Genomic DNA, 115,343 nt, shown 5'->3' with positions numbered 1-115,343 from the left:
GGTACGGACGGGTCACGAGGTGATGATCGCGAGCCTGTTCGGGCCAGCGACCAGCTCGTTTGCCCTGGATAACAGCATCACGACCTGTTGCCTGAATCTGAGGGAAGCAAGAGGAAGTGCCCGGCGTTCGCTGGGAATCAGTTCTGCGTTGCTGACCAAGGTCCGCCATCAACAGGCCGATGTGGTGGTGCTGGTGGATTCGATCCTGTTTGCCTTCTGTGCGCCGTGGGCCCCGTTCCAGCGCGCCAGGATCATCTGCTGGGAGCATTTCAATCTCGCCACCGATCATGGTTCACGCCTGCGTTCGGTGGGGCGCTCGACCGCCGTGCGTCTGGCCGACGCCATCGTGGTGCTCACCGAGCGGGATGCCGAGGCCTGGCGAGCGCGCTATCGCATCCGTGACAAGGTCGGCGCTATCTGGAATCCGGTACCGCACTTCCCCAAGCCCAGCGAGGAGGATGCAGCGTCGCGTACCGTGCTTGCCGTCGGGCGCCTGACGGAGCAGAAGGGCTTCGATGTGCTGCTGAGCGCCTGGCATAAGGTCGTGTCGGTCCACCCTGACTGGCGGCTGCGCATCGTCGGCTGGGGCGAGGATGAAAATGACCTCAAGGCCCAGGCCTGGACATTGGGCCTGAGTGACAGCGTCGTCTTCGTGGGCCGCACCTCTCAGGTGGAAAAGGAGTATCAACGCGCGGCGCTGTACGTGATGAGCTCACGCTGGGAGGGGCTGCCGATGACCCTGCTGGAAGCGCAATCCTTCGGCTTGCCGGTGGTCTCGACAGACTGTGAGACCGGGCCTGCCGAAATCCTGGCCGGCGGCAGCGGCGTGCTGGTGGATGTCGAGGACGATGAGGCTCTGGCGCGCGAGATCCGTGATCTGATCACGGATGAAGCCCGTCGCAGCGAGATGTCCCTGCTGGCGCGCGACAATGCCGCGCGCTTCGATGCGGACACCCTGTGCGGCGAGTGGCAGCAGTTGCTGGAGCGCCTGACCTCCGGTCGAACCCGCATCGCGGATGCCTCGTGAATCCTCCCAGAGTGTCAAAATCGGGCCGCAGAGCAGGGCGTGATCCACTCTGGTGAGCCTTTGGCTAAACATTCGCTGACCAGGCGCCCAGTCACGCCTGCCAGTGTCACCCCGATATGCTGATGGCCAAAGGCATGGATCACGCGTGGCTCATTGGGTGACGGGCCGATCACCGGCACGGAATCGGGCAGGGTGGGGCGAAAGCCCAGCCAGCGGCGGGCTACCGGGGCGTCAATGCCCAGCACCTTGCGCACCCGGCTTTCCAGATAGTCGAAACGGGCCGGGTTGGCTGGCCCCGCAAGCGAGCTCAGCTCCACGGTGCCGGCCACGCGCAGGCGCGCACCCTCGGCACTGTGCAGTGGCGTCATGTAGAAGGCGCTTTCCACCGGGCAGGTCGGGCGGTTGAGCGGCGAGTGATCGAGATCGAATTCGACGTGATAGCCACGCTCGGTATCCAGCGGAATCCGGTCGCCGATCTGGCGCGCCAGCTGTGCCGACCAGGCCCCGGCTGCCAGCACCACTCTGTCCGCCATGAGTCGCCGGCCATCGGCGTACTCCAGCAGCATGCCGGAGGCCTGTCGGCTCAGGCGGGTGACCTCGGCGGTGACGATCCGGCCCTCTTCGCGCAGCGGGGTGGCCAGGGTGTCGATGAACACCTGCGGGTCATCGAGGTGACAGGAGGAGGGGAACAGCACGCCGCCCGCGGTGTGGCCTTCCATGGCCGGTTCCAGTGCGATCAGCTCGTCCGCCGTCAGCACCTGCTGGTGGATGCCGAGCTGGTCGCGCAGTCGGATATCGCCCTGTGCGGCCTGCAGGTTCTCGGCCTTGCCGTAGGCATACAGGCACCCCTTGCGCTGAATCATCGCGGCGGCGGCAGGGGCATCGTCCAGCAGCGGCTGGTAGTCCGTGTAGGTATGGCTGAGCAGCTGCGCCAGCATCTCGCTGTTGGCGCGAAAGCGAGTGGCGTTGCACTGGCCCATGAAGCGCATCAACCAGGGCGAGAGCCTGGGCAGGCATTTCCAGTCGATGACGAAAGGCGAGTCAGGTGACAGCAGTAGCGACGGCATGCTGCGCCAGATTTCCGGACGGGCGATGGGCAGGCAGCCGTAATCCGCCAGGGTGCTGGCATTGCCGAAGGAGGTGCCGCTGGCGATGCCTTCGCGTTCGATCATCGTCACCTCGTGGCCGCTGCGCCGCAGCCACAGGGCGCAGGCGACACCCACGGCGCCTGCGCCTATCACCGCCACTTCCGTGTGTTCGCTATCACTCATTGATCGCTCACCTTGTGGTCATCTTGTTGTTATCGAGGTGTTGCCATCCTGGCGTCGATATCGAAGCGTCGTCATCGAGGTATTCGCGCCGCAATGACGCACGCCCCGGGGGTGGCCGGGGCGCAGCAGGGGGCCTTTCGAGCATGCCTCGCGCGCGACAGCTCGGCAAGCGCGCTGTCACCGGGCGTGTCGTTCTCAAGCGTTCCGAGAATGGCGCAATCCAGGCCCTTCAAGACACGCGTTTCAAGATCGGCTCGGCTCCTCGAAGGGCAGCGGGATGTCATCACCGCGCCGGACGGCGAAGACATTCAGCGTCATGGCCACCAGGGCGTAATAGCCCAGCACCCCTACCAGCTCCACCACCACGGTTTCGCCGAACATCGCGACGGCCTCGCCGTACAGGGCATCATCGACGCGCCGTTCGGCGTAGAGCGCGCGGGTGATGCGATAGATCAGCCGCTCATCGTCTTGTTCAAATGCGGGTTCACGCTCCTCGCGCAGCGCCGCGATGACCTCGGGCGCGAGGCCGGCCTGCTCGGCAATCGGCGCGTGAATCTGCCATTCAGCCTGGGATTTCCACCACACCGCCGTGGTGAGAATCGCCAGCTCGCTGAGGCGCAGCTCAAGGCCGGTGGCGTAGCGGCAGAAGGCGCCGAGGCGCTGGGCATGATTGGCAAGCTCGGGGCTGTGGATCCAGGCCAGGAAGGGGCCGTCCAGATTGCCGCGCGGGCCGCTGAGAATCTCGGCCAGTACCTCGCGCTGAGCCGTGCTCATGCTGGCGTCATCCAGTTCGGTCAGGCGCGATGTGATCGCCATGAAAGTCACTCCATTCAAATCCATTCAAAGATCGTTAGGTAGGCAATGCACCTGCAGCTGAGCCGTCACAGGCTGGCAAGGGTGGTATCGATGGCACGCCCCAGCTTGGCGGTAATCTCGTCCAGATGCGACTCCTGCAGAATGAACGGCGGTGCCAGCAGGATATGATCGCCCTGGCGGCCATCGAGGGTGCCGCCCATCGGATAGCACATCAGGCCTTCGGCCATGGCGGCCTTCTTGAGCCGCGCGTGCAGCTTGAGGGAAGCGTCGAAGGGCTTTCTGGAATCGCGATCCGCCACCAGCTCCAGCCCCTGGAAGAGGCCGCGACCGCGGATGTCGCCGACATGGGGGTGATGCGCGAAGCGCTCGTTCAGGCGCGCCTTGAGCCCCTCGCCGAGGACATTGACGCGTGTGAGCAGGTCGCGGGATTCGATGGTCTGCTGGACTGCCAGCGCCGCGGCACAGGCGGTGGCGTGGCCGATATAGGTGTGGCCGTGCTGGAAGAAGCCGGAGCCATTGGCGATGGCATCACGAATGCGCTGGCTGACCAGAGTCGCGCCGATCGGCTGGTAGCCGGCGCCCAGGCCCTTGGCGATGGTGATCAGATCTGCCGTGACACCTTCCTGCTCGGCGGCGAACAGACTGCCGGTGCGCCCCATGCCGCACATCACCTCGTCGAGAATCAGCAGCACGCCGTAGCGATCACAGACCTCGCGGATGCGTTTGAAGTAGCCCGGTACCGCGGTGACGGCGCCCAGGGTGGCACCGACCACCGGCTCGGCCACGAAGGCCATCACGTTGTCGGCGCCCAGGCGCAGGATCTCCGCCTCAAGCTCCGCGGCGAGACGAATGCCCATCGCCTCGGGCGTCTCGTCGGGCTGCTGGTCCCGATAGGCGTAGCAGGGGCTGACGTGGCTGACGTTGATCAGCAGCGGCTCGAATTGCTGACGGCGCCAGGCATTGCCGCCGGTGGCCAGCGCGCCCAGCGTATTGCCGTGATAGCTCTGGCGCCGCGCGATCAGATGCTTGCGCTGGGGCTGGCCGATCTCGACGAAATACTGACGGGCCAGCTTGAGTGCCGCCTCGACCGCTTCCGAGCCGCCGGAGACGAAGTAGACGGAGTCGAGCCCTGCGGGTGCGCGTTCGATGAGAAAATCGGCCAGCTGCTCCATCGGGTCGCTGGTGAAAAACGAGGTGTGCGCGTAGGCCAGTTGGCTGACCTGATCCTTGATGGCCTGCGCCACCGCCTCGTCGCTGTGCCCCAGGCATGACACGGCTGCGCCACCGCTGGCATCCAGATAACGGCGACCCTCGCGATCGACGATGTAGGGGCCATCGCCCTTCACGGCGGTGGGATACTCCTGATTGAGGTTGCGATGCAGTACGTGGCTCATGCGGGCTCCGTGGCGGCAGGGGGGGCGAACACTGAGTGCAAATATGTAATGCATTTATGGATTGTGCAATAAATAATTGCATATGGTTGCTTGTGCCTTCGGACTCGACCGGCCAGAGATGCTACCGTTGCCGCCATCTGTCCTGTCCCTTGCCAAGGAGGTATCCCATGCCCCCATCCTCCCGAGCCCCCGGGCCCGCATCCCCTGACTCGCCGCCGGAGACCCTGGAGGGGTTGAAGCAGTTGCTGGCGGCGATCGATCGTCGTGAGGTGGAGATTCGTCTCGGCGCGAGTTCCCGGCGCGTGCTGGCGGTGTTGATCGAGTCTCCGCAACGCACGGCGGTGTCCTCCATCAGTCAGCTGGCGGAGCTGACCGGCGTGAATGCCTCGACCTTCTCGCGTCTGGCCCAGCGGCTGGGCTACGAGGGCTTCAGCAGGTTTCAGGATGTCTTTCGCCAGGCGGTGACGGATGGCGAGCATTTCTACAGCCAGCAGGCTTCGCAGCTGCTGGCGCGAGACGCCGATAGCAGCGCCATGGCCCAGCTTGCGCGGCTGGGACGACAGGAGAGCGCCAACATCCTCAGCATGCTGGAGAGGGTGGACGCCGCGGCCTTCGAGGCCGCGACCACCTTGCTGGCCGAGGCGCCGCGCGTGCGCCTGCACGGCATGCGTCAGTTCAATTCCCTGGCGCTGTTCATGGCCTATGGGCTGGGCATGCTGCGCCCGGACGTGGCACCGCTGGATGCCAGTCGACAGGGCGTGGCCGATGCACTGGCCCAGCTGTCGGCCGGTGACGTGTTGGTGGTGGCCAGTTGCTTCCCCTATACCCCAAGCGTGGTGGCCTGCGCCGAGGTGGCGGTGAAGCGTGGGGTCGAGGTGATCGCGCTGACCGATTCGGCCAGCTCTCCGCTGGAGCCGCTGGCGCGTTACAGCTTCCATGTGCCCAATCACAGCCTCTTCTACAGCAACAGCATGAGCGCCTTCATGTTTCTCGCCGAAGGCCTGCTCAGCGAGGTGGCCAGCAAGCTGGGCGATGCCGGGGTGGCTTCGCTCAAGCAGCGCGAGGCGATCATCTCGGAGTTGGGGGGCGCACGCGGCTGATTCCCGCGACGCACTGCACCGAGGGTGAACGCGGTCATGCACCGCGGTGGTGCGGGCGCAGACCTACGCAATGCGGCTTCAAGGCGCATGCAGGACCAAAGAGGCATGGAGGGAGATTGGCGTGATTCCTGCAAAACGACTGATATGAAATGACATCCGTCAGGGCAAGGAATTTCCCATGAGCCGCGAGTACCGTTACACCCTGGGCAGTCAGGTCCATCGTTTTGCCAATCTGGCCGAGCTGATGGCCAAGGCGACGCCCGCCCGCTCCGGAGATCGTCTTGCTGGCGTGATCGCGGAAACCGCCGAGGAGCGAGTCGTCGCTCAGCTGTGTCTGGCGGAGTTGCCCCTCAAGACCTTCCTCGAAGACGTGCTGATTCCCTACGAACAGGACGACATCACCCGCCTGATAATCGATGAGCATGATCCGGTCGCGTTCCTGCCGATCGCCCATCTCACCGTCGGCGACTTCCGCAACTGGCTGCTGAGTGATCTCGCGACCCCCGCGGTGCTGGCGCAGGTACGCGCCGGCATTACCCCCGAAATGGCCGCCGCGGTCAGCAAGTTGATGCGCAATCAGGACCTGATTCTGGTCGCGAAGAAGTGCGAGGTGGTCACCGCCTTTCGCAATACCATCGGCAAGAGCGGCCATCTCTCGACCCGCCTGCAGCCCAACCATCCCACCGATGACGTCACCGGCATCGCGGCCAGCATTCTCGATGGCCTGCTCTACGGCAACGGCGACGCCGTGATCGGCATCAACCCGGCCACCGACAACGTGGCGCAGAGCATCAAGCTGATGCGTCTGATGGATGAGGTGATCCAGAAGTACGCGATCCCCACCCAGTCCTGCGTGCTGACCCACGTCACCAATACCCTCGAGTGCATCGAGCAGGGTGCCCCGGTGGATCTTGTCTTCCAGTCCATCGGCGGCACCCAGGCCACCAACGAGAGCTTCGGGGTCGAGCTTTCCGTGCTGGCGGAGGCGCAGCAGGCCGCGCTGTCGCTCAAGCGCGGCACGGTGGGTGACAACGTGATGTATTTCGAGACCGGCCAGGGCAGTGCGCTGTCCGCCGATGCCCATCACGGCCTGGACCAGCAGACCTGCGAGGCGCGCGCCTATGCGGTGGCGCGCAAGTACTCGCCGCTGCTGGTCAATACCGTGGTCGGCTTCATCGGCCCCGAGTATCTGTTCAATGGCAAGGAGATCATCCGCGCCGGTCTCGAGGACCACTTCTGTGGCAAGCTTCTGGGCCTGCCGATGGGCTGCGACATCTGCTACACCAATCATGCCGATGCCGATCAGAACGACATGGATACCCTGCTGACGCTGCTCGGGGTGGCGGGCTGCAACTTCATCATGGGCATCCCCGGCTCGGATGACATCATGCTCAATTATCAGACTACCTCCTTTCACGATGCTCTCTATGCACGGCGGGTGCTGGGCCTGAGCCCGGCGCCGGAATTCGCCGCCTGGCTCGAGGAGATGCAGATCTTCACCGATGTCGCCACCCAGGCACTGCCGCGCGAAATGCCCGACCGCTTCGCCAATTCACTGCGTCAGGTGACAGGAGGTGACGCATGAACCCTGACCAGCCCTCTGCTGACGCGGTCTCGCGCAGCCTCGAACCCGATGCCATCGTCACGCCCAATCCCTGGCAACGGCTTGGCCAGTTCACGGATGCGCGCATCGGCCTTGGCCGTGCCGGCATCAGCCTGCCGACCAACCGTTCGCTGGAATTCCAGCTGGCGCACGCCCGCGCCCAGGACGCCGTCCACCTGCCGCTGGAGATTCCTCGACTGATCGAGGACCTCAATCAGCTCGCAGCGCTCGAGAATGCTCCGCAGATCCAGCGACTGCACAGTCGCGCCGTGGATCGCACCACCTATCTGCAACGCCCCGATTACGGCCGGCGTCTCGATGAAGATTCGCGTCAGCAGTTGTCCGCCCTCGACCCCCAGCCTGCCGATCTGGCCATCGTGGTCGTCGATGGGCTCTCGTCTCTGGCGGTGCAGAACAATGCCGCGCCCTTCATCGCGGCACTGCTGGAGGCGCTGGCAGAAGACGGGCCGGATGCCTGGTCATTGGCACCGATCAGCGTGGTGGAGCAGGGGCGGGTCGCGATCGGCGATGAAGTCGGTGAATTGCTCAAAGCCCGTGCAGTGCTGGTGATGGTCGGCGAGCGTCCCGGCCTCAGCTCTCCGGACAGCCTCGGGCTCTATCTGACCTGGCAGCCGCGCGTCGGCCTGAGCGATGCCAGCCGCAACTGTATCTCCAATGTGCGTCCGGCAGGGCTCGACTTCGCCATGGCTGCCGAACGACTGCACTACCTGCTGCGTGAGGCACGCAAGCTCGGCCTCACCGGCGTGGGTCTCAAGGACAGAAGCGGCGAGACGGCGCTGGAAGGCGGCACCGGTATCCAGAACTTTCTGCTGTCCTGATGGGACGGCAGCGCAGCAGCGGGAATCTCCCGATCCAACAATGACAAATGCCTGAGGCATACAAGGCGGCACCATGACTCGCGACACGAATCACGACACGAATGAGCAGGACTATCTGGCCAGGCGCCAATTGAAGAAAGGGACGGCAGGCTGGGTCCTGCTGGCGGGCCTAGGGGTCTCCTACGTGATTTCCGGCGATTTCGCCGGCTGGAATTTCGGCATCGGCGAGGCGGGCTGGGGCGGCTTCGCGATCGCCGCGCTGTTGATGGGCATCATGTACCTGGCACTCGTGCTGTCGCTGGCCGAAATGTCAGCGGCCATCCCGGCTGCCGGCGGCGGTTACAGCTTCGCCCGCCAGGCGATGGGGCCGGCAGGCGGCTACCTCACCGGTCTTGCCGTGCTGATCGAATATGCGCTGGCCCCCGCGGCCATCGTCATCTTCATCGGCAGCGCGGTGGAATCGTTGCTGGGCATCAATGGCCCGATCATCTACGCCATCTTCTATCTGGTGTTCATTGGCATTCACCTGGCGGGAGTCGGCGAGGCACTCAAGGTGATGATGGTGATCAGCGGCCTGGCCGTGTTCGCGATCATCGCCACCGCCGTCGCGCTGATCGGTGACTTCGACAGCAGTCGCCTGTTCGATATCGCTCCGACCGATGCCTGGGGGGCCAGCGACTTCATGCCCAATGGCTGGTATGGCATCTGGGCGGCGCTGCCCTTCGGCATGTGGCTGTTTCTGGCCGTGGAAGGGGTGCCGCTGGCGGCGGAGGAATCACGCAACCCGGCCCGTGATGTCCCGCGCGGCATCATCGGCGCCATGCTGTTTCTGATGTTCACCGCCGTGCTGGTCGTCTTCCTGTTGGCTGGCGCCGCGGGGGCCGAGGCAGTCGGCAGCAGCGCCGTGCCGTTGGTGGATGCCCTCAAGGCCACCGGCAGCGAGGGGCTGGCGACACTGGTCAATGTGCTGGCCCTGGCGGGGCTGGTGGCGTCGTTCTTCTCGATCATCTATGGCTACAGCCGTCTGGTCTTCGCGCTGTCGCGGGCCGGGTATCTGCCCAAGACGCTGTCGCTGACCAGCAAGCGCAAGGCGCCGACCTGGGCGCTGGTGGTGCCGGGCATCTTCGGGTTCCTGGTCTCGCTGACTGGCGAGGGCGATCTGATCCTGGGCATGGCGGTGGTGGGGGCGACAGTCTCCTACGCGCTGATGGCGGCCAGCCATATCCTGCTGCGCCTGCGTCAACCGGCGCTGGCGCGTCCCTATCGCACGCCGGGCGGCATCGTGACGTCCGCCATCGCGCTGGTGCTCTCGCTGATCGCGCTGACCGGGGTCTATGCCTTTGATCCGCGTGCCTTCAATTACACCCTGGTGCTGTTCGTGGTGGGCATCGCCTACTACGCCATCTTCAGCCGTCATCGGCTGGTGGCGAAGACCGCCGAGGAGGAGTTCGCGCTGGTGGCGAATGCCGAGAGTGACCTGGCGACCAGCTGATCCGCTCAATCAGTTCAGGTAGCAAAGACGACAACGCCCGCCATGGCTGACCATGGCGGGCGTTGTCGTGACTGGCGGGCTCAATTCAGCTCAGCTCAGCTCATTTCAGATCAGATCAGCACAGTTCAGATCCAATCAGAAAGGATACTGCGCCAGGAATTGCTGGGCGGCCGCGGCGGGGTCTTCGGCACTGCACAGCGCCGAGACGACGGCGAGGCCGTCGGTGCCGCTGGTCATGACTTCGCCGGCATTGGCCAGCGAGATGCCGCCGATGGCGACCGTCGGCAGCGGGCTTGAGCGCACGAGCTGCGTGAGTCCCTCGATGCCCAGCGGCGCGGCATGATCCGGCTTGGTCGGGGTGGCATATACCGGGCCGAGGCCGAGGTAGTCGATGCGCTCGACATCGACGGCCTTGAGCTGCTCAAGCGTCTGGACCGACAGGCCGATCAAGGCGTCCTCGCCGAGACGGCGACGCGCCTCGACCGGGTCGCCATCGCTCTGACCGATGTGCAGGCCATCGGCGCCACTGGCCAGCGCGACCTCGATGCGGTCATTGATGATCAGCGGCACCTCGTACTCGTCCAGCAGCGCCTTGAGGCGGATGGCCTGGGCGATCATCTCTTCGTCGCTGGCATGCTTGTCGCGCAGCTGCACGACACTGACGCCGCCGCGCACGGCGGCCATCACGGTGGCTTCCAGGCCGCGCTCTGCGCACAGCGCGGGGTCGGTGACCAGGTAAAGGGATAGATCAAGTGACATCGGTCAGCTCCAGACGAGAGGCTAGCGGGGTGGAATCGGCGTCGAGAGTATACAGGGCATCCATGAAACGTGGCACGAAGCTGCCCGGGCCTTGCGCCGACTGGCCCGCCGTCTCACCGGCCTCGGCGTAACAGGCCAGCGCAGCGGCGGTGGCGTGCAGGGTGTCGTCATGCCCGGCGAGGGAGGCGGCGAGGGAGGCGGCGAGGAAGGCGGCGACCACACTGCTCAGCGCGCAGCCCATGGCGGTGACGCGGCCCATCAGCGCATGGCCGCCCTGAACCGTGATTTGCCGCTGGCCATCGGTGACGACATCGACACGGCCAGTCATCGCCACCACGCAGTTCTGCGTGCGCGCCAGCGCGACGGCGGCCCGACTGGCGCGCTCCAGCGCATCCTCGCCGTCATCGCCGCTGTCCACGCCTCGGCCCTGATTCATCTCACCGGCCAGCGCCAGCACTTCGGAGGCATTGGCGCGAATCACGCTGGGGCGATATTCCAGCAGCGTGCGGCACGCATACTGGCGCAGGCTGGAGGCGCCTATGCCGACGGGGTCCAGCACCCAGGGTTTGCCGTCGCGGTGGGCGCACATCGCGGCCAGCTGCATGGCCTCGATCCAGCTGGGCGACAGCGTGCCGATATTGATCGACAGCGCCGCACTGATGGCGGAGATCTCCTGAATTTCCTGCTGCGCATGCGCCATCAGCGGCGAGGCACCGATGGCCAGCAGGGTATTGGCGGTCGGCGTCATCGCGACATGATTGGTGATGTTGTGCACCAGCGGCGTGGTCTGGCGCAGCTGATTCAGCAGGCTGCCGGGAGAAAGGGATGACGATGGGGTCATGGGATCTCGTGACTGGAGAAAGGAAGCATCAGCGCTCGAGAGTAAAAGCTGGCGCTGAAAGGTCAAGTGGCAAGGTCCGGCGCTGACGGTGGCGTGACGCGCTAGCTCTCTGTCATCTATCAAGAGTCGCGCAAAGGATAATAAATAATATCGTGGTTCTATAAACCTTGACGACAAGTCCATAAGATACAGTTTCTTACGGTCTTTTGTGTACGAGTCATCAGTCAAGGGTCACGCAGTGATACGGATAGGTCAGCGCGGTAGCGTCAGCAATACGAGCAGCAGTCACCTGGATATCGCTGGCAACAGCAGCACGAGCAACAACAGCAAGCTCCCGCGCGGCCGGCAGCCGTCTAGCGGTTCTCGGCTTGAGCGCATCGCCAGAAGGGTGGTGATGGCGCTGACAGTGCCCGTGCTGCTGGGCGCTGCAGCCAGCAGTCAGGCGGATGCGGTGATCGCCAGCTGGAATCTGAAGCATGCCGGCTGGAACAACGGCAAGCATCTCGAGCAGGTCGCGGCGGTGGCGAGCCATATGGACCTGATCGGCCTGCAGGAGGTGATGAAGGAGGAGGTCGTCAGCGAGCTCGAGCAGCAGCTTGAGGCGCTGACCGGCGATGAGTGGGACAGCCTGGTCAGCCATGCGGTCGGGCGCAGCACCTATACCGAGCGTTACGCCTATCTGTATCGCGACAAGTCGATCGCCTATCAGGGCGGGGCTACCGTCTATCTCGACCCCGAGGATGTGTTCTCGCGTGAGCCGCTGCTGGCCACCTTCGTCGAGAAGGACAGCGGGCGGGCCTTCAGCGCCGCCAACGTGCATATTGTCTATGGCGACAGCAAGGCGGATCGCGCGCCGGAAATCCGTGCGCTGGCGGATATCTACGACCTGATGAAGGAAATCTCGCCCGGCACCCCGGCGATCATCATGGGCGACTTCAACATGGCGCCGGATGAGCCTGCGTGGGGAGACCTGCGGACCCTCGGCCTGCGCCCATTGATCACCGAGGGCGCGACGACGCTCTCCAAGACCGATGGCCGCTATGCCTCGCTCTACGACAACATCTGGTATGTGCCGAGCGAATGGCCCAGCGCCAGCGGCGATGTGTTCCGCTTCCCGGACTATCTGGGTATCAGTCATGAGGCGGCGCGTGCCGATGTCTCCGATCACGCCCCGATCTATCTGTCGGTGACCGGCGAGACACTGGCGTTGCTGCCACTGGACGGCGGCCAGCCGCAGGCGGCGGGCACAGAGGTAGCCAGTCGTGCATCCAACGCCTCCAGTTCGGCGAGTCAGACCTGTATCGACCTCAATACCGCCAACGCCGATCAGCTGGATCGCCTGCCCAATATCGGGCCGGCACGCGCGGCCGATATCATCCGTCAGCGTCCGTGGAGTTCCAGTGGTCAGCTGACCCGCATCAGTGGCATCGGCAAGGGCACGCTCAGCGAGATCGTCGCCAGCGGCATGCTGTGCAGCTGAAATATTTCAATACGAATAGGCCATACGATTGATTTCCCCCGTATGGCCCTTGCGTATTCAATGGTTAACTATTATAGGCTTTTATTCTGTCAGTGAAGGTTGAAATAGAGATTTTATTATTTCACCTAGAACTGTATTTTCTGGCTCACCGTTCTTTAATAGCGTGTACGTCATAATAATTAATGAATGAATCTTTTCTGGTGGTGTGTCTGGCGCTATACGATATACTAATGGGTAAAGTAAGGCTCCAGATCTACCGACTAGTTCGGTTTCAGAGGAAATTGTCTCTTTGATAAAGTCGGGTGGCTCGAAGTCTTCTCCTTGAAGCCAGCTTAAAGGTGTGTCCAATGTTTTGGCGAGAAATTTTCTATGCTCTCTGTTAGGGATTATATCACCATTAAGCCACCTAGGGAAGCGATGATCAATTCGGTTCTGCGCGGTTTAAGCGCTCAGACTGGTGCTTCAACCGCAACAGCGGTCGCGTTCTGACCGGTATAGATGACCTATTTCCCCTACCAGCCGATGTATCCGGCTAGTAGGAGAGATTCAAGACGCACTGACCCCGTCAATGCGTCCTTCGCATCGCGTCGCCAGCAAGAGGTTGGCCAGCCCGAACAGGCTGAATAGCTGCGCCTGGTTCCTGGCCAGCCCCTTGTAGCGCACCTTCCGGTAGCCGAAGAGATTTTTGATGACATGGAACGGATGCTCGACCTTGGCGCGGATGCTGGCCTTGGTCCGCTCGATTTTCAGCAGCAGTTCTTTCATCGGACTCTCTTCCATCTTCTTGATACCGCCTCGCTTGGCCGCGATACAGCAACGGGAATCCTCTGCATCCTTCTCTTCGTCCAGGCGTTTGCCCATACCGATGTAGCCCGCATCAGCGTGGACTCGATTGTCATCATCCCGCACCAGGTGCTCTACCATGGTGACATCAGCCACGTTAGCCGAGGTGGCAACCACGGTATGCGTCAGCCCGGTCACCGCGTCGACGCCAATGTGGGCCTTCATGCCGAAGTACCATTGGTTGCCCTTGCGGGTCTGTTTCATCTCGGGATCGCGCTGTTTGGCCTTGTTCTTGGTGGAGGGTGCAGCCGAGACAATAGTGGCGTCGACAATGGTGCCCTCACGCATGAACAGCCCCTTCTCGGTCAGGTGGGCATTGATCTCCTGGAAGATCCGCTGCGTCAGAGCATGCTTTTCCAGCAGATGGCGGAAACGCAGTAGTGTGGTCGCATCCGGCACGGTCTCGATGGCCAGATCGATCCCCACGAAGTCGCGCATTGCCTGGCTGTCGTAGATGGCATCTTCAAGCGCCTCATCAGCCAGTGCATACCACTGTTGCAGGAAGTAGATCCGCAGCATGCGCTCAAGCCCGATGGGCGGCCGGCCTCGCTTGCCCGCGGCATTCGGGAAGTAGGCTGGCGACAGTGCATCGATCAACCGTTGCCAAGGTAGCATTGCCTCCATCTGGGCCAGGAACCGCTCTCGGCGAGTCACTTTCTTCTTGTTCTGATGCTCTGCTTGGGCGAATGAGATCTGCTTCATCGGGATGGCTCTATCGGGCGGTAGCGGTATAGCCAGATTCTACCCCGTCGGTGGCGATCAGGCACCAACGGCAGGATTTGTGCAGTGTTTCCCTAACACCGACTGGCAAAGGCGCCGACGGGCAAAGACGCCGGCTGGCGACACACTTCGTTCGCGATCAAGACCTCCCGCTCTACCCGCCAGTGCCTGCTCCCGCCGTCCTCCCCGCCGTCCTCCCTGCCGGCCCCGCTGCTACCATGGCCAGACAACATCGTGGCTACCAACCTGCTCTCGGCCCCTGCCTAAACGGCTACGCAATTAATACCAAACGCTACGCCAGGTTATTTTCTGTTAGGGCAATGTAAACAATCTATTCTATCCTGTAGTGATAAAGTCACTGTCGTACCCTTTCACGCGCACGGATTGCCCATGTCCTCTCGCTCTCTCTCTACCGTTCTCAAGCGCCCCTTCCTGGGGACACGCACACAGCTGCCCAATGCCGGCACGGGGATGCTGCTTGTCATGCTGGCGATCATGGTGGTCTTGATCGTGGTGCCGCGTCCGCAGCTGTTCAGCTCGGTCGGACAGTACCTCGTCCCGCATTCACTGCTGGAAATGGGCGCGATACTGGTCGCTCTGATGTCTGCCGTCTCCATCTTCCAGGGGCACCGTCGGACGCTGCCGACCAGCTTTCTGGTCATGGGGTGCGCCTTCATGCTCTCCGCCTTCTTCGACATGGTGCATATCTTCAGCTATGACGGCATGCCCGACTTCGTCAGCGAAGCCTCCGTCAGCAAGGCCATCCATTTCTGGCTGGCAGGGCGGACCGCCTTCATCATCGCGCTGCTGGCCCCCTGCCTGCTGACGGCCCGCCCCGTACCGCGCCGCTATCTGCCCGTGGCCTTTGGCTTGACGCTCGCCATCGGGCTGGCGGTGAGCTGGATAGGCCTCTTTCATCTCGACTTCCTGCCAGAGACCTTCATCGTCGGCAGCGGTTTGACCGCCTGGAAGATCGGCTACGAGTGGGCCCTGGCGCTGAGCGCTGTGCTGGCCGCGGTACTTCTGCTCGGCGCGCGCCGACTGCCTGAAGGCACCAATGCCGGCTGGCTGGCGGTCGCGGCGCTGGCCACGGGGATTTCCGAGCTGTGCTTCACGCTCTATGCCACTGCCTTCGATGTCTTCAATCTGCTCGGCCACCTGTACAAGGTGGTGGCCTACGCGATGATCTATCACGCCATCTATTCATCGCGCATGGTCTACCCCTATCAGCAGCTGCAGAAGATGAGTGACGCCCTGGGCGAGGCCGAACAACGCTGGCAGTTCGCGCTGGAAGGCTCAGGCGCCGGCGTCTGGGACTGGAAGCAGGATACCGATCACGTCTTCTACTCTCCGCAGTGGAAGGCGACGCTCGGCTTCCAGGAACACGAGATCGGCAGCAGCTTCGATGAATGGAAGTCACGCATCCACCCGGATGACATGCCGCGCACCCTCGACGACCTGAAACAGCACTTTGAAGGCCACAGCGCAGAATATCGCAACGAGCACCGCATGCTGACGCGCAACGGTGAATGGAAGTGGATTCTCGATCAGGGACGCGTGGTGGAACGTGCCGAGGATGGCAGGCCCCTGCGCATGATCGGTACTCACAGCGATATCGACTGGATCAAGGAGCAGCAGCAACGCCTGATCAGCAGCCGTGCCCGCCTGCGCTCCATCTATCACTCCGCCCCGGTGGGCATCATCGTCGCCGACCGGGATGGCACCATCGCGGATGCCAACTCGGCCATGCATGCCCTGCTGGGCAAGAGTGATGCCGAGCTTTTCCAGCAATCGCTGTGGGGGCTGTTCTCACTGGACGAGATCAGTCGCATGAAACGTGCCTGGGGCCAGCTGCAGCGCGAAGGCGGCAGCTTCCAGGACGAATACCACATGCAGACTGATACGGGGCAGATGTTCTGGGCGGAAGTCACCCTCACGCCGCTGGAGGGCGAGGAGCGCACCCTGGTACTGATCAACAATATCGAGGACCGCCGCCGCGCCATCGAGTTGCTCGAGGAGAATGCGACCCTGTATCAGGAAGTCTTCAGCACCGGCAACGCCATCAAGCTGCTGATCGACCCGGAGCTTGCCGAGATCATCGATGCCAACCCGGTCGCCGCCGACTTCTATGGCTACAGCATCGGCGAGATGTGCGGCATGCCACTGGGCCGTATCAACGTGCTGGCCAGCCAGTCGCTCTCCAAGCGCATCCGTGCGGTCGTCAACCGTACCGACAACCACTTCGAGGCCAGCCATCAGCTTGCCAACGGTGAATTGCGTGATGTCGAGATCTTTACCGGCCCGGTGGACCTGAACGGCCGCACCCTGCTGTTCTCCATCGTTCACGACATCACCGATCGCAAGCGTGCCCAGCGCGACCTGCAGGCCGCCAACCTCAAGCTGTCGCGACTCTCCGAGAGCCGCAGCCAGATCCATCACCTCGCGGAATGCCTGCTGACCTGCTCCCAGCTCGATGAGATCATCACCCAGCTCAATGTTCGTCTGCCCAGCCTGTTCGCCGGCTGCGAAGGCAACGTGACCCTGCATGACCCGAATGACATCAATCAGACGATGCATATCAACTGGGGGTCACCGCCCACCGACGCTCGTCACCTCAAGCAGACGCTGACGGTCGGGGATGGCCAGGTGGGGGAATTCGTGCTGCTGATCCCGCCGGAAGAGGACAGCCTGGAGCGCCTGCAGCCCCTGGCGGAAGATGTCAGCCACCTGGTGATGCTGGCACTGGCCGACCTGCAGCTGAAGCGGGGTCTGGCACATGAGGCGCGCAAGGATACGCTGACGCGCCTCTTCAATCGTCGTCACCTCGATGAGGTGCTGCCCCAGAAACTGGCCGAGGCCAGCATCGGCAACCCGCTGTCCCTGGTGGTGCTGGATCTCGACCATTTCAAGCAGGTCAACGACACCTACGGACACGAGATGGGCGATCAGGTCCTCACGCGCCTGGCCAACCTGATACGTGAGTCGCTGCGCAGCTCCGATGAAGCCTGTCGCTACGGTGGCGAAGAGTTCGTGATCCTGATTCCCGGTGCCAGCGCAGCGGTGTCACGCGCACGTGTCGAAGCCATTCTCGAAGCCTTCCACGAAGAAGTCTTCGAGCATGAGACGCTGGGGCCGCTGACCGGCTTGAGCTTCTCCGCCGGGGTCGCCAACGCGCCGCATGACAGCCAGGCCACCGACGCGCTGTTCAACATGGCCGACAATGCGCTCTACCAGGCGAAACGCGCCGGACGCAAACGCGTGCTGTGCTTCAACTCACTGCCGCCTGCAGCCGATAACCACGCCAGGCAAACCGCGCACTAACAGCCGCTTTCACCACCCTTCAGATACGACAACGCCGACCCTCAAGGTCGGCGTTGTCGTGTCCAGCCATGAGCGGCGCGTGCTCACCAGCCGCGATCAGGACATCCTCAATCCCAATCGACACGCGTGGTCTTGCAGCCGAGGCAGCGAGCGAAGGTCGCCTGCGCCGGAGTCGCGACCAGTACGCGCGCCGTCTCATCGATATTCTGCCCCATGGCCGCGAAGGGAGCCGACACGACAAAGATGGCAGCACCGACGACGGTCGTGGCCAGCAACAGTGGACGCCCGATAAGGGCATCGGCCACCATCATGCCTGCGCTGGGTGTGTCGTCACCCTGCTCGCTGGGCAGCTCGATGGCCTGCACCGGCGTCGCCAGCACCAGCGTCATGCCAGCTGCTGCAAGCCCAGTGCGCAATCGCGTGCTTCGCTGAAGAATCGTGCGTTTCATAGTCAGTTCCCTTGCGTCCGGACGCTCCATGCGTCCCTGTTATGGGTCTTCGCGCCAGTGGAGCTCTCTGCTGGCGCATGGCAGGCCTTGCCATCAAGTCACCAGAACTAGATTAGCGCTCCAGCGCCATTACGCCCAGCCCTGCCAGGCCTTATCCTGATCAACGCGACCGCTCCCGGCTGACGTTACCTTCACCCCTCATTCGGACCCAACATGCCCGCACCTTCCCTGAAGACCGCCACACTGCCTTCCGCCGATCGCCATATGTGGCGCCTGGCCTGGCCCATCATCCTTTCCAACATTTCCGTGCCGTTGCTGGGGCTGGTGGATACCGCCGTGGTCGGGCATCTCGAGGATGCGGTGTATCTGGGCGCGGTCACGCTGGGCGCGGTCCTCTTCAGCTTTCTGTACTGGGGCTTCGGGTTCCTGCGCATGGGCACGACAGGCATGACGGCACAGGCCCATGGCCGTGAAGACCACGATGGCCTGCGTACCTTGCTGGGCCAGGGCATCGGGCTGGCACTCGCCATAGGGCTGGTGTTGATCATCGCCGGCTCGCCGCTGATCACCCTGGGACTATCGCTGATGGAGGCCAGCGAGACCACGCGCGCCCTGGCCCATGACTACGCCAGCATCCGGCTGTGGTCGGCGCCGGCGGTGCTGATCAACTACGTGATTCTGGGCTGGTTCCTGGGGCTTGGTAATTCGCGCGTCACGCTCGGCATCCTCGTGCTGACCAATGGCGTCAACATCCTGCTCGACCTGGCCTTCGTGCCCGGGCTGGGCATGACCAGCGATGGCGTGGCGCTGGCCAGCGTGATCGCCGACTACTGTGCGCTGGCCACGGGCCTGTGGCTGGTCGCCCGCCAGCTCAGACGCATGCCGGGGCGCAGTGATCGCGCAGCGCTGCTGTCTCTCCCCGCCTGGGGCGCGCTGATCCGCGTCAATCAGCATCTGTTCGTGCGCACCCTGTGCCTGCTGGGCGCGACGGCCTATTTCACCTCGCAGGGTGCCAGCTTCGGGGATGATGTTCTGGCGGCCAATGCGGTGTTGCTGCAGTTCGTGATGATGACGTCCTATGCACTGGATGGCTTCGCCCAGGCGGCGGAATCAGAGGTCGGGCGAGCCGTCGGCCAGAACGACTGGCAACGCTTCGCGCGCAGCGTGGGCGCGGCAACCCGCTTCTCCTTGATCACCGCGACAGCGGCCAGCGGCCTGCTCTGGCTCTGCGGGCCGGCGTTGATCCACCTGCTGACCGACATTCCCGAAGTCCGCGCCCTGGCCACCGTCTATCTGCCCTGGATGGTCGCCATGCCCCTGGTCGCGGTGTGGAGCTACCTGCTGGACGGCATCTTCATCGGCGCCACGGCGACGCGTGAAATGCGCAATACGCTGGTGGTGTCCCTGCTGGCATTCATCGGCCTGTGGCCGCTGCTCGAAGGCTTCGGCAATCATGGACTGTGGCTGGCCTTCCTGCTGTTCACCAGCGTGCGCTCTGCCGTGCTCGGCGGCTACTACCTGCATCATCGCCGCCATCATTGGCGCTGATGCCATGCCAGTTGACGCCTCCAGCAGGTTGATGCAGCGCTGAAAGGCTTGCCGCTGGCATTGGCGTGCCACTCGACCATCGCGCGATATTCTCCTGATAGCGAATGGACTAATGTGAGCGTGCCAACCCGTTTCCCATACTGATAAAAAGCCAACAGGGACTCTCACATGCTGCAATCGCTATCACGGCCAGCCGTCAAGCTGGTTGAGCGCTATCTGCCTGACCCCTATATCTTCGTCTTGTTGCTGACCGTCGTTGCAGCGGCAGCCGCCATGCTCATCGAACAGCGCTCCCCCACCGAGGTGATGCGCTATTGGGGCGATGGCTTCTGGAATCTGCTGACCTTCTCGATGCAGATGCTGCTGGTGTTGATCTCAGGCTTCATGCTCGCCAACACCCCGCCGGTGAAGAAAGGCCTGGCCAGCATCGCCTCGCTGGCCAGAACGCCCGGCAGCGCCATCATGCTGGTCACCTTCGTGTCGCTGATCGCCAGCTGGATCAACTGGGGCTTCGGGCTGGTCATCGGGGCACTGTTCGCCAAGCAGCTGGCCAAAATGATCAAGGTCGATTACCGCCTGCTGATCGCCAGTGCCTACTCCGGTTTCGTGATCTGGCATGCGGGCATCTCGGGCTCGATTCCGCTGACCATCGCCACCGCGGGCCACTTCACCGAGGACAGCATCGGCATCGTGCCCACCTCGGACACCATCTTCGCCTTCTTCAATATCGCCATCGTCGCGGCGCTCTTGATCATCATGCCGCTGGTCAATCGCGCCATGATGCCCTTCGAGAAGGAAAGCGTGTACGTGGACCCGGCCCTGCTCGAGGAGAAGCACACCGAGATCAGCGACCAGCCTCGTCCCGCCGAGCGTCTCGAGAACTCGCCGATTCTCGCCTGGGTCGTCGGGCTGTTCGGCCTCGCCTGGCTGGTGGATCACTTCGTGATTCGTGGCGGCGGACTGAACCTGAACGTGATCAACTTCAGCTTCCTGTTCCTGGCCATCGTGCTGCATGGCACGCCGCGCAAGCTGCTGGACAGCCTGAATGAAGCCATCAAGGGCGGCGCAGGCATCGTCATCCAGTTCCCCTTCTACGCCGGCATCATGGCGATCATGGTGCAGTCGGGGCTGGCCGCCACGCTGTCCGAAGGCTTCGTGTCGATTGCCACCGCCGACAGCCTGCCGTTCTGGTCCTTCATCAGTGCCGGTATCGTCAATCTGTTCGTGCCCTCCGGTGGCGGTCAGTGGGCCGTGCAGGCACCGGTCATGATTCCCGCCGCCCAGGCATTGGGTGCCGACCTGTCACGCGTTGCCATGGCCGTCGCCTGGGGCGATGCCTGGACCAACATGCTGCAGCCCTTCTGGGCATTGCCGGTGCTAGCCATCGCCGGCCTCAAGGCCAAGGACATCATGGGCTTCTGTCTGGTGCAGCTGCTGGTGACCGGCATCATCATCTCGCTGGGCCTGACGCTGCTCTGATACCTGCCTGACGGCGGCGTCAGCTAGCCTTTTCAGCCAGCGATTCAGTAGCCTTACCGATAACCCCGCAAGCTTCCTTGCCCCCACAGGTGACTGTGGGGGCAAGGTCGTTTATAGATAGCTGATATGCCGCTCACGGGGTGCCAAGATGTCACGAATCCCGCAGACTAGCCATTATCCCTCTCTGCGCGGCAAGCCAGAGCCATTGCTTCACCTGAGAGCCCCTGACAGCTCCCACTCACCTGACAGGCCCGTGCCTGAAGGACGCCCCAATGAGCGAGAACCAGCCAGAACAGACCGCCCTCAACGAAGCTCTGCCCGGCCAGCATCAGTTGATCATGACCGAGCTGATGACCCCCGACATGGCCAACTTCAGCGGCAAGGTGCACGGTGGCGCCATCCTCAAGAAGCTGGATGAAGTCGCCTACGCCTGTGCCAGTCGCTACAGCGGCAGCTACGTCGTCACTCTCTCGGTCGATCAGGTGCGCTTCAAGCAGCCGATCCACGTCGGCGAGCTGGTGACCTTCCTGGCCTCGGTCAATCATGTCGGCCGCTCCTCGATGGAAATCGGTATCAAGGTGGTCGCCGAATCCATCCAGGGTCGCCTGATTCGCCATACCAACAGCTGCTATCTGACCATGGTCGCGGTCGACTCCAACGGCCAGCCGGTGCCGGTGCCGCCACTCAACCTGGAAACCCAGGAACAGAAGCTGCGCTTCCACAAGGCCGCCATCCGCAAGAAGCTGCGCAAGCAGGCCGAAGAAGAAGAGAAGCGCCAGGAATCCATCGAGTTCTGAGCGACTCCCGGCAAGCGCTGCGAGCGCAATCCTGACAGTCAGCACAAGATACGGAGTGCACCGCCCCGAGCGGATGGCGATACTGATCGTGAACCTTGCACAGCGAGATGAACGATGACATCAGTGTCCGGCGAAAAGACAGCGGCAGGCATGACGGCACCACCTGCCGCTGGCGACGCTCAAGGGTGCGATGAGGCCATCTGGCAGCGCCTGCTGGCGCGCCACCCGATCGCCGGGGAGGCACTGCGCTACGGCGTGATCACCACTGGCATCTTCTGTCGCATCGGCTGCCCATCCCCGGCGCCACGCCGCGACAACCTGCGCCTGTTTGCCGACGCCCACGCGGCGCGAGCCGCAGGCATGCGCGCCTGTCGGCGCTGTCATCCTGAGCAGTCCGAAAAGCCTGATCGCCCTCACGCCGACAAGCAGGCTCGCCATCCCGTCAGGGCCACGCCTGGAGCACCGACGATGCCGGAATCGAACACACCACTTTCACGCGCCTCCACTGCCGCCCGCTCGACATCTGTAGAAGCTGCCCCAGCCCCCGTCTCGCCCTGGCCGCTGGCGGTGTGTCGGCAGCTGGAGCGGGCCGTCGCCGCAGGCGAGCCCACCCCGACACTCGCAAGCCTGGCGGCGGAGCACGGGATAAGTGCCTCGCATCTTCAGCGCCGCTTCACGGCGCTGCTGGGCCTGTCACCTTCCGAGTACTCGGCGGGTCTGCGTCAGATGCAGTTCCATGCGCTGCTGGAGGAAGGCCATGGCGTGACCGAGGCGATCATCGCCGCCGGCTATCGCTCCAGCAGCCGCGCCTATGCGCGCAGGGACGGCATCACGCCCAGTGCCCGCCGCTCCGGCGGCAAGGGAGAAGACCTGCTGGCCCTGCATTGGCCGTGTCGCTTCGGGATACCGGAGCAGTCCTGCTGGCTGAGCGCAGGACTCAGCGCGCGTGGCGTGGTCGTCATTCAGCTCAGCGACAGTCGTGAGGCGGGCCAGCAGGCGCTGGAAGCACGCCTGCCCAAAGCCAATTGGCAGCAGATGGAGACAGAGACAGACGAGCAGGACGGCAGCGGTCACGCGGCCAGTCGCCTGCTGCATGCCTCACTGGGGGCACGGTTGCTCGCTCTGTGTGAGCAACCGGAGACCAGCCATGCGCTGCTGCTCGAACTGCCGCTGGATGTGCGTGGCACCGCCTTTCAATTGAGCGTCTGGCAGCGGCTCAACGCCACCGTGAGTGGCGATACCCTGACCTACCGCCAGCTGGCCGAGGCGCTCGAGCGACCGACCGCCAGCCGCGCCGTCGCCAATGCCTGTGGCGCCAATCCGCTGGCTCTGCTGACGCCTTGCCATCGTGTGGTACGCGGCGATGGCGGACTCGGCGGCTATCGCTGGGGCGTGCCGCTCAAGCAGGCCCGATTGGCGCAGGAGTCCGGCACCCGCCGGGAGTGAGAGCGGCGATGTGCTAGAGCGTCATGGGGCGCAGCGCAGGCGGCGCCTGCAGCTGCTCGCGCACGATTTCCAGCGCGTGGGTCAGCGCCTCACGGCTCTCGGCAGCGCTCAGGCACAGCCGGATGGCCTGCGGTGGCGGCTCATTGCCGACACAGAAGGGCTCGGCGCTGGTGACGTGCACCCCCCGCTCGGCCAATGACGCGACCATCGCCTGACTGCGTTGCCCTTCGGGCAACTCGAGCCACAGATCGAACGAGGACGGCCGCGCCGCCGGCGACCACTCCGCCAGCAGCGTGCGGGCCAGTCGCTGGCGCGCGCGCATCTCCTCCATCTGCCACTCCACCAGCTGTGTCGCGTTGCCGCTGGTCAGCCAGGCGCAGACCGTCTCCATCAACAGCGGCGCCACCATCCAGCTGTGGCTGCGCAGCACTGCGCCGATGCGGGTCAGTACCTCCACCGGCGCCCGCAATACGCCCAGGCGCAGGCCGCCAGCCAGCAACTTGGAGGTGCTGAAGACATACAGGGTGCGCTCCGGCGCCATCTGATAGAGCCGCGTACCGCACTCCTCGTCGGGCAGATATTGCACCCCATCTTCCAGAATCCAGAAGTCATGCTGGCGTGCGAGGGCGACCAGGGCCTCGCGCCGTGCATGAGACAACTGCGCCGCGCCCGGATTGTTCTGCTCGGCCATCACATAGACCATTCTGGGTGCCTGCTGACGACACAGCCGCGCCAGTGCCTCGACATCCATGCCGTCATCATCCAGCGGCACCCGCAACAGCTTGAGGCCACGTTCGGCGCTGGCGACGATCAAGCCGGGATAGGTCAGCGCGCCGGTGACCACGGCATCTCCGGGCGCCAGCAGCGCCGACAGCGCCAGCGTGATGCCATTCTGGCCGCCCTGGGTCAGCATCAGCTCCTCGGGGTCGACCGGCATGCCGAGCTCGCCCATCCAGCTCGCCAGCAACTGCCGGTGGCTGCCGTCGCCGAATTCATTCTGATACTCGACACTGCGCAGCAAGGCCTCGGGTGACTGGCTGATCGCGGTCAGCGCCGCCGCCATTCCCTGCTGCCGCGCGGGGTGAGGCGGTGGCAGGCTCATGGTGAGATCGATCACGCCGGATGCCGGCAGCGCGCCCTCCTGTTCTGGCGCCAATCCATAGGCCTTGCTGGCACGCAGAGCATGCCCGAAGCTGCTGAAGGATCCATGCGCGCTCCGGGTGGCGCCGTTGATGTAGGTGCCGCTCCCGACACGCGCCGACACCAGGCCACTCCGCTCGGCCTCGGCGTAGCCTCGCGTCACCGTGCCGATGGTCACGCCCAGCGCATCCGCCAGCCGCCGTTGAGGCGGCAGTCGCTCGCCTTCCTTGAGTTGGCCCGCGGCGATATCGAGACGGATGGCCTCCGCCAGCGCACGGTAACGCGGCATGGCGGGGTCCAGGGTCGGAATCCACATTGTCATGGTGACAAAAAACCTGTTGACGGTAATTGTCATCAGATTATGCTCAAAACATGCCGCCAACAAGCCACAAAACACAGGAATGTGCCGGCATCCGAAAATTGAATCCATACAATCAGACACGCCACCTCGACAACGCCCACCACGCTGAAGGACACCCATGGAATCCCTCGCCTTTCTGGCCCCCGCCACGCTTTTCATGCTGTCGATGACCCTGACACCCGGCCCCAACAACGTGATGTTGACGGCCTCGGGGGCCAACTATGGTTACTGGCGCACCCTACCGCATATCTTCGGCATCCTGATCGGCTGCCTGGTGCTGTTCATCGCCATCGCGCTGGGGCTGGGGCTGGTCTTCGAGCGTTATCCCATCGTGCAGACGCTGCTGAAGGTGCTGGGCAGTGCCTACCTGCTCTACCTGGCCTGGAAGATCGCCACCGCTCCGCCCCCTGACTTCGCCAGCCAGCAGGATGCGCGTCCGATGACCTTCCTCGCGGCGTGCCTGTTCCAGTTCGCCAATCCCAAGGCCTGGGTGATGGGCATGGCGCTGATGGCAAGCTTTCTGCCCGAGGAAGGCCCGGCACTGCTCAACGCCGTATTGCTGGCAGGCTTCGCGGAACTGGTCGCGCTGCCGTGCATCTCGCTGTGGGCGGGCTTCGGGACCGCCATCGGGCGTCTGCTGAATACCGAGCGCGCCTGGAAGATCTTCAACCGCGTGATGGGCGTGCTGACCGCTTCCTGCGTGGTGATGATCCTCGGCTGATCCACAGCCTGCGCCTGGAGCACGCGAATGACACCGGAGCATCGAACACTGTTCGAATAATCACTGTTCATGCAGGCGAGGTTGGCTAGACTGTCGAGACGCCAATTCCACGCTCGCACAGGACGCTCCCTGCATGCTGACACTCTACGGTGATCGCCGCTCCGGCAACTGCTACAAGGTCGAGCTGCTGCTGCACCTGCTCGAACGCCATCATCACTACATCGAGGTCGATATTCTGGCCGGCGACACCCGCACGCCGGAATTCCTGACCCGCAACGTCAATGGCAAGATTCCGCTGCTGGAGCTGCATCGCGGCGAGACACTGTCAGAGTCGAATGCCATCCTGAATTACCTCGCCGATGGCAGCGACTACCTGCCGAGCGACCCCTTCCTGCGCGCCAAGGTGCTGCAGTGGCAGTTCTTCGAGCAGTACAGCCATGAGCCGTACATCGCCACCGCCCGCTTCATCAATCGCTACCTTGGCCTCCCCGATGAGCGCCGCGCCGAGTACGCCGCCAAGCAGGATGGCGGCAAGCGTGCCCTGCGCGTGATGGAGCACCATCTCGCCGAGCATGACTGGCTGGTCGGGGACCGATTCACGATCGCCGACATTTCCCTTTATGCTTATACGCATGTTGCCGATGAAGGCGGCTTCGCGCTGGATGACTATCCCGCCATACAGGCGTGGCTGGCACGTGTCGCGGCGCAGCCGGGGCATTTCGATATCCCGCGGGACTGATAGGATATGGCATCCCCGACGACCGCCGCTTGCCAGGAAACACGATGCCAACCTTGACCTATCGCCCGATGACACCGGAAGACCACCCTGCCTTCATCGCCATGATGGAGGCGACTCCGGGCGTGGTCATCCGCGATGCCGACCGCCATGCCCCTGTCGCCCGCTATCTGGCGCGCAATCCCGGCATGAGCCACCTGGCCTTTCTCGATGAGCGCCTGGTCGGCTGCGCCATGGCGGGCCATGATGGCAAGCGCGGCTATCTTCAGCATGTGATGACGGCGCCGGACATGCGTGGCCAGGGCATCGCCAGCACGCTGGTCGATCGCTGTCTGGCAGCCTTGGCCTGCGAAGGCATCGACAAGGTGCATCTGGATACCCTGCACGACAACCATGACGCTCATCGCTTCTGGGAGCGCCTTGGCTGGTCCAACCGCAATGCCGAGATCGTGCGCTTCTCGCGCATTCTGGTGGACAACCCCAACGCCTGAGACAGCCGCCTTCTATCCCGACGACCGCTGAGCAAGCCCGACGACCGCTGAGCAAGGAGCTCTACCGTGCAATTTCTCGAAAATGACGACCTCGGCAAGCTGATACTGCGCCTGATGCTGGGCCTGCTGTTGCTGTTTCATGGCCTCTCGAAATTGCTCGGTGATGGCGGCACGCTGAGCTGGATCGCCGGCGAGCTCGAGAATCTGGGCATCCCGGGCGTGGTGGCCTATGGCGTCTACATTGGCGAGATCATCGCGCCCATCATGCTGGTGCTCGGCGTGCACTCGCGCATCGCCGGTCTGATCGTGGTCGCCAACATGCTGTTCGCCTTTGCCGTGGCGCACATGGGCCAGCTGTTGAGCCTGTCGCCCTCCGGCGGCTGGGCGCTGGAGCTGCAAGGCTTCTTCCTCACCAGCGCCCTGGCCATCGTCTTTCTCGGCAGCGGCCGCTTCGCGGTACAGGAGGACTGATGGCCGACGTCGTCACCGCCAGCACCTATTGCGAGAATGCTCCCCGGCACCCGATTCATGGCCCATATCATGATCATGAATACGGCTTTCCGGTCAGCGATGACCGGGTGCTGTTCGAACGCTTCGTGCTCGAGATCAATCAGGCCGGCCTCTCCTGGCTGACGGTGCTCAAGAAGCGCGCGGCCTTCCGCGAGGCCTTCGAGGATTACGATATCGCGCGCATCGCCGCCTACGGGGACGAGGACCGCGCGCGCCTGCTCAGCAATGCCGGCATCATTCGCAACCGACTCAAGATCAATGCCGTGATCCACAACGCAGGCGTGGTGATGCAGCTCAAGGACTCCCACGGCAGCTTCAGTGCCTGGCTGGATGCCCACCATCCACAACCGCTGTCAGCCTGGGTCAAGCTGTTCAAGAAGACCTTCCGCTTCACCGGCCCCGAGATCGTCAACGAGCTGCTGATGAGCTGCGGCTATCTGCCCGGCTGTCATCGTGATGACTGTCCGGTGCAGGCACGCGTGCTGGATGCCGGCCCGCGCTGGGCCGAGCCGGGCGCCCTGGCGGCGATCCGCGCAGATGACTGACGCCTGCTCCCACGCCTCCCGCTCTCTTCTTCCTCACAGGTAGCCCACGCATGGACTCCCTCACCCAGATCTGTCTCGGGGCCGTCGTTGGCGGCGCCGTCATGACGCCGGCCATTCGCCGCCTGCCCGGCCCGAAACGCGGCGCGGCCATCCGCTATGCGCTGCTCGGCGGTGCGGCACTCGGCACCCTGCCCGACCTCGACGTGATGATCGACTACGGCGACGCGGTCGCCAATTACACCCATCACCGTGGCTTCAGCCATTCCCTGCCGGTGCTGGCGCTTTTGGGCATCGTGCTCGGCTGGCTGCTGGCGCGCCTGCCACGTCTGGCGAGCCTCGGCCGTGGGCGGCTGATCGCCTACTGCGTGCTGTGCCTGGTCACCCACCCGTTGCTGGACAGCTTCACCACCTACGGCACCCAGCTGCTGTGGCCGTGGCCCAGCCGTCCCATCAGTCTGGCCAGCATCTTCATCATCGACCCGCTCTACACCCTGCCGCTGCTGATCACCGGCCTGTGGGTGGCGATTCGTGGTCGCACCGGGCATCTGTTGAGCGCGGGCCTCATGCTCTCGAGCCTCTATCTGGGCTGGGGACTGGCCGCCAAGAGCTGGGTCGAACATCGCGTGGCGCCGCTGCTGGCCAGCCAGGGCTTCGCCGACGCTCCGCGCATGGTGCAGCCGACTCCCTTCAACAGCCTGCTGTGGCGTGTCAGCGCAACCACGCCGCAGGCGGATCACGAATGGATGGTCAGCGTGTTCGACTCCGACGCGCAGCTGGCGTCTCTCGCACGCCGTGATTATCCGCGCCATCCGACGCTGGATGCCGAGGTCGCGAAGCTGGAGGACGGCCAACGTCTGCGCTGGTTCGCGGCGCCCTATCTGCGCGCGAGCCGCGAGCGGACCCCGGAAGGTGAGACGCTGCTGGCAGTGACCGATACACGCCTGGGCTCACCCGGCTATCACCCCTTCCGCTTTGCCCTCGCACGCCAGAGCGCCCAAGGGGAATGGCAAGGGCTCGAGGACAGCCAGCGGCTGCCCAGCCGGCCTGTCGATCGCGCCGCCCTGCTAAGCCTCTGGCAGGCCGTCCACGACCCGCAGACGCGCATGCAGCCGAATCAGCGCACCGTCTCTGCCACGCCCTCAAATCCCTCGGCCGAGACAAGATAAAGCGCCGCTGATGAAGGCCCGAGATACGACAACGCCCGCCATGGTAGCCATGGCGGGCGTTGTCGTATCAGTGCTGCAAAGACGATCAGCCGAGGTACTTGATCATCACCCCCGCGGCAACCGCCGAGCCGATCACGCCGGCCACGTTCGGCCCCATGGCATGCATCAGCAGGAAGTTATGCGGGTTGTACTCGAGCCCGACCTTATTGGAGACACGTGCCGCCATCGGCACCGCCGAGACACCGGCCGACCCGATCAGCGGATTGATCGGTGTCTTGGAGACCTTGTTCATCAGCTTGGCCATCAGTACCCCGCAGGCCGTGCCGATACCGAAGGCAACCACGCCGAGGGCCAGAATGCCCAGCGTCTCCACCGCCAGGAACTTGTCGGCCTGCAGCTTGGAGCCCACTGACAGTCCCAGGAAGATGGTGGTGATGTTGATCAGTGCGTTCTGGGCGGTATCCGACAGACGCTCCACCACACCACACTCGCGCATCAGGTTACCGAAGCAGAACATGCCCAGCAGCGGTGCGGCGTCCGGCAGCAGCATCGCCACCATGATCAGCAGCACCAGCGGGAACAGGATCTTCTCGGTCTTGGACACCGGCCGCAGCTGGGTCATGACCAGGCTGCGCTCCTTGGCGGTGGTCAGCGCGCGCATGATCGGCGGCTGGATCATCGGCACCAGTGCCATGTAGGAGTAGGACGCCACGGCGATCGCGCCCAGCAGCTCCGGCGCCAGCAGACTGGCGACGTAGATGGAGGTCGGACCGTCCGCACCGCCGATGATGCCGATGGCCGCCGACTGTTGCAGGCTGAAGTCCATCAGGCCCATCGAGGTCATCGCCACCGCGCCCAGCAGGGTCGCGAAGATGCCGAACTGCGCCGCCGCGCCGAGGAACAGGGTCTTGGGATTGGCCAGCAGCGGGCCGAAGTCCGTCATCGCGCCCACGCCCATGAAGATCACCAGCGGCGCGATGCCGGAAGCGATCGCCACACTGTAGAAGCTGTAGAGCATGCCGTTGGAGAAGCCGCCATCCAGCGCCATGTTGCTGGCCTGCTGCTTGAGCGCGGCGGGAATCTCGCCATGCAGCGCCTGCTCCACCGCGTGGCGCGCCTCATCCAGCGGCAGGCTGGCGATGTTGACGTTGAGCAGATTGGCCATCGAAGCCAACAGCTCCGGCTTGCCGAGATGGGCCGCCTGCTCGGCGGCAGACAGCGCCAGCCCGGCTTCCGGGATGTTGGCCAGAATGCCGCCGAAGCCGATCGGCACCAGCAGCAGGGGTTCGAAGTTCTTGCGGATCGCCAGATAAAGCAGGCCAAGGCCGATGACGATCATCGCCAGCTGGCCGAAGCTCATGTTGTAGAGCCCCGAGCCGTGCCAGAGGTTGAGTATCTTGTCCATGTCGTGTCGCCTTGCAGAGGAGCATCACCGACCGGCCCGCCGCGCATGACGACGGGCCGGACACACCGGCTCAGAGGGTGATCAGAACGTCGCCGACACTGACACTGTCGCCTTCCTTGACCTTCACCGCGGAGACGGTACCGGCCTGGTGGGCACGGATCTCGGTCTCCATCTTCATCGCCTCGAGGATGATGACCACATCCCCTTCGGCCACGCTGTCACCGACACTGACATTGACCTTGAAGATGTTGCCCGCCAGCGGCGCACTCACCGGCTCACCGGAGGCGGCCTGTGCGGCAGGTGCCGCCGCTGCGGCTGCCGGAGCAGGCGCCGCTGGCGCACTGGCCTGCACCTGGGTGATGTCTCCGCCTTCGGCGACCTCGACCACATACTGCTTGCCGTTGACGTTCAGGGTGTAGGTCTGCGGACCGCTGGACGCGGCTTGAGCACTGACGGCTGGAGCATTGGAGACCGGCGCACTTGCAGCCTTGGACGCCTTGTCATCGACAGCCTGCGGGGCGGGCTCGAAGGCATCCGGGTTGCCACGGTTGCGCAGGAACTTGAGGCCGATCTGCGGGAACAGCGCGTAGGTCAGCACGTCATCGGTCTCGCGCTCGCCGCCTTCCAGGGTGATGCCCTCTTCACTGGCCTTGCCCTTGAGCTCCTCACGCAGACGCTCCATCTCCGGCGTCAGGTTGTCGGCCGGGCGGCAGGTGATCGGCTCGCCGCCTTCCAGCACGCGGGACTGAAGCTCGCTGTCGAAGGGCGCCGGCGCCGCGCCATATTCGCCCTTGAGCAGCGCCTGCACTTCCTTGGAGATCGACTTGTAGCGCTCGCCCATCATCACGTTCATCACCGACTGGGTGCCGACGATCTGTGAGGTCGGGGTCACCAGCGGGATATAGCCCAGGTCCTTGCGTACACGCGGAATCTCGGCGAGCACGTCATCCAGCTTGTCACCGGCGCCCTGCTCCTTGAGCTGGCTTTCCATGTTGGTGAGCATGCCACCCGGCACCTGCGCGACCAGGATGCGCGAGTCGATACCGCGCAGGCTGCCTTCGAAAGCCGCGTATTTCTTGCGCACTTCGCGGAAATAGCCGGCGATATCCTCGAGTTTCTCGAGATCGAGCCCGGTATCGCGCTCGGTTCCCGCCAGCATCGCGACCACGGATTCCGTCGGGCTATGGCCGTAGGTCATCGACATGGAAGAGATGGAGGTGTCGACGTTGTCGATGCCCGCCTCGATGGCCTTGAGGGCCGTGGCGGTGGAAAGCCCGGTGGTGGCGTGGCACTGCATGTGGATCGGGATCGACAGGCTCGCCTTGAGGCGCGAGACCAGTTCAAAGGCGGTGTACGGCGTCAGCAGGCCTGCCATGTCCTTGATCGCCAGTGACTGGGCACCCATGGACTCGATCTTCTGTGCCAGCTCGACCCACATCTCCAGGGTGTGCACGGGGCTGACGGTGTAGGAGATGGTGCCCTGGGCATGCTTGCCCTGATCCAGCACCGCCTTGAGCGGACGCTCGAGGTTGCGCGGGTCATTCATGGCATCGAAGACACGGAAGACATCGACACCGCTGGTCGCGGCGCGCTTGACGAAGGTATCCACCACATCATCGGCGTAATGACGATAGCCGAGCAGGTTCTGGGCGCGCAGCAGCATCTGCTGCTGGGTCTTGGGCATCGCTTCCTTCAAGGCACGAATGCGTGCCCAGGGGTCTTCGCCCAGGTAGCGAATGCAGGCGTCGAAGGTCGCGCCGCCCCAGCTCTCCAGCGACCAGAAGCCGATGTCGTCCAGCTTGGCGGCGATCGGCAGCATGTCATCGAGGCGCATGCGCGTGGCCAACAGTGACTGATGCGCGTCGCGCAGTACCACATCCGTGATGCCCAGCGGTTGCTTGTCCATGAGTGATCCCTTGTTCTTTATATTGTGGATATCGAGTTCTGCGCGCGCTGCAGGCAGCCTGTTGCGTCGGCCTGCAACACAGAATATTGCACTCGGGGGGAGGTCTACCCACCGTACTGCTCGTGATAGAATCGCCGCCTGCTATTCTCGGCAGTGGTCAGACGCTCGGCAGAGCCCAGACGCTATAGGCGAAGCTGCGAAAGCGTCAGTGCCGGTGCTGGTCCTGCCGGAAGCGGTGAATCGCCGCGGCCATGACGGCCGTCAGTTCGCTGTCGTCCTCTGCCGCAGGTGCCGGGGCAGCCGGCGCCCGCGCAGCACCTGGCGCAGCGGGCACTGGTGCAGGCGCGAAGCGATCCACCAGCCTGGCCATCGCCATCATGGCGACCACCAGCAGACTTAGAAACACGAACACGAACCCCATCCCGAACACCATCAGGTTCAAGCCTTCACCGAGCAGATCATTCTCTTGCATGCCAGTGTCCTCGAGTCTTTCTCGTTATCGAGCCGCACTACGGCGCAGCGCCTGCGCTGAACGCCAATGTCTTCGGTCACGCCGGACACGGCACGACGGATAGGCTCCGCCGCCGATAGCCTCTGTCGGTATGCCCATGCAGCTGCATTCAATGCTTGTTGGTCGCTCTAAAGTGCCTGATTCCACGGCAATTGCAATGACACCATCGTTGACCCCACAGGCCCTCGCGCGGGCCGGCCGCATCGGCATCGCGCCGATGGAAGGCGTGATAGATGACATCACGCGCGAATGTCTCACCGGCCTTGGCGGCTACGACTGGTGCGTGACGGAATTCGTGCGCGTGACCCACGTCAAGTTACCGCCGCGCGTCTTCAAGCGCATCTGTCCGGAGCTGCTCGACGCCTCCCCGACACAGACGGCACAGACACGACACGAGACCCCGGTCGCCCTGCAGCTGCTGGGGGCCGACCCCGAGGCACTGGGCATCAATGCCCGGGTCGCTGCGCGTCTGGGTGCGCCAAGCGTCGATATCAATTTCGGCTGCCCGGCCAAGACCGTCAATCGACATGATGGTGGCGCGGCACTGCTGCGCTCGCCGGAACGCGTCTTCCGCGCAGTGGAAGGCGTGCGCAAGGCACTCGAGGGCACGGGCGTACCGGTCACCGCCAAGATTCGTCTCGGCTTCAATGATCGGCGCCTGGCGCTGGCCTGCGCTCAGGCAGCCGAGGCAGGCGGTGCGACCCAGCTGGTGGTGCATGGGCGAACCAAACAGGAAGGCTATCGCCCACCGGCGCACTGGGAATGGATCGGCAAGATCACCTCCGAGCTCTCCATTCCGGTGGTCGCCAATGGCGATATCTGGGATATGCACTGCTACTGGCGGGCGCGCTCCCTGTCCGGCTGTCGCGATGTCATGCTGGGGCGTGCCGCCCTGGCTGACCCCTTCCTGGCGGCGCGCATCAAGCATTGGCAGGCGACCGGAGAGCTGCTGCCCGAGACGGACTGGACGCAGCGTGCGCAGGTGCTGCTCTCCCATGCTGAGCGCTGCGCCCACCTCCCCGACAAGGTGATGGTGCCGCTGCTCAAGCAGTGGATGAACATGATGCGCCAGAGCGGCAACGCGGAAGCCGAAAGCCGTTTCCAGGCCATCAAGCGCCACAAGGGGCGCGCCGAGTTCTTCACCGGCCTGGTGGCCGGCACTGCGCTGGAGCTGGCGCCAAGCCTTCTGACGTCGGTGACTCGCATGCCGGAACCGACTCAGACATCGGGATCGCCCCAGGCATCGGAAACGGAAGCCGCGACCACCCCGGCCTGAGCCTGAACCTGAACATCAGCACCGACCAACACCCGATCCGTTCGCTGCCCCGATCAGTGAACCAAAAAAAGGGCGCCCCTCGCGAAAAGGGCGCCCTGGCGATCGTCCGCCCGAAGGCGTGACATCACAGTCAAGGAAAGCGGTAGAACACTCAGGTCATCAGCAATGTGGGGATCGGGGCCGTGCAGGCGGCGATCACTCGGCGCTGATCTTGCCTCATAGCCTGGCTCAATAGCCTGGCTTCTTTCAGTGCCTGACTTTTCTTCAGACGAAGAAAAACCCGCTTCAGTGAAGCGGGTTTTTCAATTGGCGCGCCCTGGAGGATTCGAACCTCCGACCGCCTGATTCGTAGTCAGGTACTCTATCCAGCTGAGCTAAGGGCGCATAAACCTTGAAATCTGTGGCCTGAGCATTTCAAATGACTTCAGGACTTTATCGTGCGAGTACTGCGTCTTTCCAACTTCATGTCTTGCGTTGCAGTGGCGCGCCCTGGAGGATTCGAACCTCCGACCGCCTGATTCGTAGTCAGGTACTCTATCCAGCTGAGCTAAGGGCGCATCTTACTGCATTTGTACCTAATGGCGGAGAGAGAGGGATTCGAACCCTCGATAGGGCTATAAACCCTATACTCCCTTAGCAGGGGAGCGCCTTCAGCCACTCGGCCACCTCTCCTCATCAGGTACGGCGCATATCTTACTCATTTGATTGGGCTTTGTCCAGCCCCTGTGTCGATTTTTTGGCTTCGATGCTGAACATCTCATCACCACTCGACAACAGGCTCGAGGCTGCGCGCCCCCAAGCAATCTCCCCGCATGAACCAGAACATGACGATGGCTAGCCTGTCGTCGCGTCTCGTTCGAGGGAGCGGGCATATTACCGAACCAGAATCGGCTTGTCTCCCCCTTTTTGAGAAAAAAGCCAAATTTTTCCCTTACGGAACACAGACTTGAACAAGCTACCCTCTCATCACCCCGCATGAGCCGCTGCTCATGGAGTAAGTACGCCGTTGTTCATGAAGTAGGCGGGCCACCCTCGCCTGCGCCAGGCCCACACACGCGAACGCCAGCCATGGGGACAATGGCTGGCGTTCATCGGGTCGTGCAGGGTCGTGCGACGTGCAGGCGCAGCATGCCGTCAGGCGATGGCATCGCCATTGTCTTCTTTCTCACGCTGGATGCGCTGATAGATCTCTTCTCGATGGACGGCAACGTCCTTGGGCGCGTTCACACCGATACGCACCTGATTACCTTTCACTCCGAGAACGGTGACAGTGATGTCGTCTCCAATCATCAGAGTTTCACCCACTCTACGGGTCAGGATGAGCATGACTGATCTCCTTGTCAGAAATTCAAAACAGCTGGGACTTCAACGGGATGTGGAGGCGGCGATCGACCGGGACAAGTCGACCACCCTGATGCATGAAGCTCGAATTATGCGCTATGCATGCTCCGACGGCCAATGCCATACCTTCATCACACCCGATAGACACGTTGAATGAAAGCGCCCGATGCACAGACTGACATTCAGAAGAATGACAGAAAATGCATCGGGCGCTATCGACTTCACGTGCCGCACGTCTGCCAGACCAACATCCCCGGCCTGGGCACCGACGCTTCACGACTTGGCCAAGTCATTGATTGTCGGTGTCTTTACGACTTCCTTGCTGCACGCTCCGTGGTGAGACTCAGGCAGTCTCGTCGCTGATCGCTTCTGCATCCAGGCCGAAAGCGGTGTGCAGAGAGCGAACCGCCAGCTCCATGAATTTCTCGTCGATCAGGACGGAAATCTTGATCTCTGAAGTGGAGACCATGCGGATATTGATGCCTTCTTCCGCCAGTACGCGGAACATCTTGGAGGCGACACCCGCGTGAGAACGCATGCCGACACCGACCAGCGAGACCTTGGCGATGTTGTCATCACCGCGCATCTCACCACCACCGACGGACGGAATCACCGTCTCGGTCAGGATGCGCTGGGTCGCCTTGAAGTCGGTCTTGGCGACGGTAAAGGAGAAGTCAGTGGTATTGCCGTCCGGAGAGACGTTCTGGACGATCATGTCGATTTCGATGTTGGAATCGGCGATCGGGCCCAGAATCTTGGAAGCGACACCCGGGATATCCGGCGTGTTGAGCAGAGTCAGCTTGGCTTCGTTGACATTGAAGGCGATGCCGGAGATCAGCGGTTCTTCCATGTTGTCTTCTTCCTCAGCGACGATCAGGGTACCCGGGCCATCCTCGAAGGAAGACAGCACACGCAGGGGAACATTGTACTTGCCGGCGAATTCCACCGAACGGATCTGCAGGATCTTGGAGCCCAGGCTCGCCATTTCCAGCATTTCCTCGACGGTCACCGTTTCCAGACGACGTGCCTTGGAGCACACGCGCGGGTCAGTGGTATAGACACCATCGACATCGGTGTAGATCTGGCACTCATCCGCCTTCAGTGCGGCAGCCAGGGCGACACCGGTGGTGTCAGAGCCACCACGACCCAGCGTCGTGATGTTGCCCTCTTCATCGACACCCTGGAAGCCTGCCACCACGACCACCTTGCCATCGTCGAGGTCTTCACGCAGGTCATCGGTATCGATGTGCTGGATACGCGCCTTGGTGTGCGCGCTATCGGTGCGGATTCCCACCTGCGCCCCTGTGTAGGAGGTCGCGTCGACGCCGATCTTCTGCAGCGCCATGGCCAGCAGGGAAATGGTGACCTGCTCGCCAGTGGAGACCAGCATGTCCATCTCGCGCGGTGTCGGGTCATCATTGATCTCGCTGGCGAGACCGATCAGTCGGTTGGTCTCGCCACTCATGGCAGAGACGACCACGACAATCTGATGGCCTTCATCGCGGAATCGCTTGACCTTCTCGGCGACGGCCTTGATCCGCTCCACCGAGCCGACCGAAGTGCCTCCGAACTTCTGAACGTATAGCGCCATGTGCGTTTCCGTTATCCGTGTCCGTTTGCGTTGTCCCCACATGAAGCTCATGTGAGCCCAAAAAGAGGCCGGGTCTCCCCAAGAGGAGCCCGGCCTTCATCTTGTACTGTCAGCCCAGCTGGGCGTCTACCCATGATGGCACACCGGCCAGTGCGCCCGGAAGCGAGGCGGCGTCACTGCCACCGGCCTGGGCCATGTCAGCACGACCGCCACCCTTGCCACCGACCTGCTCGGCCACGTGGCGCACCAGGTCACCCGCCTTGACGCGCGAGGTCAGGTCGTCGGTGACACCGGCGATCAGGCTGACCTTGTCACCGTCCGCGACGCCGAGCACCAGGATGCCGGAGCCGAGCTTGGACTTGAGGTCATCCATCAGGCCACGCAGCTCCTTGCCGGAGACGCCTTCGACCTGCTTGGCCAGCACCTTGATGCCCTGGACATTGGCGATGTCGCTGAGCATGTCGCTGGCCGAAGCGGACGCCAGCTTGGCCTTGAGGCGTTCAAGCTCCTTCTCGAGGCCGCGGTTGCGCTCCAGCAGGCTGCCGACGCGCTCCTCGACCTGCTCCGGCTTGGCCTTGAGACGCTCACCGAGGCGAGCCAGAGTCGCTTCCTGCGCGAGCAGGAAGTCACGCGCGGCGCGACCGGTGATGGCCTCGATACGACGCACGCCGGACGCGATGCCGGTCTCGGCGAGAATGTGCATCTGGCCGATGTCGCCGCTGCGCTTGACGTGAGTCCCGCCGCACAGCTCGATGGAGAAGGCATCCTGACCGATGGTCAGCACGCGGACTTCCTCACCATACTTGGCATCGAAGAGTGCCGCTGCGCCGCGCGCCTTGGCCTCATCGAGACTCATGAACTCGATGGTGGTCTCGGCGTTGGCCAGGATCTGCGCGTTGACGATGCGCTCGACCTCGGACAGCTGCTCGGCCGTCATCGCCTCAAAGTGGCTGAAGTCGAAGCGCAGACGCTCGGCCGTGACCAGCGAGCCCTTCTGCTGAACGTGCTCGCCCAGCACCAGACGCAGCGCTTCGTGCAGCAGGTGCGTGGCGGAGTGGTTGCGCACGGAAGCCGCGCGCAGCTCGGCATCGACCTGCGGACGCACCTTGTCACCGACCTTGAGAGCGCCTTCGATCAGCACACCGTGGTGCAGGTGATGGCCGGTCTGCTTCTGGGTATCGCTGACCTGGAAGCGGCCACCATCCAGATGCAGATAACCGGTGTCACCGGCCTGGCCGCCTGACTCGCCGTAGAACGGGGTGGTATCGAGCACCACGATGCCCTTGGTGTCCACCTCGAGCTGCTCGACGGCATTGCCTTCGGCGTCGAACAGCGAGGTGACGGTGGCTTCCCCTTCCAGCTGGTCGTAACCGGTGAAGACGGTCTCGCCTTCCAGCACCAGGTTGGCGGAGTAGTCGCCGCCGAAGTTGCTGGCGGCACGGGCGCGATCACGCTGTGCTTCCAGGGCCGCCTGGAAACCTGCCTCATCGAGGATCAGCTCGCGCTCGCGGCAGATGTCGGCGGTCAGGTCATACGGGAAGCCGTAGGTGTCGTAGAGCTTGAAGATGGTCTCGCCGTCGAGGGTATTGCCCTCGAGGTCAGCGATGGCTTCTTCCAGAAGCTTCATGCCATGTTCCAGCGTACGCGCGAACTGCTCTTCTTCCTTGAGCAGCACACGTTCGATCTGCTCGCGTGCGGCGCGCAGTTCCGGATAGGCATCGCCCATCTCGCTGTCGAGAGCCGCGACCAGCTTGTAGAAGAAGCTGCCACGCGCCCCCAGCTTGTGACCGTGACGCACGGCGCGACGGATGATGCGACGCAGCACGTAGCCACGGCCTTCGTTGGAGGGCAGCACGCCATCGGCGATCAGGAAGGCACACGAGCGGATGTGGTCAGCCACCACGCGCAGTGACGGCGTGGCGATGTTGTCGTGACCGATGATCTCGGCCGCGGCGGCCAGCAGATTCTGGAACAGATCGATCTCGTAGTTGGAGTGCACGCCCTGCATCACGGCCGCGACACGCTCCAGGCCCATGCCGGTATCGATGGACGGCTTGGGCAGCGGGTGCAGCGTGCCCTCGGCGTCACGGTCGAACTGCATGAAGACCAGGTTCCAGATCTCGATGTAGCGATCGCCATCCTCGTCCGGGCTGCCCGGCGGGCCACCGGCGACATCTTCGCCGTGGTCATAGAAGATCTCGGAGGACGGGCCGCACGGGCCGGTGTCGCCCATCTGCCAGAAGTTGTCCTCGTCGAGACGCGAGAAGCGGTTCTGATCGATGCCGACCTCGTTGAACCAGATGTCACGGGCTTCATCATCGCTGACGTGCACGGTGACCCACAGCTTCTCCTTCGGCAGGCCGAGTTCTTCGGTCAGAAACTTCCAGGCAAACTGGATGGCTTCGCGCTTGAAGTAGTCGCCGAAGCTGAAGTTGCCCAGCATCTCGAAGAAGGTGTGGTGACGGGCGGTATAGCCGACGTTGTCCAGGTCATTGTGCTTGCCACCGGCGCGCACGCAGCGCTGCGCAGAGGTCGCACGGCTGTAGCCACGCGGATCACGGCCCAGGAAGACATCCTTGAAGGGCACCATGCCGGCGTTGGTGAACAGCAGGGTCGGGTCGTTGTTCGGCACCAGGGAGCTGGTGGGAACGATGGTATGGCCCTGCTTCTCGAAATAGGTCAGGAAGGCGTTTCTGATTTCTGCGCTTTTCATAGAGGTTCCGTAGCGATGTGCGTAAAGACGCTCCGGGGGTCTTCTGCATGACTTCCGCATGGTTTCTGCATATTCATCCATGTGGGTATGCATGGAGGTGCAATGAAAAGCATGAAAGAAGGCGCCTGCCCCGTGCCGTCGCAAGACGACCTAGTATAACGCCTGTTCGCGCAAGCTAAAGGGGGGGAAATGTCCTGAAGCGCCGGTTTGCGCGTCATGAGAGCCAAACAGTCGCCCGCCAGCTAGCCTTCCTCCCCCTCATCACTCCAGGCGGACTCCATGGCATAGCGCAGCTGCTCATAGTCGAAGCCGCGCTGGAGCAGAAAGCGCTCGCGCCGTGCGCGCTCCTTGTGCCCCTCGCCGGGGCCGGAGAAGCGCCTGGCCAGCGTCTCGCGCGCCAGCTCGAAGAAATCCACCGCCTCGACATGACCGAAGGCATCCGGCGTCGGGTCACTGGCGGCACGCATCACGGCATTGAGCGTCTCGCTATCGATACCACGCTGGCGCAGCTCCTGCTGGATACGCCTCGGCCCCTGCCCGCGCAGCACTCGCGTCCGCAGGAAGCTGGCGGCAAAGCGCTCATCGGATTGCAGGCCCTCCTCGGCCATGCGCTCCAGCACCTCCTCGATCAGCAGCTCGACCTCATCGCGACTCAAGGCCGCCTGTGCGCCCTCCTCGCCAGCGGCTTGCCGCTCTGCCAACTCGTCATCGCTGACCGCCCGCAGGTAGTCACGCTCCTTGAGATAGTCGTGCAGCTCGCGGCGGCTATGTTCGCGGCGCGCCAGACGCGCGATGGCATCATTGCGCGCACGCCGTTGCGGCGTCATCGCGCCTGAGTCGAGCGGTTGATACTCAGGCCCACCCATTTCAGCGCTGTCATCGTGCATGGTCATGCTCCCCGGGGTTGAGCAGAAGGACATCGATGGACGTGAACGCAAGGCGCCCGCCTCCGAGTCATCGGGGCGGGCGCCTTGGGGTCATCTCACCGGGTCGGAAACGACACGGTGCGATGACGCCAGCCTGGCGGCTGGCGCTCTTGCTCTTTCTTCTGGACGAACCTCAGTCGAGATCGATATCCAGGTCGTCTTCACTCTCGGCGGCCGCGGTCTCTTTCGGCTCTTCCTTGGCTTCCGGCGCTGCCAGCAACTGGGCACGGATCTGGGTTTCAATCTCCTCCATGATGGCGGGATTGTCTTCCAGGTACTGGGCGGAATTGGCCTTGCCCTGACCGATCTTGCTGCCCTGATAGCTGTACCAGGCGCCTGACTTGCCGACCAGACCACACTGCACGCCCAGATCGATCACCTCACCGGCGTGATAGATGCCCTTGCCGTAGAGAATCTGGAACTCGGCCTGACGGAACGGCGGCGCGACCTTGTTCTTGACGACCTTGACGCGGGTCTCGTTACCGGTGACTTCATCACCGGACTTCACGGAACCGGTGCGACGGATATCCAGACGCACACTGGAGTAGAACTTCAGTGCGTTACCGCCAGTCGTGGTTTCGGGGCTACCGAACATCACGCCGATCTTCATGCGGATCTGGTTGATGAACACCACCATGCAGTTGGCGTTCTTGATGTGACCGGTCACCTTGCGCAGCGCCTGGGACATCAGACGCGCCTGCAGGCCGACGTGGGAGTCGCCCATCTCGCCTTCGATCTCGGCACGCGGCGTCAGTGCCGCCACGGAGTCGACGATGATGACGTCAACGCCGCCGGAGCGTACCAGCATGTCGACGATCTCGAGCGCCTGCTCACCGGTGTCCGGCTGGGAGACCAGCATCTCGTCCAGATTGACGCCCAGCTTCTCGGCGTAGGACGGATCCAGTGCGTGCTCGGCATCGATGAAGGCACAGACCTTGCCCTGCTTCTGCGCCTGGGCGATGACCGAGAGGGTCAGTGTCGTCTTGCCCGAGGATTCCGGGCCATAGATCTCGACCACGCGCCCGAAGGGCAGGCCGCCGATGCCGAGTGCGATATCCAGCCCCAGAGAACCGGTGGAAACCGACGGGATGGCCACACGCGGGGCATCGCCCATGCGCATGACGGCGCCCTTGCCGAACTGGCGCTCGATCTGGGACAGCGCCGCGTTCAGCGCCTTGGTACGATTGTCGTCCTTTGCCATGTGGCCTCCTGTCGAACGGCGGAGCCACACGGGCTGCCACCTGGAATAGAGAATTCTATCACTGAGAGCTGAGCAGACACCGTCAGACTAGCGGCTGAGGTGTCGTGGCAAAACCCTGTATACATGGACAGTATAATGCCGCAAGTTGCGTCACTCTGCCAGTCCGGTGATGCGCTTTTTCAGGCAGCACCCTCAACGCGGGGCTTGCATCGGGCTCATGCGTCTTCGGTGCCGATCTGCAAGGCCTCCACGCGCTCGATCAAGCCCTGCAATGCCTCCCGCACCGCGGCGTCGCGCACGGCCTGCCGGTCGCCGGGAAAGTGACAGCAGCGTGCCTGCTGGCGCGCCTCGCTCCCCCACGCCAGCCATACGGTGCCGACGGGCTTCTCGTCACTTCCCCCGCCGGGGCCGGCCACACCGCTGATCGCCACCCCCAGCTCAGCGCCACTTTCGCGACAGGCGCCCCGCACCATCTCGCACACGACCGCCTCTGAGACGGCACCGAATGTTTCAAGCGATGTCTCACTGACCCCCAGCAGGCGCTGCTTGGTGGCATTGGAATAGGTCACGTAGCCCGCATCGAAATAGCTGGAGCTACCGGCAATCGCCGTGATCGCCGCACTCACCCCGCCCCCGGTGCACGACTCGGCGGTGGTGATGCGCACGCCGCGCGCGACTGCCAACGCCTGCAACTGCTCAGCCAGGGCATTCGCGCACGCAGCCTCGGGGGTCGTACCAGTCAATCGGCTCACGAACTTTCTCCTTGTGGAGGTCATCGGGTGAAAAGGGCAGCGAGCATGAGACATCACAGGCATTGGAGCCGGCCGCGCCAGTCCGTAGAATATCGCGCATCCCGCATGCCGTGCTCTCGCATGTGTGCTTTTTCCCATTGCAGTGCAGTCAAGGAAGTCCATGGCCATGGCCAAGAACAGCGCGCCCCAGATGACGCCGATGATGACGCAGTACATGAAGATCAAACGCGAGCACCCCGGCGTGCTGCTGTTCTATCGCATGGGCGACTTCTATGAACTGTTTCATGAGGACGCCAAGCGCGCAGCACAACTGCTCGATATCACGCTGACGGCGCGCGGCAGCTCCGGCGGTTCCCCGATCCCCATGGCAGGGGTGCCCTACCACAGCGCCGAAGGCTATCTGGCACGCCTGGTCAAGATGGGCGAATCGGTAGCCATCTGTGAGCAGATCGGTGACCCGGCGACCAGCAAGGGGCCTGTCGAGCGCAAGGTGGTACGTATCGTCACCCCGGGAACGCTGCATGATGAGGCGCTGCTGGATGCCAGCCGCGACAACCTGCTGGTGGCGCTGCATCGTGATGGCGAGACCTGGGGCCTGGCCGCTCTCGAGCTCTCCTCCGGTCGCTTCAGCGTGCTCGAGGTCAATGGTGATGACGAGCTGCTGGCCGAGATCCAGCGTCTGTCGCCTGCCGAAGTCATGGTCGGCGAAAGCCGTACCCTCCCCGCCAGCCTGGCCTCGCGCCCGGGCCTGACCCGCCAGAGCGATTGGCACTTCGATCACGAGACTGCCTTGCGCCTGCTGTGCGATCAGTTCGGCGTCCAGGACCTCAACGGCTTCGGCTGCAGCCACCTGACGCGCGCCGTCACGGCAGCCGGTGCCCTGCTCGACTACGCTCGCGACACCCAGCGTACCGGCCTGCCCCACGTGACCGCGCTGGCCGTCGAGAGCCGCGATGACTCGGTGGTGATCGATGCCGCCAGCCGTCGCAACCTCGAGATCGACACCAACCTGGGCGGCACCAGCGACAACACGCTGGCCAGCGTGCTGGACGTCACCGCGACCGCGATGGGTTCACGCCTGCTCAAGCGCTGGCTCAACCGCCCGCTGCGCGATCAGCTCCAGATCGGCCAGCGTCAGGCGGCGGTGCAACGTCTGCTGGATGGCGACTACCCCTTCGAGCTGCAAGGCCTGCTCAAGCGCATCGGCGATGTGGAGCGTATCCTCGCCCGTGTCGCGCTGCGCAGCGCACGCCCCCGTGACATGGCACGCCTGCGCGATGGCCTCAACACTCTGCCCGAGCTGCGCGCCGTGCTCGCCAGCGTCGAAAAAGGCAGCGCCATCGATGACCTGCGCGATGCCATCCGCCTGTTCCCGGCACTTTCCGCGATGCTCAGCGAGGCGCTGGTCGAGAATCCGCCGGTGGTGCTGCGCGATGGTGGCGTGATCGCCGATGGCTACGACGATGAGCTGGACGAGTATCGCGGCCTGTCCGAGAACGCCGGCCAGTATCTGGTCGCACTCGAGACCCGCGAGCGCGAGCGCACCGGCCTGAGCAACCTCAAGGTCGGCTACAACCGCGTGCATGGCTACTTCATCGAGCTGCCGCGCTCGCAATCGGCCGAGGCCCCGCCGGAATACATCCGTCGCCAGACCCTCAAGAATGCCGAGCGCTTCATCATCCCCGAGCTCAAGGAGTTCGAGGACAAGGCGCTGTCTGCCAAGTCCAAGTCACTGGCGCGCGAGAAGCTGCTGTACGAGCACCTGCTGGATGACCTGAATACCGAACTGGATGGCCTGCAGCAGACGGCCCGCGCACTGGCGTCACTGGATGTGCTGACCGCCTTCGCCGATCGCGCTGCCTCGCTCGATTTCGTGCGCCCCGAACTCAGCGAGACCCCGGGCATCGATATCGAAGGCGGACGCCACCCGGTGGTCGAGCATGTCAGCGATCATCCCTTCGTTCCCAACGATGTGCGCTTCGATGATGCGCGGCGCATGCTGGTGATCACCGGCCCCAACATGGGCGGTAAATCCACCTACATGCGCCAGACGGCACTGATCGCTCTGCTCGCGCATACCGGCAGCTTCGTGCCGGCGTCGCGCGCCTGCATCGGCCCGCTGGACCGCATCTTCACGCGCATCGGCTCCTCGGATGACCTGGCCGGCGGCCGCTCGACCTTCATGGTCGAGATGACCGAGACCGCCAGCATCCTGCATAACGCCACTGATGAGAGCCTGGTGTTGATGGATGAAATCGGCCGCGGCACCTCGACCTTCGATGGCCTGTCACTGGCATGGGCCAGCGCCGAGCATCTGGCGCGCACGCGTGCCTTCACCCTGTTCGCGACCCATTACTTCGAGATGACGGCGCTGCCCGAGCATGCCGATGCCGTCGCCAACGTGCACCTGACGGCCGCTGAGCACGGCGATGGCATCGTCTTCATGCACCGTGTCGAGGAAGGCCCTGCCAGCCAGAGCTATGGCCTGCAGGTGGCCCAGCTGGCCGGGGTGCCGCAGAGCGTCATCCTGCGCGCGCGCGAGAAGCTGACCAGCCTGGAGCAGCAGGAAGTCGATCGTCCGCAGGTGGCGCGCGAGGATGCGCTGGGCCAGCCGGTACCGCAGCAGAATGACCTGTTCGCGGCACCGCCGCATCCGGTTGTCGAGGCCCTCAATGGCCTAGACCCGGATGATCTGAGCCCCAAGCGAGCGCTGGAGCTGATCTACGAATGGCACCGTCAGCGCTGAGCGCCGTCACACCGAGCCAGCGTTGGCGTGCCCGGCCCGAGAATGAGTGGCAAGGCCCGAGAATGCGCGGCAAGGCTCGACAGCAACCTTCGGGCATAGCACCATTCCAAAACGATCCGCCCCTGCTGATTGCGGGGGCGGCAGAGCGCCACTAGAATAACGCCTTATAACATCTGCGCCGCTTATAACCTGAAGACCATGATGTCGCCGAGATGACACATGGTGGGCGCCTGGACCACGACCTACGAGAGAGACGCCAATCCGCGTCAGGAGACCTGCATGGCATTCATCGTCACCGAGAACTGCATTCGCTGCAAATACACCGACTGCGTGGAAGTCTGCCCGGTGGATTGCTTCTACGAAGGCCCGAACTTCCTGGTGATCAACCCGGATGAGTGCATTGACTGCGCGCTGTGTGAGCCGGAATGCCCCGCCGAAGCCATCTTCTCCGAAGATGAAGTGCCGGAGAACCAGAAGGAATTCATCGAGCTGAATGCCGATCTGGCCGAAGTCTGGCCGAACATCAGCGAGAAGAAGGACGCCATGGAAGACGCCGAGAAGTGGGATGGTGTCGATGGCAAGCTTGAGTATCTGGAGCAGTAAGCCCCTCAAGCAACCCGCATCTCACGTGGCAAGCGGCTTGCCCGCCCTGACCGGGCAAGCCCGGGTCTCACGACAGAAACGGCAGCGATTCCCTCGGGAGCCGCTGCCGTTTCTGTCTCTGATGCTTGAAGTCGGTGCCTGAAGTCGGAGACTCAAGCTCATGTCAGGAGCTCAGCCCCCTGACATCCGGGCATAAAAAAGGGCGACCCCGTAAGGTCGCCCGCTCCAAGCGTGTCCCTGTCGATCCATCCTGGATCGCACTCCTGAGTGCTGTCCCTGCCCTTCACGACATCCTGTCATTCGGGGCGCACCGTCACGCGTGGCGGGCATTGCAGCACTGCTCGCGCAGCTGTCCCACCGCAATGCCCGTTAGTGCAGATATTTGCCTGTCCTGCTGTCCTGCCCATGCATTGCCCGGCGTCCTGCCTGTACCGCTCCCTGCCTGTGCAGCTGACAGCCTCACGACATTCCTTGTCCGACCATCCTTGTCGTGGCTTCCTGCCACTTGATGCTGCCGCTTTCTGCCCCATCATTCCTGACGCGGATGATGTCCCGTCATCCGTCACTTCCTGTGAAGGGCAAGCTTCCTGACTGCATATCAGAGCCTGGGGCTCTTCGACACTCCGTGTCGTTATCGTGCTTCCTGCCTGTGTGGCGCTTCCCATCGCCGACGGATCATCCTGATCCTGACACACTCCGGTGTCATGCCCGCTATCCTTGCTTCCCTAGCATTTCTCGCCTGACTCCTTCAAGCGAAGATATGCAGCTCTCTGCTACCGACGTCCATGTCAGGTCCTTTTCCGCCGAGCGTCCTGCTCAGCGGGGCGAAACGTCCTGTCTCGCCATCAAGTCTTTTCTGATCATCCCGTTGGCATCCTGCCGAGACTGCGGTGTCCCGCCGCACCCTCACGTCCATGCAGCCATTCTGGGCAGCATTCGCCGGCGAGGCAACTAGCCAAACCGCTTAACCCGCTATATCTGAACAGGCCGTCAAAGAAAATATCATCAATAAAATCAAATAGATATTGAAGAACATACGTTCATGTCCGCAGGCGACTCGCAGCCAGTGTCTCGATTGTCCTGCGGGATTTGTAAGAGATGGCTTACACGAAATCAGTGCCTGAAAACGGCCTGTTTCCTGCATCCCCCTCAAACGCACTCAATCATCGCCTGCAATGCACAACGGGGCCGTGCCAGAAGGCACGACCCCGTTGCAAGTTACCTCTGCGATGCTGGGCGCTGAGCCCTCACATCACAGGCGATTACTGACCCTTGATCTCTTTCAGGCCGTTGTAAGCCACGTCACCCAGCTGCTGCTCGATCACCAGCAGACGGTTGTACTTGGCGACACGGTCAGAGCGGCACAGAGAGCCGGTCTTGATCTGGCCAGCACAGGTACCGACGGCGAGGTCGGCGATGGTGGTGTCTTCGGTCTCGCCACTGCGGTGGGAGATGACCGCGGTGAAGCCGGCGGCCTGCGCCATCTTGATCGCATCCAGGGTCTCGGACAGTGAGCCGATCTGGTTGAACTTGATCAGGATGGAGTTGCCGATGCCTTCATCGATACCACGGCTCAGGATGCGCGTATTGGTGACGAACAGATCGTCGCCGACCAGCTGCACCTTGTCGCCCAACTCGTCGGTCAGCATCTTCCAGCCTTCCCAGTCGGACTCATCCATGCCGTCTTCGATGGAGACGATCGGATATTCCGCGGCCAGGCCGGCCAGATAGTCGACGAAACCACGTGCGTCGAAGCTCTTGCCTTCGCCGGACAGGTTGTACTGACCGTCCTTGTAGAACTCGGAAGACGCGCAATCCAGCGCCAGGGTCACATCGGTGCCCAGGGTGTAGCCTGCATCGCTGACGGCCTGCTTGATGACGGCCAGTGCTTCGGAGTTGGACGCCAGGTTCGGTGCAAAGCCACCTTCATCACCCACGGAGGTGCTCAGCTCGCGACCCTGCAGCACCTTCTTCAGCGCGTGGAAGATCTCGGCGCCGGTGCGCAGTGCTTCACGGAAGGTCGGCGCGCCGACCGGCTGGACCATGAACTCCTGGATGTCGACATTGTTGTCGGCATGTTCACCGCCGTTGATGATGTTCATCATCGGCACCGGCATGGAGTACTGGCCTGGCTGGCCGTAAAGCTCAGCGATGTGAGCGTAGAGCTCGATGCCCTTGGCCTGCGCTGCCGCCTTGGCAGCCGCCAGAGAGACGGCAAGAATCGCGTTGGCACCCAGCGATTCCTTGTTCTCGGTACCGTCCAGCGCCAGCATGGCATCGTCCAGCGCGCGCTGGTCGAGTGCATCCATGCCCACGAGGCGCTCGCGGATCGCGCCATTGACGGCTTCGACTGCCTTCAGCACGCCCTTGCCCAGATAACGGCTCTTGTCGCCATCACGCAATTCCAGCGCTTCACGCGAACCGGTGGAGGCACCGGAAGGAGCGCAGGCACTGGCGCGTTGGCCACCCTCCAGCACGACCTCGGCCTGTACGGTCGGGTTACCACGGGAATCGAGCACCTCAAGGGCGCGGATTTCGACGATATTGGCCATCTTGTGTCGTCCTCTACACGGGGGATTGAAACACCACGACGGGCATCTTGCCCATAGTGCAAAAAGGCCGCTCACACAGGGGTGAACGGCCAGTAGTCCTGCTCAACGAATGTCCAGCGGCGCGAAGCCCTTGACCAGTGCATCCAGCGATTGCAGCTGGCGCAGGAAGGGTTCGAGCTGATCCAGCGGCAAGGCGCAGGGGCCGTCACACTTGGCGTTGTCCGGGTCCGGATGCGCTTCGAGGAACAGACCCGCCAGCCCCAATGCGACACCGGAGCGTGCCAGATCGAAGACCTGCTCACGACGCCCGCCAGCGGAATCGGCTCGCCCGCCCGGGCGCTGCAGCGAGTGGGTGACATCGAACAATACCGGCAGGCCGCTATCCTTCATCTCGGCCATGCCGAGCATGTCGACCACCAGGTTGTTGTAACCGAAGCTGGAGCCACGCTCGCACAGCAGAATCCGGTCATTGCCCGCTTCACCGCACTTGGCGACGACATGGCGCATCTCGTGCGGCGCGAGGAACTGCGGCTTCTTGACGTTGATGACGGCGCCGGTGCGCGCCATGGCCACGACCAGGTCCGTCTGCCGCGCCAGGAAGGCCGGCAGCTGGATGACATCGGCCACTTCCGCCACGGCTGCCGCCTGATGCGGCTCATGCACGTCCGTGATGATCGGCACACCGAAGCGCGACTTGATCTCGGCCAGAATCTCGAGCCCCTTCTCCATCCCGGGACCACGGTAGGAGTGCATGGAGCTGCGATTGGCCTTGTCGAAGCTGGCCTTGAAGACGTACGGCATGCCCAGGCGTGTCGTCACTTCGACATACTGCTCGGCGACTTCCAGCGCCAGCTCCCGCGATTCGAGCACGTTCATGCCACCGAAAAGCGTCATCGGACGATCGTTGGCGACTTGCAGACCCGCAAATCCGATCATGCGTTGTTCGTTGCTCATCTCTGCACCGTCCATCAAATCGTTGTCCATCGGCAGTCTGCCTGATGATGCTCTGGCGAACATCAAGACATGCAACCACCGCGGAGAAGACCTACGGGCGCCACCCGAGGTGGCGCCCGCTCAACACCCTATCACTCGCCGCGAGTACGCGCCGCCTTGTGATTGAGCGCGGCATTCACGAAGCCGGTGAACAGCGGATGGCCATCACGCGGCGTGGAGGTGAATTCCGGGTGGAACTGACATGCCACGAACCACGGGTGATCCGGCAGCTCGACCATCTCGACCAGAGAGTTGTCGACGCTGCGACCGGAGAAGATCAGGCCCGCTTCTTCAAGGGCCGGCACGAACTGGTCGTTGACCTCATAGCGGTGACGGTGACGCTCGACGATCTCGTCGCTGCCATAGGCCTGATGCGCCTTGGAGCCGTTGAGCAGGCTGCAGGCCTGGCCGCCGAGGCGCATAGTGCCGCCCAGATCAGACGCCGCGTCGCGGGTCTCGATCTTGCCTTCCGGCGTCAGCCACTCGGTGATCAGACCGACCACCGGGTGCTGGGTGTCATGGGTGAACTCGGTGGAGTTGGCATCGCTCCAGCCTGCCACGTTACGCGCGAACTCGATGACGGCAACCTGCATGCCCAGGCAGATGCCCAGATACGGCACCTTGTTCTCACGCGCGAAGCGCGCAGTGGCGATCTTGCCTTCCACGCCACGCTCGCCGAAGCCGCCCGGTACCAGCACCGCGTCCTTGCCGATCAGACGGTCGGTGCCGTTGCGCTCGATTTCCTCGGAGTCGATGAAGTCGACGTTGACCTTCACACGCCCCTGGATACCGGCGTGGATCAGCGCCTCGTTCAGCGACTTGTAGGCGTCGAGCAGCTCCATGTACTTGCCGACCATCGCGATGTTGATGGTCTTGAGCGGGTTGAGCTTGGCGTCGAGCACCGCGACCCACTCGGACATGTCGGCCTCTTTGGCCTCCAGGCGGAACTTGTCGCAGACGATCTCGTCGAGGCCGGCTTCGTGGAGCATCAACGGAATGCGATAGATGGTGTCGGCATCCTGCAGGGAGACGACGGCACGCTCTTCGACGTTGGTGAACAGCGAGATCTTGCGACGCTCGCTTTCCTCGATCTCGACTTCGCTGCGGCAGATCAGGATATCCGGCTGGATACCGATGGAGCGCAGCTCCTTGACGCTGTGCTGGGTCGGCTTGGTCTTGGTCTCGCCGGCCGTCTTGATGTACGGCACCAGCGTCAGGTGCATGAAGAGTGCACGCTCGCCACCCAGCTGCGCACGCAGCTGACGGATGGACTCCAGGAACGGCAGCGACTCGATGTCACCCACGGTACCGCCGATCTCGACCAGTGCGACGTCATAGCCTTCACCGCCGGCGATCACGCGACGCTTGATCTCGTCGGTGATGTGCGGGATGACCTGCACTGTTCCGCCGAGGTAGTCACCGCGGCGCTCCTTGCGCAGCACGTGCTCGTAGACGCGACCGGTAGTGAAGTTGTTGCCCTGGGTCATGCGCGAGCGGATGAAACGCTCGTAGTGACCGAGGTCGAGGTCGGTTTCCGCGCCATCTTCGGTGACAAAGACTTCGCCGTGCTGGAACGGGCTCATGGTGCCCGGATCGACGTTGATGTACGGATCCAGCTTGAGGATGGTGACCTTGAGGCCACGGGCCTCGAGAATAGCCGCCAGCGAAGCGGATGCGATGCCCTTGCCAAGCGAGGACACAACGCCGCCCGTCACGAAGATAAATCGTGTCATGGAAACCTGCCGAAAACGTGAGCTGTAGGAGAGATCCGGGGGAACGGATCAGGATGGGTCGCCAGTCTAGCGGAAAGGCTGCTCCGGCTCAATTTGAATGCCACCACCTGCCCATCTCGCGTCGCCATCCGATGCACCCGCCATAACGCATCAGACCCGCCGTGGCGGGCCTGATGCGTGACGTCACATGACCCTTACACTTCCAGGAAATCAAGAATCCCTTCAGCGGCACGGCGACCTTCATCGATGGCGGTCACCACCAGATCGGAGCCGCGCACCATGTCACCGCCAGCGAACACCTTGGCATTGGTGGTCTGGAAGGCATGACGCTCGGCGCTGGTCGCGATGCGGCCACGCTCATCGACGGCGATGTCGAAGTCGGCGAACCACGGCGCAGGGCTTGCCTGGAAGCCGAAGGCCACGACCACGGCATCCGCCGGCAGAATCTCTTCGGAACCCGGCACCACTTCCGGACGCTGACGACCATTGGCATCCGGCTCACCCAGGCGGGTGCGCACGACCTTGACGCCTTCGACCTTGCCATCGCCGACCACTGCCACCGGCTGACGGTTGAAGAGGAAATCGACGCCCTCTTCGCGGGCATTGGTCACCTCACGACGTGAGCCCGGCATGTTGGCCTCGTCACGACGGTAGGCACAGGTCACGCTTTCCGCGCCCTGGCGGATGGAGGTGCGGTTGCAGTCCATCGCGGTATCACCGCCGCCGAGCACCACGACCTTCTTGCCTTCCATGGAGACGTAATCCGCCGGGTCCTTCTCGAAGCCCAGGCAGTGATTGACGTTGGCGATCAGGAAGTCGAGCGCCTTGTGCACGCCCGGCAGATCCTCGCCCGGGAAGCCGCCACTCATGGCGTTGTAGGTACCCATACCGAGGAAGACGGCATCGTATTCCTCGAGCAGCGCATCGAAGGTCACATCACGCCCGACCTCGACGTTGAGACGGAACTCCATGCCCATCTCTTCGAAGATCTCGCGGCGGCGCGTCATCACGCCCTTCTCGAGCTTGAACTCCGGGATACCGAAGGTCAGCAGACCGCCGATTTCCGGATGGCGATCATAAATCACCGGACGCACGCCATTGCGCACCAGGATATCGGCGGCACCGAGACCCGCCGGGCCTGCACCGATGATGGCGACGCGCTTGTCGGTCCAGCTGACCTTGGACATGTCGGGGCGCCAGCCCATCGCGAAGGCGGTGTCGGTGATGTACTTCTCCACCGAGCCGATGGTGACGGCACCGAAGCCGTCATTCAGGGTGCAGTCGCCCTCGCAGAGACGGTCCTGCGGGCAGACGCGACCACAGACTTCCGGCAGCGAGTTGGTCTGGTGCGAAAGCTCGGCGGCTTCAAGGATATTGCCCTCGGAGACCAGCTTCAGCCAGTTGGGAATGTAGTTGTGTACCGGGCACTTCCACTCACAGTAGGGGTTGCCACAGCCCAGGCAGCGATGTGCCTGGCTGGCGGCTTCTACCGGCTTGAACTCGGCATAGATCTCGTTGAACTCACGTGCGCGCACGCGAGCATCTTTCTTCTGCGGGTCCTGACGACCCACATCGATGAACTGGAAGTCGTTGGCGAGCTGATTGGCCATGATGAATCCTCCTTCAAAATCCGGGCACCGTCGCGGTGCGGGCCCTCACCCGAGGCATGCTGGGGTGAGGGGTGCGATCACTCCGGCTGACGCCGTGACTGGTCCAGCAGGCCGTTGAGGCTTGCCGCCTTCGGCTTGACCAACCAGAAGTGACGCACGAAGTCAGGGAAATCACGCAGGATGTCGCGCCCGCGCTCGGAGCCGGTCTCGGCCACATATTCCTCGATGACTTCGCGCAGATGGCGACGATAGGCCTCCATGGCTTCGGTATTGATGCGGTGGATTTCCACCAGCTCGTGGTTGTACTTGTCGACGAAGTCGCGATTCTCGTCCAGCACGTAGGCGAAGCCGCCGGTCATGCCCGCACCGAAGTTGACGCCTGTCTCGCCCAGCACGCACACCAGACCGCCGGTCATGTACTCACAGCAGTGATCACCCGCGCCTTCGATCACGGCGTGCGCACCGGAGTTACGCACCCCGAAGCGCTCGCCGGCGGTGCCCGCGGCATACAGCCGCCCGCCGGTCGCGCCGTACAGGCAGGTGTTGCCGATGATGGCAGTCTTGTGGCTCTCGAAGCGCGAACCACGCGGCGGCACGATGGTCAGCTTGCCGCCGTTCATGCCCTTGCCGACATAGTCGTTGGCGTCGCCTTCCAGATGCATCTCGAGTCCGTGCGCGTTCCAGACACCGAAGCTCTGGCCTGCCACACCGGTCAGGCTGACCTTGAGCGGCGAGCCCGCCAATCCGGCCTCGCCATAGCGCTTGGCGATTTCACCCGAGACACGCGCGCCCACCGAGCGATCGCAGTTGGTGACATGGAAGCTGAACTCGCCACCGCTGCGGCTGTCGATCGCAGATTCCATCGCGGCCAGCATCTCGAGGTTCTTGGCACCGGGATCATGCGGCTCGTTGCGGCTGACCTGGCAGAACTGCGGCGCGTCCTTGGGCACGAAGTCATTGCCCAGCAACGGCGTGAGGTCGAGACGACGCTGCGCGTTGGTCTCACCTTCCAGCACTTCGAGCAGATCGGTACGACCGATCAGGTCGGTGATCTGACGCACGCCCAGCAGTGCCATCAGCTCGCGCACTTCCTCGGCGATGAAGCGGAAGTAGTGCTTGACCATCTCGACGGTGCCGCGGAAATGCTCGTCACGCAGCGCCTGGTGCTGGGTCGCGACACCGGTGGCACAGTTGTTCAGGTGACAGATACGCAGGTACTTGCAGCCCAGTGCGACCATCGGCGCGGTACCGAAGCCGAAGCTCTCGGCGCCCAGGATCGCGGCCTTGACCACGTCCAGGCCGGTCTTGAGGCCACCATCCGTCTGCAGACGAATCTTGTGACGCAGCTGGTTGATGCGCAGCGCCTGATGCACCTCGGGCAGCCCCAGTTCCCACGGGGAACCGGCGTGCTTGATCGAGGTGATCGGGCTGGCCGCGGTGCCACCGTCATAGCCGGAGACGGTGATCAGGTCGGCGTACGCCTTGGCGACACCGGTGGCGATGGTGCCGATCCCCGGCTCGGAGACCAGCTTGACCGAGACCTGCGCCGACGGGTTGACCTGCTTGAGATCGAAGATCAGCTGCGCCAGATCCTCGATGGAATAGATATCGTGGTGCGGCGGCGGCGAGATCAGTGTCACCCCCGGCACGGCGTAGCGCAGACGTGCAATCAGGTCGTTGACCTTGCCGCCCGGCAGCTGACCGCCCTCACCGGGCTTGGCGCCCTGTGCGACCTTGATCTGCAGTACCTCGGCATTGACCAGGTACGCCGGCGTGACACCGAAGCGACCGGAGGCGATCTGCTTGATCTTGGAGGAGCGCACGGTGCCGTAACGCGCCGGGTCTTCACCGCCTTCACCGGAGTTGGAGCGCCCACCGGCCTCATTCATGGCCTGGGCCAGCGCTTCATGTGCCTCGGGAGACAGTGCACCAAGCGACATGCCGGCACTGTCGAAGCGCGGCAACAGGGACTCGACGGACTCGACTTCCTCGATCGGCAGCGGCTCGGCGACCGGCTTGAGGGTCAGCAGGTCACGAATGGTCGCCACCGGGCGCTCGTTGACCAGGCGCGCGAATTCCTTCCACTTGCCGTAGTCACCCTGCTGCACGGCCTGCTGCAGCTTCACCACCACATCCGGGTTGTAGGCGTGGTATTCGCCACCATGCACGTACTTGACCAGTCCGCCCTGCTTGATGCGCTTGCGCGGCAGCCAGGCTTCACGGGCCAGCAGCTCCTGCTGGAACTGCAGCTCGGCAAAGCCGGCGCCTTCGATGCGCGAGGCCATGCCGGTGAAGCACATGTCCATGACTTCACTGTTGAGACCGACCGCCTCGAACAGCTGCGAGCCACGGTAGGAACCGATGTGCGAGATGCCCATCTTGGACAGGATCTTGTAGAGCCCCTTCTGCATGCCCTTGCGATAGTTCTCGCGGGCATCAGCAGGGTTGCCGGACAGCTCGCCGGTGCGATGCATGTCAGCCATCACCTGATAGGCAAGGTACGGGTAGACCGCCGTGGCGCCGACCCCGAACAGCACTGCCATCTGGTGCGCGTCACGCGCATAGCCGGTCTCGATCACCAGGTTGACGCGCGGGCGCAGGGCCAGCGCACCGAGGTGATGATGGATGGCGCCAGTCGCCAGTGCGGCGTGGATCGGCAGCTGCCCCTTCTTCAAGCCACAGTCGCTGAGTACCAGGATCACCTTGCCATTGCGCGCCGCTTCCTCGGCCTGCTGACAGAGGCCCTTGAGCGCCTGCTTGAGGGAATCCTGCGCCGGATCGTAGTGCAGCTTGAGCGTCTGCGAGGTGAAGGCCGGATCTTCGTGATTGACCAGCGCATTGAACTTGCGCGGTGACAGCACCGGCGTGGTCAGGATCAGGCGATGCGCGTGCTCCGGCGTCGCGTCGAAGATGTTGAGCTCGGCGCCACAGCAGGTCTCCAGCGACATCACGATCGCTTCGCGCAGCGGATCGATCGGCGGGTTGGTGACCTGGGCAAACTTCTGACGGAAGTAGTCGGTCAGCACGCGGTTCTGGCGCGACAGCACGGCCATCGGCGTGTCATCGCCCATCGAGCCGACCGCCTCCTGACCGCTCTCGGCCAGCGGGCGCAGCAGCTGATCGCGCTCCTCGAAGCTGACCTGGAACATCTTCTGGTAGACGTCCAGCTGATCGGCATCCATCGGCTGAAAACGCGCCAGCTCGGTCAGTGCTGACTCGAGATAGTTGGCGTTCTCACGCAGCCAGCGCTTGTAGGGATGCGCGCCCTTGAGGCGCTCGCTGACCTGATCGGTGTGCAGCACTTCACCGGTCTCGGTATCGACACCCAGCACCTGCCCCGGCCCGACGCGCCCCTTGGCGACGACATCTTCCGGCTTGTAATCGTAGGTGCCGATCTCGGAGGCCAGGGTGATGAAACCATTGCGCGTTATGACCCAACGCGCCGGACGCAGGCCGTTGCGGTCCAGCATGCACACGGCGTGGCGACCGTCGGTGAGCACGATGCCCGCCGGACCGTCCCAGGCCTCCATGTGCATGGAGTTGTATTCGTAGAAGGCACGCAGATCGGAGTCCATCTGCTCGACGTTCTGCCACGCCGGCGGCACCATCATGCGGATGGCGCGATAGATATCCATGCCACCGGTCAGCAGGACTTCCAGCATGTTGTCCATGCTGGAGGAGTCGGAGCCGACAGTGTTGACGATCTCGTCCAGCTCGGCGATCTCGGGCAGCTGCTCGGAGACGAAGTTCTCCTTGCGCGCGTTGGCCCAGCCGCGGTTGGCCTCGATGGTGTTGATCTCGCCGTTGTGGGCGAGGAAGCGGAACGGCTGGGCCAGCGGCCAGCGCGGCGCGGTGTTGGTCGAGAAGCGCTGGTGGAAGACACAGATCGCAGTCTCGAGGCGCGGGTCGCCCAGGTCCTTGTAGAAGCGCGGAAGATCTTCCGGCATCACCAGGCCCTTGAAGGAGATGACCTTGCCGGAAAGCGAGCAGACGTAGAAGTCCTCTTCACTCTTCAGCGCCTGCTCGGCATAGCGACGCGCCATGAACAGATCGACATTGAAGGCGATGTCAGTGCGCTCGTCGGCGGCGCCGACGAAGACCTGACGGATGCGCGGCAGGCAGTCGCGGGCCATCGGGCCGCACACGCTGTCATCTACCGGCATGTCGCGCCAGCCCAGCACCTCGAGATTGCGCGCGCTCAGCGCCGACTCGAAGGCGTCACGCGCGGACTGTTCACGCGCGTCATCATCGGGCAGGAAAAGCGTGCCAACGGCATAGCGGGCGCCCAGTTCCAGCCCGAGGGTTTCTCGAGCGATCTGGCGCATGAAGCCGTCCGGCATCTTGAGCAGCAGGCCACAGCCATCGCCGGTCTTGCCGTCAGCGGCAATCCCGCCACGGTGGGTCATGCAGGTCAGGGATTCAATGGCGGTCTGCAGGAGTTCGTGGCTCGCCTGCCCTTCCATATGGGCGATCAGACCGAAGCCGCAGTTGTCGCGGAACTCTCCCGGATGGTGGAGACCTTTGTTCATGGGGCGTGCCTCACGGAGAAATCATGTGTCCAGATGCTTTTTTTCAAGCATTTTCCCGGTTATAGTTATCGGTTATCTTTATTTTTATACCTGCCGATAGTGGCGCCATCAGTGTCGCTACACGACGCCAGATTTCCCTCGAGCATATCCCCCAGCTTCCCGCCTGCGCAATTCTCCACAGGTCGCCCATCGACCAAAAAAACCTGACAAAACCGAAGGTTAGAAGAACATTCAACCAAAAAACCCTGTAGGCTCAAGCGCTTAGCGGGTAGACATGCCTCATGAATTTCGCCTTGCAACTTTAGTATTGGTTAAATAAAAAACAGCGTTTTTATTCGATTTACCCCATACCGATTACGCATACGGCATACCAATTCAGGAATCACGCTCCACCAATGACTCCGTCACGGCGCGCTGACACCGGCCAAAAGAAAAGCCGCCACCCAAAGGGTGACGGCTTGCGTGGTCGTGCAGCGCCCATGAACCAGCCGATGGCTGGCCGGGATGTCAGCGAGAGCTGCGTGGCCAGTGCTCCAGCATGTCGGCCAGCACGCCGGCTGGCGCCTCTTCGGTAATCACCGCTCGGCCGATGCGCTCAAGCAGGATCAGGCGCAGACGGCCATCGACATTCTTCTTGTCCAGCTGCATGTGCTTGAGGAAGTCCTCGACACCCATATCTTCCGGAGCCGCCAGCGGCAGGCCCGCCTTGGCAATGATGTGCGAGACACGCTCCACATCCGCACTCGACAGCCAGCCCATGCGCGCCGAAAGCTCAGCCGCCATCAGCATGCCGGTGCCGACGGCTTCACCGTGCAGCCAGACGCCATAGCCCTGGTCCGTCTCGATAGCATGCCCGAAGGTGTGACCCAGATTAAGCAGCGCACGCACGCCCTGCTCGGTCTCGTCCTGCGCCACGACATCCGCCTTGATGGCACAGCTGCGGCGAATGGCTTCACCGAGCAGGGTCTCGTCCAGCGCCATCAAGGCCGTCATGTTGTCTTCCAGCCAGCTCAGGAAGCTTTCATCCCACAGCAGACCATACTTGATGACCTCGGCCATGCCCGCTGACAGCTCACGCTGCGGCAATGTCTTGAGGCTTGCGGTATCGATCAGCACCAGACGCGGCTGCCAGAAGGCGCCCAGCATGTTCTTGCCGCGCGGATGATTGACGCCGGTCTTGCCGCCCACCGAGGAATCCACCTGCGACAGCAGCGTGGTCGGCACCTGGATGAAGGCTGCGCCCCGCTGATAGCAGGCCGCCGCGAAGCCGGTCATGTCACCGATCACGCCACCACCGAGGGCGATCAAGGTGCAGCGGCGATTGAAGCCGGCCTCGAGCAGGGCATCCCAGATCAGGCCGATGCTGGCCATGTGCTTGGTCTGCTCACCGTCGTCGAGAATGACCTCGCGGATATCGAGTCCCTCGCCCAACGAGGCCTTCAGTGCGTCCAGATACAGCGGTGCCACCACGGTGTTGGTGACGATCATCACCTGACGCCCCGCAAGGTGCTCCCGAATCAGATCACCACGTGCGGTCAGGCCCGGCCCGATATGAATGGGGTAACTACGCTCGCCAAGCGCGACATCAAGACGATGAGCAGGTGCCAGGGACATCAGAATTCTCCTTGGGCGAAACAGATGACAGCGACTGATGCCCGCCAGGGCCACCAGCCGCTGATGAGACTAGCCAGGGGCGTGCAACGGGTCCGCCAGCGCCTTGATGCGGCGACGGATCTCGTTGGTGACCGCCCGAGGGCTGCGCCGATCGGTACGCACGATGATATCGGCCGTCTCGCGGTAGAGCGGGTCACGCAACTCGAACAGGCGCTTGAGCACCCGCCCGGGGTCATCCTGCTGCAACAGCGGACGATTGCGATCACGGCCGGCTCGCTTGAGCTGCTGTTCGACAGGCGCGTAGAGATACACGACAGTGCCGCGTTCGCGCAGTACGCGCCGATTGGCCTCCGCCATGATGGCGCCACCACCGGTGGCCATCACGACTTCCCTGAGCGAGGTCAGCTCATCGATGACAGCCTGCTCACGCTCACGAAAGCCGGACTCGCCCTCGACGTCGAAAATCCACGGAATGCTGGCTCCGCAGCGGTCTTCAATCACATGGTCGCTATCGCAAAATTCACGATGCAAGTCGGCCGCCAGCAGGCGGCCGATAGTGCTCTTGCCGGCCCCCATGGGGCCAACAAGGAATACGTTGGGAATCACATGCATCAGCGCACCGCCAGGCCGTCCTCGATGATCTTCGGGGTAATGAATACCAGCAATTCTACCTTCTCGTTGGACTCTTCGGTATAGCGGAACAGATTCCCGATCACCGGCAGGTCCCCGAGGAAGGGCGTCTTGAAGACGCTGCGAATCTGCTCGGAGGTCAGAATGCCGCCCAGCACCACGGTTTCGCCGTCATTGACCAGCACCTGCGTCTCGATTTCATTGGTATCGATGGCCGGTTCGCCATTGAAGCTGTCATCGGAGACATCGTCATTGTTGATCAACAGATCCATGATGATGCGGTTGTCAGGCGTGATCTGCGGCGTCACTTCCAATGCCAGCACCGCTTCCTTGAACTCTATGTTGGTCGCACCGCTGGAGGTCGCCTCCTCGTAGGGAATTTCCTGACCCTGCTTGATGACGGCCTTCTTCTGGTTGGCGGTGATGATCTTGGGCTGGGAAATGGTCTGGCTCTTGCCTTCGCTTTCCAGCGCCGAGAGCTCCAGGTCCAGCAGGATATCGCCGGACAGGTAACCGAAGCTGAAGGTGCTTCCCGGACTGCTGTCATCCCCCAGATCTACGCTCAGACCACCGTTGCTGGTCGTACCGGTCGACGCGCCTTCCAGGCCGAACTTGCCGTTGCTGCTGTTGGAAAGCCCCCAGTTGACACCGATCTCGCTGGAGACGCTGCTGCGCGCGATGACGATGCGCGCCTCGATCTGCACCTGACGCACCGGGATATCGAGATATTCCAGCGTGCCGCGAATGGACTCGAGCGTATCGCGGGTATCCTGGATCAGCATGGTGTTGGTGCGCTCATCGACCATCACGCGACCCCGCTCGGACAGCAGACCGATCCCGCCTTCACCGCGCAGCAACGCCGCCAGATCCGCCGCCTTGGCATAACGCACCTGGATGTATTCGGTGGTCATCGGCGCCAGCTCCTTGACCTGCTGGTTCGCCTCGAGCTCCTTGCGCTCCAGTGCCGCCAACTCTTCGGCCGGCGCGACCATCAGCACGTTGCCCATGCGACGACTGGCCAGACCGTTGGACTTGAGCACCAGATCCAGCGCCTGATCCCAGGGCACTTCCTTCAGGTTCAGGGTCACGTTGCCGGTGACGTTGTCACTGGCGACCAGATTGAGCCCCGTGAAGTCAGCGATGATCTGCAGCACGGAGCGCACTTCGATGTTCTGGAAGTTGAGCGAGATCTTCTTGCCAGTGTAGGGGAACTTGTCCTTGATGCGCTCCGCCTGCTCTTCACGCGTCAGCGGTTTGACCTCGAGCACCAGCTCGTTGCCTGCCTGGGTGGCAAGCTGGGTGTAGTAGCCACTGGCATCCACCACCATGCGCACGCCATCACGGGTACGCTGCGGATCGATACGCGTCACCGGCGTGGCGAAATCGCCGACATCCAGCACCTGATTCATCTCCGGCGGCAGCTTCACGCCCTTGATGTCGACGTAGATCTTGCGCCCACGCTCGGTGACGCGCGACTCGACGTTGGAGCGGTTGAAGTTGATCACGACACGACCTTCGCCGTCCGTGCCACGACGGAAATCGATGCCACTGACGGCCGGCTCGCTGGCCACTTCCAGGGCACGATTGTCCGGCGGCACATTGGTGGCGTTCGCCTGGGAGGCAGCCGCAGGCTGAGCGCCCGGCGCACCGCCCTGCTCGCCGATGATGACGTAGAGGCTGTTGCCCTCGGTGCGCGTGACGTACGGCTTGGACTGGTTGAGCTTCATGACCAGACGCGTGCGCGAGCCGGCCTCCAGCGCCACCAGTTCGTCTACGCCGCTGAGCCCCAGATCGAAGCGACGCTTGTCGAGCTGGCTGCTGGTATCCAGGAGGTCGATGGTGATGCGCGGCGGCGTCTCGATACGGTAGCCCTTGACCTCCGGCACTCCGCCGACGAAGTCGAGCTTGAGCTCCATACGGTCGCCCCCGAGGGCGGTGAAGTTGAGGTCCTGCAGCGACGACGCAGCCATCGCCACATTCGCCATCAGGCTACCGACTGCCGCCAGCCCCAGCAGACTCATTCGTTGCAATCGCGTCATGTTCCCTAGTCCCCTGTCTCGCCGTGGCTCCGTTCAACCGTCGGGCTGATCGCGCCTTATTCTTATCGAAGCGTTATGGTGTCGGTCGCCAACTCTTGCGGGTCGACCGTTCGTCTTCCGTGACAATATGGCTACTGCCAACGCCAGTGATCTCAACCACCTTGCGACACGGGCTCTTTCAGCGCCATGGCGCGAGACCGCTCTATCCAACCGCCCTGACCATTGGGCACGATTTCCACCATATCGATCTGCGTATCACCGATACGGGTGATCCTGCCGAAGTTGCTGCCCATGTGGTTGCCGACCCGCACACGCTGGACTTCCTGCTCCGGCGTCAGAATCAACGCCGAACGCGCGCCATCGACATCCAGCGTCCCGACCATGCTGAGCTGCTCCATCGGCCAGGCTTCCAGTGGTTCACGAGGGCGATCGAGGTCCGGTCGCACACCGTTGTCGACGGCCGTCAGCTCCTCTTCGGGCTCCGGCAGGCGTGATTGGAAAGGACTGCGCGCGTCCGCCATGTCATAGGTGACGGGATGATACTCGGGTTGCGGCGGCAACTCCTGCACCTTGCCGGAAGGACGCCCTCTCAAGGACTCGAGCTCCCCCTCCAGCGCGCCCAGCTGCGGATCTCCACAACCCGCCAGCAGAGTGGCCAGCAACACACTTCCCATCACGGTATTTCGACGTGTCATCAGGCTCATTGCTTGCCTCCTGATGTTGCCGGGGTCTGGCGATAATTGTAGGTCTTGGCCAGCAGCGAAAGCTCGAGATCATCGCTGTTGGCGACCGGCGTCAGCACGAAATCATGCAGCGTCACGATGCGTGAAAGCCCCGCGACACCGGAAATGAAGGCGGCGATACGATGATAGTCGCCGCGCACCTTGATATCGAAAGGTTGTTCGACATAGAAGTTGCGATTCTCCGCCGGCTTCAGACGAATGTACTCGACCGCCAGCTGGTTGTTGATCGCCGTCTCGCTGATGTCATCCAGCAGCGCCGGGACTTCCGCGTCGGTGGGCAGCATTTCCAGCAGCTGCCCCATGCGGGACTCCAGCTCCACCATCTGCTCGCGCATGGCCGGCAGGTTGGCGGCCTTGAACGCCTTGCTCTCGAACTGCTGGAGCAGCTGACTTTCCTGGGCACGCAGACGCTCGAGGTCTTCCGCCTTGGGCGCGGCAAGGAACCAATGGGACGCCCAGAACAGGGCGCCCAGCACGATGAGCGCCAGCACGGCCTGCAGCGTGACCGGCCAGATGCCGGCTTCCTTCAGATCAAGATCACGAAAATCCGTCGACTTGAGGCGGCGGATTTCAGCATCGATGAAACTCATCGCCGACCTCCTTTCTTGTCATTTTCCGCATCGGCAGCGCTCAGCGCCGACCCCGTCGGGCGCTCCGGAATCATGATATTGAAGCTGCGCTGATCGTCGTCATTGCTCTGCACATCGGAGAGCGTCGGGGTGCCGAAGGAATCCGACAGGGCGATGGCGCGCATCAGACCCGAGACCTGACGCGTGCTTTCCGCCGTGCCATTCGCCTTGAGCTGGCGCCCGCTGCGACTGATGTTCTGATACCAGGCGCCGTCCACCAGAGACGTCACCAGCTGATTGAAGACCCGCACCGTTTCCGGACGCGAGAACTGCAGACTGCGGATCAGCTCTATCTGGTCGAGCATCTGGGTGCGGCGTGCCTCGATGTCCTCGACTTCCTTGATGTCCCGATTGAGGCGGGCCATTTCCTTCTCGATGAAGGCATGGCGCTGCTGCTGCGCCTCGAGCTGACTCTGGTAATACTCGCTCATGCCATAGCCGCCACCGATACCGATGACAGCCGCCAGCGCCAGTATGCCCATGAAGCGCTTGCTGCGCTTCTCACGCCGATCTTCACGCCAGGAAAGCAGGTTGATCTCGATGGTCATGAGCGCTTCCTCATCGCAAGACCGCAGGCCGTGAGCATCGCCGGGGCATCGCCCGCCAGCGCCTGGATGTCGACGCGCGGATTGACGCTCATGTGAGTGAAGGGGTTGGCCATGATCACTTCAAGCCCGGTGTGCTCCGCCAGGCCTTCACGCAGCCCGACGATGGCGGCCGTACCGCCCCCGAGCAGGATACGCTGCACCTCGCGGCGCTTGCCGGCGGTGTAATAGAGCTGCAGTGAGCGTGCGATCTGCTGGATGAGCGTCTCGCGGAACGGACCCAGCACTTCGCTGTCATAGGTATCCGGCAGACCGCCACGCTTCTTGGCCAGGCCCGCCTCATCATTGGAGAGATCGAAGCGATTCATGATCTCGTCCGTCAGCTGACGCCCCCCGAAGACGGCGTCGCGACTGTAGACGATGCGGCCATTCTGGATGACGTGGAAGGCGGTCATCGTCGCACCGATATCGACGACGGCAACGCACTCTTCGTTGTCGTAGGTCGGCGGCAACTGATGACGCAGCTCGCCGAAGGCGCGCTCGAGGGAGAAGGTCTCGACATCGACGGCAGCTGGCTCGAGGCCGGCCTGGGACAGTGCCGAGGTCAGCTGATCGACGTCCAGGCTGCGACACGCCACCAGCAGCAGGTCCTGCTGATCGGGATTGCGCGGATTGACGCCCAGATGCTGGAAGTCGAACGCGACATCGTTCAGCGGAAAGGGAAAGTGCTTCTCGGACTCGAGCGCGATGCGCTGCTCGATCTCGTCATCGGCAAGATTGGCCGGGAAGCTCAGTGTCTTGGTGATGGCAGCGCTCGCGGGAACCGCGACCACGGCGCGCTTCGAGCGCGGCTGTGCCTGCTCGACCGCGCGCTTGATGGCCAGCACGACTTCGTCCATGTCCCGTATACGTCGCTCGACGACTGCGCCTTCCTTGAGTGGACGCACCGCATAGCTATCGATCTGGTATCGATTTCCTTGCCTGGACAGCTCCAGGAGCTTCACCGTGGCCGACGTGATATCGACCCCAATGAGTCCCTTGCCGGCGGATTTGAGTCCCAGCAATTGGCGTTCCCCTGCTCTGATGACGATCTTGCCAGACTGGCTGGCCGCCGGTTCCCTGACGACGTTGCCGCGACACCCTCTATCATTCCAGGATGTTACATTATGTTTCCCAGAATAACACAACAGACGCGCAAGTCAGGGTTCAACGCTGGCCGCATCTGAACCCGCTACTTATAATGCCCCAGCAATGGAATTGCCAATCCCCGCGCAGCCACTCGCTTTTCTTACCCACGGACCCTGTCTTGCCCATGAAGCTATTGAGACGACTATTTTCGCCAGTGTTCTGGCTGCTGCTATCACTATGTGCCGCGGGACTTCTGGCCATCGTTGGCGCTTCGCTGTACTTCTCGCCGGGCCTGCCCGACGTCCATCAGCTTCAGGATACCAAGCTGCAGACGCCGCTGCGCATCTATACCCGCGATGGCAAGCTGATCGGCGAATACGGTGACCAGCGCCGCATCCCGGTCACCTACGACGAGATCCCCGAGACCTTCGTCGACGCCCTCCTCGCCGCCGAGGACAGCAACTTCTTCTCCCACCCGGGCATCGACCCCAAGGGGCTGGCGCGCGCGGCCGTGCAGCTGGCCTCCAGCGGCAGCATCCAGTCCGGTGGCAGCACCATCACCATGCAGGTGGCGCGCAACTATCTGCTGACGCTGGACCAGACATTCACGCGCAAGATTCGCGAGATTCTGCTGTCGCTGCAGATGGAAGAGATCCTCTCCAAGCAGGAGATCATGGAGCTCTACGTCAACAAGATCTTCCTGGGCCATCGCGCCTACGGGATCGCCGCCGCTGCGCGCACCTACTACGACAAGTCCCTGGATGAGCTGACCCTGGCCGAGCAGGCCATGCTGGCCGGCCTGCCCAAGGCGCCGTCGAGCTTCAACCCGCTGACCAACCCGCAGCGCGCACTGATCCGTCGCAACTGGATCCTGCTGCGCATGAAGGAGCTGGGCTACATCGAGCCGCAGGCCTATGACGAAGCCGTCAAGGCACCGATCACCGCGGCACGCCACTACTCCCGGCCGGAAGTGCAGGCACCCTACGTCGCGGAAATGGCGCGCAGCTTCGCCGTCGACCGCTTCGGCGACAAGGCCTACACCGACAACGTCCGCATCACCACGACGCTGGACAGCTCGCTGCAGCCAATGGCACGTGATGCACTGATCAAGGGGCTGATCGCCTACGATACCCGCCACGGTTGGCGCGGGGTCGAGGAATCCGACATCGCCGCCTCCCTGGCGGAAGCTCAGGACCAGACCGATCAGGCCGGCCTCGAGGAAGAACTCTCCAAGTCACCGGAAGTGCTGGAAACCGCCAAGCAGGCGGCCCAGAAGAGCGAGAAGCGCATCGCCGGCATCGACCGTGATGTCTCGAACTGGCTGAAAGTGCTCGATCGCACCCCGGATTACGGCCCGCTGAAGGCCGCCATCGTGGTCGAAAGCACCGGCAAGCAGATGAAGGCACTGCTGGCCGACGCCACGGTCGTGACCCTCGATTGGGACGGCCTGAAGTGGGCGCGTGAGTACAAGAGCGCCAAATGGCGTGGTGGCGTGCCGGGGTCGGCCGCCGAGATCGCCAAGGCCGGTGATCTGGTACGCGTGATCAAGCAGGACGACGGCTACCGTCTGGGCCAGCTGCCGGACGCGCAATCCGCCATCGTCTCGCTGGACCCGGAAAGTGGCGCCATCCTCGCCCTGCAAGGTGGCTTCAGCTATTCCGCCAGCAAGTTCAACCGCGCCATCCAGGCACGCCGTCAGGCAGGCTCGATCTTCAAGCCGTTCGTCTATCTATCCGGGCTCGAGCAGGCCGGCATGTCACCGGCGACCATCATCAACAACGCCCCTGTCGTGCTTCAGGATGGCGGCAAGGTGTGGCGTCCGGAAAATGCCGGCGGCAAGTTCACCGGCCCGACCCGTATCCGCGTTGGCCTGTATCGTTCGCTGAACCTGGTCTCCGTGCGCCTGCTGCAGACGGTCGGCCTCGACAAGACCCTCGACTTCCTGGTCAAGCTGGGCTTCCAGCGTGACGAGCTGCCCAATGGCCTGTCACTGGCCCTGGGCAGCGCCTCGCTGACCCCGCTGGAGATGGCACGCGGCTATGCCGTGCTCTCCAATGGCGGCTTCCGTGTCGAGCCCTGGTACATCGATACCATCACGCGTGGCGATGACGAGACCGACTATGAAGCGCATCCGCCGGTTGCCTGCGCCAACTGTGCGCCGGGCATGGTCACCGTCAATCGTGACGGTCGCCAGTACCCGCTGGCCGAGCGTGTCGCCTCCCCCGAAGCCATGTATCTGATCCGCGACATGATGCAGGATGTCATCAAGCGCGGTACTGGCCGTGGCGCCCTGGCGCTGGGTCGTGATGACCTGGCCGGCAAGACCGGCACCACCAACGACCAGCGTGATGCCTGGTTCTCCGGCTTCAACAGCAAGCTGGTGGCCACGGTCTGGGTCGGCAAGGACTCCAACGACACCCTGGCCGAGTATGGCGCCCAGGCCGCCCTGCCCATCTGGGTCGACTACATGCGCGGCGCCCTCAAGGGCATGCCGTCCTCCACCATGGAGCGTCCGGACAACATCGTGACGGCGACCATCGACCCGGACTCTGGCAAGCGCCTGCGCAGCGGTCAGTCCGGCGGCATCAGTGAGCTGTTCCGCAAGGATAATCTGCCGCCCTACCAGGAACGCACCATCCGCAAGGAACTGGAGCAGGAAAGCGGTTCGGAAGGTACCGGAACTTTCGAGGCCATCTTCTGATCTGATCTCCAGACCTCGCCTGCCAGCCTCATCGGCAGGGGGAGAGCCCAAGGAAGAGCGGCCGCTGGTCGCTCTTCTGCCATCTGAGCATTCGCAAGGCTCCCCCGTATCGCGATCCACTGGTAGCGTCCGGATGACGCGCCAGGCCGCCTCGCTCAGCAAGCGTCATCTCGCAAGCCACATTCCCGATGATGATGTCATGCCTCAAACATGCCGGAGTTCGCATGCTTCACCCATTGCCCACACTGCGCAGGACCGCGTTTCTGTGCCTGGCCCTGCTTCCCCTCGACACGGCTGTCGCAGACGACCTCTTCTATGCGCCACCACCCGCCAGCGAGGACTCTGAGCCCTTCAGCGGCCAGGCCGAGCTGGGCTTCACCAAGCTGTCGGGCAACTCGAACAGCGAGACCCTACTGGGCAAGACCAGCCTGTCCTGGCACCTGAAGCCCTGGACTCACACCTTCCGTGTGGAGGCCAAGCACGTCTCCAGCAGTGGCGAGACCACGACCGACAAGTATCTGGTCGGGCAGCGCGAGCGCTATGACCTCAGCGATGACCACTACGCCTTCGGGCTGCTGCGCTGGGAGAAGGAGCGCTTCTCCGGCTACAACCACCAGGTCACCTCCATCGTCGGTGAGGGCATCACGATACTGGATGGCCCCGAGCACAACCTCTCCCTCGAGGCCGGGCCGGGCTATCGCTTCGATGACATCACGGCGGGGGATCACGAGAACTACCTGCTGGGCTATGGCGCGATGGACTACCGCTGGCAGCTGTCCGACACCTCCAAGTTCGAGCAGCAGTTCTCGGCGGAGGCCACGCGCGAGAACGTGATCAGTCGCAGCTATACCGCGCTGACGGTCGCCATCAATGCAAGCCTCGCTCTCAAGCTCTCGCACGAGATCGAGAACAACACCAACCCGCCCGACGAGTCGGATGCCAAGACCGACACCACCACGGCGGCCTCCATCCTCTACAGCTTCTGAGCACAGGCCTGACGCCTGCCCGCCCAGGCGCCAGTCGCTGGTGGCTCATGGCTCATGGCTCGCGGTTCATGGCTCAAGGCTCTAGGCTGAAAGCAGCCACCAACAAAAAGCCCTCGCCGGAATCTCCGACGAGGGCTTTTTCATGTCTTGCGTCGCTTCAGCGACGCCGCCAACCGACCATTCGACCGCTGGCGCTTAACCGTAGACCTGATCCGTGCTGGTCAGCGGGTAGTGCGCCGGGTACGGCTTGCGTGCGACGCCGGAATCGATGGCCGCCTGGGCCACGGCGGCCGGCAGACGCTCGAGCAGACGCGAGTCCATCGGCGTCGGGATGATGTAACCCGGGCCGAATTCGAGGCTGTCGATCTCGTAGGCATCCAGCACATCCTGGCTGACCGGCTCACGCGCCAGGTCTTTCAGGGCGTGAACGGCGGCCAGCTTCATCTCTTCATTGATGCGCGTCGCACGCACATCCAGCGCGCCACGGAAGATGAACGGGAAGCCCAGCACGTTGTTGACCTGGTTCGGGTAGTCGGAGCGACCTGTCGCCATGATGACGTCCGGGCGTGCTTCGCGAGCGGTATCCGGGTGAATCTCCGGGTCCGGGTTGGAGCAGGCGAAGACGATCGGATTGGCGGCCATCTTCTTGAGCTGCTCTGCCTTGAGCAGGTTCGGGCCGGACAGACCGACGAAGACGTCGGCGCCATCGATGGCGTCGTCCAGCGTGCGCAGCTCGGTCTCGGTGGCGAACATCGCCTTGTACTGGTTCAGATCATCACGGCCGCTGTGGATCACGCCCTTGCGGTCGAGCATGAAGATGTTCTCGACCTTGGCACCACTGGCCACCAGCAGCTTCATGCAGGCGATGGCGGCAGCGCCGGCGCCCAGGCAGACGATGCGCGCGTCTTCCAGCTTCTTGCCGGCGATATCCAGGGCGTTGAGCATGCCGGCCGCGGTGACGATGGCGGTACCATGCTGGTCGTCATGGAAGACCGGGATGTTGCACTGTTCGATCAGCGCCTGTTCGACTTCGAAGCACTCCGGCGCCTTGATGTCTTCCAGGTTGATGCCACCGTAGGTGGTGTGGATGCGACGCACGGTGTCGATGAAGGCCTGCGGGCTTTCCGCATCCACTTCGACATCGACGGAGTTGATGCCAGCGAAGCGCTTGAACAGCACGCCCTTGCCTTCCATGACCGGCTTGGAAGCCAGCGGCCCCAGGTTGCCCAGGCCAAGGATGGCAGTCCCGTCAGAGATGACCGCGACCAGGTTGCCCTTGCCGGTGTACAGGTAGGCATTTTCCGGGTCGGCGGCGATTTCGCGGCACGGCTCGGCAACGCCCGGGCTGTAGGCCAGCGCCAGGTGCTTGGCGGTCTCGGTCGGCTTGGTCAGCTCGATGGAGAGCTTTCCGGGAATCGGTTCGGCGTGATATTGCAGTGCTGCTTTCTTCATGGCATCAGACATGCGTGTCATCCGGTATTTTGGCGGGGGGTTGGCTGCTCCAGAATATAGAAAAAGACACCTCTGAACAACCGACGCAACTTGCTGTTATGCATGACTTTAAAACGTTCGTTTAAAAAATATTTTAGCCATTCGTCTAACGTTATGGATGCCCTGCCCAGCCATAAACCTTTCCTTATCGCTGACCGGCTTTCACGCCGATTTCGGCCCGAGATGACGCCACGATTCGCGCACGATCCTCGATTTTCGACCGCTCACTGACGCAACCCGCCATTCCGGCGCGCTTGATGCAGAGGCAGAGCAGAAAAAGTGCCAAATCGGAAACAATCTTTCCTTTCAGCAAGCGCAGCGCAGGGGTGAGACCTTCGCAAGGGCATCACGGCAGACCATCACATCAGACCATCACGCCAGACCATCACGACAAGGGCATCCCGGGCCGGCTGGCGTGGTCGCGGCTCTCTTCAGGGTGGTCTGAACGACAGGCACAAAAAAACCCGCTCGTGAGCGGGTTTTCGTCCATGACGCTGCAAGATGCGCAGCGCCATGAAAGCGACAAGCAGCTGAAGGTATCAGCGCTTGATGGCAGCACCGAAACGCTTGTTGAAGCGCTCGACGCGACCACCGGTGGTAGCCTGCTTCTGCTTGCCGGTGTAGAACGGGTGGCACTCGGAGCACACGTCAAGCGCGAAAGTCTGCTTGGAAGTGGTACCGATTTCGTGCTGCGCGCCGCAGGAGCAAGTTGCGGTCTGGCGCTGGTAGTCCGGATGGATACCCTGTTTCATGATGTGTAACCTCAGGTCGCTGTGCACCGCCACCTGATCACTTGCCAGGCACCGTACACGGGTTTTGGATTGAACCGGTCATTCCGCCGTTTCCGACGGAAGGCCGCGCATTTTACCAGTCATCTGCCGCAAGACCAAACTTTGTGCCGTTTATTGCGGGCAACACTCTGTAGACTGCGTGCCACGGCATATCCCCGTTTTACTGAACGCCTCATATCACCTCATATCCGGATACCTTGCGTGCCTGACACTACCGACAAGACTGCGACTCACCTGCCGGGACGTGTGCTGGGCATCGCGATTCCCGGCCCGCTGCGCGATCTGTTCGACTACCTGCCATCCCGCCAGCCGCCTCGTCACGGCTGGCAGGTGGGTCTGCGCGTGCGCGTCGAATTCGGGCGTCGCCAGCTGGTCGGGGTGATCGCCGAGCTGCGCAGCGACTCAAGCTTCCCCATCGACAAGCTCAAGCCTGTCAGCGAAGTCATCGATGACGAACCGCTGCCGGCCGACTGGTTGTGGATATGTCAGTTTACCGCGCGCTATTACCAGCACTCGCTCGGCGACACCTTCGCCCAGGCGATGCCCTCGCTGCTGCGTCAGGGGCGCGCCCTGGAGGCGCGTACCCGAGAGCGCTGGACGCTGACCGACAAGGGCCGCGCCACCGAGCCGGCAAGCCTGGGGCGAGCCACCCGCCAGATCGCGTTGCTGGAGCTGCTCGCTCAGCATCGTCATGGTCTGGTGCACAGCGCCATCACCGCCCAGGGCTTCACCCGCCAGCAGCTGGAGACCCTGCGCGGCCGCGGCTATATCGAATCCCGTGAGGAGCCGGTGACCGGCGCCACGCCGGAGCAGGCCAACAAAGGCGTGCTCGCCGAACCCGGCCTGGCCCTCAATGATGAGCAGGGTCGCGCCCTCTCGCGTCTGCATGAGGGCCTGAACCGCTTCTCGCCCACACTGCTGGAGGGCGTGACCGGTTCCGGCAAGACCGAGGTCTATCTGCAATTGATCGAGGCGGTGCTGGACCGCGGTGGCCAGGCGCTGGTGCTGGTGCCCGAGATCGGCCTGACGCCCCAGACGCTGGAGCGCTTCCGCAGACGCTTCCGCGTGCCGCAGGTGATGCTGCACTCCGGCGTCAGCGATGGTGAACGCCTCGATGGCTTCGAAGCCGCCCGCAGCGGTCGCGCGCGCATCGTGATCGGTACCCGCTCCGCCATCTTCACGCCGATGGCCAGACTCGGCGTGATCATCGTCGACGAGGAGCACGACGGCTCCTTCAAGCAACAGGACGGCCTGCGCTATCACGCCCGCGATCTGGCGCTGGTGCGCGGCAAGCAGGAAGGCATACCCGTGGTGCTCGGCAGCGCCACGCCGTCCCTTGAGAGCCTGCGCCATGCTCGCGAGGGCCGCTTCACGCATCTGCACCTGCATCAGCGCGCCGGTCGCAGCCAGCCGGCGCGCCTGCACCCGGTCGACCTGCGCGGCCGCATGACGCTGGGCGGTCTCTCGACCCAGAGCCTGGAGGCGATCGAGAAGCGCCTCGCCCAGGGCGATCAGGTGCTGGTGTTCATCAATCGGCGCGGCTTCGCGCCGACCCTGACCTGCCATGCCTGCGGCTGGATCGCCGAATGCGACAACTGCGATGCCCGCATGACCCTGCATCGTCATCCGCCCCAGCTGACCTGCCACCACTGCGAGCGTACCCGCCCGCTGCCGGATGCCTGCCCGGCCTGTGGCAGCGGAGATGTTCGCCCGCAGGGCGCGGGCACCGAGCGCACCGAAGAGCTGCTCGGCGAGAAATTCCCCGACGTGCCGGTGCTGCGCATAGACCGCGACAGCACCCAGCGCAAGGACGCCATGAGCGAGGCGCTGGCGGTGATCCGGCGTGGCGAACCCTGCCTGCTGGTCGGCACCCAGATGCTGGCCAAGGGCCACCACTTCCCCCACGTCACCCTGGTGGTGGTGGTCAACGCCGACAGCGGCCTCTATGCCGCCGACTTCCGGGCGCTGGAGCAGTCCGCGCAGCTGCTGGTGCAGGTCGCGGGGCGTGCCGGACGCGCCGAGCGCCCCGGTGAGGTGTTGATCCAGACCCGCCACCCGGAAGACCCCAACCTGCTGACGCTGATTCAGGCCGGCTACCCGCAGCTGGCGGGGGAATTGCTCGAGGAGCGCCGTATCGCCCAGCTGCCGCCGTTCAGCCATCTGGCGCTGCTGCGCGCCGAGGCCAGCGACCAGCAGCAGGTCGAACAGTGGCTGTTGAAGGTCGGTGGCGCCCTGCGCCAGCACCTCGAGGCTGCCAATCTCAAGGTGGATTGCCTCGGCCCGGTGCCCGCACCGATGGAGCGTCGCCAGAATCGCTATCACGCCCAATTGCTGTTGCGCTGTGCGAAACGCGGCCCATTGCATGAAGCGGCGGCCTGGCTGGTGACGCTCTGCGAGCAGGACCGCGACGCGCGCCGCCTGCGCTGGTCGCTGGATGTCGATCCCATCGGCATGGCCTGAGTGATACGCAAGCGGTGTGACAGCCCTTCACGCCGCTTGCGATGAACTGACCACTATCCCTGCAGGGCGCGGAATGCGGCGCGATTGATCACGACGGTTTATGCAAGCCGCAGGATCGGTGATAATGCCCGCCATCGTGCAGCGACATCCGCACTCCCCCATTGCCCGCAGGCCTGATGCCTGCAACCGCCTGCTGTATGGCACGCGGTGCGACCCGAGCCGTGAAGAGACCGATATTCCATGAAAGAGACGATCATCGAACTGCTGGGCCAGGCCCTGGAAACCCTCAAGGCCGACGGCACCCTGCCCGCCGACGCCAGCCCGCAGATCAAGGTCGACCCGACCAAGGACAAGAGCCACGGCGACTACGCCAGCAATCTGGCGATGATGACGTCCAAGGCCGCCGGCATGAAGCCGCGCGATCTGGCCGAGAAGCTGATCGCGGCGCTGCCGGCCTCCGATGCCGTCTCCAAGGTCGAGATCGCCGGCCCCGGCTTCCTGAACTTCTTCGCTGATACCGGTGCGGTAGCCGATATCGTGCGTCGCGTCTTCAGCGAAAGCGACAGCTTCGGTCACAGCGACGTGGGTGCCGGCGAGAAGGTGCAGGTCGAGTTCGTCTCCGCCAACCCGACCGGCCCGCTGCACGTCGGTCACGGCCGCGGCGCCGCGGTCGGCGACGTGCTGTGCCGCCTGCTGGCCGCCACCGGTCACGACGTCACGCGCGAGTTCTACTACAACGATGCCGGCGCCCAGATCAACAATCTGGCGCTCTCCGTCCAGGCGCGCGCCAAGGGTCTGGGCCCGGACGATGCCAGCTGGCCGGCCGATGGCTATCGCGGTGACTACATCAGCGAACTGGCCGCCTCCTACATGGCCGGCGACACCGTCGAAGCCGATGGCAAGCAGGTGACCGGCGCCGCGGACCCCGATGACCTGGAGGCCATCCGCGTCTTCGCCGTCGCCTACCTGCGCCACGAGCAGGATCTCGATCTCAAGGCCTTCGGCGTCGAATTCGATGTCTACTTCCTCGAGTCCTCGCTCTACAGCGACGGCAAGGTCGAGGAGACCGTCAAGCGCCTGGTCGACAACGGCTACACCTATGAAGACGACGGTGCCCTGTGGCTGCGCACCACCGACTTCGGCGATGACAAGGACCGCGTGATGCGCAAGCGTGACGGCGGTTACACCTACTTCCTGCCCGACGTCGCCTACCACCTCGACAAGTGGCAGCGTGGCTTCACCCAGGTCATCAACGAGCAGGGCGCCGATCACCACTCCACCGTGACCCGCGTGCGTGCCGGTCTGCAGGCCCTGCAGGCGGACATTCCCAAGGGCTGGCCGGACTACGTGCTGCACCAGATGGTCACCGTGATGCGCTCCGGCGAGGAAGTGAAGCTGTCCAAGCGTGCCGGCAGCTACGTGACCCTGCGCGACCTGATCGAGGAAGTCGGCCGCGATGCGACCCGCTACTTCCTGGCGGCACGTCGCGCCGACTCCCAGCTGACCTTCGACATCGACCTGGCGCGCTCCCAGTCCAATGACAACCCGGTCTACTACATCCAGTACGCTCACGCCCGCGTGCACAGCGTGCTGCGCAAGGCCAGCCGCGAAGAGAAGCCCTTCGACGAAGCCCTGGCCATGGCGCAGCTCACCCTGCTGACCAGCGACCAGGAAAAGGCCGTGATGAATCGCATGGCGCAGTTCCCGGACGTCGTCGCCCACGCCGCCAAGGTGCGCGAGCCGCAGCAGGTCGCCCAGTACCTGCAGGACCTCTCCTCCGACTTCCACACCTGCTACAACGCGGTGAAGGTGATGGTCGAGGACGACGCGACCCGCAATGCGCGCATGGCGCTGGGTCTGGCGACCGCTCAGGTCATCCGCAACGGCCTGGCCCTGCTGGGTGTCAGCGCTCCCGAGGAGATGTAAGCCATGGCTGCTCGGCGCCCCGCCAACAAGAAGCCCGCCTCCCGCCAGGGGGCGAGCCCCCGTCGGCAACCCGCTGCCAGCCAGAGTCGTGGTCTGCCCGGCTGGCTGTGGGGCATCATCGGTCTGATCGCCGGCTTCGCTCTCGCGCAGTACTTCGAGAAACAGGCCCCGCGTCTGCCGGTCGCGGCCATCGTGCCCAAGGCCAACACGCAGCAGAACGGACAGCAGAGCGGGCAGCAGACCGCCAAGCAGGGCAACCAGCAGCAGAAGGAAGCCCCCGAAGAGTCCGCCGGCAACATGCCGACCTTCGAGTTCTACACCCTGCTGCCGGAAACCGAGGTGATCGCACCCAAGGTGGATGAGTACAAGTCCACGCCGCGTCCGGGCAGCGCCGAGAGCACCAAGAAGTCCGAGGCCTCGCTGACCAACTACATGTTGCAGGCCGCGTCCTTCCGCGAGATGAGCGATGCCAAGAAGCTGGCCGGCAAGCTCAAGGACCTTGGCCTGCTGGCCAAGGTCAGTGACGTCAATGCCTCCGGCGGTACCGTCTGGCACCGGGTGCAGGTCGGTCCCTACAAGGACACCCGTGAGCTAAATCGCGCCCAGGACCTGATGAACACCCAGGGCATCGAGCCCTTGTTGATCAAGCTGCAGTAAGCCAGGCGTGAGCCTTGCGACAGACGGGCCCGCTCATTTTTGAGCGGGCCCGTTGCATGAGGGCACAGACCAGGACCGATCGCAGTCAACGCTGAGTCGCCGATGACTTGAAACCCGTATCGGCGCCCCCATCTACAGCATTCCGGTGAGATATCAGGCCCGCGTGCCGCCCGTCAGGCGGTGCAGGATCGCGGCAAGCAGTGGCAAGCGCCAGGCTGACGATCACCACCCGTTTTACGCGACGAGGCCACGGCCTCGTCTGCCCAGAAATGCCATGCCCGGCCCCGTTCACCTTATTCCAATCGCCGGCATGCTCTCTCAGGAGTTATCCATGACCACGATCGTCTCCGTGCGTCGCAACGGCCAGGTCGCCCTGGCTGGTGACGGCCAGGTATCCCTTGGCAACACTGTCATGAAAGGCAACGCCGCCAAGGTGCGTCGTCTGTATCGCAATCAGGTACTGGCCGGTTTCGCCGGTGGTACCGCCGATGCCTTCACGCTGTTCGAACGCTTCGAAGCACAGCTCGAGAAGTATCAGGGCCAGCTGGTGAAGTCCGCCGTGGAGCTTGCCAAGGAGTGGCGCTCAGACCGCGCCCTGCGCAAGCTTGAGGCCATGCTGGTGGTCGCCGACAAGCACGCCTCCTTGATCATCACCGGCAACGGTGACGTGGTCGAGCCCGAGCACGGCGTGCTGGCCATCGGCTCCGGCGGCAACTACGCCGAGGCCGCTGCCCGCGCCCTGATCGAGAATACCGAGCTTTCCGCCCGCGAGATCACCGAGAAGTCCATCTCCATCGCGGCCGATATCTGCGTCTTCACCAACCACAATGCCATCATCGAGGAGCTGTCCTGAGATGTCCCAGATGACCCCGAAGGAAATCGTCAACGCCCTCGATCAGCACATCGTCGGCCAGCCTGAAGCCAAGCGCGCCGTGGCGGTTGCCATGCGCAACCGCTGGCGCCGCATGCAGCTCGATGACGATCTGCGTCCGGAAGTCACGCCGAAGAACATCCTGATGATCGGCCCGACCGGTGTCGGCAAGACCGAGATCGCCCGTCGTCTGGCCAAGCTGGCCGGCGCGCCCTTCCTCAAGATCGAGGCGACCAAGTTCACCGAGGTCGGCTATGTCGGCCGTGACGTGGAATCCATCATCCGCGACCTGGTCGAGGTCGCGATGAAGCTGGTGCGCGAAGACGCCATGAAGGAAGTGCGCGACAAGGCCGAAGATGCCGCCGAAGAGCGCATCCTCGACGCCCTGCTGCCGCGGGTGCGTGGCGAAGAGTACGACGCTGCCGCCAACAACAGCAGCACGCGCCAGATGTTCCGCAAGAAGCTGCGCGAAGGTCAGCTGGATGACAAGGAAATCGACATCGAGCTGAGCCCGGCCAGCCAGAGTCTCGATTTCGCCACCCCGCCGGGGATGGAAGAGATGACCAGCCAGCTGCAGTCCATGTTCTCCAACATGGGCAAGCAGCAGAAAGAGAGCCGTCGCATCACCGTCAAGGAAGCGCTCAAGCTGGTTCACGAGGAAGAAGCGGCCAGAATGGTCAGCGATGAAGACCTCAAGAGCCGTGCCATCGAGGCCGTCGAACAGAACGGCATCGTCTTCCTCGACGAGATCGACAAGGTCGCCAAGCGTGGCGAATCCGGCAGTGGCGGTGACGTGTCCCGCGAAGGCGTGCAGCGCGATCTGCTGCCGCTGATCGAAGGCTCCACCGTGTCCACCAAGCATGGCATGGTCAAGACCGACCACATCCTGTTCATCGCCTCCGGTGCCTTCCACCTCTCCAAGCCGTCGGACATGATTCCGGAGCTGCAGGGCCGTCTGCCGATCCGCGTCGAGCTCAACGCCCTGACGCCGGAAGACTTCAAGCGCATCCTGACCGAGCCGTCCGCCGCCCTGATCCGTCAGTACAAGGCATTGCTGGCGACCGAAGGCGTCGAGCTGAGCTTCGCGGATGATGCCATCGAGCGCATCGCCCAGATCGCCTATCAGGTCAACGAAGGCACCGAGAACATCGGCGCCCGTCGTCTGCACACCGTGATGGAGCGTCTGCTGGAAGAGATCTCCTACGAGGGTGGCGATCAGCCCGGCGAACTCAAGGTCGATGCCGCCTACGTCGATGCCCGCCTGGGTGATCTGGCGCGTGATGAAGACCTGTCGCGCTACATCCTCTGACGACACGCTCACGCGCCTGACAGCCCCTCATGGAAGCCAGTCCCGTTCCTGAGGGGACTTCTGACGCCCGATCCGGCTTGGCCCGGATCGGGCGTCAGTGCATCATGCGCACAAGACACATCGACCGGCCAAGCGCCGTGCTCGACGCCTATCTGCCTTCGCCATGCCGCCCTGCGCCCTACGCCCTACGCCGCCGCGCGGCATGCAAGCCCGAGGATGCCCCGATGAGCCACGACACTCCCAAGGACGCCGCCGCGTCCCACGACGCTGATACCAGCGGCCAGCAGCGCGACTACCGCCTCAACGAGCGCCATGCCCGTGATGGCGAAGAGGCCCCGGTGCCGACGCGCGTGCACTACCACAAGTCAGAGCGCGAACTGGAACTGGGCTACGCCGATGGCCAGAGCTTCCGCCTGAGCACCGAATTCCTGCGCGTGATGTCGCCGTCGGCGGAAGTGCGTGGCCACGGTGTCGGCCAGGAAACCCTGCAGGTCGGCATGCGCTACGTCGGGCTGACCAACATCACCCAGAGCGGCCGCTACGCGCTGAAGCTGCACTTCGATGATGGCCATGACAGCGGCCTGTATACCTGGGAATACCTGTGGGAACTGGCCAATCGCCGCGACGCCATGTGGGCCTACTACCTGCGCCAGCTGGAAGAGGCCGGCGCCTCGCGCGAACCACTGGGCATTCCGCTCAACCAGCTGTAAGCCACTGATGCCACTGGGCGCGGCAAGATGTCCGAGTCGACGTCTTGCCAAAAGACAGCCCGCTGGCCAGCGGTTACAATCGAGCCACTGCGAAAGCTCACCATATTGTGCTGACGTCGCCACGGCGACGTCACAACAGGGGAAGTCATGGACAAGCGTACGACTCACTTCGGTTATCAGGAAGTTGCCGTGGACGAGAAGGCAGGCCGCGTCGCGGATGTCTTCCACAGTGTCGCCGCCAAGTACGACGTGATGAATGACCTGATGTCGTTCGGCATCCACCGTCTGTGGAAGCGCATCACCCTGGAGCGTGCCGGCGCCCGTCCCGGCCAGTCGGTGCTGGACATCGCCGGCGGCACCGGTGACCTGACGCTGAAGTTCTCGCGTCTGGTCGGCCCGAAAGGCCGCGTGGTGCTCGCCGACATCAATGCCTCGATGCTCAACGTCGGCCGCGACAAGCTGCTCGACCGTGGCGTCGGCGGCAACGTCGAATACGTGCAGGCCAATGCCGAAGCCCTGCCCTTCCCGGACAACACCTTCGACATCATCACCATCGCCTTCGGGCTGCGCAACGTCACCGACCAGGCCAAGGCCCTGCGCTCCATGCAGCGCATCCTCAAGCCGGGCGGCCGTCTGCTGGTGCTGGAATTCTCCAAGCCGGTCAATCCGCTGCTCTCCACCGCCTATGACCAGTACAGCTTCCGGCTGCTGCCCAAGATGGGCGAGATGGTCGCCGGCGACGCCGACTCCTACCGCTACCTGGCCGAGTCCATCCGCATGCACCCCGACCAGAAGACGTTGGCCGGCATGATGGAAGAGGCCGGTCTCGAGCGCGTCGAGTACACCAACCTGACGGGCGGCATCGTCGCGTTGCACCGCGGTATCAAGCTCTGAGGCTGTCATGGCATTGCTGACCCCCCTGCTGTTGGCGACCGCTGAGCGGACGCTGAATCAGCTGCTTGCTCGCGACCCGGCCTCGACGTCGCGCCTGAATGCACTGGCAGGCCGACGCCTGCTGGTGCGTGTCGAACGCCCCGCCTTCGACCTGCTGGTGCACTTCGACCTGCAGGGCCTGCACCTGTTGCGCCTGCCCCAGGCCAACGAGAGCGATGGCGATGTGGTGGTGGAGCTCGACATGGAGACCGCCGCCGCCCTGCTGTCCGGTGAATCCATCGAGCGCCTGATGTTCGAGGGTCGCCTCGCCGTGCGTGGCCGTATCCATCTGCTGGAGAGCGCTCGAGATCTGGTGATGGACCTCGACCTGGACTGGGAAGGCGCGCTCAGTGAATGGTTCGGCGAAGCCCCGGGCCATAGCCTGGCCAGCGGCCTGCGCAGCCTCGGGCGTTTCGGCCTGATCAGTCGCCGTGAGCTGGAGCTGGACCTGCGCGAATACCTCACCGAGGAGGCGCGCTGGCTGCCCGGTCAGGCGCAGATGCGCGTCGCCCGCGACGAGCTGACCGAGCTGACCCAGTGTCTGGATCGCACCGAAGCACGTCTGGCGCGGCTGCGCCGTCATCTCGAGGCCGCCACCTCCCATCAACCTGCCGAGCGGGAGTGCCAGCCGTCGTGAGACTCTATCGCCTGCTGAGCATCCTGTGGGTCATCGCCCGCTACCGCCTCGACGACCTGGTGCCGCCGGGGCGCGTGCCGGCCCTGCTGCGCCCGCTGCTCAAGCTGTCGCCGCTGCGTCTGTTCCCCATCGGCAGACGCACGCGTGGCGAGCGTCTGCGTCTCGCGCTCGAGGCCCTCGGCCCGATCTTCATCAAGTTCGGCCAGATGCTCTCGACGCGCCGCGACCTGCTGCCGCCGGACATCGCCGACGAACTCAAGCGCCTGCAGGATCAGGTGCCACCGTTCGAGAACCAGGTCGCGCGGGAGCTGGTCGAGCAGGAACTCGAGATGTCGGTCGAGGAAGCCTTCGCCGAATTCGAGGCCCAGCCTCTGGCCTCCGCCTCCATCGCCCAGGTACATGCCGCACGCCTGCACGATGGCTCGGACGTGGTGGTCAAGGTCATCCGCCCGCGCATCGAGGAAGTGATGCGCAAGGACATCGGCCTGCTCTACATGTTCGCGCGCCTGTTGATGAAGGTCTCGCCGGAAGCCCGTCGCCTGCGCCCGGTCGAGGTCGTCGCCGACTACGAGGCGACGCTGTTCGACGAGCTCGACATGCACAAGGAGGCCGCCAACACCTCCCAACTCAAGCGCAACTTCCTCGACTCGCCGCTGCTCTACGTCCCGGCCATCCACTGGCCACTGACGCGCCGCCGCGTGATGGTGCAGGAACGCATCCGCGGCATTCCGGTCGCCGATATCGAGGAGCTGACGGCGCAGGGCACCGACCTCAGGAAGCTGGCCGAGCGCGGCGTGGAGATCTTCTTCACCCAGGTATTCCGCGACAACTTCTTCCACGCCGACATGCACCCCGGCAACATCTTCGTCTCGCGCGAGAACCCGCACGACCCGCAGTTCATCGCCATCGACTGCGGCATCGTCGGCAGCCTGACCCGCGAGGATCAGGACTATCTGGCGCGCAACCTGCTGGCCTTCTTCCGCCAGGATTACTACGAGGTCGCGGCGCTGCACATCGAGTCCGGCTGGGTCGGCGAAGGCACGCGCGCCAACGAGTTTGCCGCGGCCATCCGCGCCGTCTGCGAGCCGATTCTCGAGAAGCCGCTCAAGGACATCAGCTTCGGCCAGGTCCTGTTGGGGCTGTTCCAGACCGCGCGCCGCTTCAACATGGAAGTCCAGCCGCAGCTGGTGTTGCTGCAGAAGACCCTGCTCAACATCGAGGGCCTCGGCCGCCAGCTGTATCCGGACCTGGACCTGTGGGCCACCGCCCGCCCCTATCTGGAGCGCTGGATGAAGGAGCGCGCTGGCCCCAAGGCGTTCTGGGCCGAGATGGTCAAGCAGGCACCGGAGCTGTCGCATCAGCTGCCACAGCTGCCGGCGATGGCCTTCCAGGCCATGGAGCGCATCGAGGACGAGCATCGCGCCCGTCAACGCCAGACAGAAGCCATCACCACGCTGCGCGACCGGGTCAATCACGCCTCCAGCACCAGCTGGCGGCTGCGCGCGGGCCTGCTGCTGGTGGCCGGCGCTTTCGGTTGGCAGCCCCTGATGGCCTGGGCGGAGACCCAGCCCGTGGCGGTACTGGTGGGCGCAGGACTGGGAATCGTGTTATTGCTGTGGCGCTAGCCGCAGGCAGACATGATGGCCTGACTGGCCCGGCGCGCAACGACACTTGCCGCCCCATGGGACGCAGTGCAATATGAATGACATATAACACTTGCATCCTGAGTCGCCTGCCCACGCCGTGCCGTTTGCCGTGCAAGGTGTGACGTCAGCGCAGAACTCGATGACTTAACGCAAGACCCAAGCTTTCAGGAATGATGATTCATGAGTGATATTCTCAACCGTCTGTCAGTGGTACTGGCAGAACGGCGCGACGCTGACCCGACCTCCTCCTATGTCGCGAGCCTGCATCACAAGGGCCTCAACAAGGTACTGGAGAAGATTGGCGAAGAGGCGACCGAAACCGTACTGGCCGCCAAGGATTTCGCTCACGACGACGTGGACTCGCAGCGTGCCGTGATCGGTGAGACCGCTGACCTGTGGTTCCATTCACTGGTCATGCTGTCGCATCTGGGGCTGGATCATCAGGAAGTGCTGGATGAGCTGGCACGCCGCTTCGGTGTTTCCGGCCATGATGAAAAGGCCGCTCGCGGCCAGTGAAGGACCCGTATTCTTCCGGCGCAAGTCGGCTTTCCGGCAGCGGTGCCAGCACCCTGCAAGTCTCAAGGCCCAATGACCCGGTGTCAGCGGCCCAAATGGAGAATTTCCCATGTTAGGTGGCATCAGTATCTGGCAGCTTCTCATCGTGCTCGGCATCATCATCCTGATCTTCGGGACCAAGAAGCTGCGCAACGTCGGCTCTGATCTCGGCGGTGCCGTGAAGGGCTTCAAGGGCGCGATGAAGGAAGAAGAGAAGAAGAGCGACGAGCCGACTGCCCAGCAGAAGGTCGCGCATGAGGAAAAGCGTGGCGACACCATCGATGTCGAGGCCGAGAGCCGCGATACCGCTGACAAGCGCTCGTAACCCGCATGTTCGATATCGGCTTTTTTGAACTGGCATTGATCGCGCTGCTGGCGCTGATCGTGCTCGGCCCGGAGCGTCTGCCCCGGGCCGCCCGCACTGCGGGTCTGTGGCTGGGACGCATCAAGCGCAGTGTCTCGGGCATTCAGCAGGAAATCAGTGCCCAGCTGGAAGCCGAGGAACTGCGTCAGACGCTCAACGAGCAGAAGAAGCAGCTCGATGAGACGCTAGCTCATGCGCGCAACGAGGCACGCGATGTCGAGCGCGGCATCACCGAGTCCAGCACGCCCCGCGATGCAGGCGCCTCCGGCGCCGAGACCAGCCCCCGCCCTGCCGAGAATGGTGCGCCGGCCACCGAGCCGAGCACTGCTTCCGACACCCGTGAATCACGAGAGCCACGTTCCTGATGAGTGATCCACATGCCTCACCGTCAGGTGGTCAGGGCGACGCCGCACACGCGCCGCTCATCGAGCACCTGATCGAGCTACGCTCGCGCTTGCTGCGCGCCACCCTGGTGGTGCTGGTGGTTTTCGCCGCGCTGTACGGCTTCTCCAACCAGATCTATCTGTATGTCGCCGAACCGCTGATGGCATTGCTGCCACCGGGTTCGCAGATGATCGCCACCGAAGTGGCCTCACCCTTCCTGGCGCCCTTCAAGCTGACATTGGTGGTGGCGCTGTTCCTGGCGATTCCCGCCGTGCTCTATCAGGCCTGGGCGTTCATCGCGCCGGGCCTCTATGAGAACGAGAAGGCGTTGGCCCTGCCGCTGCTGGCTTCCAGCATCCTGCTGTTCTATGCCGGTGCAGCCTTCGCCTACTACGTGGTGTTCCCGCTGCTGTTCCAGTTCTTCACCACCACGGGCCCCGAGAACGTGGCGATCATGACGGACATCAATCAGTACCTGAATTTTGTCCTCAAGCTGTTCTTCGCCTTCGGGGTCGCCTTCGAGATTCCCATCGCCACCTTCCTGCTGATCTGGACCGGCGCGACCACGGTGGAGGCTCTGAGCAAGAAGCGCCCCTATATCGTGATCGCCTGCTTCGTGGTCGGCATGCTGCTGACACCGCCGGACGTGATCTCACAGTCGCTGCTGGCGATCCCGATGTGGCTGCTGTTCGAGGTCGGCATTCTGGCCTCGCGCCTCTTCAAGCGCCGGCGTGCGGCATCAGACGATGAGGCATCGCAGGACACGCCCTGAACGCGACTGCCTGCAATCGGGCATCAGAAACAGGGCGCCAGAAACAGGGCGCCAGAATCAGAGCCTCAGAATCAGAGCATCAAAACACAAAGCCCCGCCGGTTCACCGGCGGGGCTTTCTATTTCTGGGGGCTTTGTGTTGCCAATGAACTTGCTCAGACCAGCCACGCGCTATCACGCCAGACGCACTGGCGTGTCGAGGTCAGTCCTGCTCGGCGGCACGCGCCTTGTCGTCCTCGATCCAGCTATCGATGCGCTCGACCAGCTTGAAGATGCCCTGGGCCGCTTCGCTGATGCGCTCCGCCAGCAGGTAGGCCGGGGTAGTGACGACACGGTTGGCGGCGTCGACGACGATGTCCGTCACCTCACAGCTCTTGTGCAGGCCTCCCTGGGCGCTGATCGCCCCGGAGACACTGGCATCGTTGCCGATGGTGACCGAGATGCCTTCCCCCAGCAGCTTGGGCACCATCACCGGCGCGATGCACATCACGCCGATCGGCTTGCCGGCCGCATGGAAGGGCTGCACCGCGTCCTGCAGCCCCGCGACGAGCTCGAGGTCCTCACCCTTGACGGCAAAGTCACACAGATTCTTGGCGGCACCGAAGCCGCCGGGCAGGATCAGCGCATCGAAGTCGTCCGCTGACAGCTCTTCCAGCGGGCGCACCTTGCCACGTGCCAGACGCGCGGACTCGACCAGCACGTTGCGGGTCTCCTCCATCTCGTCGCCAGTGCCGTGATTGATCACGTGATGCTGCGCGACATCCGGTGCAAAGCACTCATAGGCAATGCCCAGCTGATCGAGACGCAGCAGCGTCAGGGTAGTTTCATAGATCTCGGAGCCATCAAAGACACCGCAACCGGAAAGGATCAGGGCTACCTGCTTGGTCATGGGTTACTCCATTGACGATGAGCTGTGCGCGGCGATTGCCGGACAGGTCAGAAAAGACTAATACAAGCGCGTGACTGATTCGAATGCCGAGCCTGATTTAATGCCCGGCGTCATGCCCGGCGTCATGCCAGGCGCGAGACGCTTCAGCGGCACCGAAGATGCGCGACCGCCACGCGGCAGACAGTGACAGGCGTGCAGGCGGGGCATGTCACTGCGCATCCCCTCAAGACTATGGGCGGCCCTGGCACAACTCAAGTGCTGCTCCTCGTCCACTCGCATGCCATCAAGGCTCTGGTGCCGGAGGCTTGCCGCGGTGTCCGGAGGGGTCTGTCAGGCCCCACACCCGCCCCATCAGGGCCGTGCATGAGGCGCGACACCGCGACACATCTCCTGCACCTGTGGCCACAAGTCAACGCTGATATACTCAATTGACCCTGCCACAGGGACGACGGCTTCCGTCACGGGCCACCCACTTGCAGGCCGCAAGCCAGGCCTTCTCGTCGCCCGACAGACGCCTTGTCATCATGTTCAGCCCCTGCTGGCACCTCACGTGACCGGCCTTGCCCCATGACCGCTGGCATCACTGTAATATTAATGAAATATTATAGACCTAGACTGCCTGCGACCATCACGGGAGCGGACCACCCGACCCGGAGAGCATTTCTTGAGCCAACGTACCCCGCGCCAGTTTCCTGCGACTCGTATGCGCCGTATGCGCAAGGACGACTTCTCTCGCCGCCTGATGCGTGAAAATCAGCTGACGGCCGATGATCTGATCCTGCCGGTCTTCGTTCTCGAAGGCTCCCAGCGTCGTGAAGCCGTGCCCAGCATGCCGGGCGTCGAGCGCCTGTCCATCGACCTCATGGTCGAAGAATGCCGCGCCGTCCACGGACTGGGCGTGCCGGCCATCGCGCTCTTCCCGGTGGTCGATGCCGAGGCCAAGACGCTGTATGCCGAAGAATCCTATAACGCCAACGGCCTGGTGCAGCGTTGCGTGCGCGCCTTGAAGGAAGCGCTGCCGGAGCTGGGCGTCATCACGGATGTCGCGCTCGACCCCTACACCGTTCACGGTCAGGACGGCATCCTCGACGAAGACGGCTACGTACTCAACGACCGCACCGTCGAGACCTTGATCAAGCAGGCGCTGTCACACGCGGAAGCCGGTGCCGATGTCATCGCGCCCTCCGACATGATGGATGGCCGCATCGGCTCCATCCGCGCCATGCTGGAACAGGAAGGCCTGATCAACACGCGCATCATGGCCTACTCGGCCAAGTACGCCTCCAACTACTACGGCCCGTTCCGTGACGCAGTCGGTTCGAGCGGCAATCTGGGCAAGGCCGACAAGCAGACCTACCAGATGGACCCCGCCAACAGCGACGAAGCCCTGCATGAGGTGGCGATGGACATCGCCGAGGGCGCTGACATGGTGATGGTCAAGCCGGGCATGCCCTATCTTGATGTGGTAACGCGTGTGAAGCGCGAGCTGGAAGTGCCGACCTTCGCCTATCAGGTCAGCGGTGAGTACGCCATGCACATGGCGGCTTTCCAGAACGGTTGGCTGGATGCCGACAAGGTCATTCTCGAGTCGCTGATGTGCTTCAAGCGTGCGGGTGCCGACGGCATCCTCACCTATTTTGCTCGCCAGGCGGCCGAATTGCTGGCGCAGAAAAACCGCCTTTGACAACCCCGGCCATTGCGGATGCGGCTGACCGGGATCATGGAGTTGATGATGGAACAGACGCCCAAGCAAGACACCGACAACAACACGGCGACCCTGCCGGAAGTCGCTGACAGTCGCGACAAGGATGCTGCCCCCAAGGCAGCATCCACCCCACGGGAAGGCGAGATCGAGCTGGCGGCGGATGAGCCGCCGGCTCAGGAACCGCTGCCCCTGCGCGTCAACCGGACGCGTACCGGTATCCATGCCAAGGCCACCCCCTCCCCCGAGGCTGATCTCGCTGATCCGGCGCTGTACTTCAATCGCGAGCTGTCCAACCTGCAGTTCAACATCCGCGTACTCGAGCAGGCCAAGGATACCTCGCATCCGCTGCTCAACCGCTTGATGTTCCTGCTGATCTTCACGTCCAACATGGACGAGTTCTTCGAGATTCGCGTGGCGGGTCTCAAGCATCAGATCGCCTTCGATCGCACCGACCCCGGCTGTGACGGCATGCTGCCGAGCAAGGTGCTCGATGAGGTATCCCGCATCACGCATGAGCAGGTCGAACGCCAGTACCGCATGCTCAACGAGGACCTGATCCCCGCGCTGGAAGAGCAGCACATCCGCTTCCGTCGCCGCAATCAGTGGAACGATGCCCAGAAGGCCTGGGTGCGCGATTACTTCGAGGAAGAGATCCAGCCGGTCATCAGCCCGATCGGCCTCGACCCGTCGCACCCGTTCCCGCGCCTGGTCAACAAGAGCCTCAACTTCATCGTCGAGCTGGAAGGCAAGGATGCCTTCGGTCGTGAAGGTGGCCTGGCCATCCTGCCGGCCCCGCGCTCGCTGCCGCGTCTGATCCGCATCCCGGATGGCCTCGTCGAGCCGGGGTACACCGAATACGTCTTCCTGTCCTCGATGATCCACGCTCACGCCCAGGAGCTGTTCCCGGGCATGAAGATCAAGGGCTGCTATCAGTTCCGCCTGACCCGCAACGCCGACCTCTCGGTGGATGCCGAGGATGTCTCCGACCTGGCCTCCGCGCTGCGTGGCGAGCTGCTGGCGCGCCGCTACGGCGACGGGGTGCGTCTCGAGGTGGCCGACAACTGCCCGGAAGCGCTCTACACCTTCCTGCTCAAGCAGTTCGACCTGGAAACGCGTGACCTCTATCAGGTCAAGGGCCCGGTCAACCTCAACCGCCTGATGGAAGTCATCGGCGACGTCGGCCGCGAGGACCTGCTCTACGCCCCGTTCACCCCGGGCATTCCCAAGGCGCTCAAGGGCGACAACAGCCTGTTCGATGCGATCCGTCGCGAGGACATCCTGCTGCATCACCCCTTCCAGTCCTTCTCCCCGGTCGAGAACCTGCTCGCCGAGGCGGCGCGTGACCCGAACGTGCTGGCCATCAAGCAGACCCTCTATCGCACCGGCGCCGACTCCAACATCGTCTCCTCGCTGGTGGAAGCCGCACGTCAGGGCAAGGAGATCACCGTGGTGATCGAGCTGCGGGCGCGCTTCGATGAGGCCGACAACCTGCAGCTGGCCTCACGCCTGCAGGAAGCCGGCGCCATCGTCATCTACGGCGTGATGGCCTACAAGACCCATGCCAAGATGCTGCATATCGTGCGACGTGAACACGGCGAGCTGCGTCACTACGCGCACCTGGGCACCGGTAACTACCATGCCAAGACGGCGCGCCTGTATACCGATTACAGCCTGCTGACCGCCAACGAGACGCTGTGCGAGGACGTCCACAAGGTCTTCCAGCAGCTGACCGGCATGGGCAAGCAGCGCAATATCGAGAAGCTGCTGCACGCGCCCTTCACACTGCATGAGCGCATGGTGGAGATGATCGACCGTGAAGCGCGCAATGCCGAGAAAGGCAAGCGCGCCCACATCATCATCAAATGCAATTCACTGACCGAGCCCAAGCTGATTCGCGCCCTCTACCGCGCCTCGCGGGCTGGCGTGCAGTGTGACCTGATCATCCGCGGCGTCTGCTGTCTGCGCCCTGGCGTGCCGGGGATTTCCGACAACATCCGCGTACGCTCGGTGATCGGTCGCTTCCTCGAACACACGCGCACCTTCCACTTCCACAATGCCGGTCAGCCGGAAACCTGGTGCTCCAGCGCGGATTACATGGAGCGCAACATGTTCCACCGCGTCGAGACCTGCTTCCCGCTGCTCGACAAGAAGCTGGCCCAGCGTATCCGCAAGGACCTGGACACCTATCTGGTCGACAACTGCCAGAGCTGGCGTCTGGAAAGCGATGGCCACTACACCCAGCTGGATGCCGGCGACGCGGAACCGATCAGCGTGCAGGAAACCCTGCTGTTCGCCTACGCCGCCAAGGCCTGATCGCGCTCGGCAAGGTCAGGACAGAACAAAGCTCATGAACTCTCGGCCCTCATGCTTGCGTGGGGGCCGTTGTCGTTGGCCCTCCCCACCCGCTTGATCGACCAAGCACCCTCAAGCGAAGCGGGGCCAGGTTCAGGCGCATGAAAAAGCCCCCGTATCATCGATACGGGGGCTTCGCGTTCACACCTGACGCGCGGCGGCTTACATCAGACGCCGATCTGGCCGCCATCTTCGCGCTGGATGACCACGGTCGCGGCGCGGGCACGCACGCTGCCGTCGGTCTCGGCGGTGGCGTCATCGCTCTGCGGCCAGTTGGCCGGGTGCTGGATGTTGATGAACATCGCGGTCTTGTCCGGGGTAGTGAAGATACCGGTGACTTCACAACCGTTCGGGCCCACCGCGAAGCGCTTGAGCTGCGCCTGGTTGTCGGCACCGATCACGGCCGCGTCACCCTCGGCCTGCTCGAGACCTGCCGGCACGACCGCCAGCAGCTGGTCATTGGTGACCTCGGTGATGCCTTCGTAGCCGTTGTCGGTCTGGATCCACAGGATGCTGTCCTGACCTTCGCGGCCATCGAAGTAGAGGCCATCGGGACTGGCGAACTCGTTCATCTCGGTCAGGCCGGACAGGTTGTCGGCATCGCTGGCCGCTGCGCCGAACACGAAGATCTCCCAATCGAAGGCCTTGTGATCGCCCGCTTCACGCCAGCGGATGATCTGACCCGCTTCGTTGTTGCCACGCGGATTGGCCGCGTTGGTCGGCGCGGTCTTGTAACCGACACCCGGCTCCTCGATGGCGGTGCCATCGTTGGTGAAGGCGGCGTCAGTGCCTTCCTCGGTACGCTTGGAGTTGTTGGTCAGCGTCATGTAGACCTCACCGGACACCGGGTCCACCGCGCCCCACTCCGGGCGGTCCATCGGGGTCGCGCCCATCAGGTCAGCCGCATCGGTGGTGTGGATGATGATGCCAGCCAGGTCATCGGCCGCCAGCCCCAGTGCCTCGGCCAGGGTGCGGCCATCCTTGGTCACGGCGTCCGGGGTCAGCTTGAGCCACGTGCCGGTGCCATCGGCGGAGAACTGGGCGACATACAGCGTGCCCTTGTCCAGGTACTTGTCGCCGATCGCCAGGCGGTCCTTGAAGTCACCGGCGCCACGGGCATCAGCGGCGTCCCACTTGGCGTCCGACACGAACTTGTAGATGTACTCGTTGCGCGAATCGTGACCGGAGTAGAAGACCACCGGCTCACCCTCGACCAGCTTGCCCGGCCAGCAACCTTCGTGACGGAAGCGGCCCAGCGCGGTGCGCTTGATGGCCTGCTCGCCGGTGTAGGGGTCGATCTCGACGATATAGCCGAAGGTCCGCGGCTCGTTGCGGTAATCCTTGTCGGCGGTGTCTGCCGTCGGCGTGTTGTCGAAACGCGCGAATTCGCCATCGACTTCACTGGCATCCCCGGCGGCGGTTTCCCAGCCATAGCGGCCACGCTCGGTCTCGATGCCGATGCGGTTGTCATCGAGCTGACGATCGCTGCGCTTGACGAAGTAACCCGGCCAGTTCTCTTCGCAGGTCAGGTAGGTGCCCCATGGGGTGTAGCCGTTGGCGCAGTTGTTGTTGGTACCACGGGTGCGCATGCCATCCGGCGAGAAGGCCGTCTTGACGTAATCGCTGCCCGCCACCGGGCCGCTCAGCTTCATTTCGCTGGCGCTGGTGTAGCGGCGGTTGTAGCGCGAATCGCCCACCACTTCCCACTTGCCGTTGCTGGCCTTCTTGACCTCGACGATGGTCACGCCATGGGCATTGATCTCGGTGCGCACTTCATCGGCCGGACGCTTGCCGGAATCCGCATTGGTTGCGCCGCCCTTGGGTGCCCACAGAGCATCCTGATCGATGTATTCGTTGTTCATGACCAGCAGGAAGTTGCTGGAGGCCGTGTCGTCGCTCAAGGCGAAATTGTGCATGCCATCGTGATGCATGCCGACGGTGTTGAGCTGGATCTCCGGCGTCATCGCCAGGTCCTTGCTCCACTTGGGTGCCTTGGCATTGAGCGGCGTGCCCCACGGCGCCAGCACCTGTGCGGTATACCCCTTGGGAACCACGACTGCATCCGTGCGTGAACCCTTGATCGATTCGAAGGCCAGTGCCAGAGCCGTCTTCTCGCCCGCAGCATTGCTGGCGGCGTTGGCCGTGGTGCTCAGCCCCGCAAGACCGAAACCACCCAGCATGCTGGCAGCCGCCATGCCCAGGCCACCCTGCAGGACACGACGACGCGAGATGTGTCGTTCGATGACGGATGAGAACGTCTCGTTGCTGCTGGGATTAAGCAGGCGATGGTCTTCGATTTCCTTGCTCATGTCGCTTCCCCGTAGTCAGGTTTCGGGTTGTTCTGTTCAGGCATGCCCCTTGAGGGCATGCCGAAGGCAACAAGAGTGATACGCGAGCCCGATGACAATTCCGTGACGAACGGGCAACAAAGGCAAGAGACGACAGCGCCCAACGGCCTTTCGACCGTTGGGCGCTGGGGACTTCAGGACAAGCCGACAAATTCAGCAAACATCAGGCAAGCGCGACGTCATCCTCCCATCGAGGCGCGAGTCTGGCGCCTGACGTCTGACCTCAGGCCTCGCGCAGGCGCTCGGCGGCCAGGCTCAGCAGGTGCTCGGTGGTTTCCCAGCCAAGGCATGCATCGGTGACGGACACGCCATGACGCAGCTGGGAGAGCTTCTCCGCTGCCGGCAAGGCCTGCTTGCCTTCATTGAGGTGGCTCTCGAGCATCACGCCGATCAAGGCATCATCCCCCGCCAGGCGCTGAGAGAGCACATCCAGCATCACTTCGCTCTGGCGACGGTGGTCCTTGCGGGAATTGGCGTGGCTGCAATCGACCATCAGGCGCGGCGTCAGGCCAGCGCCTTCCAGCTCACGCCGGCAGGCGGCCACCGAGGCGGCGTCATAGTTGGGCTGGCCATGGCCGCCGCGCAGCACCACATGGGTGTGCGGGTTGCCCGCGGTCTCGATCAGCGCCGGACGTCCGCTGTCATCCATGCCGAAGTGGCGATGCCCATGCGCCGCCGCCCCGATGGCCTGCACGGCGACCTCGACGCCTCCGTCAGTGCCGTTCTTGAAGCCCACTGCACAGCCGAGGCCGGAGGCCATCTCGCGATGGATCTGCGACTCGGTGGTGCGGGCGCCGATGGCCGCCCAGCCGAGCAGGTCTTCCAGGTAGGCGGCGGTCAGCGGCTGCAGCAGCTCCGTCGCCACCGGCAGGCCCAGCTGGTTGATCTCGCGCATCAGCTCGCGTGCCTGACGCAGGCCGGTGGCCATGTCATCGCTGCCATCCAGGTGCGGATCATAGGCCAGCCCCTTCCAGCCCACCGTGGTGCGCGGCTTCTCGACATAGACACGCATCACCAGCTTGAGGCGATCACGCACCTGCGGCTCGATCACCGCCAGGCGCTGGGCGTACTCGCGCGCGGCCTTGAGGTCATGGATGGAGCACGGCCCGACCACCACCAGCAGACGATCATCGTCGCCGGCGAGAATGGCGTTGATCTCATCGCGATGCTGGCGAATCTGGCCGGCCAGGTCGGCGTCCACCGGCAGCTGCTCGCGCAACTCGCTGGCGCTGGGCAGGGCTTCACGACTGATGCGTCCGGGTGTGGTCGGTGTCTGGGCGGCATCAGAGCGGGTCACGGTGGCGTTCTCGGCAGTCAAGGGATCAACAGTGGCGTCGGCAGTATGCGGGTTGGCGGTCAACACGCGTTCAAGGCTGGCGTTCATGGTCTTCTCTCCTGTGATGAAGCCTCGGCTCCATCACGCAATATTCATTCTGACAGACAGGGACTTCGCGAATCGTCACCCCGGTGTTGCTCGCCCTGCCCCGCGGTGACAGCGGAAAGAGGCAGGACGCCGCTAAATCGCCAGCGCCAATAACCATGCACGACCCGAGCGGAGGCAAGAGAAAAGCGGGTAGTCAGGATAGTGGTGCGCATGGTCATTCCTCTCGTCATTCATGCTGCAATCATTGTCGGCACGTTAGGGTGGCATGCCTCTCGTCATGGATTTCGCAAGGCCCGAAACGCAAGAACCCCCGGCCGTGGCTGCGACCGGGGGTTCTTCAAGGTGGTGGCAGCCCGTACGAGACAGGCGCGCCGTAACCTCAGGCGCGCCCCTGTGTAAACCAATACCAATAGCCGGCCGCACACGCCGCCGTCACGACCTGGCCCGAAGGGCAGGCAGCGACAGTGAACGGGCGGTGGCTGGTGGTCTGATTCATGGGGCGGGCCGGTATCCAGTGGTGACGATGAAAAGGTGATAGGCCTATCCTTGCACTCCAGATCGTCCTGCGCAAGCGTGAACCGGCAACAAACCGTTGCCCGCACGCATAAAGAAGGGCTATCAGCCTGAAGTGGCATCAGTATAATCTTTGGTTGTCGAGCAACATGATCGGCAACACGCATTCGTCCAGCGGTGCCTGACACCGCGCCCACAGCTTGGAATGCATGCATGCAGGATTCCCGAAATGATGCACTGATTGAGTATCTGTCGGGATGCGCCCGGCAGGATGCCAAGGCACTGGATCAGCTCTATCGAGCGACCAGTGCGCATCTATACGCTCAGTTGCTGCGTATCTTGAGACATGAGGCATCCGCGCAGGATTGTCTTCAGCAGGTCTACATCCGGGTATGGGCCGCCGCCGCCCAGTATGACGCCGGCCGCGCCCGCCCGATGACCTGGCTCGGCACCATGACCCGCAACATCGCCATCGACTGGATACGTCGACAGCGACCCAGCGAGCATGACAGCGATGAATTGATCGCCGCCATGCCGGGGCGGAGTGATATCGAGGCAGATGTCGACCTGGCCCAGCACAGTGGTGAACTCCACCAGTGCCTGGCCGAGCTGAATGACGATCAACGCCGCGCCCTGGAACTGGCCTACTTCGAAGGCCTCACCCACCAGGATCTGGCCAATCAACTGGACCAGCCCTTGGGCACCGTCAAGAGCTGGGTCCGTCGTGGACTCGAGAGGTTGAAGACATGCATGAGTCATTTGATCTGAGCGACCCGGAACTGCGCGAAGCCGCAGCGGGCGAATATGCGCTCGGCACATTGACACGCGACGAGCGCGCGGCATTCGAGTCACTGCTGGCCGTCAGCCACGACCTGCAACGTGATGTGGAGCGCTGGCGCGAGCATCTCAACGTGTTCAATGAACAGCTTCCCCCCGTCACGCCACCGGCCCATGTCTGGCAAGGCATCGCCGAGGCGACGGGCACCGCCCGTCAGCCCTGGTGGCGTCGCCTGGGCCTGTGGCAGGGCATGACCGCCACGGCGTTCAGCCTGGCACTGGCAGTCACCCTGACCTTCAGCCTGGGGCACAACGCGGGCATGGAGAGCGACTACGTGTTCGTGGTCAACAACTCTGACAGCAGCCCCGGCTGGATCGTCAACGCCTCCCACTCGGGCGAGATGATGGTGCAGGCCGTCAGGCCCGAAGCGCCGGCCCCCGGCAAGGTCTGCGAGCTGTGGCTGATGGCCAAGGATGGCAAGGAGCCGATGTCACTGGGCATCCTGCCGCACTCCGGCACCATGAAGGTCGAGGTGCCCAAGGAGTATCTGGCCGCCTTCCCCGACAGCGACCTGGTGATCACGCTGGAAAGCCCGCAGGGCGCTCCCTCCGGCAACCAGATGGGCCCGACCCTCAAGAAGGGCCAGCTGACGCCGGTCGAAGGCCGCCACATCCTGTAAGCGCTTCGCTAGTACAGGATGTAGTAGCAACGATCGCCACAACGATCGCAACAACGGTCGCAGCAACGAAAAAAAGCCCCCGCTGAGAAGCGGGGGCTTTTTTGTGCGGTGCTCAGGTCTCGAATGTCACGCCTCGAAAATCAAAAGCGATAACCGAAAGAGCACTGACACAAGCTATCAGCGCAGGTGGCGGCCACCATCCACCGGCAGGGTCGTGCCCGTGACATAGGGACTGTCCAGCAGATAGCGCAGTGCCTGCCAGATGACGCCTGGCCCCGGCACCTGCTGCATCAACGACTTGGCGCGCGCACGCTCGGCATAGTCATCATCATCGTCCGGGCGCAGCATGATCAGCGCCGGCGCGATGGTGTTGACCTGGATGCGTGGCGCGAACATCGACGCGAACGACAAGGTCAGGTTCTCGAGCCCCGCCTTGCTGGCCGCGTAGGCCGCATGCTTGCGCGAGCCCTTCTGGACCACGAAGTCACTCATGTGGACGATGTCCGCCTGCGTCTCGACTCCGGCTTCCAGCAGATCGCGCAGCGCCAGATTGATCAGGTACGGCGCCTGCATGTGGACACGGAACAGCTGCTCGAACAGCTCGCCCTGCCCCTCGCCGTCGCCATCCGGCGCCCAGTCGCCGGCATTGTGCACGATGGCCCGCAATGTCGGAGTCAGCTCACGAATCGCCGCGATGAAGGCCTGGATGCCTGCCTCGCTGGAGAAATCCGTCTGCACGGTGCGAATGCCCAGCGCGCGCAGGGCATCGAGCTCTTCCCGCTCGCGTCGATAACTGATGATGACCGGATGACCATCATCGATCAGTCGCTCGGCACAATAGCGCCCCAGACGCTGGGCGCCGCCCGTGATCAGTATCGGGGACTGGCTCATTCACTCGACTCCTTCAGGCAATGTCAGGCTGCTTCAGGCAGAGACCAGCGCCGGGTCCAGCAGCGGCTCGCGTGGCGCATAGCTGAACACATCGGAGCTCAGCGCGCTGGCCTCGACACCCAATGGCGTCAGCGCATCGACACAGGCATAGACCATGCCCGGCGAGCCGGACAGATAGACGCGCTTGCCCGCCATGCTGCCCGCGTGCTTGCGCAGCGCCTCGTCGATACGCCCCAGATGGCCATTGAAAGCGGCCTCGACACCGGCCGCTTCCAGCGCGCGATGGTGGGCATCACCGACTTCCGGCGCTTCTTCCAGCACCGGGAAATAACGGAAGTTGGGCTGACTGGCGGCCCAGTTGAGCGCCGCGCTCTCCAGGTACAGATCGCGACGCTCGCGCGCCGCCCACCACAGCTCGATGGGCTGGGTCAGGCCACGCGCAAACGCCGCCTGCAGCATGGCGTGCATCTGCGAGAACCCGGTGCCGGCACAGATCAGCACGATGGGGCTGGGGTCGTCGAGGTCCAGCACGCACTCGCCACTGGGCAGGCGCAGCTCAAGTTGATTGGCCGCGACCAGCAGGCTGCGCAGACGCGCGGAATTGCTGCGCTCCGGCCAATGCTGGATATGCAGCTCGAGCACGCCATCATCACTGGCGGCATTGGCGATGGAGAACGGTACCCAGGTGGTGTCATCGAGCTTCATCTCGAGATACTGGCCCGGCGCGTGCGCCAGGGCCTCGGGACGTGCGGCGAAGCGCACACGAAACACGTCCGGGGTCAGATCTTCCACACTCTCGACATGACAGGTCAGGGTCCGCGCCGTCATCGTATCCTCTTGTTATCTGATGCCTGCCGCCAGCGCGCCGCGCAACGACAGGGTAAATGCATGGGTGTTGATGGTCTGTCGCGGAATCAGTCCAGAATGCCCAGACTGTCCCAGCGTTCATCGACACGGGATGTGATCTCTTCGCTCATCACGATGGGCTCGCCCCACTCGCGGTCCGTCTCGCCGGGCCACTTGTTGGTCGCGTCCATGCCCATCTTGGAGCCAAGCCCCGCCGTTGGCGAGGCGAAGTCCAGATAATCGATCGGCGTATTGTCGACCAGAACGGTATCACGGCTCGGGTCCATGCGCGTGGTGATGGCCCAGATGACATCTTCCCACTTGCGGGCATCGACATCATCATCCAGCACGATCACGAACTTGGTGTACATGAACTGACGCAGGAAACTCCAGACCCCCATCATCACGCGCTTGGCGTGGCCGGGGTACTGCTTCTTCATCGTCACCACCGCCATGCGGTAGGAGCAGCCTTCCGGCGGCAGATAGAAGTCGACGATCTCCGGGAACTGCTTGCGCAGAATCGGCACGAAGACTTCATTGAGCGCCAGGCCGAGAATCGCCGGCTCATCCGGCGGACGCCCGGTATAGGTGGAGTGATAGATCGGGTCGCGCCGATGGGTGATGCGCTCGATGGTAAAGACGGGGAAGGTCTCCACCTCGTTGTAATAGCCGGTGTGATCGCCGTAGGGGCCTTCCGGTGCCACGTCATCCGGATACAGATAGCCTTCCAGGATGATCTCGGCGCTGGCCGGGACTTCGAGATCCGACAGGCCGCATTTGACCAGCTCGGTGCGCGAGCCGCGCAGCAGACCGGCAAAGGCATACTCGGAGAGTGAATCCGGCACCGGCGTGACAGCGCCGAGGATGGTGGCCGGATCGGCACCCAGCGCCACCGCGACCGGGAAGGGCTCGCCCGGATGGGCCTTCTGCCACTCGCGGAAGTCCAGCGCGCCGCCACGGTGTGCCAGCCAGCGCATGATCAGGCGATTCTTGCCGAGCTTCTGCTGACGATAGATGCCGAGGTTCTGGCGCTCCTTGTGCGGACCACGGGTGATCACCAGCGGCCAGGTCACCAGCGGCGCGGCATCCCCGGGCCAGCAGTGCTGAATCGGAATCATGTCGAGATCGACATCATCCCCTTCCAGCACGATCTCCTGACAGGGCGCACGCTTGACCTTCTTCGGCCCCATGCTCATCACCTGCTTGAAGATCGGCAGCTTGTCCCAGGCATCACGGAAGCCCTTGGGCGGCTCCGGCTCCTTGAGGAAGGCCAGCAGCTCGCCGACTTCGCGCAGCGCCTCGACAGACTCCTGCCCCATACCCAGCGCCACGCGCCGCGGCGTGCCGAACAGATTGCCCAGCACCGGCATGCTGTGGCCCTTGACGTTCTCGAACAGCAACGCCGGACCACCCGCCTTCAGGGTGCGATCGCAGATCTCGGTCATCTCCAGATAGGGGTCCACCTCGGCACGAATGCGCTTGAGTTCGCCCTTCTCTTCCAGCGCCGCGATGAAATCGCGTAAGTCTCGATACTGCATGGGAGTTTCCGCTCGGCTTGATCAAGTCCCGAGCATACCATTGCCAGCCGGCACTCGGCAGGTCAGCAACGCAAGACGCCCACTTCCCGGGCGGGAAGTGGGCGTCCTGGCAAGCACCTGTCGAGAGCATGGCCAGCCAACCGGCTGGGCCAAGTGTCGATCAGCGGCGCTTCATGGCCTCGAAGAACTCGAGGTTGGTCTTGGTATCTTTCAGGCGATCGATCAGGAATTCGGTAGCTGCCACGTCTTCCATCGGGTTGAGCAGCTTGCGCAGGATCCACATGCGCTGCATTTCATCCTCGGACGCGATCAGGTCTTCACGACGCGTGCCGGAACGACGGATGTTGAGGGCCGGGAAGACACGACGCTCGGCCAGCTTGCGGTCGAGGTGAGCTTCCATGTTACCGGTGCCCTTGAATTCCTCGAAGATGACTTCGTCCATCTTGGAACCTGTATCGACCAGCGCCGTGGCGAGGATGGTCAGGCTGCCGCCTTCTTCGATGTTACGCGCGGCACCGAAGAAGCGCTTCGGCTTCTCGAGGGCGTGAGCGTCGACACCACCGGTCAGCACCTTGCCGGAGGACGGCACCACGGTGTTGTAGGCACGCGCCAGACGGGTCACGGAATCAAGCAGGATGACGACATCCTTCTTGTGCTCGACCAGACGCTTGGCCTTCTCGATCACCATCTCGGCGACCTGGACGTGACGGGCCGGCGGCTCATCAAAGGTGGAGGCCACGACTTCGCCACGCACGGTGCGCGACATCTCGGTAACTTCCTCGGGACGCTCATCGATCAGCAGCACGATGAGGTGACATTCGGGGTTGTTGCGCGTGATGGAGGCGGCGATGTTCTGCAGCATCATCGTCTTGCCCGCCTTGGGCGGCGAGACGATCAGACCACGCTGGCCCTTGCCGATCGGTGCGGTCAGATCAAGGATGCGCGAGGTGATGTCTTCGGTGGAGCCGTTGCCGATTTCCATCAGCAGGCGCGACTGCGGGAACAGCGGCGTCAGGTTCTCGAACAGGATCTTGTGCTTGGCATTCTCGGGGCGGTCAAAGTTGATCTGATTGACCTTGAGCAGCGCGAAGTAACGCTCCCCTTCCTTCGGCGGACGAATCTTGCCGGAGATGGTGTCGCCCTTGCGCAGATTGAAGCGACGGATCTGGGACGGTGAAACGTAGATGTCATCAGGACCCGCGAGGTAGGAAGAGTCTGCACTGCGAAGGAAGCCGAAGCCGTCCTGCAGGATTTCCAGAACGCCGTCGCCGTAGATGTCCTCACCGCTTTTCGCGTGCTTCTTGAGGATGGCGAAGATGATGTCCTGCTTGCGCGAACGTGCCAGATTATCGATGCCCATCGTCTGGGCAAGTTCCAGCAGTTCGGGGACAGTATTTTGCTTGAGTTGGGTAAGATTCATCGGCTTTGTTTGAACGTGGCTCAGGTCAGCAGGGCTGATAGATAAGAAGGGAATCGAGAAGACGGGCAGAAGGCAAGGACCGGCACTGCAAAGGTGCAGACAGAACTCGACAGCATTCCCGGAGGCAAGCGCCTGAGCTGGATGAAGACAGGTGCCAAAAGTTCAGGAAAGATCACTCACCACGGCCGAACAACGAATTCAGCAACGGAGTGTCGAGCTACGGATGTCCAGCGACGACGGACCGGTCGAAGGGACACGGAGCGTCATGCTTCCTGACAGAAAAGTCTTCTCGATATGGAATCTAGCGGTATGAATCGCCTGGTGGCTGGCCGGCATGTCGCGGGCAGCATTACCAGAGGGCTGGCTGACAACTGGGGGACCGTGGGACGGTCGACATGACGCAATCAGAGAGCGTGTAATCAGGCGAACGCCTCGATGGTAGTCAAGCCGGCCCCTGAACGCAAGCCCCGGCGGCCTGGTGGCGCACCCGGCGCTGCCTGAAGCGCTCACCAGCGGCCAGCCAGTGCTGCGATAGCCGCCGCTGACATGACGCTTTCACTGGCGTCTCAAGGCACCCGACGGCGGCAAGGCCCGTCTCACAGATTAGCATCCAGAAAGGCTGCCAGCTGCGCGCGCGGCATGGCGCCCACCTTGCTGGCTTCGACATTGCCGCCCACAAACAGCATCAATGTCGGCACACCGCGCACGCCGAAGCGGGCGGCAAGCTCGGGAGCTTCATCGACATCGACCTTGACGATCTTGAGCTGCCCTTCGTACTCCTCGGCCAGGGATTCCAGCGTCGGTGCCACGCTCTTGCACGGCCCGCACCAGGAAGCCCAGAAATCCACCAGCACCGGATGCTCGCTCTCCAGCACCACGGATTCGAAGTCCCTTTCTGCAATCGGTACCACACGTTCGCTCATCGCGACGTTATCTCCCAGACCCGGTTGGTCTTGCTGATTGTGCTGCGTGATGGCTTGCGACTCATTGAGCGTGATGATGACCCGCGACTTCGTCGTTCTGTCATATCACGCCGCTAGAATAGCATGCCCCATGCGCTGAATGTGCCGCCAGCCCCTCGTGGTGATGGCGCCGTGTGTGACACCGGTTTGACACCTCTGGCCAGTCGCCGCAATCTTGCGAGAGTCGCCGCCGCGCCCTGCTGCCAGCGTCATCTTCCCGCAGCAGGCTCGCGCCCGGTGGCCGCCCACGCTCACGACAACTTCATTGCGCCATGGTCGCTATGCAAGGAAGCCGTCGCAGGAGTTGGCGTGAAGGAGGCAGTGCATGATGCCTGCCATGAATGACCCGCCGTAAAGGACTCCGCCCTTGAGTGAATCAGCACCCTCCCAGCAGCCGCAACCCACCGCCTCTGATGAAGGCAGCGCCGGCAACGAGGCCCCGCTGCTGAAGCTGGCCGCCATCGATCTGGGTTCCAACAGCTTCCACCTGCTGCTGGCCAACCATCAGGCGGGGCAATTGCAGGTCGTGGCCAAGCAGGGTGAGAAGGTCCAGCTGGCGGCAGGGCTGGACGAAGACGGCATGCTCAGCGAGGAAGCCATGGAGCGCGCCCTCAACTGCCTCGCCCAGTTCGCGCCCTTCATCGATGGCATCGAGGCCGACCATCTGCGGGTCGTGGGCACCAACGCCCTGCGCGCCGCGCATAACAGTGAAGAACTGATCGAGCGTGCCGAGGCCCTGCTGGGGCATCCCATCGAGATCATCGCCGGGCGCGAAGAAGCCCGCCTGATCTATCTGGGCGCGGCGCATGCACTGGCCGATGTGCACGGCAAGCGCCTGATCGTCGATATCGGCGGCGGTTCCACCGAGTTCATCATCGGTGAGCAATTCGAGCCCCAGCTGCTGGAAAGCCTGCACATGGGCTGCGTCGCCTATACCAAGGCCTTCTTCCAGGACGGCGAGATCAGCGAGAAGCGCATGCGCCGCGCCGAGCTGGCCGCACGCTCGGAACTGGCCAGCATCCAGCGCACCTATCGCGAGATGGGCTGGGATGACCCGGTCGGCTCCTCCGGCACCATCAAGGCCGCCGCCAACGTGCTGGAAGCGCACGGCTGGGCCCCACATGGCGTGGTCACACGTGAAGGGCTGCACAAGCTGCGCGCGGCACTGCTGGAGTTCAAGCGCCTCGACAAGGTCAGCCTGCCGGGCCTGAAGAGCGATCGCGCCACCGTCTTCCCGGCGGGCATCGCCATCCTGTGCGGTGTCTTCGAGGCACTGGGACTGGAGCAGATGCGCTACTCCGACGGCGCGCTGCGTGAAGGCGTACTGTTCGATCTGATCGGGCGCAACACGCCGGAGGATTCACGTCTGTCGGCCATCGAGTCGCTGCAGCGTCGTTACGGCATCGATACCCGCCACGCCAGCAATGTGCGCGACACCGCCCTGCAGCTGTTCGATCAGGTCGCCGGCGACTGGGCGCTGGGGGCAACGTCACGTCAGCTGCTGAGCTGGGCCGCTGACCTCCACGAAGTCGGCCAGGCGATTTCCCATAGCCAGTTCCATCGCCATGGCGCCTACCTGCTCGAGCATTCCGACCTGCTCGGCTTCTCGCGTCCGGAACAGCGCGCGCTGGCCTTCCTGGTCCGCGCCCACCGTCGCAAGTTCCCCAAGAACGAACTGGCGGCGCTGCCGGAGCCGCAGCAACCGCGTCTGGCGCGTCTGGCACGCCTGCTGCGCATGGCGGTGATGCTCAACCATTCACGCTCGGAAGCACCGGTGCTCGGCATGCATCTCAGCGCCGAAGGCGACGACCTGACGCTCAATCTGACCGAGGAATATCGCGATCACAGCCTGATCAACGATGACCTCAGTCAGGAAAGCGAGCTGCAGAAAGCCGCCGGCATGACGCTGACACTGGCCGATGCCTGAGCGAGCACTGCGCAAGACATCGGCGAGACCGCCCGCTGGCCTCACTGCTGTGTGAGTGCGGCCAGTAGCCACCAGCCCCGCGAGGGATGCCACAGCCCCGCGATTGTCCCGTCGTGCATGCGTGCCACACGCAACTGGTCACGCTGCCACGGCGGGATGTCGGCTTCCTGCAGCAAGCGCTTGAGATCGCGCCGCCCCCGCCCTGCCACTCGCAGTACATCTCCCGGCTGACGTGAGGTGAAGGCAACATGCTGCTCATCCCTTCCCAGCGCCCGCCATGCCTTGCGCGCCTCAGCATCCCACTCGCAGGAAGGCGTCCCGCCGGGTTGGCGACCACTTCTCGCGTAGCCGGTATCGCCTTGTCGATGACGCATACCCTGCTCAATAACGGTATCTGACACCTGCCACCACAGCTGGCCGCGCCACGCGCGCACGCTGACGGTGTATTCGGCATTGGCCCAGTGCACCTCGGCCACCGAGTCGGGCGGCGTGGCGATCAACTGCTGCAGGCTCATCAAGCGACCCCGCGGCGGCACCGGCCAGCCACGCGACTGGCATAGATGGCGCAGGACCAACCGCTGACGTGACTCACTCAAGCCTGCCAGCTCCGCCAGTGACAACTGCGTCTCGTGCGCCCGTCCCTGATCCAGGCCCTGATTAAGTCTCTGATTCAGGCCCTGCCCCTGCTCCTGTCCTTGTCTCTGAGCCAGGCGCTTTGCGCCTGAGACCTGAACCTTCGCCAACAGCTCGGCCGCCAGCTCATCAAGCAGTGACTGCTCTTCCTGCAACTGCTGCGCCGAACGCGCCAGGCTGGCCACGGCCTGCGGCCAGCGCGCCTGCAGCAGCGGCACGACACTGTGGCGCAGGTAGTTGCGATCAAACTGCTGATCGACATTGCTGGGGTCTTCGCACCAGTCGCGCCCGGCCTGCAAGCCCTGCTGGCTCGCCAGTGTCTGGATCTCATCGCGTGGGATGCCCAACAGCGGCCGAAGTAGTCTTGCCCGCTCATGGGCGCGCTGGTCTCGCCCCGGGGATGCCTCGCCCACGGCCAGCGCCCGCTCAGGCGGCATGGCCGCCAGCCCGCGCCCGCCGCTGCCACGCAATGCGTTGAGCAACAGCGTCTCGGCCTGATCATCCTGATGCTGCGCCAGCCACAGGCTATCCCCCGCCGCCAGACAGGCGCTCAGTGCCGCCAGCCGCCCTTCGCGCGCTGCCGCCTCCAGTCCTCGCGACTTGAGTGCTGTCTCCGCCAGCGCCAGATGACGCACGCTCAGCGGTAGCCCGAGACGCGAAGCCAGCCTACGCGCCAGGCGCTCGAAATCATCGTTGGCCGCCTGCAGGCCGTGATGCACATGCACCAGCCGCAGTCGACGCGGGCAGTCCTTGACCGCGCGAGCCGCCAGCCGCGCCAGCATCACCGAATCCAGCCCGCCCGAGAGCGCGATCCACACCGTGCGCCTGGCATCGCTGGCCTCGAGCGCCTCACGCACGGCGACGAGTGCCCGCGACTCTGCCATCTCGCTCAGCGGTTGAGCACGCAGGCACAGCGAATCCAGTGAGGGGGACAGAGACATGTCGGGCTCCTGTCGCGAAGCGGATGAAGGAAGTGGAGGAGAAAAGGAAGTGGAGAAGAAAGCGCCGGCCCTGAACGCAAGAACGCCCCCGGAAGAATCCGGAGGCGTCCTGGTCACGCGGGCATGAACCGATCGCGCATCACGCGAGAGGCACCGGCATCATGCCGGGGCGCCGTAGCTCATCAGGCGCTGGTAACGACGCTCCAGCAGGGCATCGGTATCCAGGGCGCCAAGACGCTCCAGACCTTCGCCCAGCGCGGCCTTGATGCTGTCGGCAGCGGACTGCGGGTTGCGGTGCGCGCCACCCAGCGGCTCCTTGATCAGGTTGTCGACGAAGCCCAGTTCCTTGAGGCGTGAGGCAGTGATGCCCATCGCATCAGCGGCATCGGCGGCACGCTCGGCGCTCTTCCACAGGATGGAGGCGCAACCTTCCGGCGAGATCACCGAGTAGGTGGAGTACTGCAGCATGTTCAGCTCGTCACACACGCCGATGGCCAGTGCGCCGCCGGAACCACCCTCACCGATGACGGTGGAGATGATCGGCGTCTTGAGGCGAGACATCACCGCCAGGTTGTAGGCGATGGCCTCGGACTGACCGCGCTCCTCGGCACCGATGCCCGGATAGGCACCCGGGGTGTCGATGAAGGTCAGGATCGGCATCTTGAAACGCTCGGCCATCTCCATCAGACGGCAGGCCTTGCGGTAGCCTTCCGGACGCGGCATGCCGAAGTTGCGACGCACCTTTTCCTTCACGTCGCGGCCTTTCTGGTGACCGATCACCATCACCGGCTTGTCGTCGAGGCGCGCGATACCGCCGACCAGCGCTTCGTCGTCCGCGTAGTGACGGTCGCCGTGCAGCTCATCGAAGTCCGTGAACAGATTCTCGAGGTAGTCGAGGGTATACGGGCGCTGCGGGTGACGTGCCAGCTGAGATACCTGCCAAGCGCCGAGGTCCTTGAAGATGGACTCGGTGAGCTTGGTGCTCTTTTCCTGCAGGCGAGCGATCTCGTCAGACAGGTTGACCTGGGAGTCGTTACCGACCAGACGGAGTTCCTCGATCTTGGCCTGCAGCTCGGCGATCGGCTGTTCAAAGTCCAGATAATTGGGATTCATAAGGCGTTTCGTTCGTCGTCTCGGGCAGCCAGGAAAGCGAGTCGGCCGGGTCACTCCCCCTGAGCACACGCTCAGGCGATCTGTGGCTCGCGGCGGTCACAGTCGGCATGGAATTGGGTACGGAAAAGATGGACAGGCATTATCGCACCCTGTTCGACAGGTGCAAACCTTGCCCGCCTGTTAGGCGTGGATTAACTCTGCGCCCACGCCGCTCATCTCGGTGCTGCGCCTGCCCCACCGCTTGGCGAGACAGGCACCATCCTGTCGGCCAGCACCTCACTCACGGTACTTGAGGCGCACACCGCGCTGGCCTTCCACCTCACCCAGCTGGATCAACAACTCATCACTGGGCGCAACGCGCCATTGCTCGCCCAGCTCCAGCCAGGCCTCCGCCGCGGCGTTGCGATAACGCAGGCGCATCGGCAGGCCTTCACTGGCCAGGTGTGGCGTCAGCAAGGTGGTCAGCTGCTGGGTGAAGCGACCGCCGATGTCCTCGGCGGCGATGCTCATCTCGACCGCCTCACCGAAGCGCGCCCGCGCATCGATGATCGGCGTGACGTCCTTGCCGCGCAGACGCAGGCCACCGGAGTAGTCATCCTGGCTGACCTCGCCCTCGACGATCACCACGCTGTCAGGCACCAGCTTGTTGCGCACCTGATCGTAGAGCTCACCGAACATCGAGGCCTCGATGCGCCCGGTGCGGTCATCCAGGGTCACGAAGGCCATGGTGTCGCCCCGCTTGGACTTCATGGTGCGCATGGCGATCACCAGCCCGGCGATGCGCTGCGGCTCACGCGACGGCTTCAGATCACTGATGCGCGCATTGATGAAGCGCTTGAGCTCACCCTCGTACTCATCGATGGGATGGCCGGTCAGATAAAGCCCCAGAGTGTCCTTCTCGCCGGTGAGGCGCTCCTTGTCGGTCCACTCGCGGGCCTTGCGATAGCCGGCGTAGACATCGGTTTCCGGCTCGCTGAAGGCATCGCCGAACATGTCGGTGATGCCGACATCATTGTTGGCGTGATTCTGGGAGGCGGCCTTGAGCGCATCCTCCACCGCCAGCATCAGCACCGCACGCGACGGGCCGATGTTGTCCAGCGCGCCGGAGCGGATCAGCGCTTCCAAGGTGCGCTTGTTGATCTTCTTGGCGTCGATGCGCTTGCAGAAATCGAAGATGTCGCTGAACGGGCCACCCTCGGCGCGCGCGCTGACGATGGCATCGATCGGGCCCTCGCCGACGCCGCGAATGGCGCCCAGGCCGTAGACGACGCGCCCTTCCAGGTCGACGGTGAACTTGTAGCCGCCGATGTTCACATCCGGCGGCGTGACCGTGAGGCCGATATGGCGGCACTCCTCGATCAGCGGCACCACCTTCTCGATGGTCTGCATCTCGGTCGAGATCACCGCGGCCATGAACGGCCCCGGATAGTGCGCCTTCAGCCAGCCGGTCTGGTAGGAAACCAGACCATAGGCCGCCGAGTGCGACTTGTTGAAGCCGTAACCGGCGAATTTCTCCACCAGGTCGAAGATGTTGCCGGCCAGGTCCTTGTCGATGCCCTTGCCCGCACAGCCTTCCATGAAGCCGGCGCGCTGCTTGGCCATCTCTTCCGGCTTCTTCTTGCCCATCGCGCGGCGCAGCATGTCGGCCTGACCCAGCGTATAGCCGGCCAGCACCTGCGCGATCTGCATGACCTGCTCCTGGTACAGGATGATGCCGTAGGTCGGCTCCAGTACCGGCTTGAGCAGCTCATGCTGGTAATCCGGGTGTGGATAAGACACTTCGGAACGACCGTGCTTGCGGTTGATGAAGTCATCCACCATGCCGGACTGCAGCGGGCCGGGACGGAACAGGGCCACCAAGGCGATCATGTCTTCCAGGCAGTCGGGCTTGAGCTTCTTGATCAGCTCCTTCATGCCGCGGGATTCCAGCTGGAAGACGGCCGTCGTCTCCGCCTTCTGCAGCATGTCGAAGGTCTTGGCGTCATCCAGCGGGATGTCATCGATATCCAGCGGCGCCAGCCCTTCCCGCTCACGGATCTTGTCGACCATCTCGGTCGCCCAGTCGATGATGGTCAGGGTGCGCAGACCCAGGAAGTCGAACTTGACCAGCCCGGCCTCCTCGACGTCGTTCTTGTCGAACTGGACCACCAGACCGCTGCCGTCTTCATCACACAGCAGCGGCGCGAAGTCGGTCAGCTTGGTCGGCGCGATCACCACGCCGCCGGCGTGCTTGCCGGTGCCGCGCGTGGTGCCCTCGAGCTTGAGCGCCATCTCCCAGATTTCCTGGGCTTCCTCGTCGTTGTCGATGAATTCCTTGAGCTGCGGCTCCTGCTCGATGGCCTTCTCGAGCGTGATGCCGACCTCGAAGGGAATCAGCTTGGAGAGCTTGTCGCCCAGCGAGTAGGGCTTGCCCTGGGCACGCGCCACGTCACGCACCACGGCCTTGGCGGCCATGGTGCCAAAGGTGACGATCTGCGAGACCGCGTTGCGCCCGTAGCGCTCGGCCACGTAATCGATCACGCGGTCACGCTTCTCCATGCAGAAATCGACGTCAAAGTCGGGCATGGAGACACGTTCCGGGTTCAGGAAGCGCTCGAACAGCAGGTCATATTCCAGCGGGTCCAGATCGGTGATCTTCTGGGCGTAGGCCACCAGCGAGCCGGCACCGGAACCACGCCCCGGGCCGACCGGCACGCCGTTGTCCTTGCCCCACTGGATGAAGTCCATGACGATCAGGAAGTAACCGGGGAAGCCCATCTGCAGGATGATGTCGAGCTCGAAATCCAGCCGCGTGCGATAGCGCTGCTCGATCTCGGCCCAGGCCTCGCTGTCGCGCGGATGCCTGGCGTGGGGATACAGCTTGTCGAGGCGCTCCGTCAGGCCATCATGCGAGACCTTGCGGAAGAACTGGTCCATCGTCATGCCTTCCGGCACCGGGAACTCGGGCAGGAAGTAGGTGCCCAGCTGCACGGTCACCGAGCAGCGCGCCGCGATCAGCACACTGTTCTCGAGCGCTTCGGGAATGTCGGAGAACAGCTCGCTCATCTCCTCGGCGCTCTTCAGGTACTGCTCATCGCTGTAGCGGGTCTCGCGCCGCGGGTCATCCAGCGCCTTGCCTTCGCCGATGGAGACGCGCGTCTCGTGGGCCCAGTAGTCCTCCCGCTTGAGGAAGCGCACATCATTGGTGGCGACCACCGGCGTATCGGTGGCCTCGGCCAGCGCCACCGACAGGTGCAGGCACTCTTCCTCGTACTGACGCTGGGTGCGGGTCAGCTCCAGATAGAAGCGATCCCCGAACACCGCCTTCCACTCACCGAGCAGTGCCCGGGCGCTGTCTTCGTGGTCCGACAGCAGATGACGGCCGATCTCGCCTTCACGGCCACCGGACAGCACGATCAGGCCCTCGGCCTGCTCGAAGATCCACTGTTTCTCGAGGTAGGCGCGGTCCTGCTTCTGGCCATCGGTCCAGCCGCGCGAGATCAGCTCGGTGAGGTTGCGATAGCCGGTGTCGTTCATCGCCAGCAGCGTGAGGCGATACGGGCGTGTGGCATCCTGGGGATTGATCAGCCACATGTCGGCACCGATGATCGGCTTGATGCCAGCAGCGCGCGCATTGGAGTAGAACTTGACCAGCCCGAACAGGTTGGCCTCGTCAGTCACCGCGACAGCCGGCTGGCCCGCCGCGGCGGTCGCCTTGATCAGCGGCTTGACGCCGGGCAGACCATCGACGAGGGAGAACTCGGTGTGAACGCGCAGGTGAACAAAGGGCGTGGTCATGGAATCGGCTCGTGAAGTCGGCGTGACGGTGAAGGATTCGGTTGCGGCGGGTGCTGTCGTCGCTGCGGGTGCCGGCGGCTGCGAGGTTGAAGGCTCGGGCTCGGGCTCGGGCTTCAAGGATAGCCTGTCAGCGCCATCGCCTGAAGGCATAGCATCTGAAGGCGCAGCATCCGCCCGGGCAGGCTCGACTGACGGGGATGCCGTGGTCTCACTAGCATCAGTCAGACCACGGCTGGCGGCTTTTTTGCCGTGGGCTGCTGGCTCGCCTCGCTTGCCTCGCTCGGCTCCGGGGCCGGAAGCGCGATCAGCGCGTCCGGCGGCACGGCCTGTGGCACGTGCCCCGACATGAACAGTCGCTTGACCGGTCCGAAGCTCTTGCGATGCAGGGTGAGGATGCCATGTTCCTCGATGGCGGCCTGATGCTCACGGGTCGGGTAGCCCTTGTGACGCGCGAAGCCATAGGCGGGGAAGTGTGAATCCAGCGCCGCCATCTGGGCGTCACGATGCACCTTGGCCAGAATCGAGGCTGCGCCGATGGCAGCGTGGCGCAGATCACCCTTCACCACCGCCATGCCGGGAACCTCGTGTCCCGGCAGGCGGTTGCCATCCACCAGCAGGTATTCCGGACGCACGCCCAATGCATCGATGGCGCGCCGCATGGCCAGGTGCGTGGCCTGATAGATGTTCAGCTCATCGATCTCGTCACTGGTGGCCTCGGCGATCGCCCACGCCCAGGCACGGGCCCGAATCTGCTCGTAGAGGGCCAGACGCTTCTTCTCGCTGAGCTTCTTGGAGTCGGTGATGCCCTCGATGGGGTCATTCGGGTCCAGAATCACCGCTGCCGCCACCACCGGGCCGACCAGCGGCCCACGCCCGACCTCGTCGATACCGGCCAGCAACTGCCCCTGATAGGGAATCACCAGCGGCGGAAAATCATCGGCGGGTTTACGCTTGCGCGCAGAAGGCGTGGTGGCGTGGCTGTCGGCAGAGTCGGTCATGATATCTCAAGGCGTAAGACAACAGGCAGAGCGCCAATGCGATCTGCCTGTCGAGGTGATTCAATCAAGGGTAGCGCAATGTCTGGCGGCGACACGCGGGATCAGCGTCCGGCCAGTTCACCGATGGCGATGGCGGCCGCGGCGCTGGCATCACAGGTCAGTTCACGATGCATGGCGGTGAAACGCTCACGCAGTTCTCGTTGGCGGGCGACGTCACCTGCGGCACGCGACAGCAATGGCGCAAGGCTTTCCTCGATGGACTCCGGCGTGGCGGCGTCCTGGATCAGCTCCGGCACCAGCGTCTCGCGGGCGATCAGATTGGGCAGGGAAATCCACTCGGTCTTGACCATATGCCGCGCGATGCGATGCGTCATCGGCGCCATGCGATAGGCCACCACCATCGGGCGGTGACAGAGCAGGCATTCGAGTGCCGCCGTGCCGGAAGCCAGCAGCACGGCATCGGCGGCGGTCATCGCTTCACGCGATTGGCCATCCACCAGATGGATGCGACTGCGATCCAGCCCTTCACGCTCCGCCATCAGGGACTCGAGCTCGGTGCGCCGCAGCGGCGTGGCCGCCGGGATCACCACCTCAAGGCCGGGGTAACGCTGACAGAGGCGCTCGATGGCGGCCAGGAAGGTCTCGCCGAGAAAGCGGATCTCGTTGGCGCGGGAGCCCGGCAATACCGCCAGCAGCTGCACTTCCGGGTCGATCCCCAACTGCCCACGGGCAGCAGCGCGATCATCCTCGAGCGGCAACTCATCGGCCAGCGGATGGCCGACGAAGGTCACCGGCACCTGATGCTCACGATAGAAGGCGGCCTCGAAGGGCAGGAAGGTCAGCATGCGATCGACGGCGCGGCGAATGGTCTTCACGCGCCCCTGACGCCAGGCCCACACGGAGGGGCTGACGTAGTGCGCGGTGGTGATGCCCTGCTTGCGCAGGCGCAGCTCGAGCCCCAGATTGAAGTCCGGGGCATCGATGCCGATCATCACGTCGGGTTGCCACTCAAGGGCGTCGCGCAACAGATGGCGACGGACCTTGATCAGCGCCGGCAGATGCTTGAGCACCTCGACCAGCCCCATCACCGACAGGGTTTCCAGCGGATAGAGGCTGTCGAAGCCCTCGGCCTGCATGCGCGGACCGCCGATGCCACGAAACTCGACATCGGGATAGCGCGCCTTGAGCGCGCGCATCAGGCTGGCACCGAGGATGTCACCGGAGAGTTCCCCGGCTACCAGGTAGATGCGCATGCTCAGCGAGTCAGTCCGCGAGTGGACGCCTTGAGCGAGGCGATGAAGACATCGCGCTCGGCCAGCGGCGGCTCGGCTTCCAGCTGCTCGAGGGCCTGGGCCAGCGTCAGCCCCTGACGGAAGACCGTCTTGTAGGCCGTGTTCAGCGCGGAGATGGTCTCGCGGCTGAAGCCACGACGCTTGAGGCCAACGCTGTTGAGGCCATGCGCTTCCGCCGGATGGCCATTGACCATCACGAAGGCCGCGATGTCCTTGGTGATGATGGAGCCACCACCCGCCATGGCATGTTCGCCGATATGGCAGAACTGATGCACCGCCGACAGGCCGCCCAGAATGACGTGGTTGCCGAGATGGACATGGCCACCCAGCGTCGCCTGATTGGCCATGATGCAGTCGTCACCGATGATGCAGTCATGGCCGACATGCGAGTAGGCCATGAACAGGTTGCGACTGCCGATACGCGTGAGGCTGGCATCCTGGACGGTGCCGCGATGCAGGGTCACGCCCTCGCGGATGACGTTGTCATCCCCGATTTCCAGGCGCGTCGGCTCACCGGCGTACTTCTTGTCCTGACAGTCCTCGCCCACTGACGCGAACTGGAAGATACGGTTGCGCTCACCGATGACGGTGGTGCCCTTGATGACGACATGCGGCCCCACCACCGTGCCAGCGCCGATCTCGACATCAGCCCCGATCACGCAGAACGGGCCGACCTCGACATCATCGGCCAGGCGGGCGCCGGGATCGACAATGGCAGTAGGATGTATCAAGCGACCTTCCTCTCGGCACAGATGATTTCGGCCTCGCAGACCAGATCGCCGTCGACCTTGGCCTGACAGGCGAATTTCCAGATGCCACGCTTCTCGCGCAGCACGCGGGCGCTGATCTCGAGCTGGTCACCCGGCATCACCGGGCGCTTGAAGCGCACATTGTCGCTTCCGACGAGATAATAGATGTAGCCATCGGCGGGACGTTTGTCGACGGTCTTGAAGCCGAGAATACCCGCCGCCTGAGCCATGGCTTCCACGATCAGAACGCCCGGCATGATCGGGTGCTCCGGGAAGTGACCATTGAAGAACGGCTCATTGATGCTGACGTTCTTGCGCGCGACGATGAACTCGCCAAGGGTCAGGTCCATGACACGATCGATCAGCAGGAAAGGATAGCGGTGCGGGAGATACTCACGGATCTCGTTGACGTCCATAACCATTGGCTTGCAACCTCTGAAATAACGAAATGCCTGCCGCTCGCGGGCAGGCATGTAATGACGGTCCGGACCGCCGTTCGGGCAATGGCACGCATTATAGCGTCCTTGCGCGTGGCTGGCAGCCGCTCATTGCCCGACAGTGCGCCAAGCAGGTGCGAGACTCTGCTCTGGACAGGTACTACCCGGGCTTGCAGTACTACTTGTCCTTCAAACTCTTCTCGACCTGATTCAAGCGTCGCGCCAACTGATCCAACTGCTTGAAACGTACGGCATTTCTGCGCCACAGGCCGTTATCCATCGCACCAGTGCCGGAGGAATAGACGCCCGGCTTGGTGATGGAGTTGGTCACCAGACTCATGCCGGTCACCTGCACGCCATCGGCGATCTCCAGGTGCCCCGCCAGCCCCACGCCACCGCCCATCAGACAGTAGCGACCGACCTTGGTGGAGCCGGCGATGCCGACACAGCCCGCCAGCGCCGAGTGGTCACCGATCTGCACGTTGTGCGCGATCTGGACCTGGGAGTCGATCTTGACGTCATTGCCGATGATGGTGTCACCGAGCGCACCACGATCGATGCTGGTGCAGCTGCCGACTTCGACATCATCGCCGATCAGCACGCCACCGAGCTGGGCGATCTTGTGCCAGCCCTTGCCATCGTGGGCAAAGCCGAAGCCATCGGCACCGATCACGCAGCTGCTGTGGAGTACCGCGCGCGCCCCGATCACCACGCCATGATAGAGCGTGACATTGGGGTGCAGCAGACAGCCCTCGCCCAACACGCTGTCAGCCCCGATCACGCAACCCGCGTGAATGCGCGTGTTGTCGCCGATGCTGACGCCCGGACCGATCACGACCTGCGGGCCGACCTCGACATTGGCCCCCAGGGTTGCGGTCTCGTCGATGACGGCACTGGCGTGCACGCTCGCCTGAGGCTCGACCGCCAGCGGATCGAACAGACGCGACAGCTCAGCGTAGGCCAGATACGGATTGTCCAGCACGAGGGCATTGCCCTTGCACTCTTCAAGATGGCTTTCATGCAGCAGCACGGCAGTCGCGGCGGTTTCCCCGAGATACTTGAGGTAGGCGCGATTGGCGAGGAAGGCGATATCGCCGGGCTCAGCATCGACCAGCGTCGACAGGCCGGTGACCCGGACAGCCGGGTCACCGACGAGACGAGCGCCCAGCCGCTGAGCCAGATCCTCGAGAGTGTAAGAGAATTGTCGCTTTTTCATTCTGTCTCTGGGCGCTGAGCGCCTCTGGCTCGCATTCGCGTTGGCATGCTCGGATGCAACACATCCCGCACGCTTGCGCGCGCGGGATGTACTCAGTTGAGCGAGTTGAACACCTGAGTCACTTCATTGGTCAGGTCCATACCGTCCTTGCTGTAGACCGTCGCATTGCGGTCGACCAGCAGCTCGATGCCATGCTTGTCGACGACCTGCTGGATGGCCTTGTCGAGCTTCGGCTTGGACTGCTTGAGGAAGGCCTGCTCCGCCTGTTGCTGCTGCTGCTGGACCTGGCCACGCAGCTGCTGGAACTGGCCGCCCTTCTGGCGCAGCTGCTGCTGCACGGACTGACGCTCGGAATCGGACATCACGGCGCCGTCCTTCTGCAGCTTGGCCTGCAGGGATTCCAGTTCCTTGGCGAGTGCCTTGGCCTGGTCCTGCTTGCCGGCCAGCTGATTCTTGAGCTGGTTCATGGAAATCTTGGCCGAGTCGGAACTCAACAGCGCCTGGCGCCAGTCGAGGACCGCGACTTCGGTGGCCTGTGCCAGCATCGGAGTCGCCATGGCGGCAAGGCCACCAGCCAGACACAGGGCGCGGGTCAATTTACGCATCACACAAACTCCTTGTAGGCCTGTTGTTCAGTCACTGATGACTCAGCGACCGACGGTGCGAGGACCGGCGACGGAACAGGGACAGCGCCGCCGGTGGTCGTGACGAAGGCCGCACCGGCTCAAGCGGGTACGGCCTCGTACGGCCTTAGAAGGTCTGGCCCAGCGAGAACTGGAAGATTTCGGTGTCATCGTCGTCATCGTCACCGATCGGCTGGGCGACACTGAAGGTCAGCGGGCCTACCGGCGTGATCCACGACAGGCCGATACCGGCACTGTAATTCAGCTCGCCCAGGTCGACACCGCTCTCACAGCTGCTGGTGTCACTGGAGCTCACGTCGTAGCACGACGTCAGATAGGTGTTACCGGCATCGACGAAGAACGACGGCTGCACCGAGCGCTTGTCCTTGATGAAGGGCATCGGGAAGATCAGGTCCACCCCACCTTCGATCAGGATGTTGCCGCCGATGGTATCGTCGTCACCATCGTTCTGCTCAGTGGTGGACTGCCCCAGGGTATTGGAGCTGTAGCCACGCACGCTGCCCAGACCACCGGCATAGAAGTTCTTGAAGAACGGATAGGTATCGCCGGAGAACGAGTTGGCATAGCCCAGCTCGGTACGGAACTTGAGTGACCAGTCCTGACTCAGCTCGAAGTACTTGGATCCCTTGTAGCGGAGCTTGTAGTAATCCGCATCGGAGCCCGGCACCGCCACTTCCAGCGACAGCAGCTGAGAGCTGCCCGCCGTGGGCAGGATGCCACGATTGAGGTTGTTGCGAGACCAGCTGGCCGTCAGCTTGTAGAGATTGAAGTCTTCGCCTTCATCCTCGATGAACTGCGTGACCTCCGCCGGGCTGTCGTCGAAGTCCTTGACGCGCACGAACTCGTAACCGCCGCCGAAGTTCAGACGTGACAGCTCGTTGATCGGGTAACCGAAGTTGATCCCGCCACCGAAGCTGTCGGTCGCGTAGCTGGCGACGTCGTCATCATCGTCGTAATCCACCTTGCGGTAGAACATGTTGTAGCCGCGCGAGATGCCATCCAGCGTCCAGTACGGGTCGGTATAGCCGAAGCTGACGTTGGTGTAGTCATCCGACTTCTGGGCGTTGATGTTGACTTCGTTACCGGTGCCCAGGAAGTTCTTCTGCGACAGGCCCACCCCGTAGATGACACCGTCACCCTGGGAGAAACCGACCGACGCCGAGATCGAGCCTGACGGCTGCTCCTCGACGTTGTAGTTGACGTCCAGCTGGTCCGGCTCGCCGGCGACAGGACGCGTGTCGACATCGACCTGCTTGAAGAAGCCGAGACGCTCAAGCTTCTGCTTGGACTGCTTGATCTTGTCGGTGGAGGCCGGTGCACCTTCCAGCTGGGTCATCTCACGACGCAGCACTTCGTCTGCAGTGGTGGTGTTGCCCTTGAAGTTGATGCGACGCACGTAGGCGCGCTTGCCGGGGTCGACCGCGAAGGTCAGATCGACGGTGTCGCTCTCTTCGTTGACCTCCGGCACCGCGTTGACCTTGGCGAAGGCGAAGCCGTCGGCACCCAGT

The 115,343-nt window shown here is 63.4% G+C and carries 88 protein-coding genes, 3 tRNA genes and 1 pseudogene (2 of these 92 cut by a window edge); 40 read left to right on the top strand and 52 right to left on the bottom strand.

What is annotated here, in order from left to right:
• On the top strand, positions 1 to 1,027 hold the 3' portion of the coding sequence (locus tag QD208_RS04825) for a glycosyltransferase family 4 protein (protein ID WP_279835927.1). It extends 80 nt beyond the left edge of the window; 1,027 of the gene's 1,107 nt are visible here — the last part of the coding sequence; its start codon lies beyond the left edge, outside the window; the stop codon is at positions 1,025 to 1,027.
• A gap of 14 nt (positions 1,028 to 1,041) precedes the next feature.
• Here QD208_RS04825 and QD208_RS04820 read toward each other — a convergent pair whose 3' ends face one another.
• The 3 genes from QD208_RS04820 to QD208_RS04810 all read right to left on the bottom strand — a co-directional run bounded on the left by QD208_RS04820 (position 1,042) and on the right by QD208_RS04810 (position 4,508).
• Positions 1,042 to 2,298, bottom strand: coding sequence for an FAD-dependent oxidoreductase (locus QD208_RS04820; RefSeq protein ID WP_279835925.1), 1,257 nt, complete (start codon positions 2,296 to 2,298; stop codon positions 1,042 to 1,044).
• A 243-nt stretch (positions 2,299 to 2,541) separates the two neighbouring features.
• Positions 2,542 to 3,114, bottom strand: a complete 573-nt coding sequence (locus QD208_RS04815) for a carboxymuconolactone decarboxylase family protein (protein ID WP_279835923.1) — start codon at positions 3,112 to 3,114, stop codon at positions 2,542 to 2,544.
• 65 nt (positions 3,115 to 3,179) lie between these two features.
• Positions 3,180 to 4,508 (bottom strand): aspartate aminotransferase family protein, encoded by a 1,329-nt coding sequence (locus QD208_RS04810; RefSeq protein WP_279835921.1) that lies wholly within the window; start codon positions 4,506 to 4,508, stop codon positions 3,180 to 3,182.
• A 167-nt stretch (positions 4,509 to 4,675) separates the two neighbouring features.
• Here QD208_RS04810 and QD208_RS04805 point away from each other — a divergent pair, with 167 nt between their 5' ends.
• The 4 genes from QD208_RS04805 (at position 4,676) to eat (ending at position 9,542) form a co-directional block, all read left to right on the top strand.
• Positions 4,676 to 5,608, top strand: coding sequence for a MurR/RpiR family transcriptional regulator (locus QD208_RS04805; RefSeq protein ID WP_279835919.1), 933 nt, complete (start codon positions 4,676 to 4,678; stop codon positions 5,606 to 5,608).
• 178 nt (positions 5,609 to 5,786) lie between these two features.
• Positions 5,787 to 7,193, top strand: coding sequence for an ethanolamine ammonia-lyase subunit EutB (locus QD208_RS04800; protein ID WP_279835917.1), 1,407 nt, complete (start codon positions 5,787 to 5,789; stop codon positions 7,191 to 7,193).
• A complete protein-coding gene (gene eutC, locus QD208_RS04795; protein WP_279835914.1) occupies positions 7,190 to 8,050 on the top strand; it encodes an ethanolamine ammonia-lyase subunit EutC in 861 nt (286 codons plus the stop codon). The genes QD208_RS04800 and eutC overlap by 4 nt, the downstream gene beginning before the upstream one ends.
• A gap of 73 nt (positions 8,051 to 8,123) precedes the next feature.
• Positions 8,124 to 9,542, top strand: a complete 1,419-nt coding sequence (gene eat / locus QD208_RS04790) for an ethanolamine permease (RefSeq protein ID WP_279835912.1) — start codon at positions 8,124 to 8,126, stop codon at positions 9,540 to 9,542.
• A 135-nt stretch (positions 9,543 to 9,677) separates the two neighbouring features.
• On the opposite strand, the gene thiE is transcribed toward eat, so the two are convergent.
• Both thiE and thiM read right to left on the bottom strand, forming a co-directional pair.
• On the bottom strand, positions 9,678 to 10,301 hold the full coding sequence (gene thiE, locus QD208_RS04785) for a thiamine phosphate synthase (RefSeq protein ID WP_024952615.1): 624 nt from the start codon (positions 10,299 to 10,301) through the stop codon (positions 9,678 to 9,680).
• Complete coding sequence (thiM, locus tag QD208_RS04780; RefSeq protein ID WP_279835911.1) at positions 10,291 to 11,142, bottom strand: hydroxyethylthiazole kinase; 852 nt, start codon at positions 11,140 to 11,142, stop codon at positions 10,291 to 10,293. Before thiM ends, thiE begins: the two co-directional genes overlap by 11 nt.
• Positions 11,143 to 11,536: 394 nt before the next feature.
• On the opposite strand from thiM, the gene QD208_RS04775 reads away from it, so the two are divergent.
• On the top strand, positions 11,537 to 12,622 hold the full coding sequence (locus tag QD208_RS04775) for an endonuclease/exonuclease/phosphatase family protein (protein ID WP_279835909.1): 1,086 nt from the start codon (positions 11,537 to 11,539) through the stop codon (positions 12,620 to 12,622).
• A 546-nt stretch (positions 12,623 to 13,168) separates the two neighbouring features.
• On the opposite strand, the gene QD208_RS04770 is transcribed toward QD208_RS04775, so the two are convergent.
• Entirely contained in the window at positions 13,169 to 14,167 is a 999-nt protein-coding gene (locus QD208_RS04770) for an IS5 family transposase (RefSeq protein WP_279835907.1), read from the bottom strand.
• 408 nt (positions 14,168 to 14,575) lie between these two features.
• Here QD208_RS04770 and QD208_RS04765 point away from each other — a divergent pair, with 408 nt between their 5' ends.
• Entirely contained in the window at positions 14,576 to 17,506 is a 2,931-nt protein-coding gene (locus QD208_RS04765; RefSeq protein WP_153636575.1) for an MASE3 domain-containing protein, read from the top strand.
• 107 nt (positions 17,507 to 17,613) lie between these two features.
• Here the strand turns inward: QD208_RS04765 and QD208_RS04760 are convergent, their stop codons facing one another.
• Positions 17,614 to 17,895, bottom strand: coding sequence for a hypothetical protein (locus QD208_RS04760; RefSeq protein ID WP_234368090.1), 282 nt, complete (start codon positions 17,893 to 17,895; stop codon positions 17,614 to 17,616).
• A 273-nt stretch (positions 17,896 to 18,168) separates the two neighbouring features.
• Between QD208_RS04760 and QD208_RS04755 the strand changes: the two genes are divergently transcribed.
• The 4 genes from QD208_RS04755 (at position 18,169) to QD208_RS04740 (ending at position 23,225) form a co-directional block, all read left to right on the top strand.
• A complete protein-coding gene (locus QD208_RS04755; RefSeq protein ID WP_153636576.1) occupies positions 18,169 to 19,503 on the top strand; it encodes an MATE family efflux transporter in 1,335 nt (444 codons plus the stop codon).
• Between the two features lie 168 nt (positions 19,504 to 19,671).
• Entirely contained in the window at positions 19,672 to 20,982 is a 1,311-nt protein-coding gene (locus tag QD208_RS04750) for a short-chain fatty acid transporter (protein ID WP_153636577.1), read from the top strand.
• A 272-nt stretch (positions 20,983 to 21,254) separates the two neighbouring features.
• Positions 21,255 to 21,779, top strand: coding sequence for an acyl-CoA thioesterase (locus QD208_RS04745; protein ID WP_043332919.1), 525 nt, complete (start codon positions 21,255 to 21,257; stop codon positions 21,777 to 21,779).
• Between the two features lie 114 nt (positions 21,780 to 21,893).
• Complete coding sequence (locus QD208_RS04740; protein ID WP_153636578.1) at positions 21,894 to 23,225, top strand: methylated-DNA--[protein]-cysteine S-methyltransferase; 1,332 nt, start codon at positions 21,894 to 21,896, stop codon at positions 23,223 to 23,225.
• A gap of 13 nt (positions 23,226 to 23,238) precedes the next feature.
• Here QD208_RS04740 and QD208_RS04735 read toward each other — a convergent pair whose 3' ends face one another.
• The gene (locus QD208_RS04735) at positions 23,239 to 24,687 is read right to left on the bottom strand and encodes a PLP-dependent aminotransferase family protein (protein WP_153636579.1); all 1,449 of its coding nucleotides are present in this window, start codon (positions 24,685 to 24,687) and stop codon (positions 23,239 to 23,241) included.
• Between the two features lie 157 nt (positions 24,688 to 24,844).
• Here QD208_RS04735 and QD208_RS04730 point away from each other — a divergent pair, with 157 nt between their 5' ends.
• The 6 genes from QD208_RS04730 (at position 24,845) to QD208_RS04705 (ending at position 28,895) form a co-directional block, all read left to right on the top strand.
• A complete protein-coding gene (locus QD208_RS04730; RefSeq protein ID WP_043332923.1) occupies positions 24,845 to 25,447 on the top strand; it encodes a LysE family translocator in 603 nt (200 codons plus the stop codon).
• 133 nt (positions 25,448 to 25,580) lie between these two features.
• The gene (locus QD208_RS04725; protein ID WP_043332924.1) at positions 25,581 to 26,186 is read left to right on the top strand and encodes a glutathione S-transferase family protein; all 606 of its coding nucleotides are present in this window, start codon (positions 25,581 to 25,583) and stop codon (positions 26,184 to 26,186) included.
• Between the two features lie 44 nt (positions 26,187 to 26,230).
• A complete protein-coding gene (locus QD208_RS04720; RefSeq protein WP_153636581.1) occupies positions 26,231 to 26,674 on the top strand; it encodes a GNAT family N-acetyltransferase in 444 nt (147 codons plus the stop codon).
• A 66-nt stretch (positions 26,675 to 26,740) separates the two neighbouring features.
• Positions 26,741 to 27,145, top strand: coding sequence for a DoxX family protein (locus QD208_RS04715; RefSeq protein WP_242007701.1), 405 nt, complete (start codon positions 26,741 to 26,743; stop codon positions 27,143 to 27,145).
• Positions 27,145 to 27,729 (top strand): DNA-3-methyladenine glycosylase I, encoded by a 585-nt coding sequence (locus QD208_RS04710; protein WP_153636582.1) that lies wholly within the window; start codon positions 27,145 to 27,147, stop codon positions 27,727 to 27,729. The genes QD208_RS04715 and QD208_RS04710 overlap by 1 nt, the downstream gene beginning before the upstream one ends.
• A 50-nt stretch (positions 27,730 to 27,779) precedes the next feature.
• Positions 27,780 to 28,895 (top strand): metal-dependent hydrolase, encoded by a 1,116-nt coding sequence (locus QD208_RS04705; protein WP_153636583.1) that lies wholly within the window; start codon positions 27,780 to 27,782, stop codon positions 28,893 to 28,895.
• A gap of 85 nt (positions 28,896 to 28,980) precedes the next feature.
• Here QD208_RS04705 and QD208_RS04700 read toward each other — a convergent pair whose 3' ends face one another.
• From QD208_RS04700 to QD208_RS04690, 3 genes are all read right to left on the bottom strand, one after another.
• A complete protein-coding gene (locus QD208_RS04700; RefSeq protein WP_131432760.1) occupies positions 28,981 to 30,300 on the bottom strand; it encodes a sodium ion-translocating decarboxylase subunit beta in 1,320 nt (439 codons plus the stop codon).
• Between the two features lie 70 nt (positions 30,301 to 30,370).
• Positions 30,371 to 32,206: a sodium-extruding oxaloacetate decarboxylase subunit alpha gene (oadA, locus tag QD208_RS04695; RefSeq protein WP_153636584.1), complete on the bottom strand. Its 1,836-nt coding sequence runs from the start codon at positions 32,204 to 32,206 to the stop codon at positions 30,371 to 30,373.
• 205 nt (positions 32,207 to 32,411) lie between these two features.
• Positions 32,412 to 32,678: an OadG family protein gene (locus QD208_RS04690; protein ID WP_153636585.1), complete on the bottom strand. Its 267-nt coding sequence runs from the start codon at positions 32,676 to 32,678 to the stop codon at positions 32,412 to 32,414.
• 256 nt (positions 32,679 to 32,934) lie between these two features.
• Here QD208_RS04690 and QD208_RS04685 point away from each other — a divergent pair, with 256 nt between their 5' ends.
• Complete coding sequence (locus tag QD208_RS04685) at positions 32,935 to 33,993, top strand: tRNA-dihydrouridine synthase family protein (RefSeq protein WP_153636994.1); 1,059 nt, start codon at positions 32,935 to 32,937, stop codon at positions 33,991 to 33,993.
• A gap of 307 nt (positions 33,994 to 34,300) precedes the next feature.
• On the opposite strand, the gene QD208_RS04680 is transcribed toward QD208_RS04685, so the two are convergent.
• The 9 genes from QD208_RS04680 to QD208_RS04640 all read right to left on the bottom strand — a co-directional run bounded on the left by QD208_RS04680 (position 34,301) and on the right by QD208_RS04640 (position 42,469).
• Positions 34,301 to 34,377 (bottom strand) — tRNA-Arg (locus QD208_RS04680).
• Positions 34,378 to 34,473: 96 nt separating this feature from the next.
• Positions 34,474 to 34,550 (bottom strand) — tRNA-Arg (locus tag QD208_RS04675).
• A 22-nt stretch (positions 34,551 to 34,572) separates the two neighbouring features.
• A tRNA-Ser gene (locus tag QD208_RS04670) sits at positions 34,573 to 34,665 on the bottom strand.
• A gap of 462 nt (positions 34,666 to 35,127) precedes the next feature.
• Positions 35,128 to 35,319, bottom strand: a complete 192-nt coding sequence (gene csrA, locus QD208_RS04665; RefSeq protein WP_043332937.1) for a carbon storage regulator CsrA — start codon at positions 35,317 to 35,319, stop codon at positions 35,128 to 35,130.
• A 358-nt stretch (positions 35,320 to 35,677) separates the two neighbouring features.
• Positions 35,678 to 36,925, bottom strand: a complete 1,248-nt coding sequence (locus QD208_RS04660; RefSeq protein ID WP_043332939.1) for an aspartate kinase — start codon at positions 36,923 to 36,925, stop codon at positions 35,678 to 35,680.
• A gap of 109 nt (positions 36,926 to 37,034) precedes the next feature.
• Positions 37,035 to 39,638, bottom strand: coding sequence for an alanine--tRNA ligase (gene alaS, locus QD208_RS04655; RefSeq protein WP_153636586.1), 2,604 nt, complete (start codon positions 39,636 to 39,638; stop codon positions 37,035 to 37,037).
• Between the two features lie 242 nt (positions 39,639 to 39,880).
• Complete coding sequence (locus tag QD208_RS04650) at positions 39,881 to 40,465, bottom strand: regulatory protein RecX (RefSeq protein ID WP_153636995.1); 585 nt, start codon at positions 40,463 to 40,465, stop codon at positions 39,881 to 39,883.
• Between the two features lie 232 nt (positions 40,466 to 40,697).
• Positions 40,698 to 41,765, bottom strand: a complete 1,068-nt coding sequence (recA, locus tag QD208_RS04645; RefSeq protein ID WP_043332943.1) for a recombinase RecA — start codon at positions 41,763 to 41,765, stop codon at positions 40,698 to 40,700.
• Positions 41,766 to 41,980: 215 nt separating this feature from the next.
• On the bottom strand, positions 41,981 to 42,469 hold the full coding sequence (locus QD208_RS04640; RefSeq protein ID WP_225348181.1) for a CinA family protein: 489 nt from the start codon (positions 42,467 to 42,469) through the stop codon (positions 41,981 to 41,983).
• Between the two features lie 214 nt (positions 42,470 to 42,683).
• On the opposite strand from QD208_RS04640, the gene mutS reads away from it, so the two are divergent.
• Together mutS and fdxA are read left to right on the top strand one after the other, a co-directional pair.
• Positions 42,684 to 45,263 (top strand): DNA mismatch repair protein MutS, encoded by a 2,580-nt coding sequence (mutS, locus tag QD208_RS04635; RefSeq protein ID WP_153636588.1) that lies wholly within the window; start codon positions 42,684 to 42,686, stop codon positions 45,261 to 45,263.
• 279 nt (positions 45,264 to 45,542) lie between these two features.
• The gene (gene fdxA / locus QD208_RS04630) at positions 45,543 to 45,866 is read left to right on the top strand and encodes a ferredoxin FdxA (protein ID WP_043333067.1); all 324 of its coding nucleotides are present in this window, start codon (positions 45,543 to 45,545) and stop codon (positions 45,864 to 45,866) included.
• A gap of 1,262 nt (positions 45,867 to 47,128) precedes the next feature.
• Here fdxA and eno read toward each other — a convergent pair.
• The 12 genes from eno to pilM form a co-directional block, all read right to left on the bottom strand.
• Positions 47,129 to 48,418, bottom strand: coding sequence for a phosphopyruvate hydratase (gene eno / locus QD208_RS04625; RefSeq protein ID WP_043332946.1), 1,290 nt, complete (start codon positions 48,416 to 48,418; stop codon positions 47,129 to 47,131).
• 102 nt (positions 48,419 to 48,520) lie between these two features.
• Positions 48,521 to 49,372 (bottom strand): 3-deoxy-8-phosphooctulonate synthase, encoded by an 852-nt coding sequence (gene kdsA / locus QD208_RS04620; protein WP_279835900.1) that lies wholly within the window; start codon positions 49,370 to 49,372, stop codon positions 48,521 to 48,523.
• 131 nt (positions 49,373 to 49,503) lie between these two features.
• Complete coding sequence (locus QD208_RS04615) at positions 49,504 to 51,144, bottom strand: CTP synthase (protein ID WP_043332948.1); 1,641 nt, start codon at positions 51,142 to 51,144, stop codon at positions 49,504 to 49,506.
• Between the two features lie 194 nt (positions 51,145 to 51,338).
• A complete protein-coding gene (locus QD208_RS04610; protein ID WP_043332950.1) occupies positions 51,339 to 52,754 on the bottom strand; it encodes an FAD-dependent oxidoreductase in 1,416 nt (471 codons plus the stop codon).
• Between the two features lie 77 nt (positions 52,755 to 52,831).
• On the bottom strand, positions 52,832 to 57,283 hold the full coding sequence (gene gltB, locus QD208_RS04605; protein WP_054556504.1) for a glutamate synthase large subunit: 4,452 nt from the start codon (positions 57,281 to 57,283) through the stop codon (positions 52,832 to 52,834).
• A gap of 507 nt (positions 57,284 to 57,790) precedes the next feature.
• Complete coding sequence (gene aroB / locus QD208_RS04600; RefSeq protein ID WP_054556505.1) at positions 57,791 to 58,897, bottom strand: 3-dehydroquinate synthase; 1,107 nt, start codon at positions 58,895 to 58,897, stop codon at positions 57,791 to 57,793.
• A gap of 69 nt (positions 58,898 to 58,966) precedes the next feature.
• Positions 58,967 to 59,509 carry a shikimate kinase AroK gene (aroK, locus tag QD208_RS04595; protein WP_054556506.1) on the bottom strand — a complete coding sequence of 181 codons (543 nt, stop codon included), beginning with the start codon at positions 59,507 to 59,509 and terminating at the stop codon, positions 58,967 to 58,969.
• Positions 59,509 to 61,566: a type IV pilus secretin PilQ family protein gene (locus QD208_RS04590; protein WP_279835898.1), complete on the bottom strand. Its 2,058-nt coding sequence runs from the start codon at positions 61,564 to 61,566 to the stop codon at positions 59,509 to 59,511. Before QD208_RS04590 ends, aroK begins: the two co-directional genes overlap by 1 nt.
• 152 nt (positions 61,567 to 61,718) lie before the next feature.
• Positions 61,719 to 62,270, bottom strand: a complete 552-nt coding sequence (locus QD208_RS04585) for a pilus assembly protein PilP (protein ID WP_279835897.1) — start codon at positions 62,268 to 62,270, stop codon at positions 61,719 to 61,721.
• Positions 62,267 to 62,899, bottom strand: coding sequence for a type 4a pilus biogenesis protein PilO (locus QD208_RS04580; protein WP_043332958.1), 633 nt, complete (start codon positions 62,897 to 62,899; stop codon positions 62,267 to 62,269). The genes QD208_RS04585 and QD208_RS04580 overlap by 4 nt, the downstream gene beginning before the upstream one ends.
• Positions 62,896 to 63,486: a PilN domain-containing protein gene (locus tag QD208_RS04575; RefSeq protein ID WP_279835896.1), complete on the bottom strand. Its 591-nt coding sequence runs from the start codon at positions 63,484 to 63,486 to the stop codon at positions 62,896 to 62,898. Before QD208_RS04575 ends, QD208_RS04580 begins: the two co-directional genes overlap by 4 nt.
• Positions 63,483 to 64,547, bottom strand: a complete 1,065-nt coding sequence (gene pilM / locus QD208_RS04570; RefSeq protein ID WP_107335932.1) for a type IV pilus assembly protein PilM — start codon at positions 64,545 to 64,547, stop codon at positions 63,483 to 63,485. The genes QD208_RS04575 and pilM overlap by 4 nt, the downstream gene beginning before the upstream one ends.
• A 248-nt stretch (positions 64,548 to 64,795) precedes the next feature.
• Here pilM and QD208_RS04565 point away from each other — a divergent pair, with 248 nt between their 5' ends.
• Together QD208_RS04565 and QD208_RS04560 are read left to right on the top strand one after the other, a co-directional pair.
• On the top strand, positions 64,796 to 67,312 hold the full coding sequence (locus QD208_RS04565; RefSeq protein WP_107335931.1) for a penicillin-binding protein 1A: 2,517 nt from the start codon (positions 64,796 to 64,798) through the stop codon (positions 67,310 to 67,312).
• A gap of 224 nt (positions 67,313 to 67,536) precedes the next feature.
• Entirely contained in the window at positions 67,537 to 68,298 is a 762-nt protein-coding gene (locus QD208_RS04560; protein ID WP_043332961.1) for a DUF481 domain-containing protein, read from the top strand.
• 195 nt (positions 68,299 to 68,493) lie between these two features.
• On the opposite strand, the gene QD208_RS04555 is transcribed toward QD208_RS04560, so the two are convergent.
• Together QD208_RS04555 and rpmE are read right to left on the bottom strand one after the other, a co-directional pair.
• Entirely contained in the window at positions 68,494 to 69,762 is a 1,269-nt protein-coding gene (locus tag QD208_RS04555) for a malic enzyme-like NAD(P)-binding protein (protein ID WP_054556560.1), read from the bottom strand.
• Between the two features lie 566 nt (positions 69,763 to 70,328).
• A complete protein-coding gene (gene rpmE, locus QD208_RS04550; protein ID WP_054556509.1) occupies positions 70,329 to 70,541 on the bottom strand; it encodes a 50S ribosomal protein L31 in 213 nt (70 codons plus the stop codon).
• Between the two features lie 240 nt (positions 70,542 to 70,781).
• Between rpmE and QD208_RS04545 the strand changes: the two genes are divergently transcribed.
• The 13 genes from QD208_RS04545 to tatC all read left to right on the top strand — a co-directional run bounded on the left by QD208_RS04545 (position 70,782) and on the right by tatC (position 83,804).
• A complete protein-coding gene (locus QD208_RS04545; RefSeq protein WP_279835895.1) occupies positions 70,782 to 73,040 on the top strand; it encodes a primosomal protein N' in 2,259 nt (752 codons plus the stop codon).
• A 240-nt stretch (positions 73,041 to 73,280) separates the two neighbouring features.
• Positions 73,281 to 74,966 carry an arginine--tRNA ligase gene (gene argS, locus QD208_RS04540; RefSeq protein WP_043332965.1) on the top strand — a complete coding sequence of 562 codons (1,686 nt, stop codon included), beginning with the start codon at positions 73,281 to 73,283 and terminating at the stop codon, positions 74,964 to 74,966.
• A 3-nt stretch (positions 74,967 to 74,969) separates the two neighbouring features.
• Positions 74,970 to 75,623 carry an SPOR domain-containing protein gene (locus QD208_RS04535; protein WP_279835894.1) on the top strand — a complete coding sequence of 218 codons (654 nt, stop codon included), beginning with the start codon at positions 74,970 to 74,972 and terminating at the stop codon, positions 75,621 to 75,623.
• Between the two features lie 331 nt (positions 75,624 to 75,954).
• On the top strand, positions 75,955 to 76,476 hold the full coding sequence (gene hslV / locus QD208_RS04530) for an ATP-dependent protease subunit HslV (protein WP_043332970.1): 522 nt from the start codon (positions 75,955 to 75,957) through the stop codon (positions 76,474 to 76,476).
• A gap of 1 nt (position 76,477) precedes the next feature.
• Entirely contained in the window at positions 76,478 to 77,803 is a 1,326-nt protein-coding gene (gene hslU, locus QD208_RS04525; RefSeq protein ID WP_043332972.1) for an ATP-dependent protease ATPase subunit HslU, read from the top strand.
• 338 nt (positions 77,804 to 78,141) lie between these two features.
• Positions 78,142 to 78,513 carry a DUF971 domain-containing protein gene (locus QD208_RS04520; protein WP_225348182.1) on the top strand — a complete coding sequence of 124 codons (372 nt, stop codon included), beginning with the start codon at positions 78,142 to 78,144 and terminating at the stop codon, positions 78,511 to 78,513.
• Between the two features lie 147 nt (positions 78,514 to 78,660).
• Positions 78,661 to 79,407, top strand: coding sequence for a bifunctional demethylmenaquinone methyltransferase/2-methoxy-6-polyprenyl-1,4-benzoquinol methylase UbiE (gene ubiE / locus QD208_RS04515; protein ID WP_043332974.1), 747 nt, complete (start codon positions 78,661 to 78,663; stop codon positions 79,405 to 79,407).
• 7 nt (positions 79,408 to 79,414) lie between these two features.
• Positions 79,415 to 80,083: an SCP2 sterol-binding domain-containing protein gene (locus QD208_RS04510; RefSeq protein ID WP_131432768.1), complete on the top strand. Its 669-nt coding sequence runs from the start codon at positions 79,415 to 79,417 to the stop codon at positions 80,081 to 80,083.
• Positions 80,080 to 81,708, top strand: a complete 1,629-nt coding sequence (gene ubiB / locus QD208_RS04505; protein WP_043332979.1) for a ubiquinone biosynthesis regulatory protein kinase UbiB — start codon at positions 80,080 to 80,082, stop codon at positions 81,706 to 81,708. The genes QD208_RS04510 and ubiB overlap by 4 nt, the downstream gene beginning before the upstream one ends.
• 201 nt (positions 81,709 to 81,909) lie before the next feature.
• The gene (locus QD208_RS04500; RefSeq protein ID WP_043332980.1) at positions 81,910 to 82,245 is read left to right on the top strand and encodes a phosphoribosyl-ATP diphosphatase; all 336 of its coding nucleotides are present in this window, start codon (positions 81,910 to 81,912) and stop codon (positions 82,243 to 82,245) included.
• Positions 82,246 to 82,354: 109 nt separating this feature from the next.
• Positions 82,355 to 82,609, top strand: coding sequence for a Sec-independent protein translocase subunit TatA (gene tatA / locus QD208_RS04495; protein ID WP_043332981.1), 255 nt, complete (start codon positions 82,355 to 82,357; stop codon positions 82,607 to 82,609).
• 5 nt (positions 82,610 to 82,614) lie between these two features.
• On the top strand, positions 82,615 to 83,013 hold the full coding sequence (gene tatB, locus QD208_RS04490; RefSeq protein ID WP_131432769.1) for a Sec-independent protein translocase protein TatB: 399 nt from the start codon (positions 82,615 to 82,617) through the stop codon (positions 83,011 to 83,013).
• Positions 83,013 to 83,804, top strand: a complete 792-nt coding sequence (gene tatC, locus QD208_RS04485; protein ID WP_131432770.1) for a twin-arginine translocase subunit TatC — start codon at positions 83,013 to 83,015, stop codon at positions 83,802 to 83,804. The genes tatB and tatC overlap by 1 nt, the downstream gene beginning before the upstream one ends.
• 201 nt (positions 83,805 to 84,005) lie before the next feature.
• On the opposite strand, the gene elbB is transcribed toward tatC, so the two are convergent.
• Positions 84,006 to 84,692 carry an isoprenoid biosynthesis glyoxalase ElbB gene (gene elbB, locus QD208_RS04480; protein ID WP_054556514.1) on the bottom strand — a complete coding sequence of 229 codons (687 nt, stop codon included), beginning with the start codon at positions 84,690 to 84,692 and terminating at the stop codon, positions 84,006 to 84,008.
• A gap of 664 nt (positions 84,693 to 85,356) precedes the next feature.
• Between elbB and hemB the strand changes: the two genes are divergently transcribed.
• Together hemB and ppk1 are read left to right on the top strand one after the other, a co-directional pair.
• Positions 85,357 to 86,376: a porphobilinogen synthase gene (gene hemB / locus QD208_RS04475; RefSeq protein WP_279835892.1), complete on the top strand. Its 1,020-nt coding sequence runs from the start codon at positions 85,357 to 85,359 to the stop codon at positions 86,374 to 86,376.
• A gap of 48 nt (positions 86,377 to 86,424) precedes the next feature.
• Positions 86,425 to 88,710, top strand: a complete 2,286-nt coding sequence (ppk1, locus tag QD208_RS04470; RefSeq protein WP_131432772.1) for a polyphosphate kinase 1 — start codon at positions 86,425 to 86,427, stop codon at positions 88,708 to 88,710.
• 206 nt (positions 88,711 to 88,916) lie between these two features.
• Here the strand turns inward: ppk1 and QD208_RS04465 are convergent, their stop codons facing one another.
• Positions 88,917 to 91,058, bottom strand: coding sequence for a PhoX family phosphatase (locus QD208_RS04465; protein WP_279835890.1), 2,142 nt, complete (start codon positions 91,056 to 91,058; stop codon positions 88,917 to 88,919).
• Between the two features lie 262 nt (positions 91,059 to 91,320).
• Complete coding sequence (locus QD208_RS04460) at positions 91,321 to 92,481, bottom strand: 3-deoxy-7-phosphoheptulonate synthase (protein WP_279835889.1); 1,161 nt, start codon at positions 92,479 to 92,481, stop codon at positions 91,321 to 91,323.
• Positions 92,482 to 93,207: 726 nt separating this feature from the next.
• Between QD208_RS04460 and QD208_RS04455 the strand changes: the two genes are divergently transcribed.
• Both QD208_RS04455 and QD208_RS04450 read left to right on the top strand, forming a co-directional pair.
• Entirely contained in the window at positions 93,208 to 93,762 is a 555-nt protein-coding gene (locus tag QD208_RS04455; RefSeq protein ID WP_043332989.1) for a sigma-70 family RNA polymerase sigma factor, read from the top strand.
• Entirely contained in the window at positions 93,741 to 94,451 is a 711-nt protein-coding gene (locus QD208_RS04450; protein ID WP_107335921.1) for an anti-sigma factor, read from the top strand. Before QD208_RS04455 ends, QD208_RS04450 begins: the two co-directional genes overlap by 22 nt.
• Before the next feature lie 177 nt (positions 94,452 to 94,628).
• On the opposite strand, the gene folM is transcribed toward QD208_RS04450, so the two are convergent.
• The 5 genes from folM to trxA form a co-directional block, all read right to left on the bottom strand.
• Positions 94,629 to 95,342, bottom strand: coding sequence for a dihydromonapterin reductase (gene folM / locus QD208_RS04445; protein WP_279835888.1), 714 nt, complete (start codon positions 95,340 to 95,342; stop codon positions 94,629 to 94,631).
• Positions 95,343 to 95,375: 33 nt separating this feature from the next.
• Positions 95,376 to 96,170 (bottom strand): FAD-binding oxidoreductase, encoded by a 795-nt coding sequence (locus QD208_RS04440; RefSeq protein ID WP_043332993.1) that lies wholly within the window; start codon positions 96,168 to 96,170, stop codon positions 95,376 to 95,378.
• Between the two features lie 86 nt (positions 96,171 to 96,256).
• A complete protein-coding gene (gene ubiD, locus QD208_RS04435) occupies positions 96,257 to 97,726 on the bottom strand; it encodes a 4-hydroxy-3-polyprenylbenzoate decarboxylase (protein WP_054556519.1) in 1,470 nt (489 codons plus the stop codon).
• Positions 97,727 to 97,886: 160 nt separating this feature from the next.
• Positions 97,887 to 99,146: a transcription termination factor Rho gene (gene rho, locus QD208_RS04430; protein ID WP_043332997.1), complete on the bottom strand. Its 1,260-nt coding sequence runs from the start codon at positions 99,144 to 99,146 to the stop codon at positions 97,887 to 97,889.
• A gap of 596 nt (positions 99,147 to 99,742) precedes the next feature.
• Positions 99,743 to 100,069, bottom strand: a complete 327-nt coding sequence (trxA, locus tag QD208_RS04425) for a thioredoxin (RefSeq protein ID WP_043332999.1) — start codon at positions 100,067 to 100,069, stop codon at positions 99,743 to 99,745.
• 481 nt (positions 100,070 to 100,550) lie between these two features.
• On the opposite strand from trxA, the gene ppx reads away from it, so the two are divergent.
• Entirely contained in the window at positions 100,551 to 102,035 is a 1,485-nt protein-coding gene (gene ppx / locus QD208_RS04420; RefSeq protein WP_215824645.1) for an exopolyphosphatase, read from the top strand.
• A 41-nt stretch (positions 102,036 to 102,076) separates the two neighbouring features.
• On the opposite strand, the gene tilS is transcribed toward ppx, so the two are convergent.
• The 10 genes and pseudogenes from tilS to bamA all read right to left on the bottom strand — a co-directional run.
• On the bottom strand, positions 102,077 to 103,609 hold the full coding sequence (tilS, locus tag QD208_RS04415) for a tRNA lysidine(34) synthetase TilS (protein ID WP_279835886.1): 1,533 nt from the start codon (positions 103,607 to 103,609) through the stop codon (positions 102,077 to 102,079).
• Between the two features lie 159 nt (positions 103,610 to 103,768).
• Positions 103,769 to 104,722 carry an acetyl-CoA carboxylase carboxyl transferase subunit alpha gene (gene accA / locus QD208_RS04410; protein ID WP_043333001.1) on the bottom strand — a complete coding sequence of 318 codons (954 nt, stop codon included), beginning with the start codon at positions 104,720 to 104,722 and terminating at the stop codon, positions 103,769 to 103,771.
• Positions 104,723 to 104,998: 276 nt separating this feature from the next.
• Positions 104,999 to 108,499 carry a DNA polymerase III subunit alpha gene (dnaE, locus tag QD208_RS04405; protein ID WP_279835885.1) on the bottom strand — a complete coding sequence of 1,167 codons (3,501 nt, stop codon included), beginning with the start codon at positions 108,497 to 108,499 and terminating at the stop codon, positions 104,999 to 105,001.
• Between the two features lie 353 nt (positions 108,500 to 108,852).
• Positions 108,853 to 109,497, bottom strand: a pseudogene (rnhB, locus tag QD208_RS04400) (ribonuclease HII); the annotation flags it as partial.
• A 101-nt stretch (positions 109,498 to 109,598) separates the two neighbouring features.
• Positions 109,599 to 110,750, bottom strand: a complete 1,152-nt coding sequence (gene lpxB / locus QD208_RS04395) for a lipid-A-disaccharide synthase (RefSeq protein WP_107335918.1) — start codon at positions 110,748 to 110,750, stop codon at positions 109,599 to 109,601.
• Between the two features lie 2 nt (positions 110,751 to 110,752).
• Complete coding sequence (lpxA, locus tag QD208_RS04390) at positions 110,753 to 111,520, bottom strand: acyl-ACP--UDP-N-acetylglucosamine O-acyltransferase (RefSeq protein WP_043333008.1); 768 nt, start codon at positions 111,518 to 111,520, stop codon at positions 110,753 to 110,755.
• The gene (gene fabZ / locus QD208_RS04385) at positions 111,517 to 111,960 is read right to left on the bottom strand and encodes a 3-hydroxyacyl-ACP dehydratase FabZ (protein WP_043333010.1); all 444 of its coding nucleotides are present in this window, start codon (positions 111,958 to 111,960) and stop codon (positions 111,517 to 111,519) included. Before fabZ ends, lpxA begins: the two co-directional genes overlap by 4 nt.
• 193 nt (positions 111,961 to 112,153) lie before the next feature.
• Positions 112,154 to 113,191 carry a UDP-3-O-(3-hydroxymyristoyl)glucosamine N-acyltransferase gene (gene lpxD / locus QD208_RS04380; RefSeq protein WP_043333012.1) on the bottom strand — a complete coding sequence of 346 codons (1,038 nt, stop codon included), beginning with the start codon at positions 113,189 to 113,191 and terminating at the stop codon, positions 112,154 to 112,156.
• Between the two features lie 92 nt (positions 113,192 to 113,283).
• Complete coding sequence (locus QD208_RS04375) at positions 113,284 to 113,796, bottom strand: OmpH family outer membrane protein (RefSeq protein ID WP_279835881.1); 513 nt, start codon at positions 113,794 to 113,796, stop codon at positions 113,284 to 113,286.
• A gap of 145 nt (positions 113,797 to 113,941) precedes the next feature.
• Positions 113,942 to 115,343 carry the 3' portion of an outer membrane protein assembly factor BamA gene (gene bamA, locus QD208_RS04370; RefSeq protein WP_192839168.1) on the bottom strand. The gene runs 935 nt beyond the window's last position, so only the last 1,402 of its 2,337 coding nucleotides appear in the window; the start codon falls outside the window, past its right edge — the gene reads right to left on this strand; its stop codon occupies positions 113,942 to 113,944.

It is taken from the genome of Cobetia sp. 29-18-1 (assembly GCF_029846405.1).
Lineage (GTDB): Bacteria > Pseudomonadota > Gammaproteobacteria > Pseudomonadales > Halomonadaceae > Cobetia > Cobetia amphilecti.
Note: the sequence above shows the minus strand (reverse complement) of the source record. Positions and strands in the feature narration are given on the sequence as shown.

Coding starts and splice junctions, on each gene's coding strand:
- elbB (WP_054556514.1), bottom strand. CDS start 84,692: ATGACCAAGCAGGTAGCCCTGATCCTTTCCGGTTGCGGTGTCTTTGAT.
- QD208_RS04535 (WP_279835894.1), top strand. CDS start 74,970: ATGGCTGCTCGGCGCCCCGCCAACAAGAAGCCCGCCTCCCGCCAGGGG.
- QD208_RS04575 (WP_279835896.1), bottom strand. CDS start 63,486: ATGACCATCGAGATCAACCTGCTTTCCTGGCGTGAAGATCGGCGTGAG.
- QD208_RS04450 (WP_107335921.1), top strand. CDS start 93,741: ATGCATGAGTCATTTGATCTGAGCGACCCGGAACTGCGCGAAGCCGCA.
- rho (WP_043332997.1), bottom strand. CDS start 99,146: ATGAATCTTACCCAACTCAAGCAAAATACTGTCCCCGAACTGCTGGAA.
- QD208_RS04660 (WP_043332939.1), bottom strand. CDS start 36,925: ATGGCGCTATACGTTCAGAAGTTCGGAGGCACTTCGGTCGGCTCGGTG.
- QD208_RS04755 (WP_153636576.1), top strand. CDS start 18,169: ATGCCCGCACCTTCCCTGAAGACCGCCACACTGCCTTCCGCCGATCGC.
- thiM (WP_279835911.1), bottom strand. CDS start 11,142: ATGACCCCATCGTCATCCCTTTCTCCCGGCAGCCTGCTGAATCAGCTG.
- QD208_RS04805 (WP_279835919.1), top strand. CDS start 4,676: ATGCCCCCATCCTCCCGAGCCCCCGGGCCCGCATCCCCTGACTCGCCG.
- kdsA (WP_279835900.1), bottom strand. CDS start 49,372: ATGAGCAACGAACAACGCATGATCGGATTTGCGGGTCTGCAAGTCGCC.
- thiE (WP_024952615.1), bottom strand. CDS start 10,301: ATGTCACTTGATCTATCCCTTTACCTGGTCACCGACCCCGCGCTGTGC.
- QD208_RS04800 (WP_279835917.1), top strand. CDS start 5,787: ATGAGCCGCGAGTACCGTTACACCCTGGGCAGTCAGGTCCATCGTTTT.
- QD208_RS04730 (WP_043332923.1), top strand. CDS start 24,845: ATGGAATCCCTCGCCTTTCTGGCCCCCGCCACGCTTTTCATGCTGTCG.
- eno (WP_043332946.1), bottom strand. CDS start 48,418: ATGGCCAATATCGTCGAAATCCGCGCCCTTGAGGTGCTCGATTCCCGT.
- ppk1 (WP_131432772.1), top strand. CDS start 86,425: ATGGAACAGACGCCCAAGCAAGACACCGACAACAACACGGCGACCCTG.
- QD208_RS04510 (WP_131432768.1), top strand. CDS start 79,415: ATGGCATTGCTGACCCCCCTGCTGTTGGCGACCGCTGAGCGGACGCTG.
- QD208_RS04770 (WP_279835907.1), bottom strand. CDS start 14,167: ATGAAGCAGATCTCATTCGCCCAAGCAGAGCATCAGAACAAGAAGAAA.
- folM (WP_279835888.1), bottom strand. CDS start 95,342: ATGAGCCAGTCCCCGATACTGATCACGGGCGGCGCCCAGCGTCTGGGG.
- argS (WP_043332965.1), top strand. CDS start 73,281: ATGAAAGAGACGATCATCGAACTGCTGGGCCAGGCCCTGGAAACCCTC.
- tilS (WP_279835886.1), bottom strand. CDS start 103,609: ATGTCTCTGTCCCCCTCACTGGATTCGCTGTGCCTGCGTGCTCAACCG.
- aroK (WP_054556506.1), bottom strand. CDS start 59,509: ATGCATGTGATTCCCAACGTATTCCTTGTTGGCCCCATGGGGGCCGGC.
- eat (WP_279835912.1), top strand. CDS start 8,124: ATGACTCGCGACACGAATCACGACACGAATGAGCAGGACTATCTGGCC.
- gltB (WP_054556504.1), bottom strand. CDS start 57,283: ATGAACAAAGGTCTCCACCATCCGGGAGAGTTCCGCGACAACTGCGGC.
- recA (WP_043332943.1), bottom strand. CDS start 41,765: ATGGCAAAGGACGACAATCGTACCAAGGCGCTGAACGCGGCGCTGTCC.
- dnaE (WP_279835885.1), bottom strand. CDS start 108,499: ATGACCACGCCCTTTGTTCACCTGCGCGTTCACACCGAGTTCTCCCTC.
- QD208_RS04750 (WP_153636577.1), top strand. CDS start 19,672: ATGCTGCAATCGCTATCACGGCCAGCCGTCAAGCTGGTTGAGCGCTAT.
- ubiD (WP_054556519.1), bottom strand. CDS start 97,726: ATGCAGTATCGAGACTTACGCGATTTCATCGCGGCGCTGGAAGAGAAG.
- QD208_RS04375 (WP_279835881.1), bottom strand. CDS start 113,796: ATGCGTAAATTGACCCGCGCCCTGTGTCTGGCTGGTGGCCTTGCCGCC.
- QD208_RS04760 (WP_234368090.1), bottom strand. CDS start 17,895: ATGACGCTGGTGCTGGCGACGCCGGTGCAGGCCATCGAGCTGCCCAGC.
- QD208_RS04775 (WP_279835909.1), top strand. CDS start 11,537: ATGGCGCTGACAGTGCCCGTGCTGCTGGGCGCTGCAGCCAGCAGTCAG.
- tatB (WP_131432769.1), top strand. CDS start 82,615: ATGTTCGATATCGGCTTTTTTGAACTGGCATTGATCGCGCTGCTGGCG.
- QD208_RS04720 (WP_153636581.1), top strand. CDS start 26,231: ATGCCAACCTTGACCTATCGCCCGATGACACCGGAAGACCACCCTGCC.
- ubiE (WP_043332974.1), top strand. CDS start 78,661: ATGGACAAGCGTACGACTCACTTCGGTTATCAGGAAGTTGCCGTGGAC.
- oadA (WP_153636584.1), bottom strand. CDS start 32,206: ATGGACAAGCAACCGCTGGGCATCACGGATGTGGTACTGCGCGACGCG.
- QD208_RS04610 (WP_043332950.1), bottom strand. CDS start 52,754: ATGGCCAATCAGCTCGCCAACGACTTCCAGTTCATCGATGTGGGTCGT.
- csrA (WP_043332937.1), bottom strand. CDS start 35,319: ATGCTCATCCTGACCCGTAGAGTGGGTGAAACTCTGATGATTGGAGAC.
- QD208_RS04815 (WP_279835923.1), bottom strand. CDS start 3,114: ATGGCGATCACATCGCGCCTGACCGAACTGGATGACGCCAGCATGAGC.
- mutS (WP_153636588.1), top strand. CDS start 42,684: ATGGCCAAGAACAGCGCGCCCCAGATGACGCCGATGATGACGCAGTAC.
- tatA (WP_043332981.1), top strand. CDS start 82,355: ATGTTAGGTGGCATCAGTATCTGGCAGCTTCTCATCGTGCTCGGCATC.
- rpmE (WP_054556509.1), bottom strand. CDS start 70,541: ATGAAACAGGGTATCCATCCGGACTACCAGCGCCAGACCGCAACTTGC.
- aroB (WP_054556505.1), bottom strand. CDS start 58,897: ATGTCCCTGGCACCTGCTCATCGTCTTGATGTCGCGCTTGGCGAGCGT.
- QD208_RS04650 (WP_153636995.1), bottom strand. CDS start 40,465: ATGACGCCGCAACGGCGTGCGCGCAATGATGCCATCGCGCGTCTGGCG.
- QD208_RS04685 (WP_153636994.1), top strand. CDS start 32,935: ATGGAAGGCGTGATAGATGACATCACGCGCGAATGTCTCACCGGCCTT.
- QD208_RS04585 (WP_279835897.1), bottom strand. CDS start 62,270: ATGAGCCTGATGACACGTCGAAATACCGTGATGGGAAGTGTGTTGCTG.
- QD208_RS04700 (WP_131432760.1), bottom strand. CDS start 30,300: ATGGACAAGATACTCAACCTCTGGCACGGCTCGGGGCTCTACAACATG.
- lpxB (WP_107335918.1), bottom strand. CDS start 110,750: ATGCGCATCTACCTGGTAGCCGGGGAACTCTCCGGTGACATCCTCGGT.
- QD208_RS04555 (WP_054556560.1), bottom strand. CDS start 69,762: ATGTCTGATGCCATGAAGAAAGCAGCACTGCAATATCACGCCGAACCG.
- QD208_RS04710 (WP_153636582.1), top strand. CDS start 27,145: ATGGCCGACGTCGTCACCGCCAGCACCTATTGCGAGAATGCTCCCCGG.
- tatC (WP_131432770.1), top strand. CDS start 83,013: ATGAGTGATCCACATGCCTCACCGTCAGGTGGTCAGGGCGACGCCGCA.
- QD208_RS04560 (WP_043332961.1), top strand. CDS start 67,537: ATGCTTCACCCATTGCCCACACTGCGCAGGACCGCGTTTCTGTGCCTG.
- QD208_RS04705 (WP_153636583.1), top strand. CDS start 27,780: ATGGACTCCCTCACCCAGATCTGTCTCGGGGCCGTCGTTGGCGGCGCC.
- QD208_RS04745 (WP_043332919.1), top strand. CDS start 21,255: ATGAGCGAGAACCAGCCAGAACAGACCGCCCTCAACGAAGCTCTGCCC.
- QD208_RS04820 (WP_279835925.1), bottom strand. CDS start 2,298: ATGAGTGATAGCGAACACACGGAAGTGGCGGTGATAGGCGCAGGCGCC.
- fdxA (WP_043333067.1), top strand. CDS start 45,543: ATGGCATTCATCGTCACCGAGAACTGCATTCGCTGCAAATACACCGAC.
- QD208_RS04440 (WP_043332993.1), bottom strand. CDS start 96,170: ATGACGGCGCGGACCCTGACCTGTCATGTCGAGAGTGTGGAAGATCTG.
- QD208_RS04465 (WP_279835890.1), bottom strand. CDS start 91,058: ATGAGCAAGGAAATCGAAGACCATCGCCTGCTTAATCCCAGCAGCAAC.
- alaS (WP_153636586.1), bottom strand. CDS start 39,638: ATGAAAAGCGCAGAAATCAGAAACGCCTTCCTGACCTATTTCGAGAAG.
- eutC (WP_279835914.1), top strand. CDS start 7,190: ATGAACCCTGACCAGCCCTCTGCTGACGCGGTCTCGCGCAGCCTCGAA.
- QD208_RS04765 (WP_153636575.1), top strand. CDS start 14,576: ATGTCCTCTCGCTCTCTCTCTACCGTTCTCAAGCGCCCCTTCCTGGGG.
- QD208_RS04740 (WP_153636578.1), top strand. CDS start 21,894: ATGACATCAGTGTCCGGCGAAAAGACAGCGGCAGGCATGACGGCACCA.
- QD208_RS04455 (WP_043332989.1), top strand. CDS start 93,208: ATGCAGGATTCCCGAAATGATGCACTGATTGAGTATCTGTCGGGATGC.
- accA (WP_043333001.1), bottom strand. CDS start 104,722: ATGAATCCCAATTATCTGGACTTTGAACAGCCGATCGCCGAGCTGCAG.
- QD208_RS04500 (WP_043332980.1), top strand. CDS start 81,910: ATGAGTGATATTCTCAACCGTCTGTCAGTGGTACTGGCAGAACGGCGC.
- QD208_RS04725 (WP_043332924.1), top strand. CDS start 25,581: ATGCTGACACTCTACGGTGATCGCCGCTCCGGCAACTGCTACAAGGTC.
- QD208_RS04615 (WP_043332948.1), bottom strand. CDS start 51,144: ATGACACGATTTATCTTCGTGACGGGCGGCGTTGTGTCCTCGCTTGGC.
- QD208_RS04690 (WP_153636585.1), bottom strand. CDS start 32,678: ATGCAAGAGAATGATCTGCTCGGTGAAGGCTTGAACCTGATGGTGTTC.
- QD208_RS04460 (WP_279835889.1), bottom strand. CDS start 92,481: ATGAACGCCAGCCTTGAACGCGTGTTGACCGCCAACCCGCATACTGCC.
- lpxD (WP_043333012.1), bottom strand. CDS start 113,191: ATGAAAAAGCGACAATTCTCTTACACTCTCGAGGATCTGGCTCAGCGG.
- hslV (WP_043332970.1), top strand. CDS start 75,955: ATGACCACGATCGTCTCCGTGCGTCGCAACGGCCAGGTCGCCCTGGCT.
- QD208_RS04810 (WP_279835921.1), bottom strand. CDS start 4,508: ATGAGCCACGTACTGCATCGCAACCTCAATCAGGAGTATCCCACCGCC.
- QD208_RS04565 (WP_107335931.1), top strand. CDS start 64,796: ATGAAGCTATTGAGACGACTATTTTCGCCAGTGTTCTGGCTGCTGCTA.
- trxA (WP_043332999.1), bottom strand. CDS start 100,069: ATGAGCGAACGTGTGGTACCGATTGCAGAAAGGGACTTCGAATCCGTG.
- QD208_RS04580 (WP_043332958.1), bottom strand. CDS start 62,899: ATGAGTTTCATCGATGCTGAAATCCGCCGCCTCAAGTCGACGGATTTT.
- hslU (WP_043332972.1), top strand. CDS start 76,478: ATGTCCCAGATGACCCCGAAGGAAATCGTCAACGCCCTCGATCAGCAC.
- QD208_RS04590 (WP_279835898.1), bottom strand. CDS start 61,566: ATGACGCGATTGCAACGAATGAGTCTGCTGGGGCTGGCGGCAGTCGGT.
- fabZ (WP_043333010.1), bottom strand. CDS start 111,960: ATGGTTATGGACGTCAACGAGATCCGTGAGTATCTCCCGCACCGCTAT.
- QD208_RS04735 (WP_153636579.1), bottom strand. CDS start 24,687: ATGACAATGTGGATTCCGACCCTGGACCCCGCCATGCCGCGTTACCGT.